The organism is Anaeromassilibacillus sp. An200 (genome assembly GCF_002160025.1).
Lineage (GTDB): Bacteria > Bacillota > Clostridia > Oscillospirales > Acutalibacteraceae > Caccousia > Caccousia stercoris.
The window spans coordinates 57,672-173,014 of record NZ_NFJU01000003.1; the positions used below are offsets into that span (position 1 = coordinate 57,672).

Here is a 115,343-nt window from a genome sequence, read left to right on the forward strand (position 1 = left end):
CTGCGATCATTTCGATTGCGGTGTTTCTGCTTACCGATATCCAATCGGTTTCCCGGGCGGATTTTGCGAATGGGTTTCCCGCGGTCCTGTATTTGGGCTTGTTCAGCACTTGTCTGTGCTATTTTCTCCAGACGCTTGCTCAGAAACATACCACACCATCGCAGGCGGGGATTCTTTTGTCGACAGAGGGTTTGTTTGGGAGTCTGTTTTCCGTCCTGATGGGGCTGGAGCCTCTTACCGTCAATCTTGTGGCGGGAGGACTTCTCATTACAGCTTCGGTTGTTTTGATGGAAGTTTTGCCCGCGCGGAAATCCCGCCGAAGCGGGAGAAATGCCTCCTAGCTGCCTGCATGCCGCTTGTGCTGTTTTCTTGTATGGGCTGTGGTCCGGATAAATACGGACATAGACTCAAAAAGTTCAGTAGAGAAGGAATGTTGCTTTTTGTCGAAAGCTTCCTTATAATGGAACTGTTAAAAATTTCCGGGTTTGCGGAGGACTGGAATCCGGCAGGACAGCCGGAAGTCTTGCAGCAGGAAAAGTGGAAGAGAAGGAGGAAGAATGTCCATGGAATGGATTGTAGCTTTGGTTGTACTGGCAGTGCTGATTCTGCTGCTTGCAGGCGGTATCCTGCTTTATAACCGTTTGCAGCAGATGCAGGTAAAGGTGGAGGAAGCAGCCTCCGACATTGATGTGGCGCTGGAAAAGCGGTACGATCTGCTTTCCGCACAGCTTCAGGCCGTCAAAAAGTATCTGGACCATGAGTACCGCACGCTGACGGAGGTGACGGGCCTGCGAAGCGGAACACAGGGAGAAAACCGCCGTTTGGATCAGCAGCAGGAGATTTCGGAAAAGGTCATTCACAGCATGGATGCGGAAATTTCCCGTCAGACGAGAACGATGGAGCAGATCAAACGAGAATTGGACCGTAATCATGTCCGGCCTGGGGGCAGTCACCGGATTGCCGGACGAAATGCCGCGCGACGGAAGGAAGGCTTGGAAGCCGCGGCGGAGCAGAAGGAGAAAGTTCAGGCGGCGGTGGAGCGCGCCTCCAATCAGCGAAAGGAAACAGTGGGACAAAAGGTGGGGGCGCTGGCAAGCGTTCACCGTGATCTGGCCGGGGTAGCCGCCGGAATCGACGCTTTGTATGAGCAGTATCCGGTGCTCAATTCCTGGATGTCTATGGAAATGTTCCAGCGTTCCATTTCCGATTCGGAGGAACATTTGCAGGCGGCCAGACGGTTATATAACTCCAATGCGTCCCTGTACAACCAGACGATCCGCATGATTCCCTGGTCGATTCTCGCGTCGGCCTGTCATATGGAAGAAGCTGATTTTTACGAGGTGGAGGAACAGAAGCGTTCCTTCGAAGTGCATTTTGATTGAGGAGGAACCGGGGATGGAACAAGAGATTGAACGCCTGCAAAAGAAAACGAAGCGGTGCTTTGTCTGGATGTGGATTTGTACCGGAATTGTTTTTGTGGCAAGTATTGTATTGTTATGGCTGCTGCTTCAGCAGGTTCCGGATTTGGATAAGAAGGATCGGATCGGCGGGATCCTGATTCTCCCGCCCTTCCTTGCGGCAGGAACCGCTGTTCTTTGTTATCTGATCTTTGTGCGCGGGGCTTATAAGAAATTCAATGTTGCCTTCAAATCGCACTATGTTCTGCCTACCATCGAATCTCTCGGGATTTTTGAGGACTTGAATTATCAGCATAACGGGGGTCTTTCCTACACGGAAGTGCGAAACAGCTCCGTGGTGGGATGCGGCGAACAGCGGTATTACGAGACGGAGGATTTGCTGACCGGCCGTTACCGTGGAACCGGTTTTCAGTACTGCGACGTTAAAACACAGAAAATGGTTATGCGGGGAAAGGAACGGCGTCTCGAAACCATTTTTGAAGGTCAGATCATGCGGTTTGACTCCTTCGATGAGACAAAGAGCAGCATGGGGCATCTTCAGCTTTTTGAGAAAGAATTTCTTTCGGACTTTAAAGGACAAACAGCGCAGAATAAAATCCAGACGGAGGATGAGGCCTTTAACAAACGGTTTCAGATTTATGCCGCGGATCCGCATACGGCTTTTTATATCCTGACGCCCAAAATGATCGAGCAGATCACCCACTTTGCCGATACGGTAAAGGATCAGATTGCCATTACCTTTACAGGAACGGTGCTGTACGTCGCGGTTTACCGGGCCCGCAGTATGTTTGATGGAGAGGTGAGGCGGCCATGCAGCGAACAGCGCGCGGAGATTCTCAAGGATGTGGAGATTTTGCGTCAGGCCGGGGAAATTCTTCTTCAGACGCAGCGATAAGGGAAATTATTTTTTAAGGAAAGGAAAGAGCAGAAAATGGGAAAGTTTTTCAGCGATGCCGTAGAGAAGGCGATCCAGTATATTTATTATGATACCAAAGGCGGCCGGGCACGCCGGGGCCAGGAAGGCATGAAGCTTTTGATTGATGCGGTAAAAGCGGGAGACGCTGATGCTTCCTGCATACTGGCCCGCTGTTTGAATGGCAGCCAGTATGTGTGGTCGGGGCACCATTTTCCGGAGGATGATAAACAGGCAGAGACTCTGCTTCGTCAGTCTGCCCTTCAGGGAAGCGCGATCGGCGTGCTGGTCGCAAAGCGCGGCGGGGTACTGTCGCTGGGACTGATGAGACAGATGCCCCTTTCCATTCAGGAAGCATTCGCCATTGTTCAGGAAAAGGCGGCCGCAGGAGAGCCTTTCTGCCAGTATGTGATTGGAAACACTTATTTCTGGTGGGACTTCCTGACGATTCAGGACAAAAAGAAAAGCGACTTCTCCAATGAGCAGGAATTCAAAGCTTATATGCGGGAAAATATTTCGAAGTGTGAGGACTGGCTCTGGCGCGCCTACCGCGGCGGAATGTATCTGGCCGGTCAAAATCTCTACAGCTATTATGAAAAGGGAGACGAAGGGTATATTGATCCGCAGCCGGACAAGGCAAAGACCGTCTACAAAACAGGCGCGGAGCTGGGATATCCCAACCATCAGTTTGTTTATGGGGGAGAGTTGGAGGAGGAAGGCAAGATCGAGGAAGCTTTCCGCTGGTACCATCGCGGTGCGGAGGGCGGACATCCCAATACCTGGAGCTGGCTGGGCGACCGGTACGACAAGGGAGACGGCGTGCCGAAGGATGAGGTGGAGGCCTGCCGCTGCTATGAAAAGGCTTACAAATGCGGAGAGTATCAGCGGTGCGATATGCTGGGCTGGGCTTATTTCTATGGTCATGGCGTCGCGCAGGATCGCAGCAAGGCATTCCAGTATTTTACCAAGTCCGTGGAAGTAAAGGAGAGCAAGTATGCGGAGAGCCATTTGGCCCGCTGCTATCTGGAAGGCTGGGGAACCGGCCCGAACTATGAAAAAGCATATTCCCTTGCCTGGAATTCTCAAGGGGAAAATAAGCAAAGTCTGTATGTGCTTGGCAAGCTTTACTGCGAAGGGTTGGGGCTGCCGGAGGATATTGCCCGCGGCGTAGACTTCTTGCGGCAGGCCAATTTCTCGGATGCGCAGGAGGAGCTGAAAAAATACAAAAAAACACTGTTCGGCAAATGGGTGCGCAGACGTACGTAAAACCATTTAAAAACGTGAAAAGCGAAAGAATGTTCGTTTTTTATCTTGGAATGGTTGCATAAAAACGGAAGCTGTGGTATGATGGATCGGTAACACGACTGATTTCGCGGTTTTTCACCGCAGCAAAGACGGCAGACAGCCACAGGAAAAGAGGAATCTGAACAAGATGCTGTTCTTCATTGCGGCCGAACTGATTGCCGTCCCGCTTGTTTTTGGGGCAGGGTTTCTGAATGGTTCGATCGACGGCCTGGAGACTGTTCCTCCCTGGATTATCGCAGGAGCGGGGGCAGGCCTTGTACTTACTATCATTCATTGGATTTTTCGCGCTTTCCGATGGAAAACGGGGAATGTTCTGTTTGCTTTCTCGGAAGCTGCCTTGCTTCTCGGGCTCATTCCCGGCGCGTTTCTTTACGCGGAGCTTCTGAATCTGGATCAGTGTCATCGGTGGATGGCGTGGTTTGGGAGCAGTCTGGCCGCGCGCCTGTTCACGGTGCTGGCGGTTCTGACGATCGCCTCTGTGGTGCTGACCGCGATCGCTTTTTTGATTCGCATCCGTCCGCTGCGTGTTGCGGTGCTGGTTCTGCCTCTGCTTCTTCCGGCTGCTTTGTATCTTCATGGCTTATCGGTCTGCACACAAAGCTATTCGGATTACATGACGGCAAACCTGACGGTTGCGCAGCCCCTGGAGGAGTATGAACTGAAAAGAGATGCCAAAATCTATTACCCGTCTTTTCTGTTGGAAAATACCTTTCCGATGCTTCTTCCGGAAGGCTATGCGGAGGAAGACTTTTCCAAAGGGGACGTGGTCTATCTGCTCTATTCCATGAAAGCGGCACAGCGGCAGAAGTGGGAATACGTTCCGGTAAGCGATGGGGAAAAGGCCGGGTTTGTCAAAATCTCGGAGCTGAGAAAGCTGTCGGATCCCCAAAACGAATATGCTGTGGCGACACGGGAAAAGGATACTCCTGTGTATGAGGAGGAGATTTTCGACACGTTGGTGCTTCCTCTGGCAGGCGGTTCCGGAAAAGCGGCGAAAGACTGTGTTCTGTCCACTCTTCCGAAGGGAGAAAAGCTGCAAGTCAAGCGTTTGCGCGGAGATTATCTGGAGGTGCTGCTTTCTGACGGAACCTCCGGCTATGTGGCACAGGAAAGCGTGGCGGTAGTAAAACAGCCGCTTTCCTGAATATACAAGAGAAAGTCAAATGTCGCATGTCAAGGAAGGATGACCAAGGATGAAGGACGAAAGGCTCCTGGAACAGGAGCAGGAGGGATTCCTGCGGGATACGCTGCAAAAGCTGCTGACACAGGACAGTCCCACAGGATTTACCGATCGGGTGGTGGAGTTGGCCGAAGGCATTGCAAGGAATCTGGGGTTTGAGACCAGCCGCACCAATAAGGGCAATCTGGTGGTGACAGTGCCCGGCCGGGAAACGGGCCGCCGGATGGGGCTGTGCGCTCATGTAGACACGCTGGGGCTGATGGTGCGCTCGATCACCGATCGCGGTATGCTGATGGTCACTCGGGTGGGCGGCCCTCTGATGCCTACCCTGGATGGGGAATACTGCCGCATCTATACCCGTGCGGGGAAGGTATTCACCGGCACAGTGCTCTCCTTGTCGCCGTCAGTGCATGTGCAGGACGATGCCGGTACCCGTGCCCGGGACGAGAAGAACATGGCAGTGCGGATTGACGAGAAGGTGCGCAGCAAAGAAGATGTGCAAGCGTTGGGGATTTCTCCCGGCGATTATGTATGTTACGATCCCAAGACAGTCATCACGGAGAGTGGGTTCGTCAAATCCCGTTTTCTGGATGACAAGGCCAGTGCTGCCTGTCTGCTGACCCTGCTTTGGCGGATGCACCGCACCGGCGAGCGGCCGCAGTACGATACCTGGATCACCCTTACCGTCCATGAAGAGGTGGGACATGGCGGAGCTGCTTTGCCGCCGGTGGACGAACTGCTGGCGGTGGATATGGGGTGCATCGGAGAGGATCTGTCCTGTACAGAGTATCAGGTGTCCATCTGTGCCAAGGACAGCAATGGCCCCTATGACTACGGCATGGTCAGCCGGCTGATGAAATTGGCCGGTGACAACGGAGTGGATTATGCGGTGGATATTTATCCGCATTACGGTTCGGATGTATCCGCCGCATGGAAAGCCGGTATGGATGCACGCGCCGCCCTGATTGGGCCGGGTGTGCATGCATCCCATGGTATGGAGCGCACGCATCTGGATGCACTGCGCGCAACCTTGCAGCTGGCCGGGCTGTATCTGGAGCTGGCATGAGGATCCGGCTGACGGGAAACTTTTTGGATAGATAAAGCCTGTGAAGGAAATCCGGGACCTTTTGAAGCGTTCATCGCTCGAAGGGTCCCGGATTTTGTGTCTGTTTTTGCAGAAGCCTCGTTTTTATGCTTTCTGTATGCGTTATTATGCTGTGGTGAGACTGTGGGCTCCAAGAACTCGAGCGAGATTTCTTGACACAGTGACAGGAAGGTGTTATAATACACCTATACCCCGTGGGGGTGTATAAATTAACTTTACGCGGATCCGGGAAAGGAGAATCCAGGTGAAACAGCGTTTTGATGTAACGGGGATGACATGCAGTGCGTGCAGTGCCCACGTGGAAAAGGCTGTGCGCAGCTGCGGCGTGGATGGCGTATCGGTGAACCTGCTGCAAAACAGCATGACGGTGGATTACGACGCATCCAAGCTGACCTCCGGTGCGATTATTCAGGCAGTGGAGGACGCGGGTTACGGCGCGTCTGTCCATGGAATGTCGGAAACAGTGAGAAAGGATATCCCCAATGAAGGGGAAAAGGAGGCAAAGGCCACCCGTTTTCGGCTCAAGGTGTCGATTGCATTCCTGATCCCGCTGATGTATGTCTCCATGGGTCACATGATGGGGCTTCCTCTGCCATCCTTCCTGCATGGAACGGAAAACGCGCTGGCCTTCGCATTTACCCAATTCCTTCTGGTTCTTCCCATCCTGTTTGTCAACCGTAAATTTTATCAGAACGGCTTTAAAAGCCTGTTCAAGGGAGCACCCACTATGGATACCCTGATTGCAATCGGCTCCGGGGCGGCCCTGGTGTATGGGATCTATGCGATTTACTGTATTGGATGGGGACTTGGGCATGGTGACTGGGGGTTGGTGGATCAGTATTCCATGGACTTGTATTTTGAATCCGCCGGAACCATCCTGACGCTGATTACGGTCGGTAAATTTCTGGAAGCAAGATCCAAGGGCCGGACCTCGGACGCGGTTTCCCGCCTGATGAACCTGGCCCCGAAAACGGCACTGCTCCTGCGGGAGGGGGAGGAAGTGGAAATCCCTCTGGAGCAGGTAAAGCCGGGAGATGTGCTGATTGTCAAGGCAGGGGCTTCCGTCCCGGTGGACGGGAAGCTTCTGGAAGGCTCCGCTGCCGTGGATGAATCAGCCTTTACCGGAGAGAGTATGCCGGTGGAAAAGAAAGTGGGAGACAGTCTGACAGGCGGAACGATCAGCAAATCCGGATGGATGAAAATGGAGGCCGCGCGTGTCGGATCCGATACCGCTTTGGCGCAGATTATCCGCTTGGTGGAGGATGCCAATGCTACGAAAGCGCCGATTGCACGGATTGCGGATAAGGTGAGTGCTGTCTTTGTCCCCGCTGTGATGGCAATCGCCGCAGTGGCGGCGGTGGCATGGCTGCTGGCCGGACAGTCGCTGACCTTTGCACTGTCGATCGGCATTTCCGTATTGGTAATTTCCTGCCCGTGCGCGCTTGGTCTTGCCACACCGACCGCCATTATGGTAGGGACGGGCAAGGGAGCGGAAAACGGGATTCTGTTTAAAACGGCGGAAAGCCTGGAAACCATCCACTCCGTGGATACCGTGGTGCTGGACAAGACGGGAACGGTTACACAGGGCCGCCCGGAGACAGCGGGAATTTTTCCTGCCCCAGGAGTGGCGGAAGAGGAACTGCTGCTGTGGGCTGCTTCCGTGGAGCAGCGCTCCGACCATCCTCTTTCCCTTGCCATCCGGGAACGGGCAAAGGGAAGGGAGCTGCTGGACGCAGCGGAATTCCGCACGGAGGAAGGACGCGGCGTGTCGGCTCTGGTGGACGGCAGGCGTGTTCTGGCGGGCAACCGCCGGATGCTGGAGGAAAACGGTGTCGATCCGGCGCCCCTTGTCCGGCAGGAGGAAGAGCAGGCGGCCTTGGGCCGGACTCCACTCTATTTTGCCCGGGAGGGACAGCTGCTGGGCCTTGTCTCTGTGGCGGATCGGGTAAAGCCGACCAGCCGTCAGGCGGTGGAAGAGCTAAGGGCGCTCGGAATTGATGTGGTGATGCTGACGGGGGACAACCGGCGCACCGCAGCCGCGATCGGAAAGGAACTTTCCATCCCGCATGTTGTCGCGGAGGTGTATCCACAGGATAAGGAGCAGGAGGTCCGCCGCCTGCAGGAGCAGGGCAGGCGTGTGGCGATGGTTGGGGACGGCGTGAACGATGCGCCCGCGCTGGCCCGCGCGGATGTGGGAATTGCCATCGGCGCGGGAACGGATGTGGCGATCGAGTCGGCTGGTGTGGTGCTGATGCGCAGTGATCTGATGGACGCCGTTTCCGCCATCCAGCTGGGCCGCGCTGTGATCCGGAATATCAAGGAAAACCTGTTCTGGGCCTTTTTCTATAACAGCATCGGGATTCCCGTGGCAGCCGGTGTGTTTTTTACGCTTTGGGGATGGAAACTGAACCCTATGCTGGGCGCCGCAGCCATGAGCTTGAGCTCCGTCTGTGTTGTCTCTAATGCCCTGCGGCTTCGTTTCTTCAAACGAAAGCAGCATGGGAATACTGCCCTTCCGCCTGTGGAAACGGAGCTTCGCATCCCCAGGGAGGAGCAGGAGACACATACAGTTTCCCATAAGGATTTATCTGAACAGAAAGAAGGAGAAAGTACCATGACAAAGACGATGGAAATTGAAGGCATGATGTGCGGCCACTGTGTCGCTCATGTAGAGAAGGCACTCAACGCGATTGATGGTGTGCAGGAGGCCAAGGCGGACTTGGAGAACAAGTGCGCCACGGTAACGCTCACAAAGGATGTGGATGACAGCGTTTTGGCGAATGCAGTCACAGAGGCTGGATACGAAGTCAAGGGAATTCGCTGATCGTTTGAGGATTGCGTTATGAGAGCGGATAAAGCAAAAGTGTCCCGCTTGCTGAAAACAGCCCGGGGGCAGATTGACGGCATTTTGAAAATGGTGGAGGAGGACAAATACTGCATTGATATCCTCAACCAGATCATGGCGTCGGAAGCGGTGCTTCGCCGCGCGCAGCGCGAAGTTCTGCGGGCGCATATGGAAGGCTGTGTCACAGAAGCATTTGCGCATGCGGACGAAGCGGAGCGGGCGGAGAAAATTGAAGAAATCATCAAAACAGTTGAAAAAATGGAGCGTTGAACAGGGCGCGCTGGGGATTGGCTTTCCCCGGCGCGCCTTTTGGTTTGTTTCTGTGGGGATTGGTAAAAATGACCCCAAATTTTCTTGCATTTGATTGTGAAATCTGTTATAATTATTACGTTAAAATATTAACAAAACTGTCTCAAATTTGTCTCATGTAAGAAAAGTTGATTGAAAAGGAAAAGGAGGAAACAGCACCTATGATGGAGGTTACCATTTGTATTGGCAGCTCCTGCCATTTGAAGGGCTCCAGAGACGTTATCTCCATTTTGCAGCGCCTGATCGCGCTCAACCGTTTGGAGAGCGAAGTGGAGCTCAAGGGATCGTTCTGCATGGGGGAGTGCATGAACAATGGCGTCTGTGTCTGCATTGATGGCGAGCGATTCAATGTTACTCCGCTCGGAACGGAGGAATTCTTCAAGACGGAAATCATGAAGCGGCTGGAAAAGTAAGCTTTTGGTCATCATTATGGATGGAGAAGGAGTTTTCACATGAGTATTATTGGCTTGAAAAAGGCAAATTGCAAAAACTGTTACCGGTGTGTCAAGGTCTGTCCTGTCAAATCCATCCGGGTGGCGGACGGACAGGCGACCATCATTGATAAAAGCTGCATTCTGTGCGGCACCTGTCTGGAACGCTGCCCACAGAATGCCAAGACCCTGATCAGCCACAGAAAAGCGGTGGAGGAGCTTCTGCGCTCCGGTGCAAAGGTGATCCTGTCCATAGCACCCTCGTATTACGGCTGCTTCCATGTGGAGGATCCGAAGAAATTTGCGGGAGCGGTCAAAGCGCTTGGCTTCACCGGCGTGAGCGAAACAAGCGAGGGAGCGGCCTATGTGACCGCGGAATACCACCGGCTCATGCAGGAAAACAAGATGAAGAACATTATCACCACCTGCTGCCCGTCCTTTAACCGTTTGGTGGAGCTGTATCACCCTGATCTGGTGGATCAGCTTGCGCCCGTCGTTTCCCCGATGATTGCCCACGCCCGTCTGCTCAAGCAGCGTTTCCCGGATGCGCGTGTGGTGTTCTGCGGACCGTGCATCGCGAAAATTGACGAGGCGGAGGATGTGCGCCATAACAATGAAGTCGACGCTGTTCTGACCTTTGAGGATCTGATAGAAATGCTGCATGACGCGGGTGTTTCCATGGAGACGGCGGAGCCCGCCACCTTCCTGAACAGCAGCTCCAAAATCCTGCGCATGTATCCTGTCAATGAGGGGATTCTGGCTTCCCTGCGCCAGCTTGGCGATGTGGGGGATTGGCGTTTCCTCAGCGTTTCCGGTACGACGGAGAGCAAGGATCTGTGCAAGGCTCTTGAGGAGGGTTGGCTGGATCACTGTGTGATCGAGGTCAACGCCTGCCGCGACGGCTGTGTCAATGGCCCCGCGTCCGGCGTGAAAAACCACGAGCGCTTCTCCAGCAGCGTCAGTGTACGCAAATACGCGATGGAGGACTGTGACGAATATCCCGTTCTGCGCGATACCATTTCCATGCACAAGCAGTTCCTGGATCGCTCCCCGAAGGAGGAGATCCCGGACGAGGATACCATCCGTGCCATTCTGGCCAAGATCGGCAAGCATGGTCCGGAGGATGAGCTCAACTGCGGATCCTGCGGCTATCCCACCTGCCGGGAAAAGGCGATCGCTGTGTTCCAGGGGAAGGCAGAGCTGGAAATGTGCGTGCCGTATATGAAGGAGCGCGCCGAGTCCTTTGCCAACTGCCTGCTGACGGAAACGCCGAATATCACCATCATGGTCGACGAAGAACTGAATATTGTAGAGTTTAACCGTGCGGCGGAGAAGGTGTTCCGTATTTCCCGCGCCGAGGCGCTGCAAAAGTGCATTTATGAGCTGATGGATCCGAGCGATTTCGAGTTCGTGCTGACCAGCCATCAGTCCATTGCGGATAAGAAGGTGGTGCTCAAGGAGTACGGCATCACCACACAGCAGAGCCTGGTGTATGTGGAGAAAAACAAGATTGTGATCGGCATCTTCAAGGATATCACGCAGGAGGAAAGAAACCTCGAAAACCAGTACAAGGTGCGCGCGGAGACCATGGAAATGGCCCAGAAGGTCATCGACAAGCAGATGATTGCCGCTCAGCAGATTGCCAGCCTGCTTGGTGAGACGACGGCGGAGACCAAGGTTACGCTGACAAAGCTCAAGAACATGATCGTTTTCGATTCCGATGAATCGTAATCCGCTCAGAATGAGACGACACGACTTCATCTTCAGGAGGGAAGCGAATCATGAAAATACATATTGACGCCGCGTTCAAGAGCATCAACAAGAATAACGAGGAGCTCTGCGGCGATAAAGTGCAGATTATGCGCACGGAAAACTCCACGATTGCCGTGCTGGCGGATGGACTGGGCAGCGGAGTGAAGGCAAATATCCTTTCCACTCTGACCAGTACTATTATTGCCACCATGCTGCAAGGCGGGGCGAGTGTGACGGAGGCAGTGGAAACGATCGCCGCCACCCTGCCGGTGTGCAATGTCCGCAAGCTGGCGTACTCCACCTTCAGCATCGCGCAGGTGTTTGACGATGGCCGTGTGGATCTGGTGGAATTTGATAATCCCCCGTGCATCTTCATCCGCAACGGCGAGGTGATGGATCTCAGCGACTGCTCGGAGCTCAAGGAATGTGCGGGAAAAAATGTGACGGAAAGCCACTTTACCATGATGTCCGGAGACGTGCTGGCCCTGGTAAGCGACGGCGTGGTATACGCCGGTGTGGGGCAGGCGCTCAATTTCGGCTGGAACTGGGATAATGTCTCGTCCTGGCTGGCAAAGACGGTGGGGAAGGAAAGCTCCGCGCCGCGTCTGGCGGTTTCGCTGATTGAAGCGGTTAATGAGCTGTATATGGGCAAGCCGGGCGACGACTCCACTTGTCTGGTGCTCAAGGCCACGCCGCGCTGTGTGGTCAATATGCTGGCCGGCCCGCCGGTGGATAAGGCGGACGATAACCGGATGGTCCATGATTTCATGACCTCTCCCGGCAAAAAGGTGATCTGCGGCGGCACCAGCGCGAATATTGTGGCGCGCGTGCTCAACCGCAAAATTGAAACAACGCTCAATTATTCGGATCCGACGCTTCCTCCGACCGGCAAAATCCAGGGGATCGATCTGGTGACGGAAGGTGTGCTGACACTTTCCCGCACGGTGGAAATTCTGCGGGATTATCTGAACCATGAGACAGATTCGTACTATTTCCGCCGTCTCGATGAAGATAATGGCGCGGCAAGGATTGCCAAAATGATTTTGGAAAACTGCACCAGCCTGAAAATTTTTGCGGGACGCGCCATCAATCCCGCTCACCAGAACCCGGGTCTGCCTGCCGATTTGAGCATCAAGATGCAGCTTCTCGATCAGCTTGCTTCGCTGGTCAAGGAGCTTGGCAAACCGGTGGAAAAGACCTATTATTGACAACGGCTTCAGTCCAGGACAGTCTGTGAAGGACGGAAAGGTGTGGATCCATGCAATACGATAATGACGCAAAACAAATGAAATATCAGGTGCTGCGCAGCGTGGCCAAATATTCTTACGAGGGTACGCTGGAAGAGCACATCAACGACATTCCCTATGACATCATCCCCGGCCCGCTGCCAACCTACCGCTGCTGTATATATCGCGAGAGGGAAATTATCCGGGAACGGATTTCCAGCGCACACGGCGAACTGCTGCCTGGCCAGCCGGAGCGCGGGATCGTGGGTGTGCTGCCCGCCGCCTGCGAGGGCTGCCCGATCAGCCGCTTTACCGTGACGGATAACTGCCAGCGCTGCCTGGCGAAGAAATGTCAGGCGGCCTGCCCGTTCGGTGCTATTTCAATCACCGGCAAGGGCGCGTACATCGATCCCTCCAAGTGCAAGGAATGTGGGCGCTGCGCCGCGGCCTGCCCGTATAATGCCATCTCCGATACGATGCGTCCCTGTATGCGTGCCTGCCCGGTAGGGGCGATCAGCAAGGACGACTATAACCGCGCACAGATCGATTACGGCAAGTGCATCAGCTGCGCGGCCTGTGTGTCCGGCTGTCCGTTCGGCGCTATCACAGATCGGTCGAACCTGGTGGCTGTGATCGAGGCGATCCGCAAAAAGGAAACCGTTGTGGCAGCGTTTGCTCCCGCGATCGAAGGCCAGTTTGGAGACGCAAATGTCGGCATGCTCAAGGCAGCCATCAAAAAGCTTGGATTTTCCAGTGTGGTGGAGGTAGCGCTCGGCGCGGATGCAACGGCTTGGCACGAGGCGCAGGAGCTCAAGGAAGCAATTCAGAATCAAATGAAGATGACAACCTCCTGCTGTCCCGCTTTTGTGGAAATGATCGAGAAGCATTTCCCGAAGCTGATTCCGAACATTTCCCATACCGGTTCGCCCATGACGCTGACAGCGCGGTATATCCGGGAAGCGGATCCGCAGGCCAAAGTGGTGTTTATCGGTCCCTGTGTGGCGAAAAAGCTGGAAATCCAGCGGGTAGAGGACAGCGCTGACTATGTTCTGACCTTTGAAGAACTGGCCGCGATGTTTGACGCTATGGGCATCCGTCCGAACGAGCCGGCGGAAAACGAGCAGGATGGAAGCAAGCTGGCGAAGGGCTTTGCGCAGAGCGGCGGCGTAGCTGCGTCCGTCTCCGAGGTGCTTGAGGAGGAGGGCTTTGAACTGCCTTACAGCTGTGTGAAGTGCAATGGAGCCAAGGAGTGCAAGAAGTTCCTCATGATCATGAACGCGGGCAAGATGCCGGAGGATATCCTGGAAGGTATGGCCTGCGAGGGCGGTTGTGTGGCAGGCCCCGGCGGGGTGGAAACGCTGCAAAAGCTCCTGCGTGCGCGCACCAAGCTGGTTGCCGCGGCGGACAACCGTGGGATTGCGGAGAACATTCAGCAGCTGCATGATTTCTCCAAGATCAATATGACCGTGCACCGCCATCCGTAATTTTTCCGTACCGCTTCTGTAAAATCCCGGGAGCACAAGCTTTCTGTGTTCCCGGGATTTTCTCATGAAAGCGGTGCTGTTTATGCTATGGCAGAGTTTTTTAAATGTTTCTAAAGAATCCCACTTCTTCCTGTACCTGAGATCGGCCCTATGCTATAATACGGTTACAAAAAAGCGCCGAACGGGACGCGGCAAGGAGTGTGCGGCAGTTATGTCAGGTCCGATTGAGATCCACAGAAGAACGGAGCAACGCGAAATACAAGAAGAACAGTGCACCATTCTGCAGCCGCTGATCCAGGAACTGAGGGAGCGTCAGCAGCAGGAGGCAGGGCAGGTGCAGACGCTGTATCAGCAGTTCATGGGGCGTCTGACCGCGCTGCCCGAAAATGTGCCTGTCGCAGAGGGAGCTCCGATACGGGAAGAACAGGCGGTCCGCAAAGAGCGCAAGCGGCGAGAAAAGGAAGCAAAACGTGAATACCGGGAACAGGGGAAGCGTGGGCGATTGCTCTTCTTGGAAGAGGGGCGTGGTCTTAAAATCCTCCAAAACGGCGATTCTCTGAAAAAGTGGGGAGATGCCAGAACCAAGCACATCGAAGTGTATATGATTCTTCCTGAGCAGGCGGAACGGGTGAAGCCTCTTCTCAGCCGGGAAGCGGTGGATCTTGTTTCCCGCGGCCAGGCATTTTCCCTTTGTGCGGTGGAGGATAGCGAGGTCTGCGGCGCCGTTTGCGCAAGATTTTCCCAGGGAAGAGAGGACGCGGTGGAGTGGATCAGTTTCTATGTCGCTCCTTCACACCGGCGGCGCGGAATTGGCGGGACGCTGCTTTTGGAGCTTCTGGATGAGCTGATGGACTTTATGGGAGGAGAACTCTGCCGCATGGAGGTTGTATTTTCAGAGACGGCAGAAGGAATAGCGGAACTTTTGCAGGCAGCCAGTTTTTCTCTGGAAACGGAGAAAACAGCCTGCGCATGGCGGATTTCTGTTGCTGCACTCGCGGATGCTCCTCTTTTGCAAAGGAATCCTTCTTTTCCGCAGGGGTTGTTTTCGTTGGAATCGCTCGACCATTATCAAAAGAAGCAGATTTATCATAATTTGAAACGGTATGACGCCGATTATCTTTCCATGGAGGAACTGGCGCATGCACATCCCAAACTGAGCTATGTCCTGATGGGAACGGGGAACAGTCTGGATGCCTGTTCCATATTGGATACACAGGAGGAGGGGGTGTACTGTCTCCGGCAGTTTTTCTGCACACGAAACCATACCACCGCGGCTCTGCCTGTGCTGCAAGCGAGTGCGCGGGCACTTTTGGCGTTTTGTCCGGGAGAAGCAGTGCTGGAAATCCCGACCGTTACAGAGTCAGCTGTTCAACTGGTCCAGCATCTGCTTCCAAAGAAAACCATTTGCCAGCATATGGTACATGCTGTTTTGGATTTGCATGAAAGAAAGGGATTGCTTCACGGGCTGTTTGACTGCCGTGAGCAAAAACAGAGGGAGGAATAAAAATGGACAAGGGAAAGCTTTTATTTTCCGGATATAGTGGGAATGAGGATGAGATCCGTCTGATGGAGTGGACACAGGAAGGGCTTGCCGAAAAAATAAGCGTACGGCATGGGGGAAACCCTTCGTTTTGCTGCCGCTGGCAGGATCGTTTATATGCGGTGTCGGAGCTGCCCGAGGGAGCGGCGATCGTTTCCTACGATCTGCGGGGAGATACCCTCTCTCCACTGGAAAAGCTTGCTCTGCCGGGAAGGAAGGCGCTGTGCCATCTGACGGCGGTGAATGGTGTGATTTTTGGAAGCTGCTACGAGAGCGGGCATTATTTTGCAGTGGATGCGGATTTGACACGGGTGCTTTGGGAATTTTTGCCGTCCGGTACGCCGCGTGCCCACTGGGTGCAGCCTTTGCAGGATGGGATCTGCCTTGCGGATCTCGGCAACAGCCGTCTGTACCGCTTTCCGCTTTCCGGAGGACTGCCGGAGGGGGAAGCCCAGGTGATTTCCCTGCCCGAGGGCAGTGGGCCGCGCCAACCGATCCCCCTGCCGGATGGCGGTTTTGCCGTTGTCTGTGAGCTCGATGGGATGCTTCGCTTTTTTGACCAAGAGGGCAGCTGTGTACAAACGCTTCCCGCCAGCGGGACTGGTCTGGAAAACGCACCCGGCGGCGGATGCGTCGTGGGGAATGTTCTGTTTGTCGGAAACCGTGGGCCGAATACCGTTTCCGCTTTCCGCCTGACAAAGGAAGGAGCCGTTCTAGCTGGGGAATGGGAAACCGGCAACTGGCCGCGCCATCTGGCGTTCGTGGGAGAAGATCTTCTGTTTGCCGCCTGCCAAAGAGGAAACAGCGTCTGGCAATATCGCTGGGATGGAATCACGCTGACAAAGCAGACGGAATACCCTCTGCACCAGGCGTCCTGTGTACTGGCGCTTTGAGCAAAAAGGCAGGTTTACTTTTGTCGTACTTTTTTCGTATGGGGAATGAAGTGTACAAACAAAGCGGCGCGATCTTGGGAAACATTTCCCGCGATCGCGCCGCTTTTCTGCCTTATACAGGTGGAAACCCGTTCTGATAGTTCCCATAGGTACATTTTCTGAACCTTGTGAATTGTCAGGCACACAGGCGGACAGCGGAAGCTGTCCGCCTGTTGTGTTTTATGCCAGCAATCGCTTGATTTCTCCGATGTCTGTAATCTGCTTTGTGATGTTTGGCGCGTGTTCCCCCTCCTGCATGGGGCTGTCCACTCTGCCGATGTCTCGGTACACGATCCTGATACTTTGTCCTGCGGAGCGGGAATGCTTTTGGCTCCGTTCACCCACCTCGATCCGCTGGATGAAGAGCCGCAGCAGTTCCGGCGTCAGTTCGTCAATGGTAGTGTACCGTTTGGCCTTCTCAATGAAGGCGTCCACATTGGCGGCTGAGGCTTTCAGCTTCTCCAGTTGTTCCTCCTTGACTGGAATGGCGACAGACAGATTTTTTTGCTCGGCGTTGTAGTCTGCGGAGAGCATGCGGAACTGTTCATTGGTCACCCGTCCCAGAACATTGTCTTCGTAGAGACGCTTGAACAGCGCGGACAACTCATCGTATCTCCGACGCATAGAATCCAGTTCCTTCTGCAGACGGTTGATCTCTCGGCGCAGTTCTGCAGTGTTCCTCTGGTTGATATACTGGGCGAACTGCCGCTCTTTCATCCGTGCGAAGTGTGTGACTCTGCGCAGGTCATCCAGCACGATGGCTTTCAGATCCGCCTCCCGGATCTGATGGGGTGAGCAGGCGCTTTTCCCGCGCTTGCTGTAAGTTGAACACCGGAAATAGTACTGATCCTCCCGCATCTTTTCCGTCCGACAGAGCACCATGTATTTTTTGCAGTCGGCACAGTAGACCAATCCGGAGAACAGATTGGGTTCCTCCATGTGCTTGGGTGGCCGCCGCTTGTGCGCCCGCACATCCTGCACGATCTCCCAGACCTCCATAGAGATGAGCGGCTCATGGGTGTTCTCCACCAGGATCTGCTCGCTCTCCGGTTTCTGGATCTGCTTTTTATTTTTGTATGAGAGCGTTGTTTTCTTCATGTTGAGCGTGTGCCCGATATAGACCTTGTTCTCCAGAATGTTGGCTACGGTTTTTCCGCACCAGGTGTAGGGACGGGTGATATCCAGATTGGTACAAGCAGCTCCGGTAGTCTGATAGTACTGGTTGGTCGGATTCAGAACCTGATCTCTGGTCAAAATTCTGGCGATCTGGTTCGGCCCCTTTCCCGACGCGCACAGATCAAAGATCTGACGCACGATGGGGGCGGTTTCCTCGTCGGGGATAATCTCCTTGGAGTCCTTGTCCTTTTTCTTGTAGCCGTAGGGCGGTTTGCCGCCCAGCCGCTCTCCGCGCTCCGCCTGCATTTTCTTGATGGCGCGCACCTTCTTGCTGGTGTCCTTGGCGTGGAGTTCGTTAGCCCAGTTACGGATGGGGTTGAAGTCGTTGCTGCTCTCCACCAGGGAATCCACGCCATCATTGACCGCGATAAAGCGGACACCCTTCTCAGGAAAGTAGATCTCCGTGTACTGTCCCACCTGAAGGTATTCTCGTCCCAGACGGCTAAGATCCTTGACGATGATGGTCTCCACCTCGTCCCGTTCCACCATTTCTATGATTTTCTTCCAGGCCGGACGGTCAAAGTTTGTACCAGAGTAGCCATCGTCTGCCAGGAACAGCGTGTTTTCAAACCCATGATCCGCTGCGTACTGTTCCAGGAAGAGTTTCTGGTTGTGGATGGAGTTGGACTCTTTCTGCCGGTCATCCCTCTGCCGCTCATCCTCCTGACTGAGTCTTCCGTATAAGATATTGTATTTTTGGCTTGCCATATATCTGTAACCTCCTTTTACTGGGGCAAGCCGGTATGGGGTACGGACAGTATACCCCACCGGCCTGCACAAGTCCACGGAAACCTTACGCACTGTGGGCTTCCTTCTTTAGATCTTTGTCAATGAGCGAGAGCAGCTTGTCTGTGGGTGTCGCTGTGGCAGCCATTGGGAACACAGAGGTCACATGAAAGACCTTCCCTCCAATGAGCATCTCCCGCTGAGTGATGTTGTAATCGTCCTGGTGCTGGTAGCTGGTGTCACGAAAACTGGTCAGTACCTCTCCGCTTTCCGTTTCACGCAGCAGTGCTCTGCCTGGATCGTATCCGCCCAGCATGCCGGTGTCACGGTACTCCTCATATGCCTTTTTCATGGCGCTCCTTTCTCCCGAAACCAATTCGGGCAACAAAAAAGCAGACCGTCACATGGTCTGCTGCCAAGTCTGTTCTTCTTCGTGATCGTCCTCCTTGTGACCGAGGGCGATTTTCTTTTGTCGTTCTTTCCGGAGGGCCTTGCTGTCGGTGTGGTGGTGCGTAGTGGTAGCGTCCATCACAGGAGCAGGCCCCTGGCCGCGCTCAAGAGCGTGTCCAAGCTGGACCACACCACCCACAGCACCAGCCCAGTCAGCGCCAGGGCCGCCAGTCCCAACAGCAGACTGGTCCATGGAATGTCCGGCAGACTCAGTCTGGGCAGTCTGATGCTGGACAGAGAAAAATGCCTCTCTTTCTGTTTCCCAGCCTGTTCGCTCATCTGCTCCAGATGCTTCACCGCTTTCAGCAGTTCGCCCATCTGCGTCCGAGTCGGAAACTGCGCCAGCAGTTCGCTGATCTTCTTCAGATAGCCAGTCTGTCTCTCGGTGTGGTACCCCAGTGTGTAGAGGCTGCTCAGCAGTTCCTCCCACTCCGCTTTCGAGGGATACACTTCGGGAGGCGGTGTCAGCTCCTGTGCCGGAGGCTGCGGCGTGGTCTGTACCATCTGCGTAGGTCGGTTCTTTTCCAACAGCTCGTCCATAGATAATTTCTTTTCTGATCCTGAATTCATATTCCATATTCTCCTTCAGATATTTGTCCCCGAACAGCAGGCGGTCACGGCACTGCCAGCCGCTGGGTGTGGTGTAGGTGATATTCCGTCGGGACGCTTCCCAGCGCACCTTGTAGCCCTCGCTCTCCATCAGTGCAATGAACTCCTCACGGCTGGATGCGTGGCGCATACAGTCGTTGATGATGTTCATGAGCTGCAGCTTTTTGCTCTGGCCACGGGCTGCGGTATGATATTCGCCAATCGTCATGGCTTTCGTTTCCTGCTTCCTATCCTTGGGCTTGAACACAGGAAGAGAAAATTCCATGCAGACCTGATCGTTGCGCTGCCACAGTTCCTGGAGCTGCTCTTTTGCGATATGCAGTTTCTTTCCCGTATCGAAGTTGACCGAGTTGATGAGGAAGTGAGAATGGATGTGTTCCCGGTCTGTGTGGGTACAAACCAGAACTTCATATCCCTCATAGTACTCAGCCAGCTTTAATGCCGCCGCATGGGCGGTGACCGGGTCGACCACTTCGCCTTTCGGAAAGCTCTGCACCATGTGGTAGAAAAGTACGCCCTCGGTTTTGTGATACAACCGCTTGGTGGTCATGAAGTCTGCGTAGACAGATTCCGGCTGGCAGTTGATGCCTGTGACCAACTGTTGACCGTCACACTCGGTTTTCTTGTTCTGCATGGTGTACCGCATCACGGCTCCCATGCATCCGGTGGTCTGTCCTCGCTTGTAGTTAGTGAAGCTGATGATCGCCATTTTTCACCACCGCCTTCGTTCCAGAATCAACCGGACAGCGGCGCAAAGTTCAGAGAATGTCTGGCGTACACCGTCCAGGTTGATCACCGTGACACGTCCCATGTGCGCCAGGGTGACGAGTTGATTCAGATTTCTGCCGATGGACTTCAGCTCCTTCAGCACTTCTTTCAGTCCATCGACGACCACAACCTGCTCTCCGAGACAGCAGGCTGTCACATAATCGCTCATGGACATTCCGGAGCGTTTCGCCAATTCCTTGATGGCCTCCCGGTCTGCGGATGCCATCCGAGTACTGAACTTGATATCTTTTTTCATGTCGTTTCCTCCAGTCTTTCGTAAAATGGGGTGTGGGGCAGCGCCCCGCAAACAAGCGGAAGGCGGGCGGCGGCTGTGCCGGTGACCAGACAAACGCGATGCTGGCCCTCGTCGGAAGCGACTGCGCATCCGTCGCTTCCGACCGAGGTCAAAAGCTCCCTCGCTCCGTGCTTCCTCCTCTCCCCAGCGAAACCGCTTTGCTGGGTTTCGCCGGGGGCCCCTTTTGAGGTGATTCTCCCGCGCCGAACCCCCGCGCTCCTCCTTCCGCCACAAGCGGCCCAACACGGCGTTTCTTTTGCTTTGCGGGAGTTTACTCGCCGCACCTGGAAACCGCCCGCAAATCGCCGCACAGCGCCTCGACAGGGTCGATAGGGACGATTTCTGCGGCACCCTCCAAATCGACACTATCGGCACGACGAAGCTCAATCACTCGCTTCCCGTTGCTGCGGCGCACCGTTGCCTGAATCTCATTTTTTCTTAGGGCCTCAACGCTTTGCAGGATCAGCCTTGAAATCTTTTTGGGCGTTATCCCTTCGGACTTATCAGGGTCGATCTTTTCAGAGAGCTCCGTGGGAGTGCCGATAAATATTGTTCTGGTGCTCATAAATGCAGAGAGGAGAACGACGATCCGATCCTCACGCAGCACGGGTTCTTCTCTGCTGTCCGAACCCAGCTCCCACACATTTTCCTCGCTGCGGCGAAGCTCCAGTTCCCGGTATTCGATGTCCCGGCCCACGCAGGTCAGTCTGGCTCTGCCGCTGCCCCGCTTTTCTTCCACCAGGGTGAAGCTGGAATCCACCGCGCCGCTGATGGCGGTGGTGCCGGATATCCGGTGGAACACATCTTCCGCCTTTTCCTTGCGCAGATGGTGGATGAGCAGGATGGCAATGCCGTGCTTGTCCGCCAGCCGCTTCAGCACAGACAGATCCCGGTAGTCGTTAGCGTAAGTGGCATCGTGGATCGGACGAACCATCTGCAGGGTATTGATGATGACCAGCACGGTGTCGGGGTGTGCGGCGATAAATGCGTCCACCTGTTCCTCCAGCCCCTGACCGATGAGGGCACACTCCGTGCAGAAGTGGACGCTGTCTGGTGCGTCCTCGGTGATCTCAAAGAGTCGATTCTGGATGCGGAGGACGGAATCCTCCAGACAGAGATAGAGAGTGGTGCCCTGCCTGGTGCTCATGTTCCAGACCGCTTCTCCCTTGGCAACTGTCACCACCAGCCATAGAGCAAGCCAGGACTTGCCCACCTTTGGTGAGCCAGCCAGGATGTGCAGACCCTGAGAGATCAGGGTATCCACCACAAAATTGGGCGGCTCCAGCGGACGATCCATCAGGGTTCTGCCGTCCACTGTGATGAGGGGATGGTTCATTTTGTTGTTCATGTTTGGTACCTCCATTTCAAGAATTTGAATACAAAAAGCTCCCACCTCAAAAGAAGTGGGAGTAGTATTCATTTTGATTTTGAAATGGTTTATGGTAGAATGGAGCAAACGGAGGTGAGCCAATGGCGACCTATCAGATCTACGAACTCTCTGCCCGGGCGGTGATGAGTTATGCCGCGGAGCAAGACGGTGTTTACACCTTTGCTCTGAACCGCAGTGCCACCGAGCACTGCAAGGTACCGGGTGCCAAGCACGAGCAGGACAGCTGCGCTATGTTCCATCAGCTGATGTACCAACTCCACGGGGAGGGTTGGCGGGAGCGTAGCGATGAGAAAGTCACATCGCTTTCCGATGTGCTGTTCTATATGGACTTCGCCGGAATCTTTGACCGGCGCGGAACCGGAAAGACGCAGCAGGCCCGCCGGGAGAAGGCCAGAGACATGTTCCGCCCCGAGGGGATCACCCTGGACTTCGGCAGCGGCCCGCACCGCTATGTGGCCTTTGAGCGCTCCGCCAGCATGAGCCGTCAGTCCCGCCTCTCCTTTATCCGGGCGGATCTGTATGAGCCCATGCGCCAGCGGATCATGCTGAATATGGAGCTGGACCGATGCCAGCTCAGTAAACTCTACGCCTACAACGGTCTCATGTTCTCCAGCGGAACCCGGGTGGACGGCATCCGCATTGACAAACCTCACCGGGTCATCGTCATAGACAATCCAACCAAGAGAGTGGAGCGAGCCCCTGTCATCACCCTGCGGGAAGACAGAGAGCCGGGAACCTTCTACCGGGCAGATACACTGGAAGCTCTGGACATCACCTGCTTTGACGGCGTGGGCCTTATCTCCAAAGAGTATGCGGAGGTAGTGGACAAGGCTTGCTGCGGCAGCCACACCCACACCTCCTTCCAGATTCGGATGCCCTACATCAAGGGGATGCTCCATCAGGTGGATTTCAAGGACTTCTTGAAGAGAAGCGGCACCCAGAGCATCGTAGACATCTGGGGCAAGTCGCACCCTGTCCGCAATGTAGACATCATCCTCACCCGAAGTCAGTTCAAGGCATACGGATGGCTGCGGGAGAACGGTATGACCTGGGAGGACTATTGGGACGCCTTTCGGGACTACAATCACGCCCTGTACATCACCAACCTGAGCAAGACGGAGCCGGAGAAACTGGTGGAGCTCAACTACCAGTTCCTCTCCACCCTCTCCATCCAGCCGGAGGAGTTTCGCCCCGCCGACCTGCCGGAGGGCTGGAGCCACAGTCCAGAGGATGACCCCCGGCAATGGCTGACCAAGGCCACCGAGACGGCCTACTATAACTTTCGTGCCAATGAAGCATATCAGCAGGAATACTTTCGCCGGGGCCTGAGCCAGTCAAAAGGAAGTCGGGCGAACATCATGGCCCGGGTGTTGGAGACGAACCCGAAGTTTATCCGGGAACCTATCTACGCGGAACAGCTGGATGGGCAGGCCCGGAAGATCCTCCGAGGCTACGCCGTTGGGCGGTTGCTGGTGCCAGGGGACAACCGCTTCCTCTCCGGTGATCTTCTGGAACTGCTGCGGCAGTTGATCGCGCCCCGTGTGTTTCAGTTGCCCGGTGAGCGGGACTTCTGCAATCAGGTGATGGGAGACTTCTTTGCGGAGGACAGTTTCTTTGCTCCTGGTGCAGTCTATGACCACGAGGACAGCTGTACTCTGCTCCGCAATCCCCACATTGCCCGGAACGAGGAATTACAGCTGTCGGTGTATCCGGGGGGAGACGCACTGCGCCAGCATTACCTGGGCCATCTCACCGATGTGGTCATGGTGTCTGCAGACAGTTTGGCGGCGGAGCGGCTGGGCGGTGCCGACTACGACGGCGACCTCATCAAGACCATTGCCGATCCCATCCTGAACCGCTGTGTGAAGCGGAACTATGATTACGATGTCCATCAACAGCTCTCCAACAACGCCAACTTGCCCCTGCTGAAGATCCCCTCTCTCTCCGCACCCAAGTCCGACGCTAACGACTGGCAGGCTCGGTTTCAGACGGTGGAGAACACCTTTGCTGCCCGCATCGGACAGATCTGCAACGCCGCCCTGGACCGCAGCGTCATCGCCTACAACGATCACGCCGACCCAGAGGAGCGCAAGCGGTGCCGCCGGGACTTGGAAGCCCTGGCCATCTACAGCGGACTGGAGATAGACGCGGCCAAGACCGGTGTGCGGCCCAACCTGGATGAATTTCTGGGCGGACGGAAGGTAAAGCGCACTCCTTTCCTCCAGTACAAATATCTGTTGGAGCGTGCGGAGGAGCGCCGCCGTGCATGGTATGAGCCCACCCACCGAGAGCGTCTGGATGCCTTCTTTGCCGGGATCGACTGGGACACGGTGGACTCCCCGGTGGAGCGGCTGCCCTGGCTGGCCCGCCAGCTGGAGCGCAATACGCCCAAGATCCAGGAGAAGCCGGCAAAGGACAGCGAATTGTTCGCTTTCGCCCAGGAGCGAAGCTGGAAGAGGTTGCTGGATGAGAAAACGCTTTCTTCTGTTTCTGCCTTGCTGTGGGACTACGAGCACTGCCTCTCCCGCATCCGAGCTTGCCGTGCCCCCGCCAAGGGACAGCAGCGGAAAACAGACATTGACCGCATCCTCTACGCCAGAGGGCAGGAGGAAGTCTGCGACAGCGACGAACTGTACGCCTTCTTCCAGCAGCTCTCTCCGGAGCGTCTCTCCGTTCTGCGAAAGGCCATCGTAGAACAGCAGTGGCACCTCATGACAGAAGAACAGAGAGAAACATTTCTGCGGGAGTATCTGCCGGAGGCGGCAGACTACTACGATCTCCTGACCGACTTCCGTCACAGCGGATTCCGCATGCTGGGAGATCTGGTCTGTGATGTGGACGATCTGGCGACAGCCCGGGAACGGAAGCAGCTCCGCCGCCCGGCGGACTCCCCGGCCTTCCAGAAGATGATGGAGGCCTATCTGTCCGCTCCCTTCAGCGGCAATGAGCGGGCCGTGGTGTCCAAGGTCTGCCGCAAACTGCTGAACAAGATCGTCCGGCCCAGCCTGGCAGTACCCTATGTGGTGGCTCTGGACAAGCGGAACCTTCTGTGGGACCTGCTGCCGGACCACATCGAGGAACATGTGCTGGAGGTGGACCATGCTGAATGAGTGGAAGGAGTTTCAGGACTACACCGGTGCGGTAACCTACACCGCCCGGAACAAGCAGGACACCACCTATCTGGGTCGCTTCACCTTCGACACCATCCTGGATTTCGAGGGGCTCAACCGGGTGCTGACCACCCTGGCAAGAGGATTTCTGTTTCATAATGAGGATGGCAGCCCAGCCGAAGCGCCCCGGGAGCGCATCGACTATGCCAAGCGGGGCCTGTGCGCCTGGTGCAGTGTGCCGGACAGTAAAAAAGCCACGCCTCGGGAGGCGTGGCAGTTTGGCAGTGATTTTGGGGAACTTCATTCGGAATTCCCCGGCCTCGTGGATGAAAACGGCAGCGGATGGTTCCGTAGGCATGTGCATCGGGTGGCAGCCTTTGTGCGGGAAAACCCGGAGAGGGTATCCAGCAGCGCCCAGAAGAAGTGTGCTGCCATTGAGAAGGGCTTTGATGGAGCCTGGCAGGACAAGGTGATCCAGATGCAGATCCCTCTGTTTGCTCCCACCACCAAGGGGCAGTGGGGATTGCGGTTTGACAGTTTTCTGGCCCAGGCTTTGGAACTGGGGCCGCTCCGTGCTGAGGAACCGGAACTGCCGCCTGCGCTGGTGGAGCGGCTCCACAGCCTCACGCCCAAGGGCGTTCCAGTGGAGATGGTTGAGACGCTGGCAGCCTACTACCTTGCCAATAAGCCGGAGGATTCCGACTGGGTGGTGCTGCCGGTGGCCAACTTTGACGCGTACTTCGGCACCACCAGCTTTGGGCGAAAGTATCTCAAGCAGATCCCAGAGACCATCATGGAACGCTCGGAGACCGGCTTTGGGCTGTGTCGGTATCGGCTGGGTGAAGGCGTTGTAATCGAGTAGATAGAATCAGGCATCCATCTCCGCTTCTTCCGCTGGAGATGGATGCCTGACTCTTTCAAAGGACATCGATACCGTACCGGTGATCTTTACAACTACCTTTTGTGGGCAAATACAACATTTTGCTTGCTGAACATCTCTCCACAGAGAAGTTTGTAGGCAAGCTCTCGGGTCAATCTGTTCCCAGATGGTAAAGAAGTCTATCCTGCCACCTCAAGCAGTTTCTGGTTTACTCTTGTCTGGACCTCGATATAGTATGCGGTTTCAGCAGTAGTCATATCTTCAGCTTCCCACTTATCAAAATCAGAAACAAAATCCGCATACTCTTCCATGTACTTTGCGTAATCCGCAAGCAAGCTGAGATCCGTTCCATCAGATTCAGAATACTTCTTCATAAATGCACAATACTCGTCCATAAATTCTTCGTAGCTATCCATAGCAGCCTTGAAATCGGGGTCCAACCCATCAGGGTTGCTATTGGCCTCCGGTTCATTGCTGGCTGGTTGGTCAGTGTTTTCTGGAGTTGTTTCCTCAGCGGGTGCGCTGTCCGGTTCAACTTCTTCTGTGGGGGGTTGCTCATCTTCCGAAGGGGCATCAATACGAACAAACATAATATTGTTGCCCTTATATTCGATACTGACATGGTATCCGTCAGCATTGTCAGCACGATAGTATATGTCGCCCTTATCGTAGTCCACATTGAATCCCATATCGGAACAGGCAACAATATATTCGTCATAGTCTTCTTGGGAAGTTTCGCCGATATAAACGCAGAAGCTATCGTCGTGTTCAAACTCAAACTTACCAACTGTGGATTTAGGAGTAGGTAATAGCTTTCCGGCTGTACCTGTGGGCCAAGCGATAATACCCATCTCCATCGGTGCTTCAAGAGTAATTGATAGATTTTCACCGATATGACTCATATCCAGTAAATATCCCTCGGCGTTGTACGCCTTGTAAGAATAGGATTCTTTTTGTGAATCAACAGAAAAACCTTTGCTGATGCAATCATCAAGGTAATCATTGTACTGGGAATCGGAAACACCATCCAGGGAGACCCAAAGTTGTTCATCAGAGTTTTCGTACAAAGTCCCTTTTAGGGAAGGTGGCTCGGAAATCATGGTTCCAAGTACCATTTCAGGCCATTTGATCTTATCTCCGCCACCGCCACCAAACAGGGTTGAGATGGCACCAACTACAACAACGACAGCCAAAAGAATAAACCACCATCTCAAATACAAGGGCTTTTTCTTCTTTTTCTTCATTGTGTATCCGTTCTGAACAGGGGGTACCTGATAATTGGGGGTTGCTTCTTGCTGCGGAGGTGGTGGAGGAGTAGGACTTTCTATCTCTGCTTTCGCTCCACACTCCGGGCAAAACTTACCCTCAAATTCTGTACCGCATTGTTTGCACTTCATGAAAATATCCTCCTTTGCAGATATTTATAGATTGCCTTATTCAACGGGTGGGACAGGGGGCATCATGGTACTGAACAGGCCCTTCAATTCGTCCACAGTACCAGCTTTAACCCACTGTGCCATTCCGTTTTTCCACACCAAGCTATCCGCAGTAAGCCGCCCGGTTGCTGCCATCTGTGCAAGAACAGAAAGCTCAAAAGGCCCGGTTGCTTGCCCATTCGTCGCAACATGGTATGCCACTGTCGGAATCGGAGGGGGGACTACTCCCGGTTGAGGGGGCTGGCCCATTCCGCCCATCATGTTATTCATCGCTCCGGCAATATTCTGCCCGACAGCACCACCAACGGCCATACTGGCCATCATAGCAGCCATATTGAAACCTTCGCCACCGCCGCTCAGATTTACATCACCAGCACCGTTGGCTCCCATTTGACCAAGTGCTTGTGCACCGGCAACGCCAACCTCTGCCTGTTTTTCCACCTGAAAAGCACCGATATTGGCCGTCTGCGTCTGCTTGTGCATAGCGTACTGGCCTTCCTCACGCTGGATGCGAAGCCGTTCCACATAGTCCTGTGTTTCCGCTTCGATTCTGGTTGCGGTAATATCTTTTGTGACGGCCATGAGTTGACGATAGCCCTCACTGCTTTTGTCGATCTCAATCGCTCCAATGTCAACACCGGAAACCAGGACGCCAAAACCTTCTTTGAGCCGTTCACTGATGTCATATTCTACGGCATCATTGATTTGAGCCGTTTTAGTTTCAATTTGAATGACGGGAATATTATTGGCTGCCGGAGCGTTGGCCACAGTATCTTTCACATAACGGATGACTGCATCTCGGATTTGCTTCTGAAAATCATCCAGACGGAAGCCATTCAGTCTATGAAGTTTAATAAACTCTCTATAATCCGCAATGCGGAAACTAACTGTGCCTCTGACAGCCACAGGCACTCCAAAGTCTGCAAACCGAGGATCATAAATGTCAAAGAACGGGACGCCAAACTTAACCTGAATGATTTGGGCAAGGTTAATAAAATAAACCTCTGCCTGGAACGGTGTACCGCCGTCATAGGCTAATCCAATGATGCTTGCCAAGACGGGAAGGTTTTCCGTCTTGATAATTTCATCATACGGTCCCTCTATGTAGTCCTGCATGACACCATTTTTCTGGTTATATACAAAGACTGCAACCTCGCCGTCTTTCACACGGAGAGAGGAACCCCAACGAATGGCATTTTCTCGATTGTTATTTCCAGGTTGTGATCCAGCCGGATGCCATTTCCAGATTAGGTAGGATGGTTCATCACAGCGGATTTCATCCATGAAGCCACCGGCCTTGGTTTTATTATCAAACAACCCCATTCCCAACACCTCCAATAAATCAGTTAATTTCTCATGCTATGGTATGTAATCACGATTGGAACATCTGCATCAAACTTTTTTATGAAATAGGATGAAAGGGATTTGCCGTTGATTGTAATTTTGTCAACCGTACCTGGCCTATTTCTCACCCCAAAAGTCAAATCATTCAGCGGAATCGAGCGGACATTTCTAAAACCAGCTTGAGCAAACATTGTTTCAATTACAACATAATTTTCTGATGTTCCTTCAACAATAGCTGGAGGCACTTTTATTTTGTCCTCGTAGGTTTCGGAAATGCTTTCCGAGCCGTTGCTTTCTCTCTTAGCCTTTTTTGCCTTCTTTTCAGTCAGATTGTATGCCACACTCAAAATAATTGCATCAAAAATAATGTCTATTCCAGCAAACTGTCCATTGAACAGCCGTATCAAATTAAAAATGACAAGAAAAACAGCTATGATGGCAAACACAGGATTTGGCATCGCATGGAAATAGGTCTTAACCATATTGCCCGCATTGGCTGTCGAATGCGATATTTTCTCAAGTGCAATGGTCTTTTCTGTTCTTTCATAGATTTCTTCTATCTGAGTGAAAGCAGGATCATTTTGCAAGCTTATCTGCGCTTTTTGATATGTTTGTTCAAACTTCGCAATCCAGGCTTCAAAAACCCAATCATCCGGTTCGCCACCAATATTGGATGACGCTAAGATCATGAATTCGATAATATCTTCCTTGGAGTTCGGAATTGGATAATTTCGAATCATCATTGCTTTTTGTTCAGCGGTAACCGCTCTATTTAACTCCCAATAGAGCTTCTGTACCGAGCTTGTTGCAGCCGAGCCTCTCAATTCATAACCGCAAGAAGGACAGTTAACCACAAAAGAGTCTATTATCTCACCACAATTCGGACATTTTCGGATTTCTCCATCGTAGAAAGTTTTCCTTTCGGTGCTTTCCGGCTTGTGGTGTGGAACGATTGCTGCTCCACAGTTAGTGCAAAATTTTGTCCCTTCTTTTATCGCATGTCCGCAATTCACGCAAAAAGGCATGATATATACCTCCCAAAACACAATTAAAAATCTTCTTGACGCACAGCATCACAAATATCGCCGATATTACAATCCAGATAGTCGCATATCCTCAGTAAAACCGAAAGAGCAACTTCTTCGTTGTGGCGCATCTTTGTCATAGTGCCCGTAGCAATGCTTAGGTCTTTTCTTAATGTTGCGGGAGATATTTCTTTTTCTATGAGTAGTATCCAGAGCTTTTTATAGCTCACACGCATCCCCATATATGCAGCCTCCTTTAACTAAGCTGCAAATCGGCAACATGCTACCTCTTAAATACAGTAGCATATAAATGACAATTTGTCCACACGATTTGCTAAATTCTGAAATAAATATCGCAACTTCTTGCGAACCCCAAATGCTCATTCGGCAATCTTGTCATTTTCTTCTGGTATGAATTCCAGAATATCATCAACTCCGCAGTTGAGTGCACGACAAATCTTTTCGATGCTTTCCAACGACACATAGTTATTGCGCTTCATTCTGGTGATAATATTGGCACTGAAACCTGTATGCTCCATCAACTCTGAATTGGTCATGCCTTTATCAATCAAAAGATGAAATAGCCTCTTGTAACTTATCGCCATAATTGACCTCCTTAACGCTATTATATATCTTATCACGAATTCGTGAATGAATCAACACAGGCACAAGTGGCAGAATGCTTTTCGGAAGCGTATTTACATAGATTCAAGTTTCACAGTAACATATTTTTCTACCGTGTTTTGAGAAAATAAAGTGACTCATTTCGAAAAACACATCATATAAAATCAGAGCTTGTGGTACTCCACAAGCTCTGATTTCTCCCATACACGGCGTTAAGCCCCATAGGTCCACATTGTGTACCTATGGGGCTTAACCCTTTGGCGGTTTCTTTATTTCACAAGAGTGTTCAGATTACGGTCGTCCGCAAAGTTTGCAGTGCTGTAAAGAATGAGCACATCGGTAAAATCTTCCTGTTCCATAAATTGCTTTACCCCCAGATTGAAGTAGCGCAGATCAATCAGTGTGGTTTTCTCAAAATGATTGACTGCGAAAGGGGCGAAGCAATGGGAATACGAGTCCTTGACAATCAGCAGGCGGCGGCCCGGTTCTCCGGAGGACGCCGTGATCTCCACCATGGGATTGTTCCCGCCAAGGAAGTAGGAGTATTTGTCTTTCCCTTCCAGCTTTGTCTCATCATACAGGGAGTCGCTTTCCCACTCTCCCAGGTTGAAGGTAAGATGGTAGAAAATCGGACTGCGCGGTGTATAGCGGATGATACTGTCCGGATAGACCGGGAGATTGATTTTGGAATGGGTTGTGCCATAGAAGTCATCCGCCACGGTTTCCTCTGAAAAATCATCGCGTGCGTAGGGAGTCAGCCCGCAGCTTTCCGCCCATTCCTCATAGCCATAGTAAGCACCAAGCGTCGTCCAGTGGTGATCCGTGCGGTAATAGATGGGTTCTTCCTTGTGCGATTGAAGCACAGGGAGCAGATTGAGGAAGGTTCCCTCAGGGCAGAGCTCCTCTGCCTGCGCCAGCATCCCCGCCTGATCAAAGTCGGTGGCAAACGCGGGCATCCGGTTGTCCAGCACGCCGCTGGCCGTGGGAACCAGCATCACTCTCACATGCTCCTCTCCCAGCTTGTCCACAGCGTCGTGTGTGAAGGAGGAAAGCTTTTGCAGATTATCCTGAATCCGTTCCTCCGAGAGCGTCCCTTTGTATTTGTCAATCAGCCACCCGTTTTTTCCAAAGAACACATTGTTAATGTCCTTTTTTCCAAGCAGCAGTTCCGTTCTCGTTTTGAGGGAGATCCACTCGTCGCGCACGGGAAATTGATCTGCCAGGTATTTTTCATAGTTTTCCGAAAAATCCCCGCTGAGCAGTGTTTCTGTGCTCAGCTTGGGAAACTGGGCAAGCGTGCGGTTTTCATTTTCTGAAAAAACACGTACCGGGCGCAGTAAATTCCAGGCGGAGATCGCCGCCAGCAGACACAGGAACACGCCGATGGGAAGCCATGCACCTATTTTTTCTTTCATATCGGACGCCTCCTTTCAAAAACGGAAATACAGGAACGGGTTATAGCTTGCGTCCACCAGGTAAGCGGTGCTCAGAAGCAGCAGCAAAGCGGCGCAGATCGAGCGGAGCGCGGCGTAAGGAAGGGGTCTCCGCTTGGAAAAGCGGGAGAAAGCATCCCGGATCCGTTTTGGAATCCCAGCGGACGCGATGCAGAGAACGATCAGCAGAATCAGGTTGGTGTAGAACAGATAAATAGTCTCATTGGAAAGCAGTTTTCCACCGGCTCCAAACAGAGCGGAAAGATAGGAAATTCCCAGCGAAAGATCGTCAAAGGCAAACAGCACCCATCCGATCAAAATAAAGAACAGGGCATAGACATGCTGGAAAAAGGATGGGATTCTTTCCAGTACGCGGAGCAGGAACAGCTTTTCCAGAATCAGCAGGATGCCGAAATAGACGCCCCACAGAAGAAAATTCCAGCTTGCCCCGTGCCAGATTCCTGTCAGAGCCCATACAATGGCAATGTTGCGGATCTGAATTGCCGGTCCGCGCCGGTTTCCGCCGAGGGGAATATACACGTAATCGCGGAACCAGCTGCCCAGCGTAATATGCCACCGCCGCCAGAATTCTGTGATGCTTTTGGAGCGATAGGGATGATCGAAATTTTCCGGGAAATGAAAGCCGAACATCAGGCCCATTCCCACCGCCATATCGGAATAGCCGGAGAAGTCGAAATAGATCTGGAATGCGAAGGCAAAGAGTCCCAGCCAGGCCATCAGCACAGGCAGATCCCCAGCCGGCATAGCTGAGATTTCCTCCCACACAAGGCCGATGCTGTTGGCCAAAAGGACTTTCTTTCCAAGTCCCTGCAAAAAGCGTGAGATCCCCTGGGAAAAGGCGTCGCGGGACTCGCTGCGTCCGGTCAGCTGATCCGCGATGGAATGGAACTGGACGATGGGTCCCGCGATCAGCTGGGGAAAGAAGGAAACATACATACCGAAGGCCGCCAGATTTTTCTGCGCCCTGGCTTCTCCCCGGTAGATATCCACAGGATAGGAAAGCGACTGGAAGGTATAAAAGGAAATTCCGATCGGCAGAGCGATCTTGAGCAGAGGGAGCTCCCGTCCCAGAAGAGCGGAGATGTTTTCCAGAAAGAATCCTGCATATTTGAAGATACCGAGCAGCAGGAGATTGATTGCAACGGAAACCGCCACCACGACGCGTGCCTTTTTTCGTTCTTCGCGATCACAGAAACGCTGTACCAGCCAGCCCAACGCATAATTGAGGACAATGGAGCCGACCATCAGCCAGATGGCTACCGGTTCCCCCCAGCTGTAAAACAAGAGGCTGAACACCAGAAGGATCAGATTGCGGGCGGTGCGAAAACGCTTGGGAATGACAAAATAGAGCAGAAGAACAAGCGGAAAGAACTGATAAAGAAAGATTAGGCTGCTGAATACCACGAGAGTTCCTCACCTTCTGTCGTAAAATAGAGGATTCACAAGAAAAGCAGAAACCGCGGCGCCGATCCCGGCGCCGCGGCTCCTGATGCTGCCGGGATCAGCCCGCCAGTGTTTTGTCAATCGCGTCAATGGCGATCTGGTTCTGCTCCTCATGGAAGGTGACTGCGGCCGGATCGTCCGCCAGCAGATCATCGGGAGCAAAAGCGCCGAGCATGATAAAGAACACATAATCGCCCTTCTGATACACCTTGGAGGCGTTGACCTTGGGGATGTTCATGGGGTACTGCAGGGAGTTGTTCACCAGATCATCGCGGTAGGCGTTGAGAGCGGAGACAATAGATTCCGCCTTGCCCTCCTTGGCGTGAACGGCTACAAATGTGTCAACCTGCGTGCTCATCATGGCAACCTGTCCGATTGCCTCCGTGTAATCTTCGGAATTCAATCCGAAACGGGTTTTGAGATCCTCGGCCGTCAGGTCCATGGAAGGAAGATAATTCTCACCGTACGCGCTTTTCACAGCGTCCAGGATGGTGCTCAGAGCTACAGTGCTGGAAGCAGCGGCATTGTCGGAAGAAGGAGTCTGGCTTGCCTGCGGAGCAGAGGAGGGAGAAGAGGGCTTCTCAGAGGTGGCTGCCTGGGAAGGAGCGGCTTCGGAGGACTCAGTCTCAGAAGACTCCGCTTCAGAGGATTCTGCCTCGGAGGATTCCGTTTCAGACGATTCTGCCTGAGAGGATTCGGTCTCGGAGGAGGTGATGGCGGAGGAAGATCCGGAGGAAGCCGTATCACCGCCGCTGGTGCAGGCGGTGAACAGGGAAGCGCACATGGCGCAGACGAGCAGAGCGGCAATCAGTTTCTTTTTCATCATTTGGAAATCTACCTTTCGTATGAAAATAATAATAAAAAGCGATGGTATGAATATCGCGGGTAAACGGAAGTTTTTGGCACAAAAATTCTGGTTTTGAAATACATTGGTACTAGAGTAACGGCGGAATCCTGCGGCTTGCCGTGCGGGCAGAAAGGTTCCGAAGGCGCGTTCCCGGGACGTGCGGCGGACCCGGCGGCCGTGGGCTCCGGCGGTACTAACCCCCGATTTGTGTCATGCTAGGAGGATTCAGCTATGGATGATACCAGTTTTGTTTCGACGGGCTGCTCGTCGAATTGCTTTAAGGAAGCGGTCTGCATCGATGCGATGCGTGTGTATGACAGCTGCAGTGAACCGCAACCCTGCGGTTGTCACAGCTGTTATACATCCGGTGAGCAGCGCAGCTGAATCTCAAAGGAAACATGGTGTCCGTCCGGGCCGCGTTCGCTCCGGCAGAGAATGGATCGGACCAAAAGGCGCCAAAGCCTGTTTTCCTCGGCAGGAGATGCACCATCCAGCGCATCTTCCGCCGTAAAGTCCTTTGTGCGCTGAGGATTGTCCGGAGCGGCGGGCAGGCGGCAAAGCTGCTCCGATAGTTTTTCCCGCTGAGCGAGCAATATGCGGCGGCGTTCTTCGTAAAGAGCGGGGGAATAGATTCCGGATTCCAGAAGGGTGCAAAGACGCCCTTCCTGTGTGCGCAGCCGTTTTTCCGCTTTAAGAAGAAGGTATTCGCGTTTTTGATCGCAGGGATCGGGCGCGGCGGGCTGAATGGGGATCCGGCGAAGCAGCGGACGCAAAGCGTTCCGAAGTGTATCCGCGGCGTCGGAGAAATCGCAGGAGGGGCAGCAGCCGGCCCGCTCACACAGCAGATAGCCGCCCGGCCGGTTGGCGCGGGGACGCAGCTGCATCAGACCGCCGCAGTTGGCGCATCGGATCAGGCCGGCGAAAGGGTTGACCAGCTCGCGGCCGGTTCCTGACGGTTTGCTTCTCGCCCGCATGCGTGCCTGTACGCGGTCGAACAGCTCCTGCGTTACAATGGCAGGGTGCTTCCCATGCGTAACCACCCATTGCTCCCGGTTGTTTTCGATTTTCCGGCAGCCGGGCGACTGCCCGCCGGAGCGGAGAAACCGGCGGCGGTTCCAGATGACGGTTCCCGTGTAAACAGGATTGCGCAGAATGTTCATGACAGCTCCTCGTGTGAAAGCTTCGCTTCGTCTGGGGTGCGCGCCGCAGGCGTTGAGAAAGGCGGCAATCGCCGGAGTCCCCTCGCCGTTTGCATAGGAGAGAAACATTTGGCGGACATATGCGGCCTCGTCCTCTCGGATTTTGAGCGTCGGCAGGCGGCCCGCTCTGGTTTTTTCATACCCATAGGGAGCGTTTGCCAGGTAACCGCCGTCGGCGGCTGTGCGTTCCACGCCGCGCCGCATCCGCTTTTTGATCAGCTTGAGCTCTTTGCGGGCGAAGAAGGTTTGCAGCTCCGTGTAATCCTCGTCCATCTCATCCCGCAGATCGTACGTTTTCTGGGGAGTGATGATCCGCACACCTGCTTCCTTGAAGGTTTCCAGAATCACACCCTGCTGGCTCATGGTGCCGCGGCCAAGGCGATCGATGTCCATACACAGGACAGCTTCGCATACACCGTCCTTCACATCACGGAGCAGGCGCAGCATTTCGGGCCTCGCGTAGAGATCCTCGCCGCTGACAACCTCCTCGTAAACGCCGCAGATTGTCAGCTGCATTGCGCGCGCCGTTTCCTCCAGTGTTTCCCTGTGGCGGCGCAGAGTGTCTCCGGTGCTGTCAGACAAATCCTCTGCCCGGGATTTGCGCAGGTACATACAGGTTTTCATGCTCCCTACCTCCTTTACAGAAGATAGGTATGAAAGGACGGCGGGAAATATTTTCGTTTCCCGCCTTGAATACCAGCGGAAAAAAGCGAATGTTACAGAAAAAGAAAAATTTTTTTGCAGTATCTGCCCTGTCATAAAAATCGGAGGACAGCGATTATCCTTAAAGGAAGAGGGAAGTGTGCCGGAAAACTGCCGTTGAAGCAGGGAAATCCAGGCTTCCTTTGATACGGACAGGAAAGGAGAAGAGAGCTATGGAGAAGAAAAAAGAACGAATTGCTCTGCGGGACGAAGGAGAGCGGCGGAGCAAGCCGGTGTTTTTTGTTACGCTGCTGCCGCCTCCTCAGGAGGAGAGGCTGGAGGAATGGCTTTATGAGCTGGAGCGTGAAGCGGCGAATCTGATACAGAGAAGGTTGCAGTGATAAAGACTGTCTGGAAGATCTGCGCGTCTACTTCACACAGGACAAAAACGATCTGATCGCAAACGCAACAAGCGCCCATCTGCGGAGCGTGGATGTGATCACGGTTTACCTGAACCTGGAACCGGTGCCGTTCAACAAGGGCTTCTATTCGGTCGACATGACGTTTTTCTTCGACGTCTGCCTGGACATATGCTCGGCCCCGGCGTCCGCGTCCGTGGTAGTAAGCGGCATTGCAATTTTCAATAAGAAAGTGATCCTTTACGGTGGGGAAGGAAATGTCAAATCCTTCAGCTCCGACAACGCCTGCGAATCGGTGGACCCGGCCTGCAGCCGCGTGCTGCCCAAGGCCAGCGTGCAGGTAGCGCAGCCGATCGGTCTGGCCGCCTATGTGAAGGATTGCTGCTCGCACTGCGACGCCTGCTGCCATATTCCCGACGGGATCTGCCGCCGGTACGGCGGTGGGTTTGACTGCAACTGCCGCCGCGGCATTTATATCGCGGTGGGGTTGTTCACCATTGTCCAGATCGTGCGCAACGTGCAGATGCTGATCCCGACGTACGATTTCTGCATCCCGGAGAAGGAGTGCACTACCTCCACCTCCGACAGTCCCTGCGATATGTTCAGCCGTATTGATTTTCCGACCGACGAATTTTTCCCGCCCAAGGCCGGGGATTCCTTCTGCGAGAGCCATTGCTCCTGCTGCCAGAGTAATCAGAATACTTCCTCAGGCTGTTCCGGCCGTCCTTCCTGCTCCAGATAAGGGCAGCGGAAAACGCCAAAAGGGGCTGCATCCATATTCGGATGCAGCCCCTTCTTTCTGTTGAGGGAGATACGATTAGTCGAGATTTTTAACCGGGTTGACGCGGGTGACATTGACCTTGCTGCCATCGGTTCCCTCGATATTGCCGGTGTACATCACGGACACCTTGTCGCCGATTTTCAGACCGTTCGGCATGTTGTCCAGATTGGTGTCCTCACCGATTGTGAAGGTGATGGAACCGTCATTGGTCTTGAGAACAAAGGTGTTCATTGTAGCGTCCTCAATGGTTCCCTTCATCACATGCTCCATCGGAGCGGGGTCGCCAGACTCTGCCGCCTGAGAAGCAGCTTCAGACGCCGCCTGAGAGGCAGCCTCGGAAGCAGTCTCGGACACAACTTCACTTGCCGTCTCCGACGAAGTCTGTGCTTCAGACTCCTCTGGTGTCTCCGATTCCGTACCGGATACCGTGGAGGAAACGCTTGTCCCGGAGGACGTGGAGGAACTGGTCGAGTCGGTATTTCCACAGGCAGCCAGCGTGGCGAGCATAGCGCAGAGAAGAAGCACTGCTGTCATTTTTCTAAAAATCTTGTTCATGATTCAACCTCTTTTCCGGGATCCGCTTGAAAGCGGACCACTCTTTAGCTTTGGTGTGGCTATTATCCTACCCTGAATTTGTGAAATTGGTGTGAACAAAACAAAAGGAATTTCTGACAACGTTTTACAGGCTGTATGCCAGGCCGTTTGACAGGCATCTGGAAAAAAAGTATACTGATTTCCAAATGAAAGGATAAGCCAAATTTGTTTGTCTGAAAGGAGCCTGATCGATTATGGCACAGGAAATCACACAGGAGCGGCAGAGCGAAATTGCTCATGCTAACCAGCTTCAGGTGGAGGTGATGAAGGGCCTGCAATGCGGGGAGCCGGTGGAGCGTCTTCTGCTCAAGGCTCTGGAAAGCATGGCGCTCAAGGAGAACGACACTGTATCTTATCCGGAGGCAAAGAAAACCCTGATTGCTGTTTACGGCGATGCCCTCGGCCAGCCGGTTCCGCTTCAAATTGAATTGGAAGAGTTTGAGGAACGGCTGGAGCGCCTTCGCAAGGCATACGAGGAAGGAAAGGAGACGGAGCCGAAGGATACCCAGGAGCGTGTGAAAAACGCCATCATGGCACATGAGAACCGCATCGCTCTGCTGAAGAAAAGGATTGGTCAGGAATGAGGGGGAGGGAAGCGTTGGAAAGCGTGCGGTGCTTTTCCACTCCATTTGGGGAAGCGTGGCTGGGAGAGAGAAAAGGCGCACTGTCTGTTCTGCGCTTGGGAGAGCCTCCGGCCGATTTGCCGCAAAAGGAAACGGAGCTGTCGGAGGGGACGGTGCGCTGGCTTCATGCCTATTTCGACGGTACACAGACTCCTTTTCCGTTTCCGCTCCTGCCGCAGGGAACACCGTTCCAGCAGAAGATTTGGCGCGGCCTTTTGGAAATTCCCTATGGGGAGACGCGTTCCTATGCCTGGCTGGCGCAGCGCGCAGGGAGCCCTAAAGCATTCCGCGCTGCCGGGGATGCGTGCCGGCGCAATCCTGTTTGGATTGTGATCCCATGCCATCGCGCCATTGCGTCCAGCGGGGCGCTGACCGGTTATGCGGGCGGGCTTGCGATGAAACAGGCGCTGCTTGCTTTGGAAAGGGGGAACGGCTGATGCTGTATCTCGGATGCCATCTTTCCTCATCGAAAGGATTTTTGCAGATGGGGAAAACAGCCCTGTCCATCGGGGCGAACACGTTTCAGTTTTTTACGCGCAATCCCCGGGGGAGCCGGGCAAAGCAAATGGATCCCGCGGATACCCTGGCTCTAAGGGAACTGATGCGGGACAACGGCTTTTCGGCTATTGTGGCGCACGCTCCCTATACGCTCAATGCCTGTTCCTCCACGCCGGAAACCAGAGAGTTTGCGGAGCAGACCATGGCGGACGATCTCCGGCGTCTGGAAGAGTTGCCCGGTACGCTTTACAATTTCCATCCCGGAAGCCATACGGGGCAGGGAATGGAGGAAGGCATTCGCCTGATCGCGGACCAGCTCAACCGGATTCTGACACCGGAGCAGCATACAACAGTACTTCTGGAAACCATGGCGGGCAAGGGGACCGAGGTAGGAGGACGTTTTGAGCAGCTGCGGGCAATTTTGGATCGCGTGGAGCTGCGCGATCATCTTGGCGTATGCCTGGATACTTGCCATGTCCACGACGCGGGCTATGACATTGTGAACGATCTTGACGGCGTTCTGCGGGAGTTTGATCGGGTCATCGGGCTGTCCCGTCTGCGTGCCGTTCATCTCAACGACAGCAAAAACCCGCTGGGAAGCCATAAGGATCGGCATGAAAAAATCGGGGAAGGCTTTCTGGGTTTGGATACGTTTGCCCAGATTGTCCGGCACCCGCAGCTTCAGGGCCTGCCGTTCTGTCTGGAAACACCAAATGAGCTGCCTGGTTATGCGGCGGAGATCGCTCTCCTGCGCGGACTGGAATGATTTCCCTTGAACGGGCCCGCTTTTTTTGCTATACTATATCCGTATATTGCTTTTTCCCGTGGAAACCGACAGAGGGGAAAAGCGGTGAATCCTGAGAGGAAAGGCTCTGATATTTTATGGCAACCGTAACGCTTCTGGCCTGTACGCCGGAGCCGGAAAAGCTGGTGGCTGCGGCGGCGAAGCTGTGCTATTCACCGTCCTCCATTGAGACGATCCGCGAGGGGCTTACAGAGGAAAAAACTTCTTCCTTTGTACAGATGCTGGCGGAGATCGGCCACGAAAGCCCTATTGAGCACGCAAGCTTTACCTTCGGTATCGAGGGGGTGTCGCGCTCGCTTCTGGCGCAGATCACACGCCACCGTATTGCGTCGTACAGCGTGCAGAGCCAGCGCTATGTGGCAGAGGATTCCTTTGCGTATGTCATTCCGCCGGAGATTGAGGCCATCCCGGAGGCGAAGGAGGAGTTCCTGGCTGCCATGCGCGAGGATCAGCAGCACTATGAGCGTCTGACGGCTCTTTTAATGGAAAAGCACCGAGAGCAGCTTCTGCGCGAGGGAAAGACAGAGAAGGAGGCGGAGCGTGCCGCGGAAAAGCGCGCGATCGAGGATGCGCGCTTTGTTTTGCCCAATGCCTGCGAAACCAAGATGGTGTGTACCTTCAACGCCCGTTCTCTGCTCAATTTCTTTTCTCACCGCTGCTGCAACCGCGCCCAGTGGGAGATCCGGGATGTGGCCTGCCAGATGCTGGAATTGGTCCGTGAAGCGGCTCCCCATATTTTTGAAAAGGCGGGACCGCCCTGCCTGCGCGGCGCCTGTCCGGAAGGAAAAATGACCTGCGGAAAAGCCGCCGAGGTGCGCCGGAAATTCGGAGGCAAGGCATGAGAGGACTTTTGATTACAGTTGAGGGCCTTGACGGCAGCGGAAAGGGAACGCAGTCGCGGCTGCTTCTGGATTCCCTTCAAAAAAGGGGAATCCCGGTGCGGCTGGTGTCGTTTCCCGACTATGAACATCCCTCTTCCACGCTGGTCAGACAGTATTTATCCGGCGAGTTCGGCAGCAGGCCCGGCGATGTCAACGCCTACGCCGCTTCCTCCTTTTTCGCGGTGGACCGCTTTGCCAGCTACCGCAAGTATTGGCGGGAAGCTCTTCTTGTAGGCGAATGTGTTATCGCAGATCGGTACACCACCTCCAATATGGTGTATCAGCTCACAAAGCTCCCCCGGGAGGAATGGCAGACGTTTCTGGACTGGGTCTGTGATTTTGAGTATGGAAAGCTGGAGCTTCCTCAGCCGGACTGCACACTTTATCTGGACATGCCGGTGGAGATCTCCCAGCGCTTGCTGAGCAGCCGGTATGCGGGAGATGAGAAGAAAAAGGATATTCATGAAAGCAGTCTGGCGTACCTGAAAGCTTGCCGTGCTTCCGCTCTTTACACGGCGGAACGCTTTGGCTGGCGCATGATTTCCTGTGCCGCAGGGCAGAATCCTAAGACAGTGGAGGAAATCCACACAGAAGTGCTTTCTTATATAGAGGAAGCGATTTGCCAAAGGACAAAAAACAAAGGAACGTGACACAAAGGAGGAAGACGGCCTGAGGCCGTAAACTGTATGCTGAATTTCTATTATCCGGAACTCAAGGACCGTGACTGGGTACAGCCGATACTTTCCGCTTCCGGCGGTCTTGGCAGTGAGCATGCGTTCGGTACGATGTATGTCTGGCGCTGGACGTATTGCCGCCAGATTTGCCGCTATAAGGATTTTCTGCTCTCCGGATTCGGGAAGGATCTGCGGGCTTACGTTGTTCCCGAGGGAACGGGTGACCTGCGCGAAGCGGTGGAAGTGTTGATCGAGGACGCGAAAGAAAGAGGAATCCCGTTCCGTCTGTGGGGTGTGACCAAGGAAAGGCTGGAGGAATACGAAAGCCTGTTTCCGGGGAAATTCGATTACCTGCCCCTGCGGGATGACGCCGACTACCTGTACCGCTCCGAGGATTTGATCCAGTTGGCGGGACGTAAGCTGCACGGCAAACGGAATCATCTGGCACAGTTCAACCGCTCCTACCAGTGGACGTATGAGGAGGTTTCCCGCGAGAATTTCAAGGACTGCATGGCGGTGGCGCATGAGTGGTGTCTCAAGCATGGAAGCTGCGGAGAAGATGGCCACAGCGAGGAGAATTGCGCCGTGGCAGCGGCGCTTCATGGCTTTGAACCGCTTGGCATGAAGGGCGGCCTGATCCGCATCGAGGGAAAACCTGTGGCCTTTACCGTTGGTGAGGAGATCAATCCCCGGTGTTTTGTGATTCATTTTGAAAAGGCGGTTGACGGCTACAATGGCCTTTATGCAGCCATCAACCACGAATTTGCGGCCAACGCCCTTTCCGGATACGAATATATCAACCGGGAGGAGGATATGGGCATAGAGGGTCTTCGCAAAGCAAAGCTCTCCTATCAGCCCGCTATCCTGCTGGAGAAGTATATGGCGGTTCCGAAGGGAGAAACGCTGTGATAGGCCCCGCCCGGCCCGGGATGGAGCGGCAGCTTCGGGAATTGTGGCAGGCGTGCTTTCATGAACCCGCCCGCCCGGTCAATTTCTATCTGCGCACACTGTACCGTCCTGAGAACTGCCTGGTTTACAGCTATGGAGATCGACTGGCTTCGATGGTGCATCTGCTGCCGTGCCGCGTACAGCTTGCCGGCGGAGAAACAGCGGAAGCGCATTATATCTACGCCGCCGCGACCTTCCCCGAGTTTCGGGGGCGTGGATTTGTCTCTTCGCTGCTGGCCTGCGCTGCGATGCGCGGTATGGAGCGGGGACAGTCCTATTCAGCGGTTTTGCCTGCGCATGATGGCCTGATCCCGCTGTATGAGAAGGCGGGCTACCGCCCGTATTATCGGGTGAAGCGGCAGACGGTGACGGCAGATCAATTGCGTGCCGCCTGCACGAATCCTCCGGCGGGACACCGTCTTGCGTCCTGGCGGGAGCTGTGCCGCTGCCGGGATCGATGGCTTCAAAAACGGCCGGGTTCTCTTCTGTGGGGAACAAACGGATTTTTTTATGCGGCACAGAGCGCCCGCCTGTATGGGGGGAAGCTTTTGATTGCAGGAGAGGGGGAAACGCTTTCCTATGCGCTCTGCACGGGGGACGGAGTCCGCTGTGAGGTAACGGAATGGGCGGCGTCTTTGCAGACACAGGCGGAGCTGTTCGGGCTTCTTCTGCGCGACGCTCCCGCTGAAACGTATGCGTTCCGCCTGCCGGCCGGAGGGATGCCCCTTTTTTCGGATGTCCCATGTGAGGAACAGTCTTTCGGTATGCTCAAGCCTCTTTCCGGCTGTGAGCTTCCCGCGTTCCTCCCGGATTGTCCGCCCTATCTGGGATTGTCTCTGGATTAACTGGTTTTATCACAAAGGAGGTTTTTCGGATGATTTATGTGTTTTTGGCAAACGGATTTGAAGAGGTCGAGGCTCTGACGCCTGTGGATGTCCTGCGCCGCCTGGGCTGTGAGGTCAAAACCGTCGGTGTTGGAGGCAGGGTGATTACCGGCTCCCATGGCGTTCCTGTAACGGCGGATTTGGAGGAAAAGGACGTCGTGACAGATGGGGCGGAAATGGTGATCCTTCCCGGCGGCATGCCCGGCACTCTCAATCTGGAAAAATCTCCTGTGGTGCGCGCGGCGGTGGAAGCCGCGGCGCAGGACGGCGCCTGGGTGGCCGCGATTTGTGCGGCGCCTTCTGTGCTGGGTCATCTTGGCCTTCTGGAAGGGCACACTGCAACCTGCTATCCTGGCTTTGAACAGGAACTGAAAGGAGCCAGAACAACGGGAGAGCCGGTGGAAGTCAGCGGACGTTTTGTCACCGGACGCGGCGCGGGAGCCGCGATGGCCTTTGCCCTTCGTCTGGGAGAACTCCTGTGCGGCGAAGAAAAGGCCCGGAAGATTGGGGCGGCGATGTGCGTCCCGGGGCTGTGAGCCTGCTTTCCGCTACACTGCGCAAGGATGGGTGAGCCCATGCGTACCAGAAATATCAACATCAAGGAACTGAAAAATTCTCTGCGCCTGCACAGCCGCTCCTTTCGGGAAAACATGGAGGAAAACAGGAAAAGAAAGGCGGACGCGTCCATTTTCCGCCGCCTGACCTCCTTGCGCGAGTATGTGCAGGCCCGATGGATTTATACTTATGTGAGCAAGCCGATCGAGGTGGATACCATCGCCCTGATCCGCCGTGCTCTTGCAGACGAAAAGCATGTTGCAGTGCCGCGCTGTGTGCCTGGAACCCGGGAGATGGAGTTCTATGAAATCCATTCGATGGAAGAGCTGGAGCCTGGAGCTTTTGGGGTGCTTGAACCGGTGCCGGGCCGCTCCCGGCTGGTGCAGGAGGATACGGGCGGTCTGTGTGTGGTGCCGGGTCTCAGCTTTGATTCCGAGGGATACCGGCTCGGCTATGGAAAGGGCTATTACGATCGATTCCTTTCGCGCTTTCGCGGCGTGACCGTAGGAGCCTGTTACAGCGGATGTGTTCGCCGTATGCTTCCGCACGGCTATTTTGATCGCCCGGTGGATATCCTTGTCACGGAGCGCTGTATCCGCAATATTTCCAAACCGGCAGTTCGTCCGCATCCGGGAAACGGAGGAAACAGAAAGCATGAACGAAAACAATCATAACCTGCATCCCTCAGAGGAAGAGCTTAGCCGCCGCCTGCGGGAAAAAAGAGTCAGCGGCTTTTCGCTGAACATTTCAGACGAAGAGTATGACAATACGCAGGATTACGAGGAACCCTCCTCCATCAGCAGCTACAGCGATCCCTCTGTCGCACAGCAGCAGTCTGCACAGGCCGCACGCGGCGAGAGGCAGGCCAAAAAACGCGCGGAGCTGGCACATAACGCGAGAAACCGCCAGAAACGAAGAGGAAACCGTCTCTTTTTCCGGATGGTCTGGCTGCTTGTGGTGGTTCTGGTTTCTCTGGTGGCAGGGCAGTATGCGGTGGCCGGTATCAATGACATGCTGGCCACCGGACGCGAAGCGATTGACGTTACTGTGGATCTGCCGGTCGATCCGACAACAGATCAGGTGGCTGATATCCTGGAGGAAAAGGGGATTATCCGGGAGAAGTTCTTTTTCAAACTGTATGCTCGCTTCACCAATTCCAGCGAGTATTACAGCAATGGTACCTTCCAGCTGGATACCTCCATGGATTATCAGGCTATCATCAATACCTTGCAGCGCTCCTCCAACCGTCTGGACACGGTTCGCGTGATGATCCCCGAGGGAACCAGCATTGTGGAGCTGGCTTCCTTGCTGGAACAGAACGGTGTTTGCTCCGCCAACGATTTTATGGAAGCCTGCAATACCACGGAGCTGGATGAAAGCTATGATGTGCTCGGCGCGATTGAGGACAGAGGTCAGCGGTATTATCATCTGGAGGGATATCTTTTCCCCGATACTTATGATTTTTACCAGAATGACAACATTTCTTCCGTGCTGATGAAGCTGGTCAACAACGCGAATAAAAAGCTGATGGACGAAGAGCTTCAGGAGCAGATTGCAAACTCCGGCATGTCAATGGATGAAGTGCTTACGCTGGCTTCCATCATTCAGATGGAGGCGGCCGATACCGACGATATGTATATGGTTTCCTCTGTCCTGCACAACCGTCTGGACAACGGCGCGCAGTATGACATTTACACGCTTGACTGCGACTCCACCATGTACTATCCGTACCGCACAAAGGATCAGGTGCCGGAAGCCCAGCGGGAAACCTTTGTCAGCACATACAACACCTATAATCTTGGAGGCTTGCCTCCGGGGCCGATCTGCAATCCTGGTCTGGATGCGGTGAAAGCGGCATTGAATCCGGAGAGCACAAACTATTACTATTTCTGCCACGACGCGGAGGGAAACGCTTATTATGCCAGAACATCCTCTGAGCATGAGCAGAATCTTGTGAAGGCAGGGCTGCGCTGATGAGAAAACCGGAGGTTTTGGCTCCCGCGGGCGATATGGATCGTCTGCGGGCTGCCCTGCGCTTTGGCGCGGACGCCGTTTATTTGGCAGGTTCGGAATTTGGGATGCGCTCGGCGCCGGCCAACTTTACCCCCGAAGAGTTGAGGGAGGCCGTTTCGCTTGCCCATGCGCAGGGAGTGCGCGTCTATCTGACGTGCAACACCATTCCCCGCAGCGACGAGATGGAACGCCTTCCTGCCTTTCTTGCGCATGCGCAGGAAGTCGGGGTGGACGCGTTTATCCTCACGGATCTCGGTGTGATGGAGCTTGCCAGGGAGTATGCGCCAAAGGTGGAGCTGCACATTTCCACGCAGGCTGGGGTGGCCAATTACGCCGCCGCAAACGCTTTGCACCGGCTCGGCGCTTCCCGCGTCGTTCTTGCCCGAGAGCTTTCCCTTTCGGAGATTGCCGTTCTGCGGGAGCGCACACCGCCGGAGCTGGAGATCGAAGCCTTTGTGCACGGAGCCATGTGTATGAGCTTTTCCGGACGCTGCCTGCTCTCAAATTACCTGACCGGCCGCGATGCGAACCGTGGTGACTGCGCCCAGCCCTGCCGCTGGAAATATGCACTGGTGGAGGAAAAGCGGCCGGGCCAGTATATGGAGATCGAAACGGCGGGCGAGGGCTCGTATATCCTCAACTCGCGGGATATGTGCATGATAGAGCACATCCCCGAGCTGATACAGGCCGGAGTGACCAGCCTGAAAATCGAGGGAAGGGCGAAGTCCGCTTACTATGTTTCGGTGATCACCAATGCCTACCGGCAGGCGGTCGACTGGTGTTTGGAACATCCGGCAGAGCCGGTCCCCGCATGGATGGTCCGGGAGACGGAGGCGATCAGCCACCGGCCGTACAGCACCGGCTTTTATTTCGGTTCGGAGCCGGGGCAGGAGACGGTGCACGGCGGTTATGTGCGTGACTGTGAGGTGATTGCCGTCTGTGACGGGCGGCAGGGGAGCGATCTGCTCCTGACGCAGAAAAACCGTTTCTTTCGCGGCGATGTAGCTGATGTGCTGGAACCGGGACGCCGCCCTTACGAGGTTCCCCTTGACGCGATTTTCAATGAGGATGGGGAACCGCTCGAATCCGCGCCGCATCCGGCCATGCGTGTGCGTCTGCGCTCGGATGCGCCGGTTTCTCCCGGTGCGATTCTGCGAAAGTGGTCGGCGTTGGAAGGGAAAACAGAATAAAAAGCGTCCGCGAGGGGGAAACTCCTACTATCCGGGCGAGTGAAAAGGGGGCGCGCCGCGTCCCCTTTTCTGCGCCTGAAAGGGGGATGAACCGTGGAACGGCGGGTGGCAGGCTTTTTTGGAATCGTAATGCTGGGGCTTCTGATCTGCATTTTGAGCGTATATACGCTTTCGCTGGGAGAATCGCTGGCGGAAACGGCGCAGCGGCAGAGCAGCTACCGGCTGACAGTGAACGAGACGCGCGGAACCATTTATGACTGCAATCTGCTTGCGCTTACGGGAGAGCAGGAGCGCTGGGTGGCCGCGGTGGCTCCCGGCGTGCAAACGGCCTCCGATCTCAGCCGCGCGATGGGGAGCGACGGTGTCGCGGAAATCTCCTCCCTTCTGCAAAACGGCACACCGTTTGCCCTGTCCCTTCCGTCAAACGTGTCCGGGGATGGGATTCTGACCTTCCAGATCCCGGAGCGGTACGGGGATTCCCAGCTGGCTGTCCATGCGATCGGATATCTTGACGGTTCCGGGCATGGTGTGGCGGGCATGGAAAAAGCATACGAAGAGTATTTGTCAGAGCAGAAAGGGGAAATATCTGTTCTGTATCAGGTGGATGCCCTGCATCGTGCGCTGGCGGGTGAAACGCCCACTGTGACCGATACGACGTATCTTGGGAAAGGCGGGCTGGTGCTGACGCTGGATAAACGGATTCAGGAGATCGCAGAACAGGCAGCGGAAAAATCGCTGACAAAGGGAGCTGTTCTCGTGGCGGAGGTGCCGTCCTGCAAAATCCGGGCTATGGTGAGCCTGCCGACGTTTGATCCGAACGAGGTGGCCCAGCTTCTGGAGGACGATGACTCCCCACTGATGAACCGCTGTCTGGCTCCGTACAGCGTCGGTTCCGTGTTCAAGCTGGTTTCCGCTGCCGCTGCGCTGGAGTCTGGACTGACTCCGGATGTTTCCTATGAGTGTACCGGCAGTATTACGGTTTCCGGCGGCGATTTCCATTGCTACAATGAGGAATCCCATGGCGTGGAGGATATGCAGTCCGCGATCGCCAATTCCTGCAACACCTACTTTGTCCATCTCATGCAGCAGGTGGATCCTTCCCTGTTTCTCAATATGGCAAAACGCTTCGGCTTTGGCTCCGGGACACAGCTTGCCCCGGGATATGTGTCCAGCTCCGGGATTTTGCCGTCGGAAAGCTCTCTGCGGGTTCCACAGGCTTTGGCAAATTTTTCCTTTGGACAGGGGGAACTGACCGCTACTCCGCTCCAGATTCTGGGAATGGTGAACGCAATTGCTTCCGATGGAGAGTATACGGCGCCTTCGCTGGTGCAGGGAACGGTTGACGCCTCTCTCCAAACCGTGTCCGGCGTGGAGGAACAGGAACCAACGCGTGTTTTGAGCGCTTACCACGCCGCTCTTTTGCAAAATTTCATGCGTGCGTCTGTGGAGGACGGCACCAGTACCAAGTATTCTCCCGCGCATGGCGGGGCGGGAGCCAAAACAGCGACGGCGCAGACAGGCCGCTTTGACGAAAATGGGGTGGAGCAGGTCCATTCCTGGTTCGCGGGCTTTTACCCGTATGACGATCCCCAATATGTGATTGTTGTCTTTTCCGAAACGGGAACAGGAGGCGGCCCCACCTGCGGCCCTGTTTTCCAGGAGATTGCCGACGGCCTTTGGGAGCTGTTTCTTTCCCAGTAAAACGGAGAAACGCTTTGAAAGGCGAAATTCTGTGAGATTTGTCGGTTGACAACCGGGGAGAATCCGGCTATAATTTTTATGTTTCATAGGAGCCTGAGGAGCGGCTGTACCGTGTCCGTGAGGCTTCCGGCATTGAAGGGAAACGCGCTGTGTCGCTTCGCGCAGAGAGGCCCTTGTCCTTCGGGACGCTGTGAGAGGGCTGCGAAAGGGTACGGAGGCGGCCGTCCCGGAGCCCCGTGCGAAGAGTACGGCGTTTTCCGCGTTAAGGAGACAAGAGAGGCGCTGCGGCGCAATTTGGGTGGTACCACGGGTTTCCCCGTCCCATATTGGGAGGGGGAGCCCTTTTCTTTTTGCGCAGGCCGCAAACATGATTTCAGAATAAGGAGTCGGGTCAAGTTATGCAGTGGACAGGATTAAACGAACTGAGAGAAAAGTATCTGTCGTTCTTTGAGAGCAAGGGGCATCTGCGCCTGCCGAGCTTTTCGCTTATTCCCAAGGATGACAACAGCCTTCTGCTGATCAATTCGGGCATGGCACCCATGAAGAAGTACTTCACAGGAGAGGTTACGCCGCCCCGCAAGCGTGTTACCACCTGCCAGAAGTGCATCCGCACGGGCGACATTGAGAATGTCGGCAAGACGGCGCGCCATGGCACCTACTTTGAAATGCTGGGCAACTTCTCCTTCGGCGACTACTTCAAGCATGAAGCGACCGCCTGGGCGTGGGAATTCTGCACAAAGGTGCTGGAAATGCCTGTGGACAAGCTGTGGGTGACCATTTATCAGGACGATGACGAAGCGTTCGAAATCTGGACCAAGGAAGTTGGCGTTGCCCCGGACCGCATTGTGCGCATGGGCAAGGAGGACAACTTCTGGGAGCATGGCTCCGGCCCCTGCGGCCCCTGCTCGGAGATTTATTTCGATCGCGGTGAGCAGTACGGCTGCGGAAAGCCCACCTGCGGTGTCGGCTGTGACTGTGACCGCTATGTGGAGTTCTGGAACGTGGTGTTCTCCCAGTTTGACAGCGACGGCAAGGGCAATTACCCGCCGATGGCACACCCGAATATTGATACCGGCATGGGTCTGGAGCGTCTGGCCTGCATCATGCAGGGCGTGGATAACCTGTTCCTCGTTGACACGGTGCAGAATATCATGAAGCATATCTGCCGCATTGCCGGTGTCACCTATGGCGAGGATGAGAAGAAGGACGTTTCCCTGCGTGTAATCACCGACCATATCCGTTCCACGACCTTCATGATCGGCGACGGCGTGATGCCGAGCAATGAGGGACGCGGCTATGTTCTCCGCCGTCTGCTCCGCCGTGCCGCTCGTCATGGCCGTCTCCTCGGCATCGATCGCCCGTTCCTCTCCGAAGTGGCCGAGACCGTGATCCATGAGAACCTGACCGCGTATCCCGAGCTGGATGAAAAGCGCGCCATGATTCTCAAGCTGATCCGCGTCGAGGAGGAGAGCTTCGCCAAGACGATCGATCAGGGCATGCAGATGCTCAATGATATTCTGGATCGCCTTGATACAAGTGTGATGACCGGCGAGGACGCGTTCCGTCTGAACGACACCTATGGCTTCCCGCTGGATCTGACGAAGGAAATTGCCGCCGAGCGTGGATTTACCATTGACGAGGAGGCGTTCCGCGAGAAGCTGCAGGAGCAGAAGGTGCGCGCCCGCAATGCCCGCAAAAACGCGGGAGCCGACGCATGGCTGGGAGAAAGCAATCTGCTCGACGGCGTGCCGGAGACGCAGTTCCTTGGCTATGAGGAGCTGTCCTGCCGTGCGAAGATCCTCGCGATTGTGAAGGACGGTGCTCGTGTGGATTCCGTGACAGCCGGCGACGAGGCTGTAATCGTGTGCGACCGCACCGTATTTTACGGCGAGGGCGGCGGACAGATTGGCGATATTGGAACGGGCGAATCTGAGGACGCAATGTTCACCGTGGACAACACCACCAAGAACCATGCGAAGAACTATCTGCACCATATTTCCGTGACGGCGGGAGCCGTGTCTGTTGGGGAAGAGGTTTCCCTGAGCGTGGACGCGGAGCGCCGTGCCGCTATCATGCGCAACCACACGGCGGCTCACCTGCTTCAGGCTGCTCTGCGCCGTGTGCTGGGCGACCATGTTGAACAGGCCGGTCAGCTGGTCAATGAAAAGCATGTCCGCTTTGACTTTACGCATTTCTCCGCGCTGACTCCGGAGGAGATTGCACAGGTGGAGTTGCTGGTCAACCAGGAAATCCTCAAGGGCGTGGAGGTAAGCTGCCGCGAGATGCCGATCGAGGAAGCGCGCAAGCTCGGTGCGATGGCTCTGTTCGGGGAAAAGTATGGCGATATTGTCCGTGTCGTTTCCGTGGAGGATTTCTCGCGCGAGTTCTGCGGCGGCACCCATATTTCCAATACGGCGAAAATCGGCCTCTTCAAGATTGTATCGGAATCCTCCGTGGCTTCCGGTGTGCGCCGGATTGAAGGCGTGACAGGTCTCGGCGTTCTGGGAATGCTGACGGACGCGACCGCGCTGATTGGCAGCACGGCGATGGTCATGAAGCTGAACAACCCCGCTGACATTGGCGTGCGCGCCGCCCAGCTCATGGGAGAGATCAAGGAGAAGGATTCTGCGATCGAGGCGCTCAACAGCAGGATTGCGGGCATGCAGATGGATGGCTTGTTCTCTGAGGCAAAGGAGATCAACGGTGTGAAGGTGATTACCGCGCTCTTCTCCGGCACGGAGCCTGCCGCTCTGCGGACCATGTGCGACCGTATCCGCGATCAGGCCTCTGAGATTGCGGCGGTTCTTGCCTGCACCAGCGGCGGAAAAGGCAGTATCGCGGCGACCGTCGGCAAGGGCGCGCAGGCTAAGGGCCTGCATGCCGGACAGCTTGCCAAGGCAGTGGCGCAGATCACCGGCGGTAACGGCGGCGGAAAGCCTGATTTCGCCATGGCGGGCGCCAAGGATCTGACCAAACTGGATGAGGCTCTTGCTGCGGCGGAAACGATTGTTGCGGACATGATGAAGAAATAATCTGCAAGGTTTGTTTGTGAGATTTCCGATACCCCCTGGCAAAAGAGACGAAAAAATTCTTTTCAGCACTTTTTTCATGTGCTATAATATGGAATGAAAAACGGATGTACGGAGTCCTGCGCCGGCGACTGCATCCTTGGTCAAAAAACCAGGAGCACCGCCCGCGTAAAGCTTCGGAGCGGCAAGGGAAAGTGGTGAGAATGAAAAAATGAGCGATTGTATCTTTTGTAAAATTGCTGCGGGAGAGATCCCCAGTAAAAAAGCATACGAGGATGAACGTGTTCTTGCTTTCTACGATTTGGAACCGCAGGCTCCCGTTCATGTCCTGATTATCCCGAAGGAGCATATTGCTTCCGTTGCGGAGATCACGGAGGAAAATTCCGGCATTGCGGCGCATATCTTTGAGGTGGCGGCCCGTCTGGCCAAGGAACTTGGCTTGGAGGGCGGTTTCCGGCTGGTGGCCAATACAGGAGCCGACGGCGGGCAGACGGTACAGCATCTGCATGTCCATCTGCTGGGCGGCCGTTCCATGAAGTGGCCTCCCGGCTGAGAAATGCTGTCCTTCATTTTGCAGGAAAAGAGGAGTTTGTATGAGCGATACGGATCGAAAGTATTATCATATGGAAATTGCCGGGTGCAGCCGGGAGCTTCCGATTTGCCCCATCAGCGACACGATGGATATCGCGGGCTTTGTGATGCTGGGCGATGTGGAAATTACGGAACATACCGCTAAGGCATTGCTGGAAAAATGTCCTGAGCATGATGTCATCATCACCGCCGAGACAAAGGGAATTCCGCTGGCCTATGAAATGGCCCGGCAGGGATGCCGCAGATATGTGGTGGCCCGCAAAAGTGTGAAAGCATACATGCGCAACCCAATCCATGTGGAGGTCAAATCCATCACGACGGATCATGTGCAGAAGCTGTTCCTTGCGGAGGATGATTATCGGGATTTGAAGGGCAAGCGCGTGCTGATTGTGGATGACGTGATCAGCACAGGTGAATCCCTTGCGGCCATTGAAAGCCTTGTGCTGCAATTTGGCGGCGTGATTGTCGGGCGGGCCTGCGTACTTGCGGAAGGTGACGCCATGCATCGGGACGATATTATTTTTCTGGAGCCTCTCCCGCTGTTTACCAAAGAGGAGAATGCTTGATTTTTCTGTTTTTTCAGAAGAACCCCGGGAAATGACACCGCCGCCAACAGAATAGAAGGGGGCGGTCTGTAAAGGGGGCTTTTCGTCAGAATGAAGCGGCCGCTGGCGCTGGTAGGTTTTTCGTATCTGCTGGCGTTGACGGTCGCTCTTTTCTTTGGTGAAAGACTGTCACCTTACTTTGCTTGTACGGCGTCAATTTTATTCACCATTTTCTTCCTTTGCAAACGGTTTCGCAAAGGCATGGTTCTCTCAGCTTCCATGCTGGCTGCGGCGCTTGCGTTCAGCAGCTTTTCCGCGGAATCCTCCCGTCTTTCCTGTGTCGAAAATCTTCACGGTTTGGAGACGGAAATCAGCGGGGTTGTGGTGGATCTTCCCTATAACGAAAACTATCGCACCTGTTATTTGCTGGAAGTGCGTCGGGTTGAGAATCATGAGTTTCCCACAAACGGCCGTATCCTGGTCTATGCCAAGGAGCCCATCGCAGATGGGCCGGGAGACTGTGTGGAAGGCACCATGCGTCTGTTTCTTCCGGATGGCAGCACCGGTCCTTTTGGACAGCGTGCTTCCTTGGCGGCGGAGGGAGTCTATTTGTATGCGTTTCCGGTAGATGAAGGAGCGATCTCTGTTCCAGACAGGGAGAATTCCCTCTGGATCTCCATCCTCTCCTGGAAGGAACGCTTGTATGATGCGGCAGATTCCGTCTTTTCCCGCTCTGATTCCGCGTTCGTCAAGGCTTTGCTGTTTGGGGACAAGCATGAGTTGTCCAAGGAAGTGCAGGAGAATTTCCGCGTGTCCGGTGTGTCGCATCTTCTGGCGGTATCGGGCTTCCATCTGGCCGTGGTAACGCAGCTTCTCACCTTGCTTCTGCGTGCGCTCCGTCTCCCGCGTCCTGTCTGTGTGCTGGGGGTGGCGGGAGGTATTCTTTTGTTTATGGCCACGGCGGGCTTTTCGTTCTCTGTCTGCCGCAGCGGGATCATGTGTCTGACTTTGCTGATGGGCGAGTGCTGTTCCCGCCGGGCAGATACCATGAATTCTCTGGGGTTGGCCGTGCTGCTGCTTTGCCTGCACAATCCATATGCGGCTGCGGATACAGGATTTCTCCTTTCAGCGTCTGCCACCGCCGGAATTTCGCTTTATGCGGGAAGGCTGCAAAAAGCGCTGGAACGGCTGCACGGTTCCCATCCGCTTTTGCACCGTTTGCTGCGTCCGGTTTATGCTCTCCTTGCTTCTACGCTGGGTGCGCTTTTGTTTACCCTTCCGCTGACCCTTCCTCTGTTTGGAACCATCTCACCGGCGGCTATTCCTGCCAATCTTCTGATGATGGTTCCATCCTCTCTGCTGCTTCAGCTTTCCTTCCTCACGGTTTTGCTGGCTGTGGTTGCGCCGGGAGCGGCATCGATCGCGGCGCTTCCCGTTTCCTGGCTTTGCCGGTATCTCAAAAGCTGTGCTGATTTTCTCTCTGATTTGCCGTTTGCCAGCTTTTCCTTTTCCGGCAGAGAGGCGTTTCTGTGGCTGGGGTGTGCGCTGTTCCTTTTTGGATTGGCGGTGCTGCTTGGGCGCAGCCGTCCCAAATTCCGGTTGACCGGCCTGCTTTGCGTGATTCTCTTTTTGGTTACACTCTTGGCGCATCAGATTTCCCTGCGCAATGTGACAAGCTGTTCGGTGCTTTCCTCCGGCGACGGCATTTCCATTGTGTTGACGAGGAATGGCCGCGCAGCCGTTGTTGGGTGCGGCGGGTATTCTCAAAGTCCTGTTTTGCGGGAACTGGATGCACAGAATATAAAGGAACTGGATTTGCTTGCCCTTGTGAGTGGGAGCTTTGAAGAGGGGAGCAATGCCGGGCATACGCTGGAAAAGAAGCCGGCAGCCATTCTTCTTTGCGACAGGGAATCTTTGGCCAATGCAACGCTGCTCAACGGATCGGAAAAAGCAGGGGAGACGATTTGCTGTGAAAAGGGGTATACGGTTTCTCTCTGGGACGATGCGGTTTCCATTGAACGCACCGAAGATTTTGTCCGGATTCTGTGCGGGAATGAGAAAATTCTGCTTTGGCCGGAGAAGGCAGAGGAAGAAAAGCTGCCGGAGGATTGGAAAGACTGTACCATTCTGGTGATGGAGGAAACACCGGAATCCCTTGCCGGTTTTTCACCGGATTACGGAATCTTTTGTATGGATGAGGATACAGTGAGCCGTGTCTGGCATATGGATTACAGCTTCCTTCCTCTTGCGACGGAGGACGGACCGATCGAGATCCGAATTGGCGAAGAAAACACAACACAGGTAAGGAGGGAGCTTTGAATGCCTCAGCATACGGAATCGGAATTGAAAAAACAGCTGGATTCCGGTGAATTTGCCAGAGTCTATTTTTTCTATGGACCGGAAAAGTTTATGATAGAAAAATATACCAAGCGATTTCTGGAAAAAGCGGGAAATCTTCCTTTTCCGGATTTTAATGTGCAGCGCTTTGACGGCAGGGAGACGTCTGTGGATACCATTGCGGACGCCGTGGAAGCACTTCCTTTCATGGCGGAACGCAAATGTGTGACGGTCAGCGATTTTGACGTGGAGACCTGCGGAGCAGTGGAGCTGGGAAAGCTTCACGAACTTTTGGAAAATCTTCCGGACTCCACTTCCTTGTTGTTTTATTGTCCAGGCCTTGCGGTCGACGTGAAAAAATCATCCAAATGGAAAAAGTTTGCGGCGGCGGTGAATCAGGCCGGAGTCAGCACAGTGATGGAGCGCCGGACTGGCGCGGAGCTGGAAAAAACGCTTTGCGCGGCGGCCGCGAAACGAGGCTGTGACCTTTCCCGTCCCAACGCTTCCCGCATCGTTTCCTATGCGGGCAACGATCTGCGCACGCTCTATCATGAATTGGAAAAGCTGTGCTCCTATCAGGAGAAGGGGGAGATAACCGCCGCTCTGATCGATCGTCTGGTGACAAAGAATCTGGAAGCCAACGTGTTTGCGCTGGGAAAGGCAATTATCGCCGGAGAGTACGATAAGGCATACCGTGTTCTGGATCTTTTGTTTTACCAGAATGAGGAGCCGGTTAACGTTTTGGCTGTGCTGTCCTCCTCGTATCTGGATCTCTATCGGGTGCGTTCTTCCATTCAAAGCGGCTTATCCGCGCAGACTCCCGCGCAGTATTTCGATTATAAAGGGAAAGAGTTTCGCCTGCGCAATGCGGAACGGGATGTGCGTTCCCTTTCTCTGTCGGCTTTGCGCGAAAGCCTGGATGTTCTTTTGGAAACGGACGCCGCTCTCAAGGGAGCAAGAGGAAGCCGCAGGATTATCATGGAAAAAATGATAGCGCGGCTGCTTCTCGCCGCGCAGAAGGAGAAAATGGCTTGACAAAACTCAAAATAAAGGAAGCCGTCATCGTGGAGGGAAAGTATGACAAGATCAAGCTTTCCTCGCTGATTGACGGCCTGATTATTGAAACGCATGGTTTTCAGATTTTTCGGGACAAAAAGCAGCTGTCTTTTCTCAGAAAGATGGCGGATACCAGAGGTTTGCTGGTTCTGACAGACAGTGACGGAGCAGGCTTTCAGATCCGCCACTATTTAACAGGGGCTATCGATCCTTCCAAAATCAAGCATGCCTATATTCCGGATATTTTGGGAAAAGAGCGCCGGAAAGAGAAACCTTCCAGCGAAGGAAAGCTGGGGGTGGAAGGACTGCCGGTGGAGATCCTGCGCGAGGCGATTTTGAGGGCGGGGGTGTCATGCGGAGAAGAACCGCGCGCCTCGTCGGCAGTACACCCCATCACAAAGCTGGATCTGTTTGAGGCAGGGCTGACAGGCCGCGATGACAGCGCGGCCAAACGGCGGCGTTTTTTGACCGCTGTTGGTCTGCCGGAGCATCTTTCTGTAAACTCCATGATTCCTGTTTTAAATTCCATGATGACTTACGAGGAGTTCATGGACAGAAGCAAGGGACTTTAGAAAAAACTTCACCTTATGGAAAATAGTTTATTTTCCGCTATAGAGAGTCATGGAATAGTGTTGGCTGCAAATGTCAAATTGTTCCACATAGGGAATTCCGTTTTCATAAAGCCACCGTTCGATGAATTTTGGCTCGAACAGGAACAGCCGCTCCTTTTCCAGCATGGAATATCTCTGAAACGAGTTTGGAAAATGGGTTTGAAATGCCTGAATAAATTCCTCATTCTCCTGAGGGGTTCCAATTTCGCGGCAGATACCCTCCATTTGGATGTTGCCAGCGCAAAGCGCCGCATGAGGATTTTCCATTAATTGACGATATTTGCGGAAGGTGCAGTCTGTTTGAAAGAACAGCTTTTCTTTCAGAACAACGATGCTCATGCTCCGTGAACTGACTATACCGTTTAGGGAAGTGGACAGTACCATCACTTTGCCGGATCCCAGTTCCTCCCAAAATTGCTGATACCGTTCTTGAAATACAGAATCCGTTTGTTCCTGTTGATTCATATTTTTTTCTCCTGTTTCAGGCGATGGAGCAGTGCTTCGCAGCCCTCCTGAATATCGCGGTAGGTTGTTTCAAAATCTCCCGTATACCAGGGATCCGCCACCTCACGGGGAGAATCGGTGAAATCAAGCAGACGGAACAGCTTTCCCTCTGGATCGCCTCCGCAGATCCGGCGCATATTGCGCAGATTCCAGTCATCCATTCCGATCAGATAGTCATATGCTTCGTAATCGCGCCGTGTCATCTGCACGGCGTGTTTTTCTGCGCAGGAGATACCAAGTCCGTGGAGGATCCGCTGTGTGCCCCTGTGCACCGGGTTTCCAATTTCCTCTGTGCTGGTTGCCGCAGACGCGGTGCAAATTTTATCTCCATAGCCAGAACGTTCCGCTAGATCCCGCATCAGATATTCCGCCATCGGTGACCGGCAGATATTGCCGTGGCAAACGAAAAGTATTTTGGTCATTTCTTAAATCCTTTCTTCATTTTCCATCACACATTCTTTCTATGTATTGAGATATATCGGCGGCTTTTTTTAAAAATTAAATACCATTCTCCTCAACATAAAACAGTAAATTTCAATATCGGTTCATTGGAAAATTGTGTGGCCGGGATTTGACCCAAGCGGTTCTGCGCAGCTTTTCCGGGGAATACTAATGAAGAAGAAAGGAGGTGCACCATGAAAAAGTGGGCACGATTTCTTTTGTTCCCTGCGGCGGCACTTGCGGCGGGGGCTTTGTCCGGATGGCTGACACGGGAAGCGATGCAGACCTCATATGAGGCCGTAAAAAAATCGCCGTTGACGCCGCCCGGATTTGTATTCCCAATCGCGTGGACGATTCTGTACCTGTTGATGGGCGTTGGAATGGCTCTGGTATGGGGAGAAGAAGAGGAGGGCAGGAAGCAGGCGCTGGCCTTGTGGATTGCTCAGCTGGCGATGAACTTTACCTGGAGCCTGATTTTCTTTAACGCACAGAATTATCTGTTTGCTCTGGTGTGGCTGGTGATCCTGTGGCTGCTGATTTTGGCCATGACCCTCGTTTTTTACCGGATTCGTCCTGTTGCCGGGCTTTTGCAGATTCCATATCTGCTTTGGGTGGCATTTGCGGGATATTTGAATTATGCTATTTGGCAGCTTAATCCCTGAATTTACAGAGGGCGCGGTGTGTTTCTGCTGTTGAGCAGGACACGCCGCGCTTTTCTTTTCCCCTTCCGCTGAAATCTTCTGTTGCCTGTACAATCGATCAATGCTACAATAAAATACCGGAAGGAAAGGGGAAAAGGTTTCTTCCCTTTGCAATATTTTCCGATCAGCGTCCAACGCCGGCGTATATCCGTTATTTGGGGAAGGTGCTTCCGGGCGCTGTATTTGGGCTGCTGATCGTCTACTGCCTGCGGGATGTGAACTTTTCCGCCGGGACTCATGGTTTGCCGGAGCTGGCGGCGATTGCCGTCACTGCTTGCCTGCACTTGTGGAAACGAAAAATGCTCCTCTCCATCGCGGGAGGAACGATATGCTATATGCTGCTGATACAGATGGTTTTCTGAGGGATTTCCCTCAAATCCGGAGAGAGAAGAGGAATGAAAACGATGACACTGAAGGAATTGAAAGCGGGGAAAACAGCGAAGATTCTCACCGTTGGGGGAGAGGGTGCGCTGCGTCAGCATTTCCTGGATATGGGTCTGATCCCGGAAGCCGAGGTTACGATGGTCAAGCTGGCTCCGATGGGAGATCCCATGGAACTCAAGGTGCATGGGTATGAGCTGACGCTTCGGCTGGCAGACGCGGACAAGATTCAGATTGTTCCTGTGGACAGGGCGACGGAGGAAGCGGCGGCAGAGCCTGTCCGCGGAACGCCTCACCCTGGCTTGGGCGAGGGCGGCAAATACCATGTCAAGGCGGGGGAGAATCCTCTGCCGGAGGGGACGACGCTCACCTTCGCGCTTGCGGGAAATCAGAACTGCGGCAAAACGACAGTGTTCAACCGTTTGACCGGCTCCAACCAGCATGTCGGCAACTTTCCCGGTGTTACAGTGGATCGCAAGGATGGTGTGATCCGGGAACATCCCAATACGCTGGTCACAGACTTGCCCGGTATTTATTCCATGTCTCCGTACAGCAGCGAAGAGATTGTGACACGTGAGTTTCTGCTCCAGGAGAAGCCGAAGGGAATCATCAATGTGGTGGATGCTTCCAATATGGAACGCAATCTGTATCTGACGCTTCAACTTATGGAGCTTGATGTGCCGATGGTGGTGGCATTGAACATGATGGATGAGGTGCGTGAAAACGGCGGCTCTGTCCTGATCAACGAGATGGAACGGCTGCTCGGTGTGCCGGTGATCCCGATTTCTGCCGCGAAAAACGAAGGAATCGGCGAAGTGGTCAGCCACGCGATCCATGTTGCGAAGTATCAGGAAAAGCCGGGCCGGGTGGACTTTTGCAGCGCGGACGATATTGGCAGCGCGGTGCATCGCTGTATTCACGCGATCATGCATTTGATTGAGGATCACGCCAAGAACGCGGGGATCCCGGTGCGGTTTGCCGCTTCCAAGCTGGCAGAGGGCGATCCGCTGATTTTGGAGCAGCTCAAGCTGGACGACAATGAGAAGGATATGCTTGGCCATATTATTCTGCAAATGGAAAAAGAGCGCGGGCTGGACTGTGCGGCGGCTATCGCGGATATGCGATTCCGCTTTATCCGCCGTGTGTGCAGCGCTGCCGTGATCAAACCAAAGGAAAGCCGCGAGCATGCCCGCAGCCGGAAGATAGATAAAATCCTGACCGGCAAGTATACGGCGATTCCCGCCTTTCTTGCGATCATGGGCCTGGTGTTTTGGCTGACCTTCAATGTCATCGGGGAAGCGCTCTCCAATCTTCTGGAGATGGGGATCGACTGGCTGACCGGAGTGGTGGACACAGCTATGACGGCGGCGGATATCAACCCGGTGCTGCATTCGCTTGTGATAGATGGCATATTTAACGGTGTTGGAAGCGTCCTGAGTTTTCTTCCAATCATCGTGACGCTGTTCTTCTTTCTCTCCATGCTGGAGGACAGTGGGTACATGGCGCGCGTTGCTTTTGTGATGGATAAGCTTCTGCGCAAAATTGGGCTTTCCGGGCGCAGCATTGTGCCGATGCTCATCGGTTTCGGCTGCACGGTTCCGGGCGTGATGGCAAGCCGTACGCTCTCCTCGGAGCGTGACCGCAAAATGACGATTCTGCTGACCCCCTTCATGAGCTGCTCGGCCAAGCTTCCGATTTATGGATTCTTTGCCGCGGCGTTTTTTCCGGGCCAGGCCGCCCTTGTGATGATTGGCCTGTATCTTCTCGGTATTGTCATGGGAATTCTGGCCGCGCTGCTGATGAAAGGGAGCCTGTTCCGGGGCGAACCGGTTCCGTTTGTGATGGAGTTGCCGAATTACCGGATGCCGGGCGCGAAGAATGTTGCGCAGCTGTTGTGGGACAAGGCGAAGGATTTTTTGCAGCGCGCTTTTACCGTGATTTTCGTCGCGACAATCGTGATTTGGTTCCTTCGGACGTTTGATCTGCAATTCAATCTGGTCGCCGACTCCCAGAACAGTATTCTGGCTTCCGTAGCAGGGCTGATTAGCCCGATCTTCCAGCCGCTCGGCTTTGGTGACTGGCGTGTATCCACCGCGCTGATTACAGGCTTTATGGCGAAGGAGAGTGTGGTTTCCACCCTTTCCGTCCTGATTCCGTCGGCAGAAGGAATTGCCGCTGTGCTTTCGCCGCTCGGAGCGGCCTGCCTGCTGGTGTTCTGCCTTTTGTACACTCCCTGTGTCGCAGCGATTGCCGCGATTCGCCGTGAGCTGGGAGGGAAATGGGCTGCCGCCGTGATGGCCGGCCAGTGCGTCGTGGCATGGTTTGCGGCCCTTATCGTGCACCTGGTCGGCGTCATCGCCGGGCTGGTCTGATATAGGCTGGGATTGCAAAAGGAACAAGAGATGCATGAAACGGCGTGGGATGGAATATGACTAAACTATAAATCTTGTCAGGATTGGATGGATTCCCCTTTACTTTACCAGTCGCTTATTGTAAAATAAAACGGAAGAAAATATCCCTTCGCGGAATGAAAACAGACAGGATTCGTTTTTGGAAGGGAAAACAGGGGTGTTATATCTTGGAGCCAAAGTATAAACGCGTCCTTTTGAAGCTCAGCGGGGAATCGCTCGCGGGCAGTGAGAAGCACGGCATTGACTTTGACACAGTGCTCGCCATCTGTGAGCCGATCAAGGCTTGTGTCGAAATGGGCGTTGAGGTTGCCATCGTTGTAGGCGGGGGTAATTTCTGGCGTGGACGCAGCAGCGGAAAGATGGATCGGACACGCGCCGACCATATGGGCATGCTTGCCACCACCATCAACGCGCTGGGTGTGGCGGACGCGCTCGAGCAGCTCGAAGTTCCCGTCCGTGTGCAGACGGCGATCTCCATGCAGGAGATCGCGGAGCCGTATATCCGTAACCGTGCCGTCCGGCATTTGGAAAAAGGCCGTGTAGTGGTATTCGGCTGCGGGACAGGAAATCCGTTTTTCTCCACCGATACGGCGGCAGCTCTGCGTGCGGCGGAAATTGACGCGGATATCATCATGAAGGCTACCATGGTCGACGGCGTTTACGACAGCGACCCCAAGAAAAACCCGGATGCGGTCAAATACGATACCCTCACTTTCATGGAGGTTCTGAACAAGAACCTGCAGGTGATGGACGGCACGGCTGCAACCCTCTGCCGTGACAACGGCATCCAGATTCTCGTATTCAACATCGATCATCCCGACAACATTGTGAAGGCGATTTGCGGCGAACCTGTCGGGACACTCGTGAAGGAGGCATGAACTATGCAGGAAATTTTAAAAAAAGCGGAAGACCATATGAAAAAAACCATCTCTGTACTGCAGGAAGATTACGCGGCGATTCGCGCAGGACGCGCCAATCCGGCGGTGCTCGACAAGCTGCGTGTGGACTATTACGGCACGCCGACCGCCATTAATCAGCTTGCGGCCGTTTCCGTGGCGGAAGCCCGTGTGCTGACCATCCAGCCCTGGGATGCTTCTGTCTGCCGCGCCATTGAAAAGGCGATTCAGACATCCGATATCGGAATCAACCCGCAGAGCGACGGCAAGATTATCCGTATCACCTTCCCGCAGCTCACAGAGGATCGCAGAAAGGAGCTCGCGAAGGAGATTTCCAAGATGGCGGAAGAATCCAAGGTGGCTGTGCGCAATGTCCGCCGCGAGGCCATGGATAAGCTCAAGCTGAAGAAAAAGGACGGCGAGCTGACAGAGGACGATCTCAAGCAGGCGGAAAAAAAGACCCAGGATCTTACGGATAAGTATTGCAAGGAGATCGAGACAGTCGAAGCAAAGAAAAAGAAAGAAATCATGGAGATTTAAACGCTTATGGAAGAGACACTGCCGCAGAAGCTTCCGGTTCACCTGGGGATCATCATGGACGGCAACGGACGCTGGGCCAAGCGTCGTGGGCTGCCTCGTTCCGCTGGTCATGCCGCGGGGGCGGCCAACTTTAAAAAAATCACGCGCTATTGTGCTTCCATCGGCATCCGCTATCTGACTGTCTATGCGTTTTCCACAGAGAATTGGACGCGCCCCGCGGAGGAGGTTTCCGCGCTGATGGTGCTGTTCCGTCAATACTTGGATGAGGCGCTGCGCGATTTCCGTGAGGATGAAATTGCCGTGCGGTTTCTGGGGGATGTTTCCGCTTTTCCGAAAAAGCTTCAGGAGCTGATCCGGGAAACGGAGGAGATCTCTGTAGGGCGCACGGGGATGGTGCTCAACATTGCGATGAATTACGGAGGGCGTGCTGAACTGACGCATGCCTTCCGCACCCTCGCACAAAAGGTGAAGGATGGTTCCCTGGCTCCGGAGGATGTCACAGAGGACACGATTTCTTCCGCGCTGTATACGGCGGGGCAGCCCGATCCGGATTTGATTATTCGGCCGAGCGGGGAACATCGCACCAGCAATTTTCTTCTGTGGCAGTCCGCCTATGCGGAATATGTTGTCATGGATATCCTTTGGCCGGATTTTCGTCCGGAAGATCTGAATGCCGCCTTGTGGGAGTATGCCAACCGCAGCCGGCGCTTTGGAGGAGTTTAGTTTGTTGAAATCGAGAGTGATTTCCGCATCTTTCCTGATCCTGTTTCTCGCGGCGATTGTGGTGTTCAACGATATCTTCCCATTGGCGCTGAACATTGCGGTGGCGGTGATCAGCGTTTTTGCCGTGATTGAAATTGTGAAGGCGCTTGGCTTGGCACGCAAACTGGTCCTTTTGACGCCGAGCCTTGTGTTTGCGGCGGTTACGCCTTTTCTGCCCGGTTCCTTCTGGCACTCGATCGCCTACTACGTTTATACCGTTGTGCTGTTCAGTTCCCTGATTCTGTATCACGAAACCGTCACGTTCCGGGAGGCCGGTGTGATTTACAGCATGACCATCCTGATTCCCACCGCTCTGGAAACGCTGCTCTCGATCCGCACGATCGGAGGCAGCCATGGAATGTTCTATGTCATTATTGCGGTGTTTGCCGCATGGGTATCGGATGTTGGAGCATTTGCGGCAGGCAGTTTGTGGGGAAAACATAAGTTGTGTCCCTCTATCAGCCCCAAAAAGACCGTGGAGGGCTTGATAGGCGGCTTTATCCTGAATATTGCCGCGATGCTGGTGTTTGGGCTGGTGTTTTCCTGGTCCTACGGCGGTACGGTGCCGGTCAATTACCTGACTCTGGGTCTGATCGGCCTGTTTGGCTCCGCGCTTTCGGTGGTGGGGGATCTCAGCTTCTCCCTGATCAAACGAAGCTGCCATATCAAGGATTTCAGCAATATTCTGCCGGGACACGGAGGAATTCTGGATCGCTTTGACAGCGTGATTTTTGTGGCTCCGTTTGTTCTGCTTCTCGTTCAGGTTTTGCCGATTACTCCAGTGTAACGGTATATTTTCCGTGCTGTCACATAGGATCGGATGGGTAAGGGAATCCTTAAAAAAAAGATGTGCCGAAGCCGCCCCGCAGGGGACGGCTTCGGTTCCGTCTTGGAAGGGCTTTGGTGTGAAAATGAAACAGATGCTTTCCATATTGGGCTCCACCGGCGCCATCGGCACACAGACGCTGGATGTTGTGCGTGGACTGGGACTGTCTGTCTGCGCATTGGCCGCAAAGGGGAATGTCTCCCTGCTGGAAAAACAGATCCGGGAATTCAGGCCGCGTTTTGCGGCCGTTTTCGATCCGCAGGCGGCTAAAATGCTTCGCCTTGCTGTGCGTGATCTCGACGTTACCGTGGCGGAGGGGATGGAGGGCCTTTGCGAGGCAGCTTCTTTGCCTGAAGCAGATTTGGTCTGTAATTCCGTAGTGGGTATGGTAGGACTGGAACCAACGCTGGCAGCGATTGAGGCGGGGAAGGACATTGCCCTTGCCAACAAGGAAACGCTTGTCGCGGGCGGCGCGCTTGTGATGGCGCGCGCGGCGGAGAAGGGTGTGCGGATTTTCCCGGTGGACAGCGAGCACTCCGCGATTTTCCAGTGCTTGCAGGGCAGTCCGGGAGAGAAGGCGGTTTCCCGTTTGATCCTCACCGCTTCGGGAGGGCCGTTCTTCGGCAGAAAAAAAGCGGAGCTGCAAAACGTCGGCCCGGAGCAGGCGCTGCGCCACCCGAACTGGAGCATGGGTGCGAAGATTACGATTGATTCCGCCACGATGATGAACAAGGGCTTAGAGATCATGGAAGCCTCCTGGCTGTTCCATATGCCGCCCTCTCAAATTGACGTGGTGATTCATCGGGAGAGCGTGATCCACTCGCTGGTGGAGTATGCGGACAATTCCGTGATTGCGCAGCTGGGCGTGCCGGATATGCGGATCCCCATTCAATATGCCGTTACATGGCCAGAGCGTTTTCCGTCGCCCGTGCAGCGGCTGAGCCTGGCCGATTGGGGGACGCTCACCTTCTATCCGCCGGATGAGGAAGCCTTTCCCGCGATGGGAGCCGCCAGACGGGCGCTTGCGCGCGGCGGTCTGGCTCCCGCGGCTCTCAATGGAGCAAACGAAATGGCGGTCAGCCTGTTTTTGGAGGGGAAGCTTCCCTTCCTGCGCATTGCGGAGCTGGCGGAAGAGGCCTCGCAGGCTCAGCCGGCGGGGGAGAGTACGGTGACGCTGAACGCGATTCTTGACGCCGACCGGGCGGCACGCGATTATGTCCTGGCCCATGCCGGGCTGTGAATTTGAAATGAGGTGATTGGTATCACACAAGTATTGCTGGTGATCATTGCCGTTCTTCTGTTCGGCCTTGTCATTACGATTCATGAATTCGGCCACTTTTTCACAGCGAAGCTGTGCGGAATCCGGGTCAATGAGTTTGCGGTAGGCATGGGCCCTCAAATTGTCAGCTTCCAGAAGGGGGATACCCTTTATTCTCTTCGCCTGCTTCCGATTGGCGGCTACTGCGCCATGGAGGGCGAACAGGAGGACAGCAGCGACGAGAGGGCTTTCAACAGAAAACCCGTATGGAAACGCATCCTGGTGGCCTGTATGGGCGCGGTGATGAACATCGTCCTCGGCCTGATCCTGATGGTGATTGTGTTGCTGCAAATGCCCCTGATGGGCTCGAATGTGGTGGCACGGTTTGAAGAAAATTCCGCGCTGCAGGCAGCGGGAATTCAGGTGGGGGATGTGATCACCAGCATTGACGGTTATGCGGTGCGGACCGACCGCGATCTCCAGTTTGCGCTGGCGATTCTGGACACAAGCGGATCGGAAGTGCTGGCGGATTTCACCGTCGACCGGGAGGGGCAGACGCTGCATTTCCCGGATGTCAAGCTTAACACGGTACAGGGTGAGGACGGAACGAAGAGCATCATCTTTGACTTCAAGGTGATGGCCATCCCCAAAACCTTCGGAACCGTTCTGCAAAAAGCGGTGGAGGATACCATCTCGATTGTCCGTTTGGTTTGGCAGAGCCTGTTCATGCTGGTAACCGGTCAGTTTGGGCTCAACGATCTGGCGGGGCCCGTCGGTACAGCGTCGGCTATCACGCAGGCGGCGTCCGCTGGTCTCGAGAGCAATGGCTTTGCCGGAGCGCTGAGCAATATTGTGTATATCATCATGGTCATCACCGTAAACCTCGGTATCATGAACCTTCTGCCAATTCCAGCCCTTGACGGCGGACGTCTTTTGTTCCTGCTGATTGAAGCAGTGGTGCGCCGTCCGATTCCGCGCCGGTTTGAGGGGATTGTCACGGCGGCAGGCTTTATTTTCCTGATGGCTGTGATGGTGTTGGTGACATTCAGCGATATCCTGCGCCTGTTCACAGGGCAGGGGTTGGGAGCGTGACAACATGAGCAGACAAGTGAAAGCGGGAAACGTCCGGATTGGCGGCGGCGCGCCTGTGACCGTGCAGTCCATGCTGAACGTTCCTTCCACCGATTTGGAGGGAAGCGTCCGCCAGGCGAAAGCGCTGGAAGCGGCGGGCTGTGAGCTGATCCGTGCCGCTGTGCCGGATCGCGGCGCGGTTCGCCTGATCGCCGCGCTCAAGGAGGCGGTCAGCGTTCCGATCGTCGCGGACATTCATTTTGATTACCGCCTGGCCTTGGAGGCCGCTGCGGCCGGTGTGGACAAGATCCGCATCAATCCCGGCAATATCGGGGATGACAGCCGTGTGAAGGCGGTGGCGGATGCCTGCCGCGCCCAAGGAATTCCGATCCGCGTCGGCGTGAACTCCGGTTCGGTGGAGCGGGAAATCCTTGCTAAACACGGCGGGCCGACGCCGGAAGCACTCGTGGAGAGCGCGCTGTATCACGCTTCTCTGCTGGAACGCTTTGATTTTACCGATATCATCTTGTCGCTCAAATCCTCCACGGTGGATTCGACCATCCGCGCCTATGAACTTTGCGCAGCCCGCTGCGATTATCCGCTGCATCTCGGCGTTACCGAGGCGGGCACAGAGCGGATGGGACTGATCAAATCCTCCATCGGGATCGGTTCTCTGCTGCAAAGGGGAATCGGAGATACCATCCGTGTTTCTCTCACGGCGGATCCCGTCAAGGAGGTGCAGGCTGGACAGGATATTCTGCGCGCGCTCGGCCTGCGCCGCGGCCCGCAGCTTGTCTCGTGCCCGACATGCGGCCGCACGCGGATTGATCTCATTGCAATCGCCAATGAGGTGGAAGCAAGGCTGGCCTCCTGCACCAAGGATATCAAGGTCGCCGTGATGGGGTGTGTGGTCAACGGTCCCGGCGAAGCCAGAGAAGCCGACGTTGGTATTGCCGGCGGCAAAGGCGAAGGGCTGGTGTTCCGCAAGGGCGAGATTCTGCGCAAGGTGCCAGAGGATCGCCTGGTGGACGAGCTGATGAAGGAAATCGAATTGTTTTGAACAGCTGGGCTCCGGGCTTTTGTCCGGCGCCCTGTTTTTGAGAATGGTTGAGGGTGAAGAAAGCAGGAATGAATAAAACCTTTGGAGAATTTTTTCGTCCTTTCATCAATTTTGAGGGGCTGCCAGAGACGATCGCGCAGGGCGTGATCGAGATGATGCAGGTGGATTCCATAAACCGCTGTGTGACGGCGGCGGTGCAGTTCCCCTCCCTGGTGGAGAGGGAAGCGCTGTATGAGGCGGAAAAAAGAGTGGCTCTTTCGCCGGGGCTCCAACTGACGCGGGCCAGCCTTCGCCCGAAGTTTCCGTCGGAAGCCTTCTGTGCGGAGTATCTTCCGAGCCTGGTGCTGGAGATGAAGCGGCGGGACGCGAGTATCAACGGAACCTTTTCCGACGCGCAGGCGCGTTTGGAGGAGGGAAAGATTATCGTCACGCTGGCCCACGGCGGGGCGGAGCTGATGCGCCAGCGGCGCGCGGATCGCTTGATGAGCCGGATCATTTCCGAGGAGTTCGGGCTGGCCGTTGCCGTCGATTTTGACGGTGTCACCGAGGTGGATGTGGACAGCAGCGCCTATCTGGAACGCCAGCGGCAGACGGAGGAGCGTCTGCGGCGTGAAGCGGTGGTGGAAGCCGTTTCGCAGTATGAAAGCACCATGAACCGTCAGTCGCCCCACGAAAAAAAGGCGGCGGCGCGTCAGGCGGCCAGCCAGACGCCGCGTGTCGGCACGGGCGGTTCCGCGGAGACATGGGGCGAGCGTGTGCCGCCCGTGGTAAACATCCGCAGCGGCGCGACCATGCTTCCGGCCATTCTGCCGGAGACGATGAAGGAAATCCACGGCCGCATGGGGCGAGTCCGCCTGATGCAGATCGCGAAGATTACGCCTGACGCGGGCAGCGTGGCTGTCTGGGGCGAGATCTTTTCCATGGAAACGCGGATGACCCGTGATCAGAGCCGGAAGATATACTCCATCAATATTACGGACTACACCGGATCGATTACGCTCAAAATCTTGCAGGACGCCAAGCAGTGCCGGGCGCTCGACGAGCTGTCCAATGGAACGAGTATCGTGGTGCGCGGCGAGGTCGAATACGACAAATACGATCATGAGATTGTTCTGCGTCCGCGGGCTGTGGCCACGGTGGAGCAGGCCAAGGTGGTCGACGATGCGCCCGTCAAGCGGGTGGAGCTGCACCTGCACACCAATATGTCAAGTATGGACGGCGTGACGGGTGTGGGTGAGCTGATTGCCCGCGCGGCAAAGTGGGGCCATCCCGCGATCGCCATCACGGATCACGGTGTGGCGCAGGCGTATCCGGACGCGATGAACGCGGCGGCAAAGGTGAACGGCAAGGGTGGCCACATCAAAGTGATCTATGGTGTGGAATCGTATTTCATCAATGATATGGTTCCCGCTGTCAAGGGAGAATCGGACGCTCCGTTCAGCGGGGAGTTCATCTCCTTCGATATTGAAACAACGGGTCTGAGCCCGAATCAGGAGCGCATTACCGAGATTGGCGCGGTGCGCCTGCGCGGCGGGGAGATCGTGGAGACGTTCGACACCTTTGTGAACCCGGAAAAGCCGATTCCTCCGAAAATCACCGAACTAACCGGTATCACCAACGAGATGGTGAAGGACGCGCCCTCCGAGCGGGAAGCGCTGGAAGCATTTTTCCGTTTCTGCGGCAGCGGCGCGGCGATTCTGGTTGCACATAACGCGGAGTTTGATACCTCGTTCCTGCGCGCCGCCGCCCGGCGCTGCGGGATGGAATTTCCTTATACTTATATTGACACCCTGCCGATGTGCCGTTCTCTGCTCAAGGATCTGAAAAACCATAAGCTGGACACAGTGGCCAACTATTTGAAGCTGGCTCCGTTCAACCATCACCGCGCGAACGATGACGCGGCCGTGCTTGGCGGGATTTTCGCTGCCCTTTTGCAGCGTCTGCACGAAGATACCGGGGCGGAAACCGTGCAGCAAATCAATACCTCACTGACGGGCGGAGACTGGAAGAAGCTCAAGCCGTATCACCAGATTATCCTGGTGCGCAACCAGACCGGCCTGAAAAATCTGTATAAGCTGATTTCGATGTCGCATCTGGATTACTTCTTTAAAAAGCCCCGTATCCCCAAAAGCGTGCTGATGCAGTACCGCGAGGGGCTGATCCTCGGCAGCGCCTGCGAGGCAGGGGAACTGTACCGTGCCGTGTTCAACGGCGCGCCCTGGGATGAGCTGTGCCGGATCGCGGAATTCTACGATTATCTGGAAATCCAGCCGCTGGGGAATAACGAATTTATGGTGCGGCAGGGCATGGTGCCGGACGAGGAACGTCTGAAGGACTTCAACCGCACCATCGTGCGCCTGGGCGAAAAGCTGAACAAGCCCGTCGTGGCGACGTGTGACGTGCATTTCATGGATCCGAAGGACGCGGATTTCCGCCGGATCCTGATGGCGGGCCAGGGCTATGACGACGCGGATAACCAGGCTCCACTTTACTTCCGTACCACCCCGGAAATGCTCCAGGAGTTTGCGTATCTGGGCGAGGAAAAAGCGTATGAGATTGTCGTCAAGAATTCCAATCTCATCGCGGACATGGTGGAGGAAATCCGCCCGATCCCGGACGGCGTGTTCCCGCCCTTCATCGACGGGGCGGAGGAACAGCTGAATTCCATTTGCTGGAAGCGTGCGAAGGAGATTTATGGCGATCCCATGCCGGAGCTTGTGCGCAAGCGTCTGGAGCGTGAGCTGGGCTCCATCAACAAGCATGGTTTCTCCGTGCTGTACATGACGGCGCAAAAGCTGGTGGCGAACAGCGAGGAGCACGGCTATCTCGTCGGCTCGCGTGGATCGGTCGGCTCGTCGTTCGTGGCGAGTATGTCGGGTATTTCCGAGGTTAACCCGCTGGAACCGCACTACATCTGCCCGAACTGCAAGAACAGCGAATTCATACTCGACGGCAGCTATGGATCGGGCTTCGATCTGCCGCCGAAAAAATGCCCGAAATGCGGCTCGGATTACGATCGGGACGGCCATAACATCCCCTTTGAAACGTTCCTGGGCTTTGACGGCGACAAAACGCCGGATATCGACCTGAACTTCTCCGGTGAATACCAGAGCGGCGCGCACCGCTACACGGAAACGCTGTTCGGCAAGGACCATGTGTTCAAGGCCGGAACCATCGCCACAGTGGCCGATAAGACGGCGGTTGGCTTTGTGAAGAAGTATCAGGAGGAAAAGGGCCTGACCTGCCACCGGGCCGAGGAGATGCGTTTGTCTATCGGCTGCACCGGCATCAAGCGTACCACAGGACAGCATCCGGGCGGCATGGTCGTTGTGCCGAAGGGCTATGAGATTTACGATTTCTGTCCCGTTCAGCACCCGGCCAACGATCAGAATTCCGATAACATCACCACGCACTTCGATTTCCACTCCATCCACGACACCATCTGTAAGCTGGATGAACTCGGACACGATGTGCCGACCATTTATCACTATCTGGAGGAATACACCGGCATTCCGGTGATGAAGGTCTCCATGAGCGATCCCGAAGTGATGGCGCTGTTCCATTCCACGGAGCCGCTCGGCGTTACGCCGGAGGACATTGATTCCCAGACGGGCACCTTCTCCCTGCCGGAGCTGGGCACGCCCTTTGTCCGTCAGATGCTCATGGATTCCCAGCCGCATACCTTCTCGGACTTTCTCCAGATCTCCGGCCTGTCCCATGGAACGGACGTGTGGCTCGGCAACGCGCAGGATCTGATCAAGAACGGCACCTGCACCATCTCGGAAGTGATCGGTACGCGTGACAGCATCATGACGTACCTGCTGCTCAAAGGATTGGAGCCGAAGATGGCGTTCAAGATCATGGAGATTACCCGAAAGGGAAAGGCTCCCTCTCTGTTAACGGATGAACATAAGCAGGCGATGCGCGACCACGGTGTGCCGGAGTGGTACATTGAGTCGTGCTTGAAAATCAAATACATGTTCCCGAAGGCGCACGCGGCGGCGTATATGATTTCCGCTTTGCGTCTCGGATGGTATAAGGTACACCGCCCGGTTGAATACTACGCCGCCTACTTTACGGTGCGCGGAGAGGACTTTGATGGGATTTTGGTGGCGCAGGGGCGCGAAGCCGTCCGCCGCCGGATGAATGAGATTACCATGAAAGGCAAGGAGGCCAGCAAAAAGGAAGAGGACGCGTTTGCGACGCTTCAAATTGTCAATGAAATGCTGGCGCGCGGCATCCAGGTGCTGTCGGTTGATCTCTACCGTTCTCACGCGAAAAAATATCTGGTCGAGGATGGCAAGGTGCGTCTGCCGTTTGCCTCCCTTGGCGGCGTGGGCGAAGCCGCGGCCAACAGCCTCTATGAAGCGGGGCAGCAGGGCGCGTACATTTCGGTGGACGACTTGCAGGCACGCTCCAAGGTGTCGAAATCGGTGATTGAGATGCTGAACGAAGCGGGAGCCTTGCAGGATCTTCCCCAAAGCTCGCAGATGACGCTGTTTTGACAGAAAGACAATGGGAAACCACACAGGGCGGTTTCCCATTTTTCTTGAGTCCGTACAGCAAAAGTATGTGGAAATTATCTCTTGACGCGGATGATTCATCATGATATTATATTAGCGAACTAAAGCGAAAGGCCGTTTTCGCAAGGGAACGGAGCGTGCAGAAGATGAAAAAATACAGCAAAGTAACGCCGGAGGGGACAAAGGATCTTCTCTTTGAAGAGTGTCTGATCAATCGCATGGTGGAGCAGAAGCTGAGCCAAGTTTTTGTGTCGCGCGGCTTCCATGAGGTTGTCACCCCCGCGATGGAATTTATGGATGTGTTCGATCCCGAAACCTCCGGAATCGCTCCGGAGATCATGTATAAAATGTCGGACCGGCGCGGCCGCCTTGTCGTGATGCGTCCGGATTCCACCATGCCGATCGCGCGTCTGGCGGCGACCCGCCTGCAAAACGAGGAAAAGCCGCTGCGCCTGTACTACACACAGCGCATTTACCGCAATAATCCAAACCTGACGGGCCGCAGCGACGAGGTGCTGCAATCAGGCGTGGAGCTGCTGGGTGCGTCGGGAAAACGGGCGGATCTCGAAGCCATTGCCACGGCGGTGGAAGCGCTCTCCCACTGCACGCCGGATTTCCGTCTGGAACTGGGGCACGCGGGCTTTTTCCGCGCAATTGCCGCACAGCTTCCGATTTCTCCGGAGCAGCGCGAGGATATCCGTTCCACGATCGAGGCAAAAAATTACGCCGCGCTGAATACGCTGCTGGACGGCTTGGAACAGACCCGCTCCGTGGCGGCGATGCGCCGTTTGCCCCGTCTGTTCGGCGGGGAGGAGGTCTTTGCCGAAGCGGCTCCGCTGTGCGGAAGCGAGGAAGCGGCCTCCATGCTCGAATATCTACACTCCCTGTACCGCAGTCTGGTGCAGCTCGATCTGGGCGATCGGCTGATGGTGGATCTGGGGCTGGTGCAGCGTAACGATTATTATACCGGCGTGGTGTTCAGCGCCTACGCGCAGGACTGCGGAGACGCGATCCTGCTGGGTGGTCGGTACGATAACCTGTTGTCCCGCTTCGATCTCCCGATGCCTGCCATTGGTTTTTCCGTGAACGTGGACGCGGTGGTGAAGCTGCTGGCGGAGCAGGGCTATGCGCCGGACTGCCCGAAGCCGGATGTGCTGGTGTTCGGGCCGGAGGGATGCGAGATGAAAGCGCTTTTGTTTGCCTCCGGTGTGGCCGCGCAGGGGGGAAGCTGCGAGACCTCCGTATTTGAGACGGAGGAGGAAACCATGGCATATGCACGCCGCCGCGGAATCTGCCGTGTGGCTGTTGTGGGTGATACGGTTCGGGAAATCCGTCTGGAAAACGAAAGAGGAAAGGGGGAGTCCAGATGAAGCCGCTGCGCATTGCGCTGACAAAAGGCCGCCTGGAAAAGGATACGGTGGCCCTGTTTGAGAAAATCGGATATGACTGTGACGCGGTTCACAACAAAGGCCGCCGTCTGATTCTCCCCGTGGGAGATCGGCTGGAAGTGGTTCTGGCCAAAGCCGCGGACGTGATTACCTATGTGGAGCACGGTGTGTGCGATATGGGAGTTGTGGGAAAGGATACGATCATGGAGCACGGCTCCAGCTTCTATGAGGTGCTGGATCTGGGCTTTGGACGGTGCCGGTTTGCGCTGGCCGCTCCCAAAGGGGCGGATTTTTGGAGCGGCTATTCCTCCCGTACCATCGCCACCAAATATCCCGCCACCGCCCGCGCATTTTTTGAGAGCCGTGGGATGGATGTGAGCATCATCAAGATTGAAGGCTCCGTGGAGCTCGCGCCGTTGCTGGGGTTGTCGGACGCGATTGTGGATATCGTGGAGACGGGGACGACGCTCAAAGAGAACGGGCTTGAGGTTGTGGAAGAAATTTGCCCCATCTCCGCGCGGCTGATTGTCAATGTGGCAAGCTTGAAGCTCCGAAAACAGGAGATTGAAACGCTGGTGAGCCAGATGGAGCAGGAAACAAGAAAACGGGAGGGAACAACGCGGTGATCAAAATGGTGACGGAGGGCGGCGCGTCCGCCAGAGAATATGTCAAGCTGTTGAAGGAGAGAAACCGGGAAGCAGGCCTCAAGGTGGAGAACGCTGTCGCGGAAATTCTGGACACAGTCCGCCGGGACGGAGATTCCGCCGTGCGGATGTACGCCGACCGCTTTGACGGCGGCGCGCCGGAGAGCCTGGAGCTGCCGCGCGATCAGGTGGAAGCCCTGGCAGAAAAAGCGGATCCGCTGTTTGTGGAGTCGCTCAAGAAGGCGGCGGCCAATATCCGCGATTTCCATGAGCGGCAGAAGCAGCAGAGCTGGCTCACGACGCGGGAGGACGGCGTGCTCATGGGACAGCGGATTCGCGGCCTGTCGCGTGTTGGCCTGTATGTGCCGGGCGGTACGGCGGCCTATCCGTCGTCCGTGCTGATGAACGCGATCCCGGCGAAAATTGCCGGTGTGGGCGAGCTGATCATGGCGACTCCCGTGAAGGGCGGCAAGGCGAACCCCGACATTATGGCGGCGGCTCTTGTGGCGGGCGTTGATCGTGTGCTTCAGGTGGGCGGCGCGCATGCCGTCGCGGCGCTGGCCTATGGAACGGAAAGCATTCCGAAGGTGGATAAGATTGTCGGCCCCGGCAACATCTACGTCGCCACGGCCAAAAAGCAGCTTTACGGCACGGTAGACATCGACATGGTGGCCGGGCCGAGTGAAATTCTCGTTCTGGCCGATGAGACGGCGAATCCGCGCTATCTGGCTGCCGACCTCATGAGCCAGGCGGAGCATGATCCGATGGCTTCCGCCATCCTTCTGACCACCTCCGAAGCGATTGCCCGTGAGACGGCGGCGGAGCTGGAGCGCCAGGTGCAGACGCTTTCGAGAAAGGATATCATTCTGGAATCTCTGTCCAGCTTCGGCGCCATTCTGGTCTGCTCCACCATGGAGGAGGCCGTGGGCTTTGCCAATGAGCTGGCGCCTGAGCATCTGGAGGTCTGCGTGCGCGATCCGATGGAATACATCGGCCGTCTCGATAACGCTGGCTCAGTGTTCCTTGGGAACTACTCGCCGGAGCCGCTCGGGGATTATTTCGCGGGGCCGAACCATGTGCTTCCCACCAGCGGGACAGCGCGTTTCTTCTCGCCGCTCTCCGTGGACAGCTTTGTGAAGAAGTCGAGCTTTATCTATTACACGCGCAGCGCCCTGCTGCCGCAGGCGGACGATATCATTCGTCTGGCGCAGGCCGAAGGGCTGACAGCGCACGCGAATTCCATTCAGGTGCGGAAGGAGGAGCCGTGATTCCATGTATGAGCTGAACGAAAAAATCCGGGATCTCGTTCCGTATGAGCCGATCGCGGGCGAATACCCTGTGCGCCTGGATGCAAACGAGTCGTTTCTTCCGCTTCCAGAAGAAGTTCGCGATCGGATTGCGAAAGCCGCCGCGCAGACGGCCTTCAACCGGTATCCGGATCCGCTTTCCCGCGAGGTGACGGAAGCCTTCGCCGCCTATTACGGCATATCTCCGGAGCTTGTCACAGCAGGAAACGGTTCGGACGAACTGATCTCCATCCTTTGCAGCGCCTTCCTGATGAAAGGGGAGGCGATGATGGTGATCCTGCCGGACTTCTCCATGTATCAGTTTTACGCGTCTATCTCGGAGGGACGCGTCGTGACCTGCGGCAAACGCGAGGATTTGACGATTGACGTGGACGCGGTCGTTGAAAAGGCGAAGGCGGAAAACGTCCGCATGATCGTCTTTTCCAATCCCTGCAATCCAACGTCCCTCGGCCTTGCGCGGGAGGAGGTCCGCCGCCTGATTCGTTCTGTGGAAGCACTTGTGGTGCTTGATGAAGCCTATATGGATTTCTGGGATCAGAGCCTTCTGAACGAGGTGGAGGAATACGACAATCTCGTGATTTTGCGCACCTGCTCCAAGGCCATCGGCATGGCGGCCCTGCGCCTGGGCTTTGCCGTATCTTCGCCCCGCCTGACGCGTGTGCTCCGGGCGGTGAAGTCCCCATATAACGTCAATTCGCTTTCTCAGGCGGTGGGGACGCTTGTTCTGGGAGAGCGCGAATGGGAGCAGCAGGCGCGTGCGCAGATTGTGGAGTCGCGCCAATCGCTGCAAAAGACCCTCGTGCGTATGCAGGAGGAGCATCCCGGCACGTTCTCGCTGTATGAGAGCTGCACCAATTTTGTCTTTCTCAAAACCGATCGTGCCGAGTCCATCTTTCGGGGACTTCTTCAGCGCGGCATTGCTATCCGTCATATGGGAGGCTATCTGCGCGTGACGGCAGGAAATGAGGAAGAGAACGCGGCGTTTTTGCGGGCGTTCGGCGAATTGATAGCGGAGGAGGAAACACAGTGAGAGAAGCAAAAACGGAGAGAACGACAAAGGAGACCGACGTTTCCGTTCAGCTTTGTCTCGATGGGGGAGACGTTTCCATTTCCACCGGGATTGGCTTTTTCGATCACATGCTGAACGCTTTCGCCGTGCACGGAGGCTTTGGGTTGACAATCCGTGTGAAAGGGGATCTGGAGGTGGACGGCCACCATACAGTGGAGGATACCGGCATCGTGCTGGGACAGGCTCTCGAGAAAGCCCTCGGTGATAAATCCGGTATTGCCCGCTTCGGCAGCTTTTTTGTTCCTATGGACGAAAGCTTGGCGTTTGGGGCGGTGGATGTCAGCGGCCGTCCGTTCCTGCGCTTTCAGGCAGACTTTTCGCAAGAGCGCTGCGGTGAATATGATGCCTGCCTGACGGAGGAGTTTTTCCGCGCGTTTGCAATGAATGCCGGCATCACACTCCATCTGCGTCTGGAATACGGAGCAAACGCCCATCATGAGATCGAAGCGATGTTCAAAGCGGCGGCGCATGCGCTCCGCCTTGCGGTTTCTGAAAAGAAAGGCTTGCTTTCTACGAAAGGTGTATTATAATAGAGATAGATTCTAATGATTTGTTGCTGTATTTTTGGAAAGACGCCATAAAAAATGAAGGTTTTTTCCGTGTAATGCGGCACTGTTTCATAGATACACCGGGGAAGAGGAGTTTCTCTTTGGAAGGAAAGGCGAGGGTGAATCGTTTTGATAGTAATTCCTGCGATTGATATTATGAATGGCTGCTGCGTGCGTCTCGTGCGCGGCGATTACGGCACGGCGTATAAGGTGGCCAGAGACGCGGTGAACACCGCGCAGGAGTTTGAAAAGGCAGGCGCACAGTGGCTTCATATCGTGGATCTCAACGGTGCGATTGCGACAGAGCCGGTTAACACGGATCTGATTTTGAAAATTATTGCGGGCTGCGGTTTGAAAATTGAAATCGGCGGCGGCATCCGGCGGATGGAAACCATTGATTTCTATTTCGAAAAGGGTGTTTCCCGCGTGATTCTCGGTTCGGCGGCGATCAACAATCCCAAGCTGGTTGAGGAAGCCGTGAAAAAATACGGGGATAAGATTGCGGTCGGCATTGACGCCAACGAAGGAATGGTCGCTGCGGAGGGATGGACGGAAACCTCCTCTATCAACTATCTCGAACTTGGAAAGCGTATGGACGCGATCGGCGTGCAGTATATCATTTTCACCGATATTTCACGCGACGGCACGCTGTCCGGGCCGAACTTTGCGCAGCTGGATCTGCTGAACCGCGCCGTTTCGTGCAATGTCATTGCCAGCGGCGGCGTGAGCAGTCTCAAAGATATTGTCACGTTGGCGGATCTCAAGCTGTACGGCGCGATCTGCGGCAAGGCCATTTATTCCGGAGATCTCAGTCTGCGTCAGGCGATCGCCTTGTGCCGGACAGGAAAGGTGTAAGCCCATGACACAGAGCGATTTTTCTTTTCTTGAGGACTATTTTCAAAAATCAGAGCTGCTTCCCGCTATCGTCCAGGAGGATGAGACGGGAGAAGTTCTCATGCTTGCTTATATGAACCGCGAATCCTTCCGTAAAACGCTGGAAACGGGCTATACCTGGTTTTTCAGCCGCTCGCGGCAGGAGCTCTGGAACAAAGGCGCAACCTCCGGCCATCTGCAAAAGGTGGTTTCCATTCACGGGGACTGTGACTGCGATACGCTGCTCGTGCGGGTGGTGCAGACGGGCCCGGCCTGTCACACCGGGAGCCACAGCTGCTTTTTCCGGCAGATTGTTCCCTTGGAACCGTCGTAAACGGCGGGGAGAGATCAGTTTACGCTTTCCCGTCCTGGGCGGGGATCTGTCAGAAAGGAACAAGAGAAAATCATGAACGACGCATTGAAGCATTTGTATGATACCATCCTTTCCAGAAAAGGAGAACAGCGGGAGGGATCCTATACCTGTTATCTGTTTGAGAAGGGGACGGATAAGATCCTGAAAAAGTGCGGAGAGGAGTGCAGTGAAGTGATCATCGCCGCGAAAAACGGCGACAATCATGAGACTGTGCTGGAAATTTCCGACTTGCTGTATCATTTGATGGTATTGATGGTGAATGAAGGAATTTTACTGGATGATGTGGAGCAGGAGCTGGAGAAACGGAGTGAAAAAACCGGCAATCTCAAGCAGTTCCATCAGGTGGACAAAAACACCTGAAAGGGCGGACAGCGACCGTCAAAGCTTTTTATGCAAAAAAATCGCCGGGAGATTCCCGGCGATTTTTTCAGCTCAAAATGAAAACAAGGAATTAGAATTTATTTCCATTGTTCAAATTCCTTCAAAAACCATACGTCGCCCGCGGTAAACTCACGACCATTGAGGTAGTCAAGAATCCCGCCGGGCGTTGTGAAAGCAAACCGCAGTTTGTAGGAACAGAGCGCCTGATAGCGGAACCCCGTTTCACGATTCAGTGCGTTTGTGCCGTATTTCCCGTCTCCGGCCAGCGGATGTCCAATGGAAGCCAAATGTGCGCGGATCTGATGGGTGCGCCCGGTGAGCAGTTCCACTTCGAGCAGGCTGAATTTCTGCTTTTCCTGTAAAACGCGGTAGCGCGTTTTGATGCTTTTCGAGTCGGCAGAGGGCTTTCGGGAGATGTACACACGGTTTTGACTCTCGTTTTTTTCAAGATACCCGGTCAGCGTGGCTTCCCGCGGCTCAACATGCCCGCACACAATGCAAAGGTACAGCTTGACCAGCTCGCGGTCGCGGACCTTCTGATTCATGATGCGGAGCGTTTCGGCATTTTTCGCCGCCATCACGATGCCGCCTGTATTGCGATCAATACGATTGATCAACGCGGGGGTGAAAGAGTTTTCCTGCTCGGGGTTGTATTCGCCTTTGTCATACAGATAATGCTGCACGCGGGCGATCAGGGAGTCGAAATGATAGGTTTCGTCCGGATGAACAATCAACCCCGGCTGTTTATCCAGCAAAAGCAAATTTTCGTCCTCATATACCATGGAAAGCTTTTTAGGGGCTTTGAGAAAGTCATATTCCTTCGGAGCTGTTTGGAAAAATTCGTCCTTGAGGTACATGGTCAGCCGGTCGCCTTCCTGCAAACGTGTGGAAATTTCACAGCGCTTCCCGTTCAGCTTGATATCCTTTTTCCGGATGCTCTTATACAGCATCGACTGCGGCAGATTGGGATAGGCTTTCGTAAGAAATTTATCAAGACGCTGGCCAGCGTCATTCGCGCGGATCACAACTTCTTTCATGGTGGAACCCCGTTTTCTATAAAATAGTACGCCTGCGGTAGGCAAATCGCGCGCCTGCGGCGGGCAAGCCGCGCAGCGCCGTCCCGGCGTTAAATTTTGTGCGGAAAACAACCAAGCGGCCCGCGTTGCTGCTGTGCTAACGCGCGGGCTGTAGCGTGCAGGCTCAGCCTGCCCTGCCTGCACATTATAGCATACAATTGTGGATTCGTCACTCCGGCGCAGGTTAGCAGGAGAAGCATTTTCACATCATGACGGTTTATGCTATGATTTATGATACAATATAGACAGAACCTTCGAGGAAGAAAATGGTAAAAAAGATAAGGAGGCGTGTGCGTTTGGCAAAAGAAGAATTGTCGCCGCATTCCGGCCATAGAAAACGAATGAGAGAGCGCTTTTTGCGTGATGGAATTGATTCTCTTCAGGATCACGAAGTATTAGAGCTTTTGTTGTTTTATGCGATCCCAAGACAGGATACCAACGAATTGGCGCACCGGCTTCTCACCAAATTCCGCACGCTCTCAGGCGTCTTTGACGCTCCGATTGAAGAGCTCAAGCGTGTGGAGGGGATAGGAGGGACAACGGCAGTTTTTCTCAAGACCTATCCGGAAGTGTTCCGGCGCTATATGGGAGACAAGAAAAAGAATGTAAAGCGGCTATGTAGCTACAAGGAGATAGGCGAGTATGCCCAGTCCTGTCTCTTTGGACGGACAAGGGAAGCCATTCTGCTTGTGCTTCTGAATTCTTCCGGACAGATTCTGTTCAGTGATATTGTGTATGAGGGAAGTGTCAATGCCGCTGAAATTTATTTTCGCGATCTTGTCCGTCTTGCGTCCAGCTATGATGCGGTGGGAGTGGTTCTTGCCCATAATCATCCCAGTGGGGACTGTCTCCCATCGAGGGAAGATATGCTGACAACCCGGATGGCAGCGGAAGCTTTGAGCAAAATTGACGTGACGTTGGTCGATCACGTCATTGTGGCCGGAGAGCACTTTCTTTCGCTTGCGTCCTCCCGTATTCTTCCGGAAGTGTTTTCCGAGGGGGAGGAAAAGCCGCTCAAAAAAGTAGCGGATCGCAGAAAGAAAAGGGAACTCCCCTAAGGGCATGATATCTGCTTTCAAAGGTTCCGAAAAGTCCCTCTTCAAAAAGAAAACAAAATTGCGAAACTCAAAGAAGAAACTTTTCGAAAATATAAAAAGGTAGTTGTATTTTCCATATGCCTGTGCTATAATATCCCCTGTTCCGAAAGTAATTGAAAATGGGGAGCGAGGTTATGAAAAGGAACGGAAGGAAAGCTTCCGTTTCACGAAAATAACCCGGAAAAGGATCGAAAGGGCGGATTAGCGTCATTTCGATCCTTTTTGTTTCCCGATTTTCAATTTTCTGAGCAGGATGGGAGCAGACGGCGCAGGTATTGTCCGGTAAAAGAAACCGGGTTTTGGGCCACCTGTTCCGGTGTGCCGCAGGCAATGATCTCGCCGCCGCCGTCTCCGCCCTCTGGTCCGAGGTCAATGATATGGTCGGCCGTCTTGATCAGATCGAGGTTGTGTTCAATGACAACAACGGTATTGCCGCTGTCCACCAGCTTTTGGAGCACTTCAATCAGCTTGTGCACATCTGCAATGTGCAGGCCGGTGGTGGGCTCGTCCAGAATATAGATGGTTTTGCCTGTGGAGCGCCGGCTGAGCTCCGTTGCCAGCTTGACGCGCTGGGCTTCGCCTCCGGAAAGTGTGGTGGCAGGCTGGCCGATTTTGATATAGCCCAGCCCTACATCCTGAAGCGTTTGCAGCTTGCGCGCAATCCGGGGCAGGCTGCTGAAAAATTCAAGCCCTTCATCCACCGTCATTTCGAGCACATCGTAAATGCTCTTGCCCTTGTACTTGATTTCCAGTGTTTCGCGGTTGTACCGGCGGCCCTTGCAGACATCACAGGGAACATAAACGTCCGGCAGAAAGTGCATTTCAATCTTGATGATGCCGTCGCCTTGGCAGGCTTCGCACCGGCCGCCTTTGACGTTGAAGGAGAAGCGGCCTGCTCCGTAGCCGCGCAGCTTCGCGTCCTGTGTGGAAGCGTAGAGCTCACGGATGTCCCCGAATACGCCGGTGTACGTTGCCGGGTTGGAGCGGGGGGTCCTGCCGATAGGGGCCTGATTGATCTCGATCACCTTGTCCAGGAATTCCACGCCTTTGATTTGACGGAATTTTCCCGCACGGCTGCGTGCGCCGTTGAGGACAGAGGCCAGATGCTTGTAGAGGATTTCGTTGATGAGCGACGATTTTCCGGATCCGGATACACCGGTCACACAGACAAATTCTCCCAGAGGGATGTCCACTGTAACATTGCGCAGGTTGTTCTGTGCGGCTCCGATAATCCGCAGCTTTTTCCCGTTGCCTTTGCGGCGCTGTGCGGGAACCTCCACCTGCTTCCTGCCGCTCAGATATTGTCCGGTGATGCTTTTTTCGCAGTGCATCAGCCCTTCCACATCGCCGTTATAGACCACTTCGCCGCCATGAACACCCGCACCGGGGCCGATATCCACAATGTGATCCGCGGCGCGCATGGTATCCTCGTCATGCTCGACCACAATAACTGTATTGCCAAGATCGCGCAGATGCTTGAGCGTGGCCAGCAGCTTGTCGTTGTCGCGCTGATGCAGGCCGATGCTCGGCTCGTCCAGAATATAGAGCACACCCATCAGAGAGGAGCCGATCTGGGTGGCAAGCCGGATACGCTGGCTCTCTCCGCCGGACAGCGTCCCTGCAGCGCGAGAGAGTGTCAGATAGCCCAGTCCCACACTCTGAAGGAAACCAAGACGGCTCTTGATTTCCTTGAGGATGGTTCGCGCGATCATGGTTTCCTTGTCAGTCAGCTGGAGATTGTCCACAAACGCCAGCGCTTTGAGGACGGAGAGATCGCAAAGCTCCGCAATGTTCAGTCCGCCGACCGTGACAGCCAGGCTCAGAGGGGAAAGACGCTGGCCGTGGCAGGCGTCGCAGGGGATGGCGCTCATGTAGGATTCGATCTCTTCTTTGATCCATGCGCTCTGCGTTTCCCGGAAGCGCCGGTCAAGGTTGTTGATGATTCCCTCAAATTCCGCCTGATACGTTCCGCTTCCGCTTGCTGTTTCCCGGTGCAGCGTCAGCTTTTCGCCCTTGGTGCCGTAAAGCAAAATATCAATGATTTCCTTCGGCAGATCGCTCAAGGGCGTGTCCAGTGAGAAGTGGTAGCGCTCTGCCAGTGCGTTCATATACATAGCGGCAATGGTGTTGCCCTCCATGGCCCAGCCGCTGCCCTTGAGACCGCCGTCGTGGATGGATTTGCTCCAGTCCGGGATCACACGATCCGGATCGATCTTCATAAAAACGCCCAGACCGGTGCATTTCGGGCATGCGCCGTAGGGGTTATTGAAGGAGAACATGCGGGGCGTCAGCTCTTCAATGCTGTAGCCGTGCTCCGGGCAAGCGTAGTTTTGCGAGAAGGTGTAGTCCTCTCCGTCTTGTACGCTGACGACGGAGATCCCGCCGGTCAGCGAGGAAGCGGTTTCAATGGAGTCCGCCAGCCGGGAACGAATGGATTCCTGAATCACCAGACGGTCGACCACGATCTCGATGGTATGCTTGTTGTTTTTGGCAAGCTTGATTGGTTCAGACAGATCATAGAGAATGCCGTCGCAGCGCACACGGACAAAGCCGCTGCGGCGGGCGTTGTCCAGTTCCTTGACATGCTCGCCCTTGCGGCCGCGGACAATCGGGGCCAGGATCTGGATTTTGCTCCGCTCCGGCAGTGCCATAACCTGATCCACAATCTGGTCGATTGTCTGCTGGCGGATTTCGCGCCCGCACACCGGGCAGTGCGGGATGCCGATCCGCGCGTAGAGCAGGCGCAGGTAATCGTAAATCTCCGTCACGGTGCCCACGGTGGAGCGGGGATTCTTGGACGTGGTTTTCTGGTCAATGGAAATCGCAGGGGAGAGACCTTCAATATAATCCAGATCCGGCTTTTCCATCTGGCCGAGAAACTGACGCGCGTAGGAGGACAGGGACTCCACATACCGTCTCTGGCCCTCCGCGTAAATGGTGTCGAACGCCAGCGAGGACTTTCCGGAACCGGAAAGTCCTGTAAATACAATCAGCTTGTCGCGGGGAATATGGATGTCGATGTTTTTCAGGTTATGCTCCCGCGCGCCTTTGACAAAAATATCCTTTGAACTCAAATTCCGGTCCCAGCCTTTCCCGCGGCAGAAGGATGCCGCATATTGGAGGGGGAGACGCTGATTAGAGCGTCCCTTTCTCCTGTAATTTTTTGATTTTATCACGCAGATATGCGGCATGTTCAAACTCGAGGAGCTTTGCGGCCGCTTTCATCTCGCGCGTGAGCTGATCGATCATCTGTTTTCTCTCGGCGGCGCTCAAGCGGCGTTTCTTTCCGCCCTTGGCCGGCGCATCGTCGTCCTTGTGCGTGGAAATTTCCAGAACGTCCGATACCTTTTTGACAATGGTTTTCGGGGTGATTCCGTGCTCCTCGTTGTATTTCATCTGAATGGAGCGGCGGCGTTCGGTTTCGCGGATAGCAGCCTCCATGCTGGGAGTTACGCTGTCGGCATACATAATAACCTGTCCCTCGGCATTTCGCGCCGCACGGCCGATGGTCTGGATCAGGGAACGCTCCGAACGAAGAAAGCCTTCCTTATCGGCGTCCAGGATGGCCACAAGGGAAACCTCGGGGATATCCAGGCCCTCGCGCAGAAGGTTGATGCCGACCAGCACGTCAAATTCTCCAAGACGCAGATCGCGGATAATTTCCATGCGTTCCACCGTGTCAATGTCGTGGTGCATATACCGCACACGGATCCCAACGTTTTCGAGGTAGGTGGTCAAATCCTCCGCCATTTTCTTCGTCAGCGTAGTGACCAGGATGCGCTCGCCTTTTGCGGTGCGCACATTGATTTCGGAAATCAGATCGTCGATCTGCCCGTCGGTGGGTTTAACGGTGATTTCCGGATCCAGCAGTCCTGTAGGCCGGATCACCTGCTCTACCACCTGAGAGGAATGTTCCTTCTCAAAGTCGCCTGGCGTAGCACTGACAAAAACCACCTGGTTGACGTGGCCGTAAAACTCGTCGAAATTCAGCGGGCGATTGTCATAAGCGGACGGCAGGCGGAAGCCGAAATCAATGAGGGATTTTTTGCGGGCCTGATCGCCCGCGAACATGGAGCGGACCTGCGGCAGAGTCACATGGGACTCGTCCACAAACAGAAGAAAATCCTCCGGAAAATAGTCCAGCAGTGTGCACGGCATACTGCCCGGCGCGCGTCCGGAGAGCACGCGGGAATAGTTTTCGATTCCCTTGCAGAAGCCGATTTCCTCCAAAAGCTCTGTGTCATACTGCGTGCGTTCCCGAATTCTCTGCGCTTCGATCAGCTTGCCTTTCTCCTCAAAGAATTTGACCCTCTCCTCCATTTCGGCCTGAATTTCCTTGACAGCGCGGAACATTTTTTCACGTGGCACGATGTAGTGAGACGCGGGGTAGATGGCGGCATGCTTGAGGTTAGCCTTGAATTCGCCGGTCAGGGCGTTGATTTCGGTGATGCGATCGATTTCATCGCCAAAAAATTCCACACGCAGAATGGTGTCCGTGCTTTCCGCCGGGAAAATCTCCACCACATCACCGCGGACACGGAATTTGTTGCGGACCAGATTGATGTCATTGCGTTCATACTGGATTTCCACCAGCTTGCGCAGAAGCTCATCCCGGCTTTTTTCCATGCCGGGACGCAGGGAAATGACCATCGTGCGGTAGTCGATCGGATCACCCAGGCTGTAAATACAGGAAACGCTGGCGACAATAATCACATCCCGCCGCTCCGAAAGAGCGCTGGTGGCGGAATGGCGCAGTTTGTCGATTTCCTCATTGATGGCGGAATCCTTTTCAATATAAGTGTCCGTGGTGGCAATATAGGCTTCCGGCTGGTAGTAATCGTAGTAGGATACAAAATATTCGACCGCGGATTCCGGAAAAAATTCGCGGAACTCGCTGCACAGCTGGGCGGCGAGGGTTTTGTTATGCGCCAGAACCAGAGTGGGTCTCTGCATCCGTTCGATCACGTTTGCCATGGTGAAGGTTTTGCCGGAGCCGGTTACGCCGAGAAGTGTCTGCTCACGCATCCCGCTTTGAAGCCCCTGCACAAGATGATCGATTGCTTCCGGTTGGTCGCCTGTTGGGCGGTAGGAGGAACGGAGGACAAAGCGATCCGGTTCTTTCTGCTGTGCCATGGTGTCACCTGCTTTCCGTTTGTCTTTTCGTTTTCCCACAAAGGACGTTTGCTTCCGGCGGCGCTGTGGGAAAGCAGGACCGCTTTAGGAACGTTTGTTTGATTCTGATATTGTACTATGTTTCGCCCTTTCTGTCAAGATAGGGGAGAGGCTTTCCGAAGTCTGAAACGAAAAAAGGAGGGCGGCGCTCCTTCTCGGAACACCGCCCTCGCACATTCAGGAAGCCCAGCCACTGACGCGGGAACAGCGCTGCATCAAATAGCTGAGAATCAATTCGCGATCCTTTGGATCTTCCACACGCAGCTCCGGGGAAAGGTAGCCGTCAGGGGACTGGTTCATCAGCATACGCAGCGCATAAAGCTGTGAAAGCTTGCTGTTAATCGCAAAAGCTACGCCGTCCTCCATAATAAGGGCGACATTTCCTTTCACACGTTCCATCAGCGCGGCGAGCTCGCCCACTGTAAAATGATAGAGTTTCATCGGAAATATCCCTCCTTTGTCCCTGATCATAGCACGTTCCCTATCGAAAAACAAGAAGATTTCTGTAGGAATCCACGAGAGGGGAAAGGGGTGGTTTTTGTATAGTGGGACGAAAAAATAAACGAAAATCGTTTTAAATCGAAATTTTTTGTGCATAAAATACAAGAATTCCGTGAAAATCAATAGCAAGGAACCGTTAATCCCCGGCAGCGAGCCCCAACGCTCCCATGACTGTGGCGGCAGCGCCGCAGAGCACCGTAACGATGCCGATGATAAAGACAACCATCGAAAGTCCTTTTCTCATAGTATTTCCTCCTTTCTTCGCAAAGATACATGTCGTCCAAAATAAGTTCATTTCCGCCGCTTTCCATGGGTTTTCCGTATGAAAATAGGATGGCAGGCACAATTTCCCGCACGGCGGTGATTTCTGTCATATTATAGCATTTGCGTTCCTGAGGGGTCAAGCGTGCGCAGAGCGTTCCAGCGCTGTAAAAAGGGGTTTCGGAAAATTTACAAATCGTTAATTTCCAAAGAGGGGTTCTATAGTAGAATAATGGAAGATTATCGGGCGGGAGGCGCTGCATGTTTGGGTATGTCCGACCTTGGAAGCCGGAGCTGCTTGTGAAGGAATGGGAACAGTACAGAGCCGTTTACTGCGGTCTGTGCCGCCGTTTGGGAGAAACCTGCGGAGCGATTTCCCGACTTTCTCTCAGCTATGACGGAACCTTTCTTGCCATGCTTTTGCTGGGGATTGAGGGAGGCTGTACCGGTTTTGAGCAGAAACGCTGTGTGGTAAATCCCGTAAAACGCTGCGGTTTCTGTCAGACGCGGGGAGACTCGCTGGATGTGGCAGCCGCGCTCACGGTGATTCTTGCCTGGTATAAGCTCCGGGATGACCGAAAGGACGAAGGAGCGGGCAAAAAAGTGCGATCCGCGCTTTTGACGCCGCTGGCATCGCCTGGGTATCGCCGGGCGAAAAGGAGATTCTCCCATCTGGAGGAGCTTGCGGCCGCTTATCTTAAAGCACAGGACAAAGCGGAGCAGGATCCGGAAGCAGGGCTGGATGCCTGCGCGGATCCGACGGCTCATCTTCTGGAAGAAGCTTTGGTGTACGCTGTGTTCCGCGGGAAAACGGAGGATGCCGTGTCGGGCCGTGTTTTGCGGCAGCTGGGGTATCATCTGGGCCGCTGGATTTACCTGATGGACGCGGCGGATGACTGGAAGGACGATCTGCGCCGCGGATCGTTCAACCCCTTTGTTCGGAAGTTTTCCCTTGCGGGAACTTTGGACGAGGACCAGGCAGTCCGCCTGCGTGATTACGCCAACGAAACGCTGAACATGTCCATGGCCCAGCTGAACACGTCATTTGCGCTGCTGGAACTTCAACAGTTTGAATCTATCCTGCGCAACATTATCACACAGGGAATGCCGCAGATGCAGCGGCAAATTTTGTATCAGGAAAAGAAGGAGAATGGCAATGTCGGATCCGTATAAGGTGCTGGGTGTTTCCCCTACTGCGACAGATGACGAGGTGAAAGCCGCGTATCGGGAGCTGGCTAAGAAATACCACCCCGATAATTATGCGAACAGTCCTCTGGAGGATCTGGCAACGGAGAAAATGAAAGAGGTCAACGAAGCGTATGACCAGGTGATGGCGGAACGCAGAAAACGGCCTCAGGGGAATCCGGGAACTTATCAGGCAGGGGGCTACCAGAACGGCGGCTATCAAAACAGCTCCGCTGGCGGATACTCCAATTACAGCGGTTCCTCCTTCCGCGATGTGCGCAGCCTGATCATGAACGGCCGAATCGCGGATGCCGAGCAGATCCTGAACGGAGTCCCTTCCGATGGGCGAAGCGCCGAGTGGTATTTTCTCAAAGGAACGGTTTTGTATAAACGCGGCTGGCTGGATGAGGCATATAATCATTTCTCCCGCGCCTCGCAGATGGAGCCGGGCAACATGGAATATCGTTCGGCCATGAATCAGGTGATGAACCAGCGCAGCGGCGGCTACGGCGGCTATCAGCCCGGAGGGCAGATGGGCGGCTGTTCTGCCTGTGATGTCTGTCAAGGGCTGATTTGCGCGGATTGCTGCTGTGAATGTATGGGCGGTGACTTGATTTCATGTTGCTGAAGCAGGGAGAAAAAATAGCCTTCTGCGGAGTGCTGTGTGCTTTGTCCGCTGTCTTTGTGGTCGGTGCAGGCCTGTTTCCCACCATGACTTATGCGCTCCCGGCGATTGCCGGAGTCCTGTTGGTGGCAGCTGTGATGGAACTGGGGAAGAAGTGGGCTTTTTTCAGTTATGTGGTGGTAGGGCTTCTTTCGCTCCTTCTGGGAACAGACAAGGAAGCGGCCTGCTTCTTCTGTCTGTTTTTTGGATATTATCCTACGCTGAAATCTCTGCTCGATCCCCTGCGCAGCCGGGTGATTCAGTGGCTGCTCAAGCTTCTGGTGTTCAATGCGGCCGCTGTTTTGCTGTATCTGATTGCGGTTTATCTTCTCGGTTTGCCGCAGGAGTCCTTCTCTGTGGCCGGAATACGGGGGGAATGGCTGCTTCTGCTGGCCGGAAATGCGGTGTTTATCTTGTATGATAGGGCCATTGGCGGTGTGGCGGTCTTTTATTGGAGCAGACTTCATCCCGTGGTTGCCCGAATTTTTCGAAAGTAAGCTGTTTGAGGTGCAGAGGCTGCGGCCTCTGCTTTCTTTTGTCAAAAGAAAAAGAACTTGATTTTCGCGAAAAAACTATTTAATATTGTAGTGAAAAGCTTTTCGCGGCGTCCGGGCGGCTTTGGATCCGGACGCCGCGAAGCGGCTTTCTGTTTGTACGCACAGAAATCAGCAGGGGATGAAATGCAGGAATGAATAATTTACTGACGGTTCGGATCCAGAATAACATGGCAACCTTTTCCAAAGGGCAGCGATTGATTGCGAAATATATTATGGAACACTACGATCGTGTGGCCTTTATGACAGCGTCGCGTCTTGGAGCGACGGTGGGCGTCAGCGAATCGACCGTAGTGCGGTTTGCCACCGAGATCGGATACACCGGATACCCGGAGCTGCAGCAGGCGATGCAGGAAATGATCCGCAACAAACTGACCAGCGTGCAGCGAATGGAGGTGACGGCGAACCGGATTGGCTCCAACGATATCCTGGACTCCGTGTTTACACAGGACATGGATATCATCCGGCGCACGATGGAGGAAACCTCCCACGAGAATTTTTATGCCGCCGCGGAGGCGATCTCCAATGCGAAACGGGTGTACATTATGGGAGCGCGCAGTTCGCTTGCGCTTGCCACATTCATTTCTTATTATCTCAAGCTCTTACTCGAAAACGTGATTCTGGTGCAGTCCACCAGTGAGGCGGAAATCTTTGAGCAGATGATCCGCATCGACGAGGGCGACGTGGTGATCGGCATCAGCTTTCCCCGGTATTCCCGCAAGGCGGTCAAGGCATTGAATTTTGCCCGCAAAAGCGGTGCGAAGGTGGTTGCCATCACCGACAGCTCGCTTTCTCCGCTGGCAGAGCCGGCCGATTATCTTCTGCTGGCGCGCAGTGATATCGCCTCCATCGTGGATTCCCTGTGCGCGCCGCTGAGCCTGATCAATGCCCTGATTGTGACCATCGCGATGAAGCGCAAGCAGAACGCGGAGGAAACCTTTACCAAGCTGGAGCATCTTTGGGACGAATACAACGTATACGAAAAGGTGGATGAAAAGAGCGAGCATGAGTCTTGATCTGATAGTGGCCGGGGGCGGCGCGGCTGGAATGATGGCTGCCGGACGGGCGGCGGAGCTGGGCTGCTCCGTTTGTCTGCTGGAAAAAAACGATCGGCTGGGGCGGAAAATCAATATCACCGGCAAAGGCCGCTGTAATCTGACAAATAACTGCTCCGTGCAGGAGCTTATTGCCTCCGTCCCGTCCAACGGACGCTTTCTGTACGGCGCGGTTTCTGCGTTTACACCGCAGGATGTCATGGCCTTTTTTGAGGAGTTGGGAGTCCCGGTCAAAACAGAGCGCGGGAATCGGGTGTTTCCGGTTTCGGAGCATGCTTCCGATGTGTCCGCCGCATTGGAGGGATGGCTGCGCAAAAACGGCTGTCAGGTGCGCCATGCCGCTGTGCGGGATCTTCTTCTGGAGGATGGCTGTGCTGTGGGCGTCCGCCTGGAAAACGGAGAGGAGCTGCGTGCGGGTGCTGTCTTGATAGCCTGCGGCGGTGCGTCCTATCCGGGTACCGGTTCGACCGGGGACGGATACCGGCTGGCAGAGCAGGCAGGCCATGCCGTAACACCCCTGCGTCCATCTCTTGTCCCGCTGGTGGAAGAGGGCGATCTGTGCCGCGAGATGATGGGCCTTTCCCTGCGGAACATCAGTTTGTCTGTATGGGACAGAAAGAAGAAAAAAGAAGTCTATTCCGATTTTGGAGAGCTTTTGTTTACACATTTCGGACTGTCTGGCCCAGTGATTCTGAGCGCCAGCAGCCATATGCGGGAGATGGAGGCGGGGCGGTACGAGATTCGTATCGATCTCAAGCCGGCTTTAACGCCCGAACAGCTTGACGCCCGGCTTCAGCGCGATTTTTCCGAAAACAGGAACCGGGATTTTGCCAATTCCCTCGGAGCGCTGCTGCCGCGCAAGCTGATCCCCGTTGTGGTGCGCCGATCGGGGATCGAGCCGGATCGCAAATGCAATGCGATTACCCGGGAAATGCGCTGGGAATTTCTGCGGCTGCTGAAAAGCTTCTCCGTGGAGATCAGGGGATTCCGTCCTCTCGCGGAGGCGATTGTCACCTCGGGCGGCGTCAGCGTGAAGGAGTTGAACCCCAAAACAATGGAATCCAGGCTTGTGCCGAATCTGTTTTTTGCAGGCGAGGTGATCGACGTGGACGCATACACCGGCGGTTTCAATTTGCAGATTGCTTTTTCCACAGGACGGGCTGCGGCGGAGGCCATTGCATCACGAGCAAAAAAAGGAGGAATTCTGCAATGACTGCAGTTGCGATTGATGGGCCCGCCGGTGCGGGAAAAAGCACTGCCGCGCGTGCCGCGGCAAAACGGCTGGGATTTGTTTATGTGGATACGGGGGCGATGTACCGTGCGGTGGGCTGCCGGATGCGCGCTTTAGGGATCGCTGCCGGGGAGGTCGAGCGGGTTGAACAGGCATTGGAAGGCCTTGAAGTCACGATCCGCTTTTCAAACGGGGAGCAGCGTGTGCTGGTCAATGGGGAGGATGTGACGGGGAGCATCCGTACCCCCGATGCTTCCCGCGCGGCTTCGGAGTTTTCCGCTCTGCCCTGCGTGCGCCGCTTCCTCTTTGATTTGCAGCAGGATCTGGCGAAGAAGAACAGCGTCATCATGGATGGACGTGATATCGGCACGGTGGTCCTGCCCTGGGCGCAGGTCAAAATCTTTCTGACGGCTTCCCCGGAGGAGCGTGCCCGCCGCCGCTTTGAAGAGTTGAAAGCCAAGGGCGAGGAGGTCTCCTATGACGAGATCCTGTCCGATATGAAGGAGCGCGATTATCAGGATTCCCACCGGGAAATTGCCCCTCTGCGCCCCGCAGAGGACGCTGTTCTGCTGGACAGCACCGGTCTGACTCTGGATGAGGTGGTGGAACGAATTGCCTCTCTGGTGGAAGCAAAGAGGGGGTGAGAAAATGAAGAGAAAAAAGACCCCGCTTTACGCTTTCGGAAAAGTTGTGGCACAGCCGGTTGTCTGGCCTTTTATCCCATATACCGTCAAAAATTGGGAAAACATACCGCAGGACAGGAATTTCATTCTCTGCGCCAATCATCTCGCCATTTCCGATCCGCTCCGTCTGGCCAGTATCGAGAAGCGCCAGATTTTCTTTCTCTCCAAAGCCGAGCTGTTTCAAAATAAACCGCTGGCCTGGCTGCTCCGCTCGCTCGGCTGTATTCCGGTGCAGCGCGGGCGCGGGGACGTTGGAGCGATTGACCATGCGGGAGAGGTTCTGCGCCGTGGGGATATTGTAGGGATTTTCATTGAGGGAACGCGCTCCCGCAGCGGTGAGCTGGGACAGCCGAAAGCAGGCGCTGTTATGCTGGCGCATCAGCATCAGGTTCCCATCCTACCGGTGTGCATCACGCCTGTTGGAAGCAAGCTTCCGAAGCTGTTTCACCGTGTGGTCATTTCCTACGGCAAGCTGATAGAGCCGCAGGAATTGGGCATCCATGAAGGCAAGGGTGCGGAATATCGCAACGCCAGCCGTTTGGTAATGGGGGAAATTTCAAAGCTTCGGGAACGGGATTTGAAGGAAATGAACGGATGAAGCTCTATTTTGTCCTGCTTCGTTTGCTGGGGCCGCTGGCTCGCCTGATATTTCGGGTGGAATACCGGGGGACAGAGCATATCCCGCGTGACGGGGCGCTGATTGTGTGCGCCAACCACCGATCGGTGATCGATCCGCTTCTGCTTGCCGTCCCTTTCCGCCGCCCGATTCGTTATATGGCAAAGTCGGAGCTTTTCGAGGATCACGGCCGTCTGGCGGCGTGGTTTCTGCATGCTATGGGAGCATTCCCTGTTCAGCGTGACAAGGGCGATGCGGGCTCCGTGCGTACGGCGCTCGAGGTTTTGGAAAAGGGTGAGGTGCTGGGGATTTTTCCGCAGGGCCGCGTCATCTTTGATAACTCTCCCTTTCAGCCGAAGGCGGGGTTTGCTCTTCTTGCGGAGAAGTCCGGCGCGCCTGTGCTTCCTGTGAGCATTTACTGCCGTGGAGAGCTGCTGCGGCTGCGCAGTCATGTTACCGTCCGATTCGGCGATCCAATCCCTGCTTCAGCGCTCTTTTCAGCACAGGGAGAGCGCAGCGGCCTGCGGCGCGCTGCGGCAAGATTGTCCCAGGAAATCAACGGAATGTTGGAGGAAAAGCATTGAAGATTACAGTGGCGAAAACGGCGGGTTTCTGCTTTGGGGTTAATCGTGCTGTTGAGACGGTGAACCGCCTGTTGGATGAGGGGGAGAAGGTGTGGACACTGGGTCCCATTATCCACAATCCGCAGACATTGGCTTCTTTGGAGGCGCGCGGGGTGCGAATCGCGCAGACGCCGGAGGAAGCGCGCGGCGGCGTGCTGGTGATCCGCTCCCATGGTGTGGCGCGCAGTGTGCTGGAGGAGGCGGAGCGCGGCGGCGTGCGGTATGTCGATGCGACCTGCCCGTTTGTGGCGAAGATCCACCGGATCGTCCAGCAGGCATCCGAGGAGGGACGCTTTGTTCTCATTGCGGGAGACAGGACGCACCCGGAGGTGCAGGGGATTGTGGGGCACTGCCGCGGCGGATGCTTTGTGTTTTCCGGGGTGCATGAGCTGGAAGAATTTACAAAAAACCATGAAGATTTGAGTAAAAATCCAGTTTGTGTTGTATCTCAGACGACTTTTTCTGTGGCAGAATGGAAAAATAGTTTGAAAATCGTAAATAAGGTATATACAAATGCCGCAATTTTTGATACAATATGTAATGCTACTGCAAATCGTCAATCGGAGGCGGAAGCCCTCTCCCGCACCTGTGATGCGATGGTGATTGTCGGAGGAAAGCAAAGCTCCAACACCGCGAAACTGTTTGACGTGTGCAGAAGGAATTGCGCTTCCTATTTTGTGGAGGACGCGCGGGAGCTTCCTCTTGAAGCGCTGCGGGGAGCGGATACCGTTGGCATCACTGCTGGTGCATCCACACCGGCAAGCATTATAAAGGAGGTACTTGTTACCATGACAGAAATCAAGGAAAATCAGGATCCCAATGTGATGGAGGATGGCGCCAGCTTTGAGGCGATGCTTGAAGAATCCCTCAAAAGTTTTAATACAGACGAAAAGGTTCGCGGTGTGGTTGTCAGTATTGCGCCCAATGAGGTCTATGTCGACGTCGGCAGAAAGCAGGCCGGTTTCATCCCGGTGGACGAGCTGTCCGCCGATCCGAACGTGAAGCCCGAGGACATCGTCAAGGTTGGCGACGAGATCGAGCTGCTGATTATGCGCACCAACGACCAGGAGGGCACGATCATGCTCTCCAAGAAGCGTCTGGACGCTGCGAAGGGCTGGGAGGCTGTTGCCGCCGCTGCTGAGGACGGAACGATTCTCGACGGCACTGTGACCGAGATCCTGCCCAAGGGCGGCATCATCGCCGTGACGCACGGCGTGCGCGTCTTTATCCCTGCTTCCCAGGCGACCGCTTCCCGCGGCGAGCCGCTGGAGGGCCTGCTGAAGAAGGACGTGCGTTTCCGCATCATTGAAGTCAACCGCGGCCGCCGCCGTGCGGTCGGTTCCATCCGTTCCGTGCTGGCAGACGAGCGCAAGGCTCTGGCCGACAAGTTCTGGGAGACGGCTGAGGAAGGCAAGGAGTATACCGGTACGGTAAAGAGCCTGACCTCCTATGGCGCGTTTGTGGACCTGGGCGGCATCGACGGCATGATCCACATCTCCGAGCTCTCCTGGGATCGCATTAAGCATCCGAGCGAGGTTGTGAATGTGGGCGATACGGTTGAGGTTTATATCAAGGGCCTGGATCGCGAGAAGGGCAAGATTTCCCTGGGCTACAAGCGTCAGGAGGACAATCCGTGGGAGGTTCTGCGCCGTGAGTATCCTGTGGGCAGCGTGGTCGACGCGACTGTCGTGGGCATGACCACCTTCGGTGCCTTTGCGAGAATCATCCCCGGCATCGACGGCCTGATTCATATTTCTCAGATTGCGGATCACCGCATTGAGAAGCCCCAGGACGTGCTGAAGATTGGCGACGTTGTGAAGGTGAAGATCACCGAGATCGATTTCGAGAAGAAGCGCGTCAGCCTCTCCATCCGTGCTCTCCTGGAAGAGGAGTCTGCGGGCGCTGAGGATTCCGTGGAGGAGTAATCTGCACCGGAAAACAGATTGATACGGAAAAGCGGCAAGGCTATAGGCCTTGCCGCTTTTTGCGATCTTGCAGAAGGATGAAAGTTTATAAGTTTTTTACAATTAAATATTTGCATAAGAAACGAATATCATGTATAATAAGTAACAAATATGTATGTAAGGAAGCGAACGCAGAAAGGCCTTTTGGCGAAATTTGAGTCAGGAGCGCCAAGGAAGAGAGGAGAGAAACAGTATGGCAAAAAACGAAGAGTTTGATTTGTTCGCAATCACACCGGAAATGGAGCGCTATGCAAGCCTTTGCGAGGAGCACAGCACCATAGACACGAGCCTGTATGAAAAGTACGATGTGAAACGCGGACTGCGTGATATCAACGGAAAAGGCGTTCTGACAGGCCTCACGGAAATCTCGGATATTCAATCCAGTAAGATTGTGGATGGAAAGAGCGTTCCCTGCGATGGCAAGCTTTTTTACCGTGGCTATGATATCGAGCAGATTGTAGCCGGTTTTATCAAGGAAAAACGCTTTGGTTTTGAGGAGATCATCTATCTGCTCCTTTTCGGAGATTTGCCCAAGGCGGAGGAGCTTGCGGATTTCCGTGCTCTTCTGGCGCGTTACCGCTCGCTGCCCACCAATTTTGTGCGGGACATTATCATGAAGGCTCCCACAAAGGATATGATGAACACGCTGGCCCGCAGTGTTTTGACGCTGTATGCCTACGATGAAAAGGCCAACGATACCTCGCGCGCCAATGTCCTGCGCCAGTGTATTGAGCTGATTGCCCTTTTCCCTCAGCTTGCAGTGTACGGGTATCAGGCGTATTGCTATGACAACGATCGGCTGAACAACAGCTTTTTCATCCATTCCCCGCGTCCGGAGCTTTCTGTCGCGGAGAATATCCTGCATATGTTGCGTATTGACAGTAAGTATACAGAGCTGGAAGCCCGCATCCTGGATTTGGCGCTTGTGCTTCATGCGGAGCACGGCGGCGGCAACAACTCGACCTTTACCACGCATGTGGTCACATCCTCCGGCTCAGACGTTTATTCTGTGATTGCAGCGGCTCTGGGCTCGCTCAAGGGCCCGCGTCATGGCGGCGCCAACATTAAGGTCGTGGAAATGTTTGAGGCGATGAAGGCGGAAATTGACGACTGGACGGATGAGGGCAAGGTCGCGGATTATCTGCGGGCTCTGTTACATAAGCAGGCATTTGACAAGGCCGGCCTCATTTACGGCATGGGGCATGCGGTGTATTCCATCTCTGACCCGCGTGCCAACATCTTCAAATCCTTCGTTCACAATCTGGCGAAGGAAAAGGGAATGGAAAAGGAATACGGCCTGTACTCGCTGGTGGAGACTCTGGCCCCGAAGGTTATTGCGGAGGAACGCCGGATTTACAAGGGCGTCAGCGCCAATATCGACTTTTACAGCGGTTTCGTGTATCATATGCTGGGGCTGCCCACAGAACTGTTTACGCCTGTGTTTGCTATGGCTCGTATCGCAGGCTGGAGCGCGCATCTGCTGGAAGAGCAGATCAATGTCGGCAAAATCATCCGTCCTGCTTATAAGAGTATTTCCGAGGTGCGTGATTACGTCAGTATGGACGAACGCTGAAGAGCTCGTTCCTGTTCCCGCCCGGGAACGATTGACAAGTTTCTTGTTTTTTGCTATTCTTATGAATACAAGCATCGGCTTCGGGCGTCCGCAAAAGATGCTCCCTGCTTGCGATTCCAGAGAAAGGAGACTGATTTTATGAAGCGGATTCAGACTTTGAACTCCAGAAACCTGAAGGAGACCTTGAAGGTTGGCGGATGCGGCGAATGCCAGACCTCCTGCCAGTCTGCCTGCAAGACCTCCTGCACGGTTGCGAACCAGCACTGCGAAAACAAGAAGAAATAAGAGCAGTCTCTATGAGTATCGCTGCCCCGGTCTTTGGCGGCGCGCTTTGTGCGCCCTGGATCCGGTGCGGCGATATTTGTTGTGTACATAGATTCGGAAAGGGTTAGTGGATAGGAAAATGGTTCATCAGTATAAGAGCAACGGATATAATATTGTCCTGGACGTCAACAGCGGCTGTGTCCATGTGGTGGACGACCTGGCTTATGATGTGATCGAGTTGTGGGAAAAGAACACTCCGGCGGAGATTGCACAGGCGATGCTGGAAAAGTATGCGGGACAGCCTGATATCACGCAGGCGGAAATTGAGCAGGTGATTGCAGATGTCCGTTCCCTTCAGGAGGATGGCTCCCTGTTCAGTGAGGATGTATACCGGGATGCTGTGATTGATTTCAAGAAGCGGAACGCAGTGGTGAAGGCGCTGTGCCTGCATGTCGCGCACGACTGCAATCTGGGATGCAAATACTGCTTTGCCGACGAAGGCGAATATATGGGCCGCCGTGCTTTGATGAGTTTTGAAGTGGGAAAGCAGGCGCTGGATTTCCTCATTCAGAATTCCGGAAGCCGCGTGAATCTGGAAGTGGACTTTTTCGGCGGCGAGCCGCTGATGAATTTTGATGTGGTCAAGCAGCTGGTGGCCTATGGGCGCAGCCAGGAGAAGGAGCACAATAAGAAATTCCGCTTCACGATTACCACGAACGGCGTTTTGCTGAATGATGAAATTCTGGACTTCGTCAACCAGGAGATGGGTAACATTGTTCTGAGCATTGACGGGCGCAAAGAGGTCAACGATCGGATGCGTCCTTTCCGTAACGGAAATGGAAGCAGCTACGATTTGATTCTCCCAAAATTCAAAAAGGTAGCGGAAAGCCGTCAGCAGGATCGCTATTATGTCCGCGGAACCTATACACATTTTAACAAAGACTTTGCAAGCGACGTTCTGCATCTGGCGGATCAGGGCTTTGAGCAGATCTCGGTGGAGCCGGTTGTAGCTCCCGCGTCCCAGCCGTATGCCATCCGCGAAGAGGATCTTCCGGAGCTGTGCGCGGAGTATGATAAGCTGGCAAAGGAGATCCTGGCCAGACGTAAGGCGGGGAAGGGCTTCAACTTCTTCCACTTTATGATTGACCTGACCGGCGGTCCCTGCATTTATAAGCGTATTTCCGGCTGCGGTGCTGGTACGGAATATCTTGCCGTCACGCCGTGGGGCGATCTGTATCCCTGCCATCAGTTTGTGGGAAATACAGATTTCCTGCTGGGCAATGTCTATGAAGGCGTCAAAAACACAGAGCTTCAGGATCGCTTCAAGCTCTGCAACGTCTACGCCAGAGAAAGCTGTAAGGACTGCTTCGCGAAGTTCTGGTGCAGCGGCGGCTGTTCCGCCAATGCCTACCACTTCAGCGGCGATATCAACGGCAATTATGAGATTGGCTGTGAATTGCAGCGCAAACGCATTGAGTGTGCCGTCATGATTAAGGCAGCGGAAGCCGCGCAGGACGCGGAACAGGCTGAGGAATAACAAGAAAGCATGAGGAAAACGGCGAGCTGTCAAGCCCGCCGTTTTTGCCTGCGAAAAACAGGGTTCCACAATATCAAAGGGGGAGAGAGGATGAGGCTGTTTTATGCCATTTTGCTTTCGGAAGAAATGAAGCGGACACTTACCGGGGCACAGGAATTTTTGAAAGCTCAAGGGGTTCGGGCAAATTATACACGCGGCGAAAATCTGCATCTGACCTTGGCTTTTTTAGGTGAGACAGAACGTTTTTCAGCGGCCCGGCGAGCAGGAGAACAGCTGAAGGCAGAGCCCTTTTGTCTCTCTCTGAAGGGTGTGGGGAGTTTCCGCCGTGGAGACAGTGAGTTGTTTTGGGCGGGGGTGGATTTGGTTCCCCCGCTGAAACGCTTGCAGAGTGTTCTTTCTGAACATCTGCAAAGGGAAGGATTCCAACTGGAAACCCGTCGCTTTCAGCCGCATTTGACGCTGGCGCGAGAGGTTCATGTTCCCGCTTCTTTTGACAGGAAAGCTTTTTCCGCCTCTGTGTCTCCAACGCAGATGGAGGTGCGTGCTGTGAGCCTGATGAAGTCGGAACGGATTCGAGGTGTTCTGACCTATACAGAGCTTTTTCGGAAACCTTTGGTTTCAAAGAATGAATATGCGGAAAATTAACAATTAGATGCTAGAAGAATGCGTAAACCTGTGCTATATTGACAAGAGATGACATGTGTAATGGCAAATCCGAAACTCTTGCCGCAGCAAAGGGGAATTGAAAAAAGGAAGGTGCACTGTGCGTGGAGGATCAGAAAAAAATACAACTTTTTGAGCAAACGCCGATTCCCGGCGCCGTGATGAAGCTGGCGGTTCCAACTATCCTCAGCTCGCTTGTCATGGTGATTTACAATCTGGCAGATACCTATTTTGTCGGAATGCTTAACAATTCCGTTGAAAACGCGGCTGTCACGCTGGCAGCGCCGGTTCTTTTGGCTTTTAACGCGGTCAATAATCTGTTCGGTGTCGGAAGCTCGAGTATGATGAGCCGGGCTTTGGGCAGAAAGGATTATGAGGTTGTTTCCAAGAGCTCGGCCTTTGGATTCTACTGCTCTGTGATCAGCGGCATACTCTTTTCCGTGTTTTTTACGGTGTTTTCCGACCCCTTTTTGGTGCTTCTGGGCGCCAGTCCGGAAACCGCGGGAGCGACAGCAGCTTATCTGAAATGGACTGTGACGTTTGGTGCCACGCCTGCCATTTTGAATGTGGTCATGGCGTATCTGGTCCGTTCTGAGGGTTCTGCCATGCACGCGAGCATTGGAACCATGAGCGGCTGCCTGCTGAATATTGTGCTGGATCCCATCTTTATTCTTCCCTGGGGACTTCATATGGGAGCAGAAGGAGCTGGGCTTGCCACTTTCCTCTCCAACTGTGTAGCGTGCATTTATTTCTTTGTCTTGCTGTTCTGCAAGCGTGGACGCACTTATGTCTGCATTGATCCGAAAAAATTCCGTCCTAATCGCTCCATTGTCTCCGGCGTGTGCATCGTGGGAATTCCGGCGGCTATCCAGAATCTATTGAATGTGACCGGAATGACGGTGCTGAACAACTTCACCTCCGCCTATGGCGCGGGTGCGGTGGCCGCAATGGGGATCGCACAGAAGATCAATATGGTTCCCACATATATCGCGATGGGAATGTCACAGGGTATCATGCCGCTGATCAGCTATAACTACGCCAGCGGGAACGCGAAGCGCATGAAGGGAGTCATTCTCTTCTCCGTGAAAATTGCCATGACCTTTACTGTGGCGGTGGCTGCATGCTACTTCCTTTTCTCAGAACAGTTGATCCGTCTCTTCATGCAGGATGAAGAAATTGTAGCGTATGGTTCCAGATTCCTGCATGGCTTTTGTCTTGGCATTCCTTTCCTCTGTTTGGATTTCCTCGCAGTTGGCGTTTTCCAAGCTACAGGAATGGGAAAACATGCCTTCATTTTCGCGGTTCTGCGAAAGATTGTTTTGGAAATCCCGGCGCTGTGCCTCTTGAATCTCTTGTTCCCGCTGTATGGCCTTGCTTACGCTCAGTTTGTCGCGGAAGTCATTCTTGCGGTAGCTGCCGTCGTTGTTTTGGCTCGCCTGTTTCGCCGGATGCAGAAGCGTCAGGAAAAGCTTCCTCCCGCGCCGCAAACATAAAGAAAACGGTCCCCGCCTTCTCAGGGCTGGGGACCGTTTTCTTGTTGGTGTTTATGGTTTCAGGCGTTCCGTAATCCAGCGGTCCGCGAGAACAGCGGCCTGCTGGGGAGTCAGGCTCGTAGTATCCAAAAGTGTAATTTTTGGAGTGGTTTGCCCGGCGTTTTCACGCAGCCACCGATTGAAATCGAGGGAACTGCGGATCCATTTTTCGTCCGTTACGCCCCGGCCTTCGCAGATCCGGCGGCGCATTTCCGCGTCGTTGCATACGGCAGCCAGATAATGCGTTTCCGTAAAAAGCGCGCGTTCCGGGAGTGCTTCGAATTGTTCCGGAATAGCACAGCCGCAGAGAACCACAGGCAAACCAATTTGGGAAACATTGGAGCAGATCCGCATCCAGACCTGACGGAAAGCGCGGTAATTATCTTCCGGCGTATCGTATACCTCACGCCAGATAAGATCGCTTTCCAGTACAATATACGCAGTTTCCCGATGGAAAAGCTCCTCACAGAGAGTAGACTTGCCCACACAGGACGCACCACTGATCAGAAAAAGCTGCTGCTTGCGGGTAGGAGTCATCGTTTTCCCTTCTTCCCTTGGAATGGTTCCCCACGCCTGCTTTACACCCCATTATACTATGCCTTCTTTTTAGAAGTCAATGGGATAAGAACCCACAAGGGATCACAGGAAAATCCTTGCGGAGAAAGAGGAAAAGGACTATGATAAAGAAAAGAATGGAACAGTGAAGGGAGAACGGAGATATGGCCCAAATAGGTATGATTGGCGCGGGCAGCTGGGGGATTGCCCTGACTTGGCTTTTGCTGCAAAACGGACATCAGGTAACGGTCTGGTCGGCTTTGGAGAAGGAAATCGAGATGCTGAAACGCGATCGGGAGCAGAAGGAAAAGCTTCCCGGTGTGGTTTTGCCGGATGGCGCTGAATTTACCACCGATCTGGCAGAAGCCGTCAGCGGAGCAGAGCTTTTGGTGCTTGCCGTTCCCTCGCCGTTTACGCGCAGTACGGCGGCCAGCCTTCGCCCGTATGTACGGGAAGGACAAATTCTTGTCAATGTGGCAAAGGGAATCGAAGAGAATACACTGCTGACGCTTTCTCAGGTGATCGAAGAGGAACTTCCGCAGGCAGATGTGGCTGTGCTTTCCGGTCCCTCCCACGCAGAGGAGGTGGGAAAAGGGATGCCCACCGCGATCACAGCGGGTGCTTACCGGAAGGAAACAGCGGAACGGATTCAATCTATCTTTATGAATGATGTGTTCCGTGTCTATGCCAGCCCGGATGTACTTGGTATCGAGCTTGGAGCAGCCCTGAAAAATGTTGTGGCACTTGCCGCCGGAATCGCGGACGGAATCGGCTGTGGTGACAATGCAAAGGCGGCGCTCATCACCCGTGCCATTAAAGAGATTGCTGGTTTGGGCGTCAAAATGGGCGGCCATCTGGAAACCTTTTTCGGCTTGTCCGGAATTGGAGATTTGATTGTCACCTGTGCCAGCATGCATTCCCGCAACCGCAGAGCAGGGATTCTGATTGGGCAGGGGTACAGTATGGAAGAGGCCATGAAAGAAGTGAATATGGTGGTGGAGGGCGTATATTCAGCCAAGGCCGCACTGGGGTTGGCTTCCCGTTATGGTGTGCCGCTTCCCATTATTGAACAGGTTAACGAGGTGTTGTTTTCCGGAAAACCTGCCGCACAGGCCGCGCGAGAACTGATGATGCGCGATAAAAAAATTGAGATCACAGACGATGTGACATGGGGAAAAAGGGGAGAGGGGGAGCAACCCTCACTGGATTTGGAGCTTTGAGCAAAAAGGGGCCGCTTGCATTTCTGCAAGCGGCCCCTCATAAAGTTTTCGCCCGCCTTTTTCAAAAGGCGGCGGGGAAATGGGGCAGAGCCCCATAAAATTCTGTCTAGCCAGATTTTACGCTTCCTTGCAGGCGTTCTGAATCGCGGTGAAAGCCTCGTGAAAATCAGCCTCTGTGACAAGGATGGAAATATCGACGTCCGAGGTAGTAATAATACGGACGTCTGTGCTGGACGCGGACGCGGCGGTAAAGACCTTGGCAGCCATACCGGGGGTATCCTTCATCTTCTCGTCATAGACGTTGATTTTGCTGTTTCCGCCGCTGATGATAGGTTTGATATCCTTTTCCTTCAGCTTGGAGAGGAACTCCAGAATCTCACCAAGATCATTGTCGTTGATGGTGAAAGAAACATCCATCTTGGAACCGTGATTCGGCGCAAGGGAGATCATGTCAACCACGACGCCCAGATCAGCGATTTTGGTGAACACCCTTCCGCAGAAGGCGATATCGGGCGGACAATTCTGCAATGTCACAAGCGTAATGCCGCTTGCGGATGTAACGGTTGTCATGTGGAAAGCCTCCTTTTATTTCAGTGTGTCACTGGAATGCCGACCAGCTCTCAGGTTTGACTGAGCAGATCGGACATCTGATACATACCGGGCTTCTGTGTGCTGAGAAATACGGCGGCGTTGACGGCGCCGGCCGCAAAGACTTCCTTGGAGTACGCGGAGTGGGAAAGACGAATCACCTCATGATGACCGGCAAAGATCACCTCGTGCTCTCCAACAATCGTACCGCCGCGCACAGAATGAATGCCGATCTCATTGTGTTCCCGCTTGGCGCGTCTGGAATGGCGATCATATTGGTAGGTCATGGGGTGCGGTTCCACCTCGCTGATAGCGTCTGCCAGCATCAAAGCTGTGCCGCTGGGAGCGTCGATCTTCTGGTTGTGATGCATCTCCACAATTTCAATATCGAAGCCTTCACCCAGCACCTGCGCCGCCTTTTTGGAGAGCTCGATCAGCAGGTTGATGCCAAGAGACATATTGCCGGAGGAGAAGATGGGAATTTCCGCGCTTGCGGCCCGCACCGCTTCGGTTTGCTCCTTGCTGTAGCCTGTGGTGCACAGAACAAGGGGGAGATGATGCTGCTTTCCGTACTCCAGCAGAGACGACAAAACGCTGGGATGGGAAAAGTCAATCAGCACGTCCGCTTCCCCCGGAAACTCAAAAACAGAGGAATATACGGGATATCCTTCATGACCGGTAGAGGAGAGATCGATCCCCGCGCAAATTTCGCAGTCGTCGCGCTCCGCCACAAGAGCGGAAACGGCGTGGCCCATTTTCCCGCTGCATCCGCTCAAAAGAATTCTGGTTTTCATTGTAACGTCCTCCCGTTTGGGAAATTTTCAGATCAGGCTGTGTCTTTTCAGGACGGCAAGAAGCTTTTCCTGCGCAGCGGGCGCCATATCCGTGAGCGGAAGGCGGCAGGGACCAGCCTCCATACCCATCCGGTTCATGGCTTCCTTGACCGGAATCGGATTGACGTCGTAGAACAGTGCGTTCATCAGGTCAAGCCAGGAGAGGAATTCATGCAGACTCTGCTCCTGCTTGCCCTCCAGATATCCAGCGGCGATATCATGCATCTGACGAGGCAGAATATTGGAAAATACGGAAACAACGCCTTTTCCGCCAAGGGCCAGAATGGGGATTACCTGGTTGTCATTGCCGGAAAAGACGGGCAGATCGTCCCCGCACAGTGCAATGGTTTCCGCGATGGCGGAAATATCCCCATTGGCTTCCTTTGTGCCGGCAATGCGCGGGTGATTGGCAAGCTCGCGATAGGTTTCCGGCTTGATGTTGCATCCGGTCCGGGAAGGAACGTTATACAGCAGAACAGGAAGGTCAATGCGATCGGCTACATAGGTAAAATGGCGGACTAGGCCAGCCTGAGAGGTTTTGTTGTAGTAGGGGGTTACGAGCAGAACGGCTTGGGCGCCGATCTCCTGCGCGCACAGCGCAAGCTCCAAAGAGTGAGCAGTGCTGTTACTGCCGGCTCCCGCAACGACAGGAACGTGCCCTTTGCTCTTATCCACGGCAATGCGGATGAGATTTTCATATTCATCCTGCGTCAGGGTAGGCGTTTCGCTCGTTGTAACACAGACGAACAGGGCGTCCGTGCCGTTTTTCAGCTGAAAATCAAGCTGGCGCTCAAATGCCTCGTAATTGACGGATCCATCGGCATGGAAAGGCGTGATAAGCGCCGTGCCGGAACCGGTAAATAAAGGCTGTTTCATGGAAATAAAACCCCCAAAAAGAATTTAGTCCAGATATCCCTTCGCGCAGAGCAGCTCCGCCATTAGGACGGCGCCGCCGGCAGCGCCGCGCAGCGTGTTGTGGGACAGGCAGACAAATTTGATGTCATACTGCGTGTCGGGACGCAGACGGCCGATCGAAACGGCCATGCCGTTTTCCAGATTGCGGTCGAGACGGCTCTGCGGCCGATCGTCCTCACGGAAATAGTGCAGGAACTGTTTCGGGGCGCTGGGCAGATTCAGTTCCTGCGGCGCTCCCTTATAGTTTTCCCAGCGCTCAATGATTTCTTCCATCGTGACTTTCTTTTCAAAAGAGGCAAACACAGCGGCAGTGTGGCCGTCGGAAACAGGCACGCGCAGGCACTGCGAGGTGATGGACGGGGAAGAGGCGTTCACAATCACACCATTTTCCACATGTCCCCAGATTTTCAGAGGCTCGTTCTCGGACTTTTCTTCCTCGCCGCCGATGTAGGGAATCACATTGTCCACGCTTTCCGGCCAGGTGGCAAAGGTCTTTCCAGCGCCCGAAATCGCCTGATAGGTGCAGGCCAGCACTTTGGTTACATTCAGGTCAAGCAGGGGATGAATGGCGGGCACATAGCTCTGAAGGGAGCAGTTCGATTTCACGGAGATAAAGCCGCGCTTTGTGCCGAGGCGCTTGCGCTGGCTCTCGATGACAGCGGCGTGATCCGCGTTGATCTCCGGAATGATCATCGGGACGTCCGGCGTGCCGCGGTTCGCGCTGTTGTTGCTCATCACGGGGCATTCCGCCTTTGCGTAAGCTTCCTCCAGCGCCTTGATCTCATCCTTCTTCATGTTGACGGCGCAGAAAACAAAGTCGCACAGGGACGCGACCTTCTCCACATCCTCAGATGCGTTAAAAACCGTCATATCCGCCATGGCGGCCGGCATGGGGGTGGTCATCAGCCAGTGATCTCCCACAGCCTCGCGGTAGGTTTTGCCTGCGGAGCGGGCGCTGGCGGCCAGGGCCGTCACTTTAAACCAGGGATGATTTTCCAGCAGGGTGGCGAAGCGCTGGCCAACCATGCCGGTTGCGCCGATGATGCCTACACGATACGTTTTCATTTTCACATGCCTCCAATTTGTCTTTCCATGCCAGAATATTCGCGCGGGTATTTTTCTGTGCACGAAGAAAGGATAGTTTTTGAATCAAAAAGGAAATAAAAAAACCGGTTGAAAACCGGTCATCAATTTACTATAATAAATACTATTCAGGCTCTCCGCAAGACGGATACGTCTGGATAGCGCTCCATCATACCAAAATGATGACAGTTGCCGTATTCTTCATGCCGGCAACCAGGGCCGCCTGCCAAGCGGGCACCTTCGGCGGCGTTACCTTTCCGGTTTTCCTCACCGGCCCTGGCAGGCCTTGGAAAACCCTACTGATTAAAACCGCACCTCTATCCTTTTTCTATTCAAATGAAAATACGCTGCCGCGTCCCTCTTGGCTACAGCCGGACGGCGTTGCCTTAATCATACCATGGAAAGGCAGAGGTGTCAAACGAAATTTGCGATTGGATGATGCTGATTTGAAAACAGAAATGAAAACAAGCGATTTTTACTATGATTTGCCGCAGGAGCTCATCGCGCAGACCCCCATGGAACCGCGCGACGCTTCCCGCCTGCTGGTGATGGATCGGAAAACGGGAGAGCTTTCCCACCGGCATTTTTATGATGTCGTGGATTATCTGGAGCCCGGGGATTGTCTGGTGCTCAATGATTCCCGCGTGCTGCCCGCCCGTCTGTTCGGCGTGAAGGAGGACACCGGCGCGCATGTGGAGTTTTTGCTTCTGACGCACAGGGAGGGCGACGATTGGGAAGCGCTGGCCGGTCCGGGACGGCGAGCCAAGCCGGGAGCCCGGTTTACCTTCGGCGAAGGCGAGCTGCGCGCCGAGGTGCTGGATGTTCTGGAGGGCGGAAACCGTCTGCTTCGTTTCTCGTATGAGGGAAATTTCTATGAAATCCTCGACAGAATCGGCACAATGCCGCTTCCGCATTATATCACGGAGGAGCTCAAGGATCAGGAGCGGTATCAGAACGTGTATTCCAGAGAGCGCGGATCTGCCGCGGCTCCCACAGCCGGGCTCCATTTTACACCGGAGCTGCTGGAACGCATCCGCGCCAAGGGAGTACGGATTGCGTTTGTCACGCTCCATGTCGGGCTGGGAACCTTCCGTCCCGTGAAGGTGGAAAACATCGCGGAGCACCGGATGCATTCTGAGCATTATGCGCTCACAGAGGAAAACGCCGTGCTGATCAATGCAGCCAAGAAAGAGGGCAAGAGGGTTATTGCCGTCGGAACAACAAGCTGCCGTACGCTGGAAACGATTGGCACGCGGGAGGGTTGTATCCGTGAGTGCAGTGGCTGGACGGATATTTTCATTTGCCCGGGATACACCTTCAAGGTGCTTGATGGTCTGGTAACGAATTTTCATCTTCCTGAGAGTACGCTGATCATGCTGGTGTCCGCCTTTGCGGGCTATGAGAACACCATGAACGCCTACAAGGTGGCGGTGCAGGAGCGGTATCGCTTTTTCAGCTTTGGGGACGCAATGCTGCTTCTCTGAAGGAAGTTTCAACTGTGTTTTTCCCGGATACGAAAACAGCAGGGGGTAGCAAATGGATCAGAAAACGTTCGCCTCTATGATGAAGTACTGGTACTTTATCGAATTTATGGGGCAACCGGATTTTCCTTCGCAAAGCCGTGAGGGGAGGGCTCTCTGCTTGAGGGCGGCAAAGGGAAAAACGAACAGCCGGCAGATTACCGTGTATCATACGTTATCGTCCGGCTCCGATTCCGCGAAGGGGGCGCCAGCGCCTGACTTTACAGAACCGGGCGCCGCACTGATGTTTGACGCGCAGCTGTATCCCGCGTATCAGGCCGTGTCGGATGATATCCATCTCTGCCTGGGAAAAATGGAACGCTGTCTTTTTGCCGAGCGCTTACGGGAGGTATTCTGCCGGGATGTGGAGCTGCCGGAGAAAAATCGCAGCTCCGTCTGTCTTGTGGGGTTGAAATGCAATGTGAACAACCGGTATCTTCCGGGCAGTGTCAACATTTCTCCGCTGCTTTGGGGGATGCATCGCCTTTTGGAGCATGCGGACCGGCTGACAAGGGAAAATCTGGCGGATTTTTTAACGGTGGAAGCCTATGAGTCCGACATGCAGTCTCTGGACGCTCCGTTGCTTGAAGTGACGCAGGAAGGCAAAGTGGGCAAGCAGCTCACTTTGGACGTGATCCGTACCTTGGAAGAACAAATAGAGAAAACATATTTAAACCGTGTTTTTCCGTCCGAAAAGCAGATCGACTGGGACGGTGCGATGATTTATCGCCGGTATCGAACGGAAAAGATCAAGGCGGAGGACACAGATTTTCTCCGTGAAAGCGATTTGTCCAACAGCTTTTTTGCAGACGATCTGCATATGGTGGAACAAGCCATCGGCAGCAAAGCATTTGGAAAAACACCGCAGGAGCAGGCTGTCCTGGATTACATCACTGGGGTGTTTGCGGAAGAAAATCCACAGCTGCACTGGATGGATTTTACACGCCGGATTGATTTGCGCACTGCCTGGGAAAACGGGAGGGAGAAAGAGCGCGAGGACTTTTTTTATGATTTCCTTCATATTGGGCGCGCTCCTCTCGGAAAATGGCCGTCAAGATTTATGCCCTGTCTGATGCAGCAGCTGGCGATCAATCTGAGCTGGCGCCCCTCTGCGGACAGGCTGCCGATATTTTCCGTCAATGGCCCGCCGGGCACAGGGAAAACCACCTTGCTGAAGGAAATTATCGCTGGGAATCTTGTGGAACGGGCCAATCTTCTTGCGCAGTATACAGATCCCGACGATGCGTTTGTCCTGCGGCAGTTTCAGGATGGAGATAAAATGCATGGAGGATATTCGCAGTACTGTTGGGGGTATTATGACTTTGCGGATGATCGGTTGAAAGATTATGGCATGCTGGTAGCTTCCTGCAACAATGCCGCGGTTGAAAATATCACGAAGGAACTGCCGGACGGTGCGGCCCTTCTGAAGGGTGTGGAGCCCGGAAAAGAGGAGGAATCCATTCAAGAGGGGCTCAGGGAGGTGTGGTCCTTGTTCCGCTTGGAAGAAGCGGAACAGGAAACCTATGTTGTGTGGAATCCGGAGAAAGAAAAAATGGAGCCCCGCCAGTATCCGGATCTCTACTTTACCAAGCTGGCGAACGATTTGGCCAAGAAAGACGAAGGGCAGTGGGATCGCTGGGGATTGATTTCCGCACCGTTTGGAAAATCAAGCAATCTGAAAGAATATGCCCACTTTGTTTTAAAACCTTATATCAAGAATTTTGGCTGGAATGACAGCATCCAAAAAAGAAAAGATGATTATGCAAAAGCCGTTGAACAATTTCAGCTTCAATATGATAAAGTTACAGCGATGGAGCAGGAGCTGGCACAGGTTGTCGGGATAAGAGATGCTTCTTTGCAGAAAAGTGCTTCTCTGATGCAGGAAGCCAGGAATATGGAAGAAAGCCAGCGGAAGGGAAGAGAATGGCTTGCAAACAGCTTTGGCCAAGCAGAAAAAGTCCATGCGCAGCTGGAAGAAGCAAAGTGGGGTCTGGAACAAGAAGAGCAGGAACGAGTGCTTTTGCAGATGCGCGGGCTCAAGCAAAAGGATGCACGGATCGACGCGGAAAATCAAATACAAAAACTGTGTCAATATATCATGCAGCTGGAACATTTCTTTTTTCACATCTTTTTCCCACCCTGCGTAGTATGGCAGGGAAGGGGGAGTTGGTATGAGACGCTTTCACAGGGGCTCGGGACTGTATCTGCGCCGCTCCGCATGGGCCAGACTGCTGCTGGCAGTATTGTTTCTGATTTTGGCCGCTTTCTGGGTCAATTCGCGTCTGGAGCCGGTGGTGGAGGATTTGACGGTGAACGAAGCCAGAGCCCGCGCGGTTCAGGTGATCAGCGCCGCGGTGGAGGAGAGCTTGGCCGGACAGGATCAGCCGGCTGCCTCTATGGTAGATATCCAATACAAGGAAACCGGTGAAATTGCCTCCCTCTCAACGGATATGGCGGAGATGAACAGCCTCAAGGCTTCCCTGCTTGCAGATGTACAGGAGGAGCTGGGGGAGAGCGTCCATATCGATCTGGGGGTTCCGATTGGTACGCTGCTGGGCGGTGGGCTTCTGCATGGAAGAGGGCCTGAGGTGCCGCTGCGCATTACATTGTCCGGAAATATTGAAGCCGATTTTGAGAGTGAATTCACCTCAGCCGGAATCAATCAGACACAGCACATCGTCAATCTGCGGATAAGAACCACCATCTATACATTTTTGGCTGGGAAGCAAGGCTCCGCAGAAGTGGAAACGACGGTTCCGGTAGCGGAAACCGTGATTGTGGGAGAAGTTCCGCAGATGATGGCGAGTTTACAAAGCAAGTGAAATCCACTTTACAATTCTGTTTTGACATACAATTACTATACAATTTCTTTACAATTCCATTTCTGGTGCAAACGGGTGCTCTCAGGCGGGAAACCGCATGAGAGCGCTGTTTTTTGCCTTTTTGCAGGACTTTACAAAACAAAGCAGCGGTGTGTTTTTGTAAAATCAGGGGAGAAAAGCCTTTACATAGTCTTTACCTCCAGCTGAAAGAGGACTTTACAAAGATTCGATATACTAATTGCTGTAAGAACGAAATGAAATGAGAAAGACAGGAGAAATGAGCTATGAAAAGAGCATTGAGTTTGCTGCTTGCCGCCGTACTTTGCACCGGAATGTTTGCCGGATGCACCGGAACAGAGACTACATCTTCCGCCGCCGCTTCCACAGCGGAGGAGTCCAAGACGGAAGAGTCCAAGGCAGAGGAATCCACAGCGGATGCGTCCGCTGATTTGAGCGGTACGGTTTCCACCAACGGCTCCACCTCGATGGAGGAGGTTATGATGGGTCTGACCGAGTATTTCAAAGAGAAATATCCGAACGTAACCGTAACATACGATCCCACCGGTTCCGGTACCGGCATCCAGCAGGCGACAGCCGGAAGCTGTGATATCGGCCTTTCCAGCCGTGCGCTGAAGGATGAGGAAAAGGAAGCGGGCGTCACGGAAACCGTGGTAGCCAAGGACGGCATCGCGATTGTCGTCAATAAAGAAAATACGGTGACCGAGCTGACTGTGGATCAGATTACAAAGATTGCGACCGGTGAGATCACCAACTGGAGCGAGGTTGGCGGCGCTGATATGGAGATTGCCTTCATCGGACGTGAGGCCGGTTCCGGTACCCGCGGTGCTTTTGAGGAGCTGACCGGCACGGAGGACGCCTGCGATTATGCACAGGAGCTCACTTCCACCGGTGCTGTCCGTACCGCTGTTTCCACCACCCCCGGCGGTATTGGCTATATTTCCCTCTCTTCCCTGGATGATTCCGTCAACGCTCTCAAGGTGAAGGCTGATGACGCTTCTGAGGCTGTCGAGTGCAGCGAGGAGACGGTTCTCGACGGCAGCTATCCCATCCAGCGCCCCTTCGTGTTTGCCACCAAGACCGACGCTCCGCTGAGCGAAGCCGCCCAGGCGTTCTATGATTTCGCTATCAGCGAGGAGGCTGCTCAGATTTATAGTGACGCAGGCGTGGTTCCGGCGAACTGACATAGAGGAGTGAATACTTTGCAGCGCTTTCTAAAGGGAAATGAACAGAACAGCACTGCGCCAAAGATAAAAGGCATCCGCACGGCGTTTGAAAAGGGAATGAACATCCTGTTCTTCCTCTGCGGCGCCGTTGCGGTGCTCTTTGTTCTGTTTATTTCCATCTATCTGATTGTATCCGGTATTCCCGCGATCCGCGAGATTGGGCTTACCGATTTCCTGTTTGGCGATACCTGGAAATCCACCAGCAAGGATCCCCAGTTTGGAATCCTTCCGTTTATCCTGACCTCTGTCTATGGCACAGCGGGCGCAATTATCATTGGAGTGCCGATTGGCTTTCTGACCGCTGTTTTCCTTGCCAAGCTGGCCAGCCCCCGCGTGGCGGCTGTGATCCGCACGGCGGTGGAGCTGCTTTCGGGCATCCCCTCGGTAGTGTACGGCCTGATTGGTATGACAGTGCTTGTCCCGGCGATCCGCACTACCTTCCAGCTTGCGTCGGGCGCGACGCTGCTGGCCGCTATCGTTGTGCTGGCGGTTATGGTGCTCCCTTACATCATCAGTGTGTCGGAAACGGCGCTCACCGCTGTGCCGAAGGAGTACGAGGAGGCGTCGCTGGCTTTGGGAGCGACAGAGATTGAGACCTATTTCCGTGTTTCTGTGCCGGCTGCGTCGAGCGGAATCGCCGCGTCGGTTGTGCTCGGCGTAGGTCGTGCGATCGGTGAAGCAATGGCCGTCATGATGGTGGCGGGCAATGTGCCGAATATGCCCTCACTGCTGGAAAGTGTCCGTTTCCTTACCACAGCGGTGGCCTCGGAGATGTCCTATGCCTCCGGCCTTCAGCGTCAGGCGCTGTTTTCCATCGCTCTGGTGCTCTTCCTCTTCATCATGATGATTAATGCGGCTCTGGCTATTCTGCTCAAAAAGGGCAAAAAGAGCTGAGAAGGAAAGGAGCTGCAAACAATGGAACCGAAATCAAAAAAACGTGTGATTTATGATCGGACGCTCCGTGCTCTGCTGTGGTTCTGCGCGGGCCTGACTTGTCTGCTGCTGGCCTTTCTGATCGGCTACATCTTTGTCAACGGAATTCCGCATATCACTTGGCAGCTTCTCTCCACGCAGCCAAGCTTTCGCGACGATACCATCGGCATCCTGCCGAATCTCATCAACACGCTCTGCCTGATTTTTGGAACGCTTTTGATTGTTCTGCCTTTGGGCGCGGGGGCGGCCGTCTACCTGACGGAGTATGCCAGAAACCGGCGTGTTGTCGCGGCGATTGAGTTTGCGGCGGAAACGCTTTCCGGCATCCCATCCATTCTCTTCGGCCTGGTCGGCATGCTGTTTTTCTGTGAATTTCTCGGCTGGGGCGGCAGCATCCGCGCCGGGATTCTGACGATGGCGATCATGGTGCTTCCCACTATCATCCGAACCACGCAGGAAAGCCTGAAATCCGTTCCGCAAAGCTTCCGGGAAGCCTCCCTCGGCCTTGGAAGCGGGAAATGGCATATGATCCGCACAGCGGTTCTGCCGAGTTCCGTGGAAGGCATTGTCACGGGCTACATTCTGGCGATTGGGCGAATTTTGGGGGAATCCGCCGCTCTGCTGTTCACGGCGGGCAGCGCGTCCATCCTCTCGGCCAACCTGGGGCAGACGCTGACTTCCTCCGGCGGCACACTCTCTGTGGCGCTTTACATGTACGTTTCGGAGCGCGGAGAACTGGAAGTGGGCTTTGCGATCGCCGCCATTCTGATGATCCTCGCCCTTTTGCTCAACCTCTCTGCCAAGCTGGCGGGGAAAAAGCTGAAACGATAACGGAAGGTGAAACCATGCAAGAAGGCACGATTATTTCCGCCCGGGACCTGGATCTGTATTACGGGGAAAACCAGGCGCTGAAAAAGATCAGTCTGGAGATTCCGGAGCGTCAGGTGACCGCGCTCATCGGTCCCTCCGGCTGCGGTAAATCCACATTTTTAAAAACGCTCAACCGCATGAACGACCTGGTGCCGCATGTGCGCATTGAGGGCCTGGTCGAGTATCGCGGACAGGATATCTATATGCCGAAGCTGGATGTCACCTGGCTTCGCCGCCATGTGGGAATGGTGTTCCAGAAGGCAAATCCGTTCCCGATGAGCATTTACGATAACATTGCGTACGGGCCCCGCACGCATGGGATCCGCTCCAGAAAAGCGCTCGATGAGATTGTGGAGCGCTCCCTGCGCGGCGCCGCTATTTGGGACGAGGTCAAGGATCGGCTGAAAAAGCCCGCGCTTTCTCTCTCCGGCGGCCAGCAGCAGCGCATCTGCATTGCACGTGCTCTGGCGGTGGAGCCGGACGTACTGCTGATGGATGAGGCTACCTCCGCGCTCGACCCAATTTCGACCTCGAAGATCGAGGATCTGATCGCCGACCTCAAAAAGCAGTATACGATTATCATTGTGACCCATAACATGCAGCAAGCCGTCCGTATTTCCGATAAATGCGCCTTTTTCCTGATGGGGCAGCTGGTGGAATTCGGGGATACGACACAGCTGTTCTCCATGCCGCAGGATAAGCGGACGGAGGAATATATCACCGGCCGGTTCGGCTGATGGCGGGAGGATAACGGAACATGAGAAAAAACTTTGACGAGGAGCTGCTGGAACTTAGCACTCTTCTGACAGAGATGGGAGCCGCCGCGGAAAGCGCAATTGATACGGTCATCGCTTCGCTTACAGATGCAAACAGTGAGATCGCGGAAAAGGCTCTGGCTATTACCAAAAATATGGATCAGATGGAGCGGGATATTGAAAACCGCTGTCTGAAGCTGCTGCTTCGCCAGCAGCCTATGGCGCATGATCTGCGCACGGTTTCCGCCGCTCTGAAAATGGTGACGGATTTGCAGAGAATCGGTGATCAGTGTGCCAACATCGCGGAGATGTCCCATCTTCTTACCAGCCGGGGCGGAATGGTCAAGCATGAGGAAATCCGCACCATGGCACAGAAGGCGGCGTCGATGGTCAAGCAGTCCATCGCGGCGTATGTGGCCCATGACGCGGGAGCTGCCGCCCGCGTGGTGGAACTGGATGATGAGGTGGACGATCTGTTCCTTGCAGTCAAGGGGGAGCTGGTGGAGCTGATGGTGAAAAATCGCAGCCAGGCCGACCAGGCGATCGATCTTATTATCATCGCAAAATATCTGGAACGAATCGCTGATCATGCCGTCAATATCGCACAGTGGGCCACCTACTGTGTTACGGGAGAAATCCAGCCCACAAACTGAAGAATTTCAAAAAAGATCCCCGATCCGCCCAACTTCCTCTTGTGAAGAGCTCCCGGCTGGTATATCATAGGAAGGAACCCTCTGCGAGCAGGAGGTCAATACTTCAGACGAAGCCGCAGCGCTTCGGAAGAGAACCGAGAGGGAGGACAGCTTACATATGTCAAAATTTATTGTAGTGGTGGAGGATGACGAGAGTATTCGGGAAATGCTCCGCTATTATTTTCAGTCTGTTGGCTATGAGGTGCATGCTTACGATTCCGGAGAAGCTCTGTTTGAGGCGGAGGACTGGAGCGTTCGTCCCGCACTCTGCATCCTGGATATCATGCTTCCGGGGATGGACGGTCTGGAGATTCTTCACCGCCTGCGCAGCGGCAAGGCCACTGAGGAGATTCCCGCTATCATGCTGACAGCCCGCACGTCGGAGATCGATCGCGTCACAGGGCTGGAAAGCGGAGCGGACGATTATGTGGTGAAGCCGTTCGGCATCATGGAGCTTCAGGCTCGCGTGAAGGCTGTGCTCCGCCGCACCTACCGCGAGGATAAGCAGGTGA

General features: G+C 54.6%; 106 protein-coding genes and 1 riboswitch (2 of these 107 cut by a window edge). Of the genes, 79 read left to right on the forward strand and 27 right to left on the reverse strand.

Going from position 1 to position 115,343, the window contains the following annotated elements; translation table 11 throughout:
- The 14 genes from B5F35_RS02260 to B5F35_RS02325 form a co-directional block, all read left to right on the forward strand.
- Positions 1-341 carry the final stretch of a DMT family transporter gene (locus B5F35_RS02260; RefSeq protein ID WP_087237661.1) on the forward strand. It extends 580 nt beyond the left edge of the window, so the window shows 341 of its 921 coding nt (coding positions 581-921); its start codon lies beyond the left edge, outside the window; it ends in the stop codon at positions 339-341.
- Between the two features lie 222 nt (positions 342-563).
- Entirely contained in the window at positions 564-1,382 is an 819-nt protein-coding gene (locus tag B5F35_RS02265; protein ID WP_162611303.1) for a LemA family protein, read from the forward strand.
- 13 nt (positions 1,383-1,395) lie between these two features.
- Positions 1,396-2,313 carry a DUF3137 domain-containing protein gene (locus B5F35_RS02270; protein WP_087237665.1) on the forward strand — a complete coding sequence of 306 codons (918 nt, stop codon included), beginning with the start codon at positions 1,396-1,398 and terminating at the stop codon, positions 2,311-2,313.
- 36 nt (positions 2,314-2,349) lie between these two features.
- Positions 2,350-3,597 (forward strand): tetratricopeptide repeat protein, encoded by a 1,248-nt coding sequence (locus B5F35_RS02275; protein ID WP_087237667.1) that lies wholly within the window; start codon positions 2,350-2,352, stop codon positions 3,595-3,597.
- Between the two features lie 166 nt (positions 3,598-3,763).
- Positions 3,764-4,780, forward strand: coding sequence for an SH3 domain-containing protein (locus tag B5F35_RS02280; RefSeq protein WP_087237669.1), 1,017 nt, complete (start codon positions 3,764-3,766; stop codon positions 4,778-4,780).
- A gap of 49 nt (positions 4,781-4,829) precedes the next feature.
- A complete protein-coding gene (locus tag B5F35_RS02285; RefSeq protein ID WP_087237671.1) occupies positions 4,830-5,882 on the forward strand; it encodes a M42 family metallopeptidase in 1,053 nt (350 codons plus the stop codon).
- A gap of 283 nt (positions 5,883-6,165) precedes the next feature.
- The gene (locus B5F35_RS02290) at positions 6,166-8,745 is read left to right on the forward strand and encodes a heavy metal translocating P-type ATPase (protein ID WP_087237673.1); all 2,580 of its coding nucleotides are present in this window, start codon (positions 6,166-6,168) and stop codon (positions 8,743-8,745) included.
- Positions 8,746-8,763: 18 nt separating this feature from the next.
- On the forward strand, positions 8,764-9,036 hold the full coding sequence (locus tag B5F35_RS02295; RefSeq protein ID WP_087237675.1) for a metal-sensing transcriptional repressor: 273 nt from the start codon (positions 8,764-8,766) through the stop codon (positions 9,034-9,036).
- A 200-nt stretch (positions 9,037-9,236) separates the two neighbouring features.
- Positions 9,237-9,488: a (2Fe-2S) ferredoxin domain-containing protein gene (locus tag B5F35_RS02300; RefSeq protein WP_442856416.1), complete on the forward strand. Its 252-nt coding sequence runs from the start codon at positions 9,237-9,239 to the stop codon at positions 9,486-9,488.
- A 39-nt stretch (positions 9,489-9,527) separates the two neighbouring features.
- Positions 9,528-11,237 carry a [Fe-Fe] hydrogenase large subunit C-terminal domain-containing protein gene (locus B5F35_RS02305; protein WP_087237677.1) on the forward strand — a complete coding sequence of 570 codons (1,710 nt, stop codon included), beginning with the start codon at positions 9,528-9,530 and terminating at the stop codon, positions 11,235-11,237.
- Positions 11,238-11,287: 50 nt separating this feature from the next.
- A complete protein-coding gene (locus B5F35_RS02310; protein ID WP_087237679.1) occupies positions 11,288-12,466 on the forward strand; it encodes a SpoIIE family protein phosphatase in 1,179 nt (392 codons plus the stop codon).
- A gap of 50 nt (positions 12,467-12,516) precedes the next feature.
- Positions 12,517-13,968: a 4Fe-4S dicluster domain-containing protein gene (locus tag B5F35_RS02315; protein ID WP_087237681.1), complete on the forward strand. Its 1,452-nt coding sequence runs from the start codon at positions 12,517-12,519 to the stop codon at positions 13,966-13,968.
- A gap of 211 nt (positions 13,969-14,179) precedes the next feature.
- A complete protein-coding gene (locus B5F35_RS02320; protein WP_162611304.1) occupies positions 14,180-15,472 on the forward strand; it encodes a GNAT family N-acetyltransferase in 1,293 nt (430 codons plus the stop codon).
- A 2-nt stretch (positions 15,473-15,474) separates the two neighbouring features.
- Positions 15,475-16,401, forward strand: a complete 927-nt coding sequence (locus B5F35_RS02325; RefSeq protein WP_087237684.1) for a lactonase family protein — start codon at positions 15,475-15,477, stop codon at positions 16,399-16,401.
- Positions 16,402-16,620: 219 nt separating this feature from the next.
- On the opposite strand, the gene B5F35_RS02330 is transcribed toward B5F35_RS02325, so the two are convergent.
- From B5F35_RS02330 to B5F35_RS02350, 6 genes are all read right to left on the reverse strand, one after another.
- Entirely contained in the window at positions 16,621-18,324 is a 1,704-nt protein-coding gene (locus tag B5F35_RS02330; RefSeq protein WP_087237686.1) for a recombinase family protein, read from the reverse strand.
- 85 nt (positions 18,325-18,409) lie between these two features.
- On the reverse strand, positions 18,410-18,694 hold the full coding sequence (locus B5F35_RS02335) for a hypothetical protein (RefSeq protein WP_087237688.1): 285 nt from the start codon (positions 18,692-18,694) through the stop codon (positions 18,410-18,412).
- A gap of 48 nt (positions 18,695-18,742) precedes the next feature.
- Positions 18,743-20,110, reverse strand: a complete 1,368-nt coding sequence (locus B5F35_RS02340; protein ID WP_087237690.1) for a relaxase/mobilization nuclease domain-containing protein — start codon at positions 20,108-20,110, stop codon at positions 18,743-18,745.
- A 3-nt stretch (positions 20,111-20,113) separates the two neighbouring features.
- On the reverse strand, positions 20,114-20,425 hold the full coding sequence (locus B5F35_RS02345) for a plasmid mobilization protein (protein WP_087237692.1): 312 nt from the start codon (positions 20,423-20,425) through the stop codon (positions 20,114-20,116).
- Complete coding sequence (locus B5F35_RS18630) at positions 20,422-20,577, reverse strand: hypothetical protein (protein ID WP_162611305.1); 156 nt, start codon at positions 20,575-20,577, stop codon at positions 20,422-20,424. Before B5F35_RS18630 ends, B5F35_RS02345 begins: the two co-directional genes overlap by 4 nt.
- A 158-nt stretch (positions 20,578-20,735) precedes the next feature.
- Positions 20,736-21,812, reverse strand: a complete 1,077-nt coding sequence (locus B5F35_RS02350) for an AAA family ATPase (RefSeq protein ID WP_087237694.1) — start codon at positions 21,810-21,812, stop codon at positions 20,736-20,738.
- Between the two features lie 122 nt (positions 21,813-21,934).
- Between B5F35_RS02350 and B5F35_RS02355 the strand changes: the two genes are divergently transcribed.
- Together B5F35_RS02355 and B5F35_RS02360 are read left to right on the forward strand one after the other, a co-directional pair.
- A complete protein-coding gene (locus tag B5F35_RS02355) occupies positions 21,935-24,964 on the forward strand; it encodes an RNA dependent RNA polymerase (protein WP_242969365.1) in 3,030 nt (1,009 codons plus the stop codon).
- A complete protein-coding gene (locus tag B5F35_RS02360) occupies positions 24,954-25,826 on the forward strand; it encodes a hypothetical protein (protein ID WP_087237696.1) in 873 nt (290 codons plus the stop codon). Before B5F35_RS02355 ends, B5F35_RS02360 begins: the two co-directional genes overlap by 11 nt.
- A 197-nt stretch (positions 25,827-26,023) precedes the next feature.
- Here B5F35_RS02360 and B5F35_RS02365 read toward each other — a convergent pair whose 3' ends face one another.
- The 9 genes from B5F35_RS02365 to B5F35_RS02405 form a co-directional block, all read right to left on the reverse strand.
- Positions 26,024-27,241 (reverse strand): DUF6591 domain-containing protein, encoded by a 1,218-nt coding sequence (locus B5F35_RS02365; RefSeq protein WP_087237698.1) that lies wholly within the window; start codon positions 27,239-27,241, stop codon positions 26,024-26,026.
- A gap of 36 nt (positions 27,242-27,277) precedes the next feature.
- Positions 27,278-28,603, reverse strand: coding sequence for an SPFH domain-containing protein (locus tag B5F35_RS02370; protein WP_087237700.1), 1,326 nt, complete (start codon positions 28,601-28,603; stop codon positions 27,278-27,280).
- A 23-nt stretch (positions 28,604-28,626) separates the two neighbouring features.
- The gene (locus tag B5F35_RS02375; protein WP_242969366.1) at positions 28,627-29,649 is read right to left on the reverse strand and encodes a zinc ribbon domain-containing protein; all 1,023 of its coding nucleotides are present in this window, start codon (positions 29,647-29,649) and stop codon (positions 28,627-28,629) included.
- Between the two features lie 23 nt (positions 29,650-29,672).
- The gene (locus tag B5F35_RS02380; RefSeq protein WP_087237861.1) at positions 29,673-29,885 is read right to left on the reverse strand and encodes a helix-turn-helix domain-containing protein; all 213 of its coding nucleotides are present in this window, start codon (positions 29,883-29,885) and stop codon (positions 29,673-29,675) included.
- 144 nt (positions 29,886-30,029) lie between these two features.
- The gene (locus tag B5F35_RS02385) at positions 30,030-30,254 is read right to left on the reverse strand and encodes a helix-turn-helix domain-containing protein (RefSeq protein WP_087237702.1); all 225 of its coding nucleotides are present in this window, start codon (positions 30,252-30,254) and stop codon (positions 30,030-30,032) included.
- A gap of 288 nt (positions 30,255-30,542) precedes the next feature.
- A complete protein-coding gene (locus tag B5F35_RS02390; RefSeq protein WP_087237704.1) occupies positions 30,543-31,688 on the reverse strand; it encodes a DHHW family protein in 1,146 nt (381 codons plus the stop codon).
- 15 nt (positions 31,689-31,703) lie between these two features.
- Positions 31,704-33,131 (reverse strand): MBOAT family O-acyltransferase, encoded by a 1,428-nt coding sequence (locus B5F35_RS02395; protein ID WP_087237706.1) that lies wholly within the window; start codon positions 33,129-33,131, stop codon positions 31,704-31,706.
- Between the two features lie 97 nt (positions 33,132-33,228).
- Positions 33,229-33,996 carry a DUF4358 domain-containing protein gene (locus tag B5F35_RS02400; protein ID WP_087237708.1) on the reverse strand — a complete coding sequence of 256 codons (768 nt, stop codon included), beginning with the start codon at positions 33,994-33,996 and terminating at the stop codon, positions 33,229-33,231.
- A 377-nt stretch (positions 33,997-34,373) separates the two neighbouring features.
- Positions 34,374-35,840: a recombinase family protein gene (locus tag B5F35_RS02405; protein WP_162611306.1), complete on the reverse strand. Its 1,467-nt coding sequence runs from the start codon at positions 35,838-35,840 to the stop codon at positions 34,374-34,376.
- A gap of 251 nt (positions 35,841-36,091) precedes the next feature.
- Here B5F35_RS02405 and B5F35_RS18635 point away from each other — a divergent pair, with 251 nt between their 5' ends.
- Positions 36,092-36,259, forward strand: coding sequence for a hypothetical protein (locus tag B5F35_RS18635; RefSeq protein WP_162611307.1), 168 nt, complete (start codon positions 36,092-36,094; stop codon positions 36,257-36,259).
- Between the two features lie 94 nt (positions 36,260-36,353).
- Positions 36,354-37,019, forward strand: coding sequence for a hypothetical protein (locus tag B5F35_RS02410; RefSeq protein ID WP_242969367.1), 666 nt, complete (start codon positions 36,354-36,356; stop codon positions 37,017-37,019).
- Between the two features lie 75 nt (positions 37,020-37,094).
- Here B5F35_RS02410 and B5F35_RS02415 read toward each other — a convergent pair whose 3' ends face one another.
- Positions 37,095-37,613 carry a hypothetical protein gene (locus tag B5F35_RS02415; RefSeq protein WP_087237712.1) on the reverse strand — a complete coding sequence of 173 codons (519 nt, stop codon included), beginning with the start codon at positions 37,611-37,613 and terminating at the stop codon, positions 37,095-37,097.
- 233 nt (positions 37,614-37,846) lie between these two features.
- Here B5F35_RS02415 and B5F35_RS02420 point away from each other — a divergent pair, with 233 nt between their 5' ends.
- From B5F35_RS02420 to B5F35_RS02505, 18 genes are all read left to right on the forward strand, one after another.
- Positions 37,847-38,236, forward strand: a complete 390-nt coding sequence (locus B5F35_RS02420; protein WP_087237714.1) for a hypothetical protein — start codon at positions 37,847-37,849, stop codon at positions 38,234-38,236.
- Positions 38,233-38,712: a methylated-DNA--[protein]-cysteine S-methyltransferase gene (locus tag B5F35_RS02425; RefSeq protein ID WP_087237716.1), complete on the forward strand. Its 480-nt coding sequence runs from the start codon at positions 38,233-38,235 to the stop codon at positions 38,710-38,712. The genes B5F35_RS02420 and B5F35_RS02425 overlap by 4 nt, the downstream gene beginning before the upstream one ends.
- The gene (locus B5F35_RS02430) at positions 38,712-39,539 is read left to right on the forward strand and encodes a deoxyribonuclease IV (protein WP_087237718.1); all 828 of its coding nucleotides are present in this window, start codon (positions 38,712-38,714) and stop codon (positions 39,537-39,539) included. The genes B5F35_RS02425 and B5F35_RS02430 overlap by 1 nt, the downstream gene beginning before the upstream one ends.
- A 116-nt stretch (positions 39,540-39,655) precedes the next feature.
- Positions 39,656-40,420, forward strand: a complete 765-nt coding sequence (thyX, locus tag B5F35_RS02435) for an FAD-dependent thymidylate synthase (protein WP_087237720.1) — start codon at positions 39,656-39,658, stop codon at positions 40,418-40,420.
- The gene (locus tag B5F35_RS02440; protein WP_087237722.1) at positions 40,417-41,109 is read left to right on the forward strand and encodes a dTMP kinase; all 693 of its coding nucleotides are present in this window, start codon (positions 40,417-40,419) and stop codon (positions 41,107-41,109) included. Before thyX ends, B5F35_RS02440 begins: the two co-directional genes overlap by 4 nt.
- A 36-nt stretch (positions 41,110-41,145) precedes the next feature.
- Positions 41,146-42,042 (forward strand): DUF2156 domain-containing protein, encoded by an 897-nt coding sequence (locus tag B5F35_RS02445; protein WP_087237724.1) that lies wholly within the window; start codon positions 41,146-41,148, stop codon positions 42,040-42,042.
- Positions 42,039-42,926: a GNAT family N-acetyltransferase gene (locus B5F35_RS02450; RefSeq protein WP_140401125.1), complete on the forward strand. Its 888-nt coding sequence runs from the start codon at positions 42,039-42,041 to the stop codon at positions 42,924-42,926. Before B5F35_RS02445 ends, B5F35_RS02450 begins: the two co-directional genes overlap by 4 nt.
- Before the next feature lie 29 nt (positions 42,927-42,955).
- A complete protein-coding gene (locus B5F35_RS02455; protein ID WP_087237728.1) occupies positions 42,956-43,501 on the forward strand; it encodes a DJ-1 family glyoxalase III in 546 nt (181 codons plus the stop codon).
- Between the two features lie 39 nt (positions 43,502-43,540).
- Entirely contained in the window at positions 43,541-44,194 is a 654-nt protein-coding gene (locus tag B5F35_RS02460; RefSeq protein WP_087237730.1) for a 5-formyltetrahydrofolate cyclo-ligase, read from the forward strand.
- Positions 44,175-45,494, forward strand: coding sequence for an endolytic transglycosylase MltG (mltG, locus tag B5F35_RS02465; RefSeq protein ID WP_087237732.1), 1,320 nt, complete (start codon positions 44,175-44,177; stop codon positions 45,492-45,494). The genes B5F35_RS02460 and mltG overlap by 20 nt, the downstream gene beginning before the upstream one ends.
- A complete protein-coding gene (locus B5F35_RS02470) occupies positions 45,494-46,723 on the forward strand; it encodes a peptidase U32 family protein (RefSeq protein WP_087237734.1) in 1,230 nt (409 codons plus the stop codon). Before mltG ends, B5F35_RS02470 begins: the two co-directional genes overlap by 1 nt.
- A gap of 93 nt (positions 46,724-46,816) precedes the next feature.
- Positions 46,817-48,424 carry a peptidoglycan D,D-transpeptidase FtsI family protein gene (locus B5F35_RS02475; protein WP_087237736.1) on the forward strand — a complete coding sequence of 536 codons (1,608 nt, stop codon included), beginning with the start codon at positions 46,817-46,819 and terminating at the stop codon, positions 48,422-48,424.
- 398 nt (positions 48,425-48,822) lie between these two features.
- Positions 48,823-51,456, forward strand: coding sequence for an alanine--tRNA ligase (alaS, locus tag B5F35_RS02480; RefSeq protein ID WP_087237738.1), 2,634 nt, complete (start codon positions 48,823-48,825; stop codon positions 51,454-51,456).
- Positions 51,457-51,664: 208 nt separating this feature from the next.
- Complete coding sequence (locus B5F35_RS02485; protein WP_087237740.1) at positions 51,665-52,006, forward strand: histidine triad nucleotide-binding protein; 342 nt, start codon at positions 51,665-51,667, stop codon at positions 52,004-52,006.
- 40 nt (positions 52,007-52,046) lie between these two features.
- Positions 52,047-52,610: a phosphoribosyltransferase family protein gene (locus tag B5F35_RS02490; protein ID WP_087237742.1), complete on the forward strand. Its 564-nt coding sequence runs from the start codon at positions 52,047-52,049 to the stop codon at positions 52,608-52,610.
- Positions 52,611-52,700: 90 nt separating this feature from the next.
- Positions 52,701-54,908 carry a ComEC/Rec2 family competence protein gene (locus B5F35_RS02495; protein ID WP_087237744.1) on the forward strand — a complete coding sequence of 736 codons (2,208 nt, stop codon included), beginning with the start codon at positions 52,701-52,703 and terminating at the stop codon, positions 54,906-54,908.
- The gene (gene holA, locus B5F35_RS02500; RefSeq protein WP_087237746.1) at positions 54,909-55,961 is read left to right on the forward strand and encodes a DNA polymerase III subunit delta; all 1,053 of its coding nucleotides are present in this window, start codon (positions 54,909-54,911) and stop codon (positions 55,959-55,961) included.
- Complete coding sequence (locus B5F35_RS02505) at positions 55,958-56,554, forward strand: ribonuclease M5 (protein WP_087237748.1); 597 nt, start codon at positions 55,958-55,960, stop codon at positions 56,552-56,554. Before holA ends, B5F35_RS02505 begins: the two co-directional genes overlap by 4 nt.
- A 27-nt stretch (positions 56,555-56,581) precedes the next feature.
- On the opposite strand, the gene B5F35_RS02510 is transcribed toward B5F35_RS02505, so the two are convergent.
- A complete protein-coding gene (locus B5F35_RS02510) occupies positions 56,582-57,058 on the reverse strand; it encodes a pyridoxamine 5'-phosphate oxidase family protein (protein WP_087237750.1) in 477 nt (158 codons plus the stop codon).
- Positions 57,055-57,519, reverse strand: coding sequence for a low molecular weight protein-tyrosine-phosphatase (locus B5F35_RS02515; protein ID WP_087237752.1), 465 nt, complete (start codon positions 57,517-57,519; stop codon positions 57,055-57,057). Before B5F35_RS02515 ends, B5F35_RS02510 begins: the two co-directional genes overlap by 4 nt.
- A 213-nt stretch (positions 57,520-57,732) precedes the next feature.
- Here B5F35_RS02515 and B5F35_RS02520 point away from each other — a divergent pair, with 213 nt between their 5' ends.
- From B5F35_RS02520 to hisE, 19 genes are all read left to right on the forward strand, one after another.
- The gene (locus tag B5F35_RS02520) at positions 57,733-58,200 is read left to right on the forward strand and encodes a TspO/MBR family protein (RefSeq protein ID WP_087237754.1); all 468 of its coding nucleotides are present in this window, start codon (positions 57,733-57,735) and stop codon (positions 58,198-58,200) included.
- Between the two features lie 113 nt (positions 58,201-58,313).
- On the forward strand, positions 58,314-58,601 hold the full coding sequence (locus B5F35_RS02525; protein WP_442856419.1) for a branched-chain amino acid transport AzlD family protein: 288 nt from the start codon (positions 58,314-58,316) through the stop codon (positions 58,599-58,601).
- A 42-nt stretch (positions 58,602-58,643) separates the two neighbouring features.
- Positions 58,644-60,992 carry a ferrous iron transport protein B gene (feoB, locus tag B5F35_RS02530; RefSeq protein WP_087237863.1) on the forward strand — a complete coding sequence of 783 codons (2,349 nt, stop codon included), beginning with the start codon at positions 58,644-58,646 and terminating at the stop codon, positions 60,990-60,992.
- 206 nt (positions 60,993-61,198) lie between these two features.
- Positions 61,199-61,909, forward strand: a complete 711-nt coding sequence (gene pyrH, locus B5F35_RS02535; RefSeq protein WP_087237865.1) for a UMP kinase — start codon at positions 61,199-61,201, stop codon at positions 61,907-61,909.
- A gap of 3 nt (positions 61,910-61,912) precedes the next feature.
- Positions 61,913-62,467, forward strand: coding sequence for a ribosome recycling factor (gene frr, locus B5F35_RS02540; protein WP_087237758.1), 555 nt, complete (start codon positions 61,913-61,915; stop codon positions 62,465-62,467).
- A 6-nt stretch (positions 62,468-62,473) separates the two neighbouring features.
- On the forward strand, positions 62,474-63,190 hold the full coding sequence (uppS, locus tag B5F35_RS02545) for an undecaprenyl pyrophosphate synthase (RefSeq protein ID WP_087237760.1): 717 nt from the start codon (positions 62,474-62,476) through the stop codon (positions 63,188-63,190).
- A 1-nt stretch (position 63,191) separates the two neighbouring features.
- Entirely contained in the window at positions 63,192-64,016 is an 825-nt protein-coding gene (locus tag B5F35_RS02550; RefSeq protein WP_242969368.1) for a phosphatidate cytidylyltransferase, read from the forward strand.
- Between the two features lie 124 nt (positions 64,017-64,140).
- Complete coding sequence (locus tag B5F35_RS02555; protein ID WP_087237869.1) at positions 64,141-65,295, forward strand: 1-deoxy-D-xylulose-5-phosphate reductoisomerase; 1,155 nt, start codon at positions 64,141-64,143, stop codon at positions 65,293-65,295.
- A gap of 12 nt (positions 65,296-65,307) precedes the next feature.
- The gene (locus B5F35_RS02560) at positions 65,308-66,405 is read left to right on the forward strand and encodes a M50 family metallopeptidase (protein ID WP_242969369.1); all 1,098 of its coding nucleotides are present in this window, start codon (positions 65,308-65,310) and stop codon (positions 66,403-66,405) included.
- Positions 66,406-66,409: 4 nt separating this feature from the next.
- The gene (gene ispG, locus B5F35_RS02565; protein WP_087237761.1) at positions 66,410-67,444 is read left to right on the forward strand and encodes a flavodoxin-dependent (E)-4-hydroxy-3-methylbut-2-enyl-diphosphate synthase; all 1,035 of its coding nucleotides are present in this window, start codon (positions 66,410-66,412) and stop codon (positions 67,442-67,444) included.
- Between the two features lie 68 nt (positions 67,445-67,512).
- The gene (locus tag B5F35_RS02570) at positions 67,513-71,949 is read left to right on the forward strand and encodes a PolC-type DNA polymerase III (protein ID WP_087237763.1); all 4,437 of its coding nucleotides are present in this window, start codon (positions 67,513-67,515) and stop codon (positions 71,947-71,949) included.
- 164 nt (positions 71,950-72,113) lie between these two features.
- Entirely contained in the window at positions 72,114-73,337 is a 1,224-nt protein-coding gene (hisZ, locus tag B5F35_RS02575) for an ATP phosphoribosyltransferase regulatory subunit (protein WP_087237765.1), read from the forward strand.
- Entirely contained in the window at positions 73,334-73,981 is a 648-nt protein-coding gene (gene hisG / locus B5F35_RS02580; RefSeq protein ID WP_087237767.1) for an ATP phosphoribosyltransferase, read from the forward strand. Before hisZ ends, hisG begins: the two co-directional genes overlap by 4 nt.
- Positions 73,978-75,267, forward strand: coding sequence for a histidinol dehydrogenase (gene hisD / locus B5F35_RS02585; protein WP_242969370.1), 1,290 nt, complete (start codon positions 73,978-73,980; stop codon positions 75,265-75,267). Before hisG ends, hisD begins: the two co-directional genes overlap by 4 nt.
- Before the next feature lie 4 nt (positions 75,268-75,271).
- Entirely contained in the window at positions 75,272-76,336 is a 1,065-nt protein-coding gene (locus B5F35_RS02590; protein ID WP_087237769.1) for a pyridoxal phosphate-dependent aminotransferase, read from the forward strand.
- Complete coding sequence (hisB, locus tag B5F35_RS02595) at positions 76,333-76,905, forward strand: imidazoleglycerol-phosphate dehydratase HisB (RefSeq protein ID WP_087237771.1); 573 nt, start codon at positions 76,333-76,335, stop codon at positions 76,903-76,905. Before B5F35_RS02590 ends, hisB begins: the two co-directional genes overlap by 4 nt.
- 147 nt (positions 76,906-77,052) lie before the next feature.
- Positions 77,053-77,778, forward strand: coding sequence for a 1-(5-phosphoribosyl)-5-[(5-phosphoribosylamino)methylideneamino]imidazole-4-carboxamide isomerase (gene hisA / locus B5F35_RS02600; protein WP_087237772.1), 726 nt, complete (start codon positions 77,053-77,055; stop codon positions 77,776-77,778).
- 4 nt (positions 77,779-77,782) lie between these two features.
- Positions 77,783-78,130 (forward strand): phosphoribosyl-AMP cyclohydrolase, encoded by a 348-nt coding sequence (hisI, locus tag B5F35_RS02605; RefSeq protein ID WP_087237773.1) that lies wholly within the window; start codon positions 77,783-77,785, stop codon positions 78,128-78,130.
- 72 nt (positions 78,131-78,202) lie between these two features.
- Positions 78,203-78,529, forward strand: coding sequence for a phosphoribosyl-ATP diphosphatase (hisE, locus tag B5F35_RS02610; protein ID WP_087237775.1), 327 nt, complete (start codon positions 78,203-78,205; stop codon positions 78,527-78,529).
- A 98-nt stretch (positions 78,530-78,627) separates the two neighbouring features.
- On the opposite strand, the gene B5F35_RS02615 is transcribed toward hisE, so the two are convergent.
- Complete coding sequence (locus B5F35_RS02615) at positions 78,628-79,587, reverse strand: RluA family pseudouridine synthase (protein ID WP_087237777.1); 960 nt, start codon at positions 79,585-79,587, stop codon at positions 78,628-78,630.
- Positions 79,588-79,922: 335 nt separating this feature from the next.
- Here B5F35_RS02615 and B5F35_RS02620 point away from each other — a divergent pair, with 335 nt between their 5' ends.
- Positions 79,923-80,684 (forward strand): JAB domain-containing protein, encoded by a 762-nt coding sequence (locus tag B5F35_RS02620; RefSeq protein WP_162611308.1) that lies wholly within the window; start codon positions 79,923-79,925, stop codon positions 80,682-80,684.
- 275 nt (positions 80,685-80,959) lie between these two features.
- Here B5F35_RS02620 and uvrA read toward each other — a convergent pair whose 3' ends face one another.
- The 3 genes from uvrA to B5F35_RS02635 form a co-directional block, all read right to left on the reverse strand.
- Positions 80,960-83,797 carry an excinuclease ABC subunit UvrA gene (gene uvrA, locus B5F35_RS02625; RefSeq protein ID WP_087237781.1) on the reverse strand — a complete coding sequence of 946 codons (2,838 nt, stop codon included), beginning with the start codon at positions 83,795-83,797 and terminating at the stop codon, positions 80,960-80,962.
- A gap of 61 nt (positions 83,798-83,858) precedes the next feature.
- Complete coding sequence (gene uvrB / locus B5F35_RS02630) at positions 83,859-85,856, reverse strand: excinuclease ABC subunit UvrB (RefSeq protein ID WP_087237783.1); 1,998 nt, start codon at positions 85,854-85,856, stop codon at positions 83,859-83,861.
- 216 nt (positions 85,857-86,072) lie between these two features.
- On the reverse strand, positions 86,073-86,336 hold the full coding sequence (locus B5F35_RS02635; RefSeq protein WP_087237785.1) for a hypothetical protein: 264 nt from the start codon (positions 86,334-86,336) through the stop codon (positions 86,073-86,075).
- A 582-nt stretch (positions 86,337-86,918) separates the two neighbouring features.
- Between B5F35_RS02635 and B5F35_RS02640 the strand changes: the two genes are divergently transcribed.
- From B5F35_RS02640 to B5F35_RS02705, 14 genes are all read left to right on the forward strand, one after another.
- On the forward strand, positions 86,919-87,830 hold the full coding sequence (locus B5F35_RS02640) for a DUF5685 family protein (RefSeq protein WP_087237787.1): 912 nt from the start codon (positions 86,919-86,921) through the stop codon (positions 87,828-87,830).
- A complete protein-coding gene (locus B5F35_RS02645) occupies positions 87,814-88,470 on the forward strand; it encodes a J domain-containing protein (protein ID WP_087237789.1) in 657 nt (218 codons plus the stop codon). Before B5F35_RS02640 ends, B5F35_RS02645 begins: the two co-directional genes overlap by 17 nt.
- Complete coding sequence (locus B5F35_RS02650; RefSeq protein WP_087237791.1) at positions 88,461-89,003, forward strand: hypothetical protein; 543 nt, start codon at positions 88,461-88,463, stop codon at positions 89,001-89,003. Before B5F35_RS02645 ends, B5F35_RS02650 begins: the two co-directional genes overlap by 10 nt.
- A gap of 191 nt (positions 89,004-89,194) precedes the next feature.
- Positions 89,195-90,076 carry a MurR/RpiR family transcriptional regulator gene (locus B5F35_RS02655; RefSeq protein WP_087237793.1) on the forward strand — a complete coding sequence of 294 codons (882 nt, stop codon included), beginning with the start codon at positions 89,195-89,197 and terminating at the stop codon, positions 90,074-90,076.
- Positions 90,066-91,328: a BaiN/RdsA family NAD(P)/FAD-dependent oxidoreductase gene (locus B5F35_RS02660; RefSeq protein ID WP_087237795.1), complete on the forward strand. Its 1,263-nt coding sequence runs from the start codon at positions 90,066-90,068 to the stop codon at positions 91,326-91,328. The genes B5F35_RS02655 and B5F35_RS02660 overlap by 11 nt, the downstream gene beginning before the upstream one ends.
- Positions 91,325-91,990 (forward strand): (d)CMP kinase, encoded by a 666-nt coding sequence (gene cmk / locus B5F35_RS02665; RefSeq protein WP_087237797.1) that lies wholly within the window; start codon positions 91,325-91,327, stop codon positions 91,988-91,990. Before B5F35_RS02660 ends, cmk begins: the two co-directional genes overlap by 4 nt.
- 4 nt (positions 91,991-91,994) lie before the next feature.
- On the forward strand, positions 91,995-92,627 hold the full coding sequence (locus B5F35_RS02670; RefSeq protein WP_087237799.1) for a lysophospholipid acyltransferase family protein: 633 nt from the start codon (positions 91,995-91,997) through the stop codon (positions 92,625-92,627).
- Positions 92,624-93,229, forward strand: coding sequence for a lysophospholipid acyltransferase family protein (locus tag B5F35_RS02675; protein WP_087237801.1), 606 nt, complete (start codon positions 92,624-92,626; stop codon positions 93,227-93,229). Before B5F35_RS02670 ends, B5F35_RS02675 begins: the two co-directional genes overlap by 4 nt.
- Complete coding sequence (locus B5F35_RS02680) at positions 93,226-95,193, forward strand: bifunctional 4-hydroxy-3-methylbut-2-enyl diphosphate reductase/30S ribosomal protein S1 (RefSeq protein WP_087237803.1); 1,968 nt, start codon at positions 93,226-93,228, stop codon at positions 95,191-95,193. Before B5F35_RS02675 ends, B5F35_RS02680 begins: the two co-directional genes overlap by 4 nt.
- Positions 95,194-95,425: 232 nt before the next feature.
- Entirely contained in the window at positions 95,426-96,805 is a 1,380-nt protein-coding gene (locus B5F35_RS02685; RefSeq protein ID WP_087237805.1) for a citrate/2-methylcitrate synthase, read from the forward strand.
- A 138-nt stretch (positions 96,806-96,943) separates the two neighbouring features.
- Complete coding sequence (gene scfA / locus B5F35_RS02690) at positions 96,944-97,090, forward strand: six-cysteine ranthipeptide SCIFF (protein ID WP_087237807.1); 147 nt, start codon at positions 96,944-96,946, stop codon at positions 97,088-97,090.
- A gap of 118 nt (positions 97,091-97,208) precedes the next feature.
- Positions 97,209-98,606 (forward strand): thioether cross-link-forming SCIFF peptide maturase, encoded by a 1,398-nt coding sequence (gene scfB, locus B5F35_RS02695; RefSeq protein ID WP_087237809.1) that lies wholly within the window; start codon positions 97,209-97,211, stop codon positions 98,604-98,606.
- A 90-nt stretch (positions 98,607-98,696) separates the two neighbouring features.
- The gene (thpR, locus tag B5F35_RS02700) at positions 98,697-99,251 is read left to right on the forward strand and encodes an RNA 2',3'-cyclic phosphodiesterase (RefSeq protein WP_162611309.1); all 555 of its coding nucleotides are present in this window, start codon (positions 98,697-98,699) and stop codon (positions 99,249-99,251) included.
- Positions 99,252-99,373: 122 nt separating this feature from the next.
- On the forward strand, positions 99,374-100,762 hold the full coding sequence (locus B5F35_RS02705; protein ID WP_206423995.1) for an MATE family efflux transporter: 1,389 nt from the start codon (positions 99,374-99,376) through the stop codon (positions 100,760-100,762).
- Positions 100,763-100,813: 51 nt separating this feature from the next.
- On the opposite strand, the gene B5F35_RS02710 is transcribed toward B5F35_RS02705, so the two are convergent.
- Complete coding sequence (locus B5F35_RS02710; RefSeq protein WP_087237813.1) at positions 100,814-101,338, reverse strand: P-loop nucleotide/nucleoside kinase family protein; 525 nt, start codon at positions 101,336-101,338, stop codon at positions 100,814-100,816.
- 182 nt (positions 101,339-101,520) lie between these two features.
- Between B5F35_RS02710 and B5F35_RS02715 the strand changes: the two genes are divergently transcribed.
- Entirely contained in the window at positions 101,521-102,576 is a 1,056-nt protein-coding gene (locus tag B5F35_RS02715) for an NAD(P)H-dependent glycerol-3-phosphate dehydrogenase (RefSeq protein WP_087237815.1), read from the forward strand.
- 117 nt (positions 102,577-102,693) lie between these two features.
- Here the strand turns inward: B5F35_RS02715 and B5F35_RS02720 are convergent, their stop codons facing one another.
- From B5F35_RS02720 to asd, 4 genes are read right to left on the reverse strand one after another with little or no spacing between them, the layout of a single operon-like run.
- Positions 102,694-103,146, reverse strand: a complete 453-nt coding sequence (locus B5F35_RS02720; protein WP_087237817.1) for an ACT domain-containing protein — start codon at positions 103,144-103,146, stop codon at positions 102,694-102,696.
- A gap of 50 nt (positions 103,147-103,196) precedes the next feature.
- Complete coding sequence (gene dapB / locus B5F35_RS02725; RefSeq protein ID WP_087237819.1) at positions 103,197-103,958, reverse strand: 4-hydroxy-tetrahydrodipicolinate reductase; 762 nt, start codon at positions 103,956-103,958, stop codon at positions 103,197-103,199.
- A gap of 27 nt (positions 103,959-103,985) precedes the next feature.
- On the reverse strand, positions 103,986-104,873 hold the full coding sequence (gene dapA, locus B5F35_RS02730; RefSeq protein WP_087237821.1) for a 4-hydroxy-tetrahydrodipicolinate synthase: 888 nt from the start codon (positions 104,871-104,873) through the stop codon (positions 103,986-103,988).
- Between the two features lie 24 nt (positions 104,874-104,897).
- Positions 104,898-105,977, reverse strand: coding sequence for an aspartate-semialdehyde dehydrogenase (asd, locus tag B5F35_RS02735; protein WP_087237823.1), 1,080 nt, complete (start codon positions 105,975-105,977; stop codon positions 104,898-104,900).
- Positions 105,978-106,146: 169 nt separating this feature from the next.
- Positions 106,147-106,323: riboswitch (Lysine riboswitch) on the reverse strand.
- Positions 106,324-106,453: 130 nt separating this feature from the next.
- Here asd and queA point away from each other — a divergent pair.
- From queA to B5F35_RS02775, 8 genes are all read left to right on the forward strand, one after another.
- Positions 106,454-107,479: a tRNA preQ1(34) S-adenosylmethionine ribosyltransferase-isomerase QueA gene (gene queA, locus B5F35_RS02740; protein ID WP_087237877.1), complete on the forward strand. Its 1,026-nt coding sequence runs from the start codon at positions 106,454-106,456 to the stop codon at positions 107,477-107,479.
- Between the two features lie 2,207 nt (positions 107,480-109,686).
- Entirely contained in the window at positions 109,687-110,337 is a 651-nt protein-coding gene (yunB, locus tag B5F35_RS02745; RefSeq protein WP_087237825.1) for a sporulation protein YunB, read from the forward strand.
- Positions 110,338-110,621: 284 nt separating this feature from the next.
- The gene (locus B5F35_RS02750) at positions 110,622-111,539 is read left to right on the forward strand and encodes a phosphate ABC transporter substrate-binding protein (protein ID WP_087237827.1); all 918 of its coding nucleotides are present in this window, start codon (positions 110,622-110,624) and stop codon (positions 111,537-111,539) included.
- Between the two features lie 99 nt (positions 111,540-111,638).
- Complete coding sequence (pstC, locus tag B5F35_RS02755) at positions 111,639-112,475, forward strand: phosphate ABC transporter permease subunit PstC (protein WP_087237879.1); 837 nt, start codon at positions 111,639-111,641, stop codon at positions 112,473-112,475.
- A 21-nt stretch (positions 112,476-112,496) separates the two neighbouring features.
- Positions 112,497-113,345, forward strand: coding sequence for a phosphate ABC transporter permease PstA (pstA, locus tag B5F35_RS02760; protein ID WP_087237829.1), 849 nt, complete (start codon positions 112,497-112,499; stop codon positions 113,343-113,345).
- A gap of 14 nt (positions 113,346-113,359) precedes the next feature.
- Positions 113,360-114,121, forward strand: a complete 762-nt coding sequence (pstB, locus tag B5F35_RS02765; protein ID WP_087237831.1) for a phosphate ABC transporter ATP-binding protein PstB — start codon at positions 113,360-113,362, stop codon at positions 114,119-114,121.
- A 20-nt stretch (positions 114,122-114,141) separates the two neighbouring features.
- A complete protein-coding gene (gene phoU, locus B5F35_RS02770) occupies positions 114,142-114,792 on the forward strand; it encodes a phosphate signaling complex protein PhoU (RefSeq protein WP_087237833.1) in 651 nt (216 codons plus the stop codon).
- 157 nt (positions 114,793-114,949) lie between these two features.
- Positions 114,950-115,343, forward strand: partial view of a response regulator transcription factor gene (locus B5F35_RS02775; RefSeq protein WP_087237835.1) — the 5' portion only. The gene runs 275 nt beyond the window's last position; the window shows 394 of its 669 coding nt (coding positions 1-394); the start codon lies at positions 114,950-114,952; the stop codon falls past the right edge of the window.

Excerpts from the sequence above, each read along its gene's own strand:
- B5F35_RS02265 (WP_162611303.1), top strand. The coding sequence starts at position 564 with ATGGAATGGATTGTAGCTTTGGTTGTACTGGCAGTGCTGATTCTGCTG.
- B5F35_RS02270 (WP_087237665.1), top strand. The coding sequence starts at position 1,396 with ATGGAACAAGAGATTGAACGCCTGCAAAAGAAAACGAAGCGGTGCTTT.
- B5F35_RS02275 (WP_087237667.1), top strand. The coding sequence starts at position 2,350 with ATGGGAAAGTTTTTCAGCGATGCCGTAGAGAAGGCGATCCAGTATATT.
- B5F35_RS02280 (WP_087237669.1), top strand. The coding sequence starts at position 3,764 with ATGCTGTTCTTCATTGCGGCCGAACTGATTGCCGTCCCGCTTGTTTTT.
- B5F35_RS02285 (WP_087237671.1), top strand. The coding sequence starts at position 4,830 with ATGAAGGACGAAAGGCTCCTGGAACAGGAGCAGGAGGGATTCCTGCGG.
- B5F35_RS02295 (WP_087237675.1), top strand. The coding sequence starts at position 8,764 with ATGAGAGCGGATAAAGCAAAAGTGTCCCGCTTGCTGAAAACAGCCCGG.
- B5F35_RS02300 (WP_442856416.1), top strand. The coding sequence starts at position 9,237 with ATGATGGAGGTTACCATTTGTATTGGCAGCTCCTGCCATTTGAAGGGC.
- B5F35_RS02305 (WP_087237677.1), top strand. The coding sequence starts at position 9,528 with ATGAGTATTATTGGCTTGAAAAAGGCAAATTGCAAAAACTGTTACCGG.
- B5F35_RS02310 (WP_087237679.1), top strand. The coding sequence starts at position 11,288 with ATGAAAATACATATTGACGCCGCGTTCAAGAGCATCAACAAGAATAAC.
- B5F35_RS02315 (WP_087237681.1), top strand. The coding sequence starts at position 12,517 with ATGCAATACGATAATGACGCAAAACAAATGAAATATCAGGTGCTGCGC.
- B5F35_RS02320 (WP_162611304.1), top strand. The coding sequence starts at position 14,180 with ATGTCAGGTCCGATTGAGATCCACAGAAGAACGGAGCAACGCGAAATA.
- B5F35_RS02325 (WP_087237684.1), top strand. The coding sequence starts at position 15,475 with ATGGACAAGGGAAAGCTTTTATTTTCCGGATATAGTGGGAATGAGGAT.
- B5F35_RS02330 (WP_087237686.1), bottom strand. The coding sequence starts at position 18,324 with ATGGCAAGCCAAAAATACAATATCTTATACGGAAGACTCAGTCAGGAG.
- B5F35_RS02335 (WP_087237688.1), bottom strand. The coding sequence starts at position 18,694 with ATGAAAAAGGCATATGAGGAGTACCGTGACACCGGCATGCTGGGCGGA.
- B5F35_RS02340 (WP_087237690.1), bottom strand. The coding sequence starts at position 20,110 with ATGGCGATCATCAGCTTCACTAACTACAAGCGAGGACAGACCACCGGA.
- B5F35_RS02345 (WP_087237692.1), bottom strand. The coding sequence starts at position 20,425 with ATGAAAAAAGATATCAAGTTCAGTACTCGGATGGCATCCGCAGACCGG.
- B5F35_RS02350 (WP_087237694.1), bottom strand. The coding sequence starts at position 21,812 with ATGAACAACAAAATGAACCATCCCCTCATCACAGTGGACGGCAGAACC.
- B5F35_RS02355 (WP_242969365.1), top strand. The coding sequence starts at position 21,935 with ATGGCGACCTATCAGATCTACGAACTCTCTGCCCGGGCGGTGATGAGT.
- B5F35_RS02360 (WP_087237696.1), top strand. The coding sequence starts at position 24,954 with ATGCTGAATGAGTGGAAGGAGTTTCAGGACTACACCGGTGCGGTAACC.
- B5F35_RS02365 (WP_087237698.1), bottom strand. The coding sequence starts at position 27,241 with ATGAAGTGCAAACAATGCGGTACAGAATTTGAGGGTAAGTTTTGCCCG.
- B5F35_RS02370 (WP_087237700.1), bottom strand. The coding sequence starts at position 28,603 with ATGGGGTTGTTTGATAATAAAACCAAGGCCGGTGGCTTCATGGATGAA.
- B5F35_RS02375 (WP_242969366.1), bottom strand. The coding sequence starts at position 29,649 with ATGCCTTTTTGCGTGAATTGCGGACATGCGATAAAAGAAGGGACAAAA.
- B5F35_RS02380 (WP_087237861.1), bottom strand. The coding sequence starts at position 29,885 with ATGCGTGTGAGCTATAAAAAGCTCTGGATACTACTCATAGAAAAAGAA.
- B5F35_RS02385 (WP_087237702.1), bottom strand. The coding sequence starts at position 30,254 with ATGGCGATAAGTTACAAGAGGCTATTTCATCTTTTGATTGATAAAGGC.
- B5F35_RS02390 (WP_087237704.1), bottom strand. The coding sequence starts at position 31,688 with ATGAAAGAAAAAATAGGTGCATGGCTTCCCATCGGCGTGTTCCTGTGT.
- B5F35_RS02400 (WP_087237708.1), bottom strand. The coding sequence starts at position 33,996 with ATGATGAAAAAGAAACTGATTGCCGCTCTGCTCGTCTGCGCCATGTGC.
- B5F35_RS02405 (WP_162611306.1), bottom strand. The coding sequence starts at position 35,840 with ATGAAAACCTGTATGTACCTGCGCAAATCCCGGGCAGAGGATTTGTCT.
- B5F35_RS18635 (WP_162611307.1), top strand. The coding sequence starts at position 36,092 with ATGGAGAAGAAAAAAGAACGAATTGCTCTGCGGGACGAAGGAGAGCGG.
- B5F35_RS02415 (WP_087237712.1), bottom strand. The coding sequence starts at position 37,613 with ATGAACAAGATTTTTAGAAAAATGACAGCAGTGCTTCTTCTCTGCGCT.
- B5F35_RS02420 (WP_087237714.1), top strand. The coding sequence starts at position 37,847 with ATGGCACAGGAAATCACACAGGAGCGGCAGAGCGAAATTGCTCATGCT.
- B5F35_RS02425 (WP_087237716.1), top strand. The coding sequence starts at position 38,233 with ATGAGGGGGAGGGAAGCGTTGGAAAGCGTGCGGTGCTTTTCCACTCCA.
- B5F35_RS02430 (WP_087237718.1), top strand. The coding sequence starts at position 38,712 with ATGCTGTATCTCGGATGCCATCTTTCCTCATCGAAAGGATTTTTGCAG.
- thyX (WP_087237720.1), top strand. The coding sequence starts at position 39,656 with ATGGCAACCGTAACGCTTCTGGCCTGTACGCCGGAGCCGGAAAAGCTG.
- B5F35_RS02440 (WP_087237722.1), top strand. The coding sequence starts at position 40,417 with ATGAGAGGACTTTTGATTACAGTTGAGGGCCTTGACGGCAGCGGAAAG.
- B5F35_RS02445 (WP_087237724.1), top strand. The coding sequence starts at position 41,146 with ATGCTGAATTTCTATTATCCGGAACTCAAGGACCGTGACTGGGTACAG.
- B5F35_RS02455 (WP_087237728.1), top strand. The coding sequence starts at position 42,956 with ATGATTTATGTGTTTTTGGCAAACGGATTTGAAGAGGTCGAGGCTCTG.
- B5F35_RS02460 (WP_087237730.1), top strand. The coding sequence starts at position 43,541 with ATGCGTACCAGAAATATCAACATCAAGGAACTGAAAAATTCTCTGCGC.
- mltG (WP_087237732.1), top strand. The coding sequence starts at position 44,175 with ATGAACGAAAACAATCATAACCTGCATCCCTCAGAGGAAGAGCTTAGC.
- B5F35_RS02470 (WP_087237734.1), top strand. The coding sequence starts at position 45,494 with ATGAGAAAACCGGAGGTTTTGGCTCCCGCGGGCGATATGGATCGTCTG.
- alaS (WP_087237738.1), top strand. The coding sequence starts at position 48,823 with ATGCAGTGGACAGGATTAAACGAACTGAGAGAAAAGTATCTGTCGTTC.
- B5F35_RS02485 (WP_087237740.1), top strand. The coding sequence starts at position 51,665 with ATGAGCGATTGTATCTTTTGTAAAATTGCTGCGGGAGAGATCCCCAGT.
- B5F35_RS02490 (WP_087237742.1), top strand. The coding sequence starts at position 52,047 with ATGAGCGATACGGATCGAAAGTATTATCATATGGAAATTGCCGGGTGC.
- B5F35_RS02495 (WP_087237744.1), top strand. The coding sequence starts at position 52,701 with ATGAAGCGGCCGCTGGCGCTGGTAGGTTTTTCGTATCTGCTGGCGTTG.
- holA (WP_087237746.1), top strand. The coding sequence starts at position 54,909 with ATGCCTCAGCATACGGAATCGGAATTGAAAAAACAGCTGGATTCCGGT.
- B5F35_RS02510 (WP_087237750.1), bottom strand. The coding sequence starts at position 57,058 with ATGAATCAACAGGAACAAACGGATTCTGTATTTCAAGAACGGTATCAG.
- B5F35_RS02515 (WP_087237752.1), bottom strand. The coding sequence starts at position 57,519 with ATGACCAAAATACTTTTCGTTTGCCACGGCAATATCTGCCGGTCACCG.
- B5F35_RS02520 (WP_087237754.1), top strand. The coding sequence starts at position 57,733 with ATGAAAAAGTGGGCACGATTTCTTTTGTTCCCTGCGGCGGCACTTGCG.
- feoB (WP_087237863.1), top strand. The coding sequence starts at position 58,644 with ATGACACTGAAGGAATTGAAAGCGGGGAAAACAGCGAAGATTCTCACC.
- frr (WP_087237758.1), top strand. The coding sequence starts at position 61,913 with ATGCAGGAAATTTTAAAAAAAGCGGAAGACCATATGAAAAAAACCATC.
- uppS (WP_087237760.1), top strand. The coding sequence starts at position 62,474 with ATGGAAGAGACACTGCCGCAGAAGCTTCCGGTTCACCTGGGGATCATC.
- B5F35_RS02555 (WP_087237869.1), top strand. The coding sequence starts at position 64,141 with ATGAAACAGATGCTTTCCATATTGGGCTCCACCGGCGCCATCGGCACA.
- ispG (WP_087237761.1), top strand. The coding sequence starts at position 66,410 with ATGAGCAGACAAGTGAAAGCGGGAAACGTCCGGATTGGCGGCGGCGCG.
- B5F35_RS02570 (WP_087237763.1), top strand. The coding sequence starts at position 67,513 with ATGAATAAAACCTTTGGAGAATTTTTTCGTCCTTTCATCAATTTTGAG.
- hisZ (WP_087237765.1), top strand. The coding sequence starts at position 72,114 with ATGAAAAAATACAGCAAAGTAACGCCGGAGGGGACAAAGGATCTTCTC.
- hisG (WP_087237767.1), top strand. The coding sequence starts at position 73,334 with ATGAAGCCGCTGCGCATTGCGCTGACAAAAGGCCGCCTGGAAAAGGAT.
- B5F35_RS02590 (WP_087237769.1), top strand. The coding sequence starts at position 75,272 with ATGTATGAGCTGAACGAAAAAATCCGGGATCTCGTTCCGTATGAGCCG.
- hisI (WP_087237773.1), top strand. The coding sequence starts at position 77,783 with ATGACACAGAGCGATTTTTCTTTTCTTGAGGACTATTTTCAAAAATCA.
- hisE (WP_087237775.1), top strand. The coding sequence starts at position 78,203 with ATGAACGACGCATTGAAGCATTTGTATGATACCATCCTTTCCAGAAAA.
- B5F35_RS02615 (WP_087237777.1), bottom strand. The coding sequence starts at position 79,587 with ATGAAAGAAGTTGTGATCCGCGCGAATGACGCTGGCCAGCGTCTTGAT.
- uvrB (WP_087237783.1), bottom strand. The coding sequence starts at position 85,856 with ATGGCACAGCAGAAAGAACCGGATCGCTTTGTCCTCCGTTCCTCCTAC.
- B5F35_RS02635 (WP_087237785.1), bottom strand. The coding sequence starts at position 86,336 with ATGAAACTCTATCATTTTACAGTGGGCGAGCTCGCCGCGCTGATGGAA.
- B5F35_RS02640 (WP_087237787.1), top strand. The coding sequence starts at position 86,919 with ATGTTTGGGTATGTCCGACCTTGGAAGCCGGAGCTGCTTGTGAAGGAA.
- B5F35_RS02645 (WP_087237789.1), top strand. The coding sequence starts at position 87,814 with ATGTCGGATCCGTATAAGGTGCTGGGTGTTTCCCCTACTGCGACAGAT.
- B5F35_RS02650 (WP_087237791.1), top strand. The coding sequence starts at position 88,461 with ATGTTGCTGAAGCAGGGAGAAAAAATAGCCTTCTGCGGAGTGCTGTGT.
- B5F35_RS02655 (WP_087237793.1), top strand. The coding sequence starts at position 89,195 with ATGAATAATTTACTGACGGTTCGGATCCAGAATAACATGGCAACCTTT.
- B5F35_RS02660 (WP_087237795.1), top strand. The coding sequence starts at position 90,066 with ATGAGTCTTGATCTGATAGTGGCCGGGGGCGGCGCGGCTGGAATGATG.
- cmk (WP_087237797.1), top strand. The coding sequence starts at position 91,325 with ATGACTGCAGTTGCGATTGATGGGCCCGCCGGTGCGGGAAAAAGCACT.
- B5F35_RS02670 (WP_087237799.1), top strand. The coding sequence starts at position 91,995 with ATGAAGAGAAAAAAGACCCCGCTTTACGCTTTCGGAAAAGTTGTGGCA.
- B5F35_RS02675 (WP_087237801.1), top strand. The coding sequence starts at position 92,624 with ATGAAGCTCTATTTTGTCCTGCTTCGTTTGCTGGGGCCGCTGGCTCGC.
- B5F35_RS02685 (WP_087237805.1), top strand. The coding sequence starts at position 95,426 with ATGGCAAAAAACGAAGAGTTTGATTTGTTCGCAATCACACCGGAAATG.
- scfA (WP_087237807.1), top strand. The coding sequence starts at position 96,944 with ATGAAGCGGATTCAGACTTTGAACTCCAGAAACCTGAAGGAGACCTTG.
- scfB (WP_087237809.1), top strand. The coding sequence starts at position 97,209 with ATGGTTCATCAGTATAAGAGCAACGGATATAATATTGTCCTGGACGTC.
- thpR (WP_162611309.1), top strand. The coding sequence starts at position 98,697 with ATGAGGCTGTTTTATGCCATTTTGCTTTCGGAAGAAATGAAGCGGACA.
- B5F35_RS02710 (WP_087237813.1), bottom strand. The coding sequence starts at position 101,338 with ATGACTCCTACCCGCAAGCAGCAGCTTTTTCTGATCAGTGGTGCGTCC.
- B5F35_RS02715 (WP_087237815.1), top strand. The coding sequence starts at position 101,521 with ATGGCCCAAATAGGTATGATTGGCGCGGGCAGCTGGGGGATTGCCCTG.
- B5F35_RS02720 (WP_087237817.1), bottom strand. The coding sequence starts at position 103,146 with ATGACAACCGTTACATCCGCAAGCGGCATTACGCTTGTGACATTGCAG.
- dapB (WP_087237819.1), bottom strand. The coding sequence starts at position 103,958 with ATGAAAACCAGAATTCTTTTGAGCGGATGCAGCGGGAAAATGGGCCAC.
- dapA (WP_087237821.1), bottom strand. The coding sequence starts at position 104,873 with ATGAAACAGCCTTTATTTACCGGTTCCGGCACGGCGCTTATCACGCCT.
- asd (WP_087237823.1), bottom strand. The coding sequence starts at position 105,977 with ATGAAAACGTATCGTGTAGGCATCATCGGCGCAACCGGCATGGTTGGC.
- queA (WP_087237877.1), top strand. The coding sequence starts at position 106,454 with ATGAAAACAAGCGATTTTTACTATGATTTGCCGCAGGAGCTCATCGCG.
- yunB (WP_087237825.1), top strand. The coding sequence starts at position 109,687 with ATGAGACGCTTTCACAGGGGCTCGGGACTGTATCTGCGCCGCTCCGCA.
- B5F35_RS02750 (WP_087237827.1), top strand. The coding sequence starts at position 110,622 with ATGAAAAGAGCATTGAGTTTGCTGCTTGCCGCCGTACTTTGCACCGGA.
- pstC (WP_087237879.1), top strand. The coding sequence starts at position 111,639 with ATGAACATCCTGTTCTTCCTCTGCGGCGCCGTTGCGGTGCTCTTTGTT.
- pstA (WP_087237829.1), top strand. The coding sequence starts at position 112,497 with ATGGAACCGAAATCAAAAAAACGTGTGATTTATGATCGGACGCTCCGT.
- pstB (WP_087237831.1), top strand. The coding sequence starts at position 113,360 with ATGCAAGAAGGCACGATTATTTCCGCCCGGGACCTGGATCTGTATTAC.
- phoU (WP_087237833.1), top strand. The coding sequence starts at position 114,142 with ATGAGAAAAAACTTTGACGAGGAGCTGCTGGAACTTAGCACTCTTCTG.